This is a genomic window from Jannaschia pohangensis (assembly GCF_900113875.1).
In the GTDB taxonomy this organism is placed as follows: Bacteria; Pseudomonadota; Alphaproteobacteria; order Rhodobacterales; family Rhodobacteraceae; genus Jannaschia; species Jannaschia pohangensis.
Genome location: NZ_FORA01000002.1, coordinates 109,704 through 220,518 on the forward strand (window position 1 = coordinate 109,704; position 110,815 = coordinate 220,518).

Below are 110,815 nucleotides of genomic sequence, written 5' to 3' on the forward strand. Positions count from 1 at the left end.
TCCGCTCCGGCTCACCCATGGATCCGCCCTCGGGGATCGTCTCGCCGAACTTGGCGCGGCAGAATTTGGTGACGCGGCTGACGAAGTTGCCCAACACGTCGGCCAGGTCCTTGTTCACCGAGGTCTGGAAGTTCTCCCAGGTGAATTCCGTGTCCGAATTCTCTGGCACATGCGACAGCAGCCACCAGCGCCAATAGTCGGCGGGCAGGATCGACAGAGCCTGATCCATGAAGACGCCCCTGCCCTGCGACGTGCTGAACTGGCCGCCGTCATAGTTGAGGTAGTTGAAGGACTTGAGGTAATCGACCTTCTTCCACGGCTCGCCCGACCCGATCAGTGTCGCGGGGAAGCTGAGCGTGTGGAAGGGCACGTTGTCCTTGCCCATGAACTGCACATAGCGGACATCGTCGGCCCCCTCGTCCTCGCGCCACCAGCGGCGCCAGGCGGCCTCGGGCTGGCCGTTGGCATCGGCCCATTCGGCCGTGCCCGCGATGTATTCGATGGGCGCATCGAACCAGACATAGAAGACCTTGCCCTCCATCCCCGGCCAGGGTTCGCCATCGCGCAGGACGGGCACGCCCCAGTCAAGGTCGCGGGTGATGCCACGGTCCTGCAACCCGTCACCGTCGTGCAGCCACTTCTTGGCGATGGAGGTGGTCAGGACCGGCCAGCCGTCCTGACCGTCGATCCAGGCATCGAGATCGCCGCGCAGCTTCGACTGGCGCAGGAACAGATGCTTGGTTTCACGCACCTCCAGATCGGTGGAGCCCGAGATGGCGGAGCGCGGCTCGATCAGGTCGGTGGGGTCCAGCTGCTTGGTGCAATTCTCGCATTGGTCGCCGCGCGCCCGGTCATAGCCGCAGTTGGGGCATGTGCCTTCGACGTAGCGGTCGGGCAGAAAGCGTCCGTCGGCGTTGGAATAGACCTGTCGCGATGACCGCTCGTCGATCAGGCCCGCGTCGGCCAGGCGCGCCGCGAAATGCTGCGTCAGGGCGTGATTGCGCTGCGATGACGACCGCCCGAAATGATCGAAGGACAGGCGGAAGCCATCGGCCAGATCCTTCTGGACCTGCCACATCTCGGCACAATAGTCGGCCACCGGCTTGCCCGCCTTCTTGGCGGCCAGTTCGGCCGGGGTGCCATGTTCGTCGGTGGCACAGATGAACATCACCTCCTGACCCCGGGCGCGCAGGTAGCGGGCATAGAGGTCGGCAGGCAGCTGACTGCCCACGAGGTTTCCCAGGTGCTTGATCCCGTTGATATAGGGGATGGCGGAAGTGATGAGCGTGCGGGTCATTCCGGCGGTCCTTCGTCTTTGGTCCGACAAGCGCTCTAGCGCGCCGATGTCCAAAGGGCCACTGCCAAGATGGTCCATGAGCCCCGCGCGTGGGCCATCGGTCCGTCCAACCGTGGGCGCGGTCGGCGCCGGTTCAGGTGAACTGTTCGCGCAGCAGGCGCTCTTCCAGCCCGTGCCCCGGATCGAAGAGCAGGCGGTGGCTGACCGAAGGCTCGCTCGCCACTTCGACGGAGACCACGTCGCGCACCGACTGGCCATCGGCCTCGGCCATCATGGGCCGCTTGTCGGGGTCGATCACGTCAAAGCAGACCCGCGCCGACTTGGGCAGCAGCGCGCCGCGCCATCTCCGGGGCCGAAAGGCGGACATCGCCGTCAGCGCCAGGACGCCCGACCCGATGGGCACGATCGGGCCGTGGGCCGAATAGTTGTAGGCCGTCGATCCGGCGGGCGTCGCAACCAGCGCGCCGTCACAGACCAGCTCCGCCATCCGTTCCTTGCCGTCGATGGTGATGCGCAGCCGCGCGGCCTGTGGCCCCGCGCGCAGCAGCGACACCTCGTTGATGGCCAGAGCCTCGACCACTTCGCCGCCCTGCCGGGTCGCGACCATGCGCAACGGGTTGATCGTCGCCTCCTCGGCCTGGGCCAGGCGCCCGGTCAGACCGGTCTCGCGGTAGTCGTTCATCAGGAACCCGACGGTGCCGCGATTCATCCCGTAGACCGGCGCATCGATGTGCATCGTGCCGTGCAACGTCTGGAGCATGAAGCCGTCGCCACCCAGTGCGACGATCACCGCCGCATCCGCCGGGTCGACCTGGCCATAGCGGTCGGTCAGCCGGGTCAGGGCTGTCTGGGCCTCGGGCGTGTCGGAGGCGAGAAAGGCGATGTTCTTTGCGCGCGGCATGGGAGGCAAGGTCTGGGCGATGGCCGGGGTCGATGCAAGGGGCAAGGCAGCCGCGATCCCGGCGGCGTCCGCGTTTCGCACGGTCAAATCCTGTGCCGCCCTCGCGCCGTCGGTCGTCGCGGTGTCGCCGCCAGACCGCGCGCGGTCGCAGGCGAAACACGGGGGTCCGCCCCGCTGTGACACGAGGTGGCAGGACGCTGTTCGCGGCTTTTCACCGGGGTCGGTTCGGCGTATGACCCCGCCACGTCTTCAGGAGGATCTGCCCATGAACGCCCCGCATCGCGACACCGGTTTCTTCACCCGTGGATTGGCCGAGACCGATCCAGAAATCGCCCGCGCCACCGAACAGGAGCTGGGTCGGCAGCGCGACGAGATCGAGCTGATCGCCTCCGAGAACATCGTCAGCCGCGCCGTCATGGAAGCGCAGGGTGGCGTGATGACCAACAAATACGCCGAGGGCTATCCGGGGCGGCGCTACTACGGCGGCTGCCAATACGTCGATATCGCCGAGGAACTGGCGATTGATCGCGCCAAGCAGCTGTTCGGCTGCGGTTTCGCCAATGTGCAGCCCAATTCAGGCAGCCAGGCGAACCAGGGTGTCTTCACCGCCCTCCTCCAGCCGGGCGACACGATCCTCGGCATGTCGCTGGACGCGGGTGGTCACCTAACCCACGGCGCGCGACCGAACCAGTCGGGAAAATGGTTCAACGCCATTCAATACGGCGTCCGCCAGCAGGACCTGACGCTGGACTACGACCAGGTGCAGGACCTGGCAACAGAGCATCAGCCCAAGATGATCATCGCGGGCGGTTCGGCCATTCCCCGGATCATCGACTTTGCGAAGATGCGTGAAATCGCCGACAGCGTGGGGGCCTACCTTCTGGTCGACATGGCGCATTTTGCCGGTCTGGTGGCGTCGGGCCATTATCCATCGCCCTTCCCCCATGCCCATGTCGCGACCACCACGACGCACAAGACGTTGCGCGGGCCGCGCGGCGGCATGATCCTGACCGATGACGAGGCGCTGGCGAAGAAGATCAACTCCGCCATCTTCCCGGGCATCCAGGGCGGCCCGCTGATGCATGTGATCGCAGGCAAGGCCGTCGCCTTCGGCGAGGCCCTGCGCCCCGGCTTCAAGGACTATCAGGCGCAGGTCATCAAGAACGCGCAGGCTCTGGCCGACCAATTGATGAAGGGTGGCCTCGATATCGTCACCGGCGGCACCGACACGCATCTGATGCTGGTCGACCTGCGCCCCAAGGGCGTCAAGGGCAACGCGACCGAGGCGGCGCTTGGCCGGGCCTATATCACCTGCAACAAGAACGGCATCCCGTTCGACGACGAAAAGCCGACGATCACCAGCGGCATCCGCCTGGGCTCCCCCGCCGGCACGACGCGCGGATTTGCCGAGCCGGAATTCCGCCTGATCGGGGACCTTATCGTCGAGGTGGTCGATGGCCTGGCCGCGAATGGCCCGGACGGCAATGCCGAGGTCGAAGCCTCGGTCCGGGCCCGGGTGCAGGAGCTTTGCGACCGCTTCCCGATCTATCCGGACCTCTGAGCGGCACGAACCTTTCCTCCGAAAGGTCTGACCAGAAACCTGGTGAAATCTCTGGCGCCACTGTGCATGGTGGCGCCATGACAACCGGGTTCTTCTTTGACGAGCGGTGCTTCTGGCACGGGGGCGGCAACTACGCCCAGATGGCGCCTGTGGGCGGGCTGGTGCAGCCGATCGCGGGCGGTGGCGGCCTTCCCGAGGATCCGGAGACGAAACGGCGGCTCGTCAATCTGATGCGGGTGACCGGCCTGATGGACGCGCTCGACACCCGCTCGGCCGCCCCCATGACACGCGAGGATCTGCTTCGGGTGCACCCCTCCGCCTATCTCGACGTGTTCAAGACCGCCTCGGATTCGGGCGGAGGGGAAATCGGGATGCGCGCGCCCTTCGGGCCCGGCGGCTACGAGATTGCGGCCCTTTCGGCGGGCCTCGTCGGTGACGCGCTCGATGCCGTTCTGCGCGATCGATTGACCAATGCCTATGCCCTCAGCCGCCCGCCGGGGCACCATTGCCTGCCGGACAGGCCCAACGGTTTCTGCCTTCTGGCCAATATCGCGCTGGCGATCCGACGGTCGCAGGCGGCAGGGCTCTGCGGCAAGGTCGCGGTGCTCGACTGGGATGTCCATCACGGCAACGGGACCGAGGCGATCTTTGCCGATGACGCCGACGTTCTGACCGTCTCGATCCATCAGGAAAACAACTACCCCCTGGATACGGGCCAATTCGATACCGACGCCAAGGCCAACCTCAACATCCCCCTGCCACCTGGCAGCGGTCATGTCATCTATCTGGAAACGATGGAGCGGCTGGTCTTGCCCGCCCTGCGCGCCCATGCGCCCGATGTGATCATCATCGCCTGCGGCCTCGACGCCGCGGTGCTGGACCCGCTCGGGCGGATGCTGGCAACGGCCGAAACCTTCCGCGCGATGACCCGCATGGTGATGGATCTGGCCGATGACATCTGCGGCGGGCGTCTGGTGATGGCCCATGAGGGCGGTTATTCCGAGGTCTACGTGCCGTTCTGCGGCCATGCCGTCATCGCCGAGATGGCGGGCGGCGCGATCACAGCCCCCGACCCTTTCGCCGCGATCTTCGACAAGCGACAGCCGGGGGCAGCCTTCGACCGCTTCGCCTCGGGCCTGATCGGCGAGATGGTGGCGGCGCGGGGCGACTAGCCCCCTGCGTCACAATGGCCCGACCGATTGCTTGCAACGCCGCGACTCGGTATGCCTTGGTCCACGAACAATTTCGCCGGGGACGATGCGATGAAGAAGGTCTATGGATCGGCGGCGGAAGCGCTGGATGGGGTGCTTTTCGACGGGATGTTCATCGCGGCAGGCGGTTTCGGCCTTTGCGGCATTCCCGAACTTCTGCTCGCCGCGATCAAGGACGCCGGGACAAAGGACCTGACCTTTGCGTCCAACAATGCCGGCGTGGATGATTTCGGGATCGGCATCCTCCTCCAGACGCGGCAGGTCAAGAAGATGATCAGCAGCTACGTGGGCGAGAACGCGGAATTCATGCGGCAGTACCTTTCGGGCGAGCTGGAGCTGGAATTCAACCCCCAGGGCACCCTGGCTGAGCGGATGCGCGCCGGTGGCTGCGGAATCCCCGGCTTCTACACCAAGACCGGCGTCGGAACGGTTATTGCAGAGGGCAAGGACCACAGGGACTTCAACGGCGAGACCTATATCCTGGAGGAGGGCATCGTGGCCGACCTCTCGATCGTCAAGGCGTGGAAGGCGGATGCGACCGGAAACCTGATCTTCCGGAAGACCGCGCGAAACTTTAACCCGCCCGCCGCGATGTGTGGTAAAGTATGCATCGCGGAGGTGGAGGAGATTGTGCCGACCGGCTCATTGGACCCGGACGGCATTCATTTGCCGGGTATCTATGTGCATCGATTGATCCAGGGGGAACACGAAAAACGAATCGAACAGCGGACCACACGCGCAGCTTGACCCTGCGCAGGTTCAGGCGCGGCCAGACCCCGCGCCTTGTTCGATCCGGAAGTCTGGGACGGAAGACCGGGGTGGGGACCCCGAACGCCACTGCCGACGGGCCCCGTCTGGTGTAGGCACAGGACTAGAGGAGGAACGACCACTGTCTACTGACAACGATATGAACGGCACCGCTGCCGTTCCGAAGCGGCGCGAGCAGCCAGGCGGCTCGGACCGCCCGCAGCGCAAACTTGCCGGCGTGATCAACGATCAGGAGGTGATCGCCGGGTTCAGCCGGGTCAAGGTCGCCATGGTCCTGTCCGATCCGCGGGCCGAAGACAATCCGATCGTCTACGTCAACGCGGCCTTCGAAAAGACGACGGGCTATGACCGTTCGGCCGTGGTCGGGCGCAACTGCCGTTTCCTGCAGGGCGAAATGACCGACAAGCGGGACGTCGACAGGATCCGGACCGCGCTCGAGGCGGGGGAGGACGTGAGCGTCGACATCACGAACTACCGCGCCGACGGCAAGCCGTTCCTGAACCGCCTGACGATCGCGCCCATATTCGATGCCGATGGCGAAGTCCTGTATCATCTGGGCATCCAGAAGGAGCTTTACGCCTCCGAGCGGGAAGAGAGCGAAGCGGATGCCATGCTCGTCAACATGCGCGCGCGCGTGCAGGACGACCTGTCATTGGTGCTGGCCGGGATCGGCGAGATCGAGGGCCAGGGCGACCCCCATGCCTTCGAGGCCGTCGCGCGGCGTCTGGAATGCCTGCAACTGGCTTACGAATCGATCAAGCTGGCCGATGATACGAAGACCGGCGTCCGGGGCATCGACCTTGGCGCCCTGATCAGCCGCGTCGCCGCCGCCATCGCCCACGAAGAGGGACGTGCGGGCCTCCGCTATGTCCAGAACATCGAACCGCTGGCCGTCAATCTTGACGCGGCGGTCCGCAGCGCGCTTCTGCTCTCCGAAGTGCTGTCGAACGCGTTTCACCATGCCTTCGACCGCCTTGACGAGGGCTTTGTCGAATTGCGCCTGACGCGCCTCGCCTCGGGCGGTTTGCGGATGGTCGTCACGGATGACGGGGTCGGCCTGCCCAACAATGCTCCGTTCCCCGACCCCGACAAGATCGGCGGGCGGCTGATCAACACGCTGGTTGACGGTCTGGATGCCACGATCACGCCGGTGCGCGGTGCCGGCGGCACGGTCGTGATGATCGACATTCCTACGGGGATCACCGACGTCTGATCGTCGCGGCCCCGATGGCGGCACTGGAAACCGCCCTTGATCCGTCCTAGCAAGGTGTGACCGTGTTCCCCCGATGGGGCGCGCCGCACGATAAGGATGAGACATGCCCTGGGATCGCAATCAGATGGCCGCCCGCGCCGCGCAGGAACTTCAGGACGGCTGGTACGTCAATCTTGGCATCGGCATTCCGACCCTGGTGTCCAACTATATTCCCGACGGGATCGAAGTGACGCTTCAGTCGGAAAACGGAATGCTCGGGATGGGCCCCTTCCCGATCGAGGGGACCGAGGATGCCGACCTGATCAACGCGGGCAAGCAGACGATCACGGAACTGCCCCAGACCGCGTATTTCGATTCGGCCCAGAGCTTCGGGATGATCCGGGGCGGCAAGATCGCCATGGCGATCCTGGGCGCGATGGAAGTGTCGGAGAATGGTGACCTGGCGAACTGGATGATCCCCGGCAAGCTGGTCAAGGGGATGGGCGGCGCGATGGACCTTGTCGCGGGCGTCGGGCGGGTCGTCGTCGTGATGGATCATGCCAACAAGCATGGCGAATCCAAAGTTCTGCGCGACTGCACGCTGCCGCTGACCGGCAAGGCCGTGGTGGACCGGATCATCACGAACCTCGGCGTTCTCGACGTGGTCGAGGGCGGGTTGAAGATCGTGGAACTGGCCGACGGCGTGACCGAACAGGAGCTGCGCGACCTGACCGAAGCGACGCTGGTCGCCTGAGGTGGAAGGGGCCACGATCACGCGCGAAGACGGGCCGTCCGGTGGTCGATGGGTTCTCGTCCGCGACGGCATCGAGGCCGAGATGACCTATTCCAAGCTCGGCACCACGACGATCATCGTCGACCACACCGGCGTGCCCGACGCCTTTCGTGGCCAGGGCGCGGGGCTTGCCCTTGCTGAACGGATGATCGCGGACATGCGCGCCGAAGGCCTGCGGGTCATCGCGCTCTGCCCCTTCGTCAAGGCGCAGGCGCGCAAGCATCCCGAATGGGCCGACGTCGTCGAATAGAAGAAGTGCCGCGCCGGAGCCCTCCGACACGAAAGGATCAGCCGCCGACCAGCGACGGATCGAACACGCAGCCATCCCCCGGCAGTTGCGGCGGTGTCGCACAGATCATGCGGGCCACGTTCCAGGCCGCCAGAACCTTGGGCACATAGGCGCGCGTCTCGCTGAAGGGTGGCACGCCCGCGTGGCGGCGCACGGCCCCTTCCCCGGCATTGTACCCCGCAAGGGCAAGCACCGGGTCATTGTGGAATTCCTTCATCAACCAATCGAGATAGGCCACGCCGCCGCGGATGTTCTGGCCCGGGTCGCGGGAATCGGTGACGCCGAACCGCTCAGCTGTGGCCGGGATCAGCTGCATCAGGCCCGTCGCACCCTTGTTGGATACCGCATCGATACGCCCCGCCGATTCGACCGAAATCAGCGCCAGGATGAGCGCGGGCGACACCCGCGTCCCGACCGATCGGGCCAGGATGTCACGTCCGTGAAGCTTGGCGATATTGCGCATGTGCTCCAGCGACGGGGCACGCACCCCACTGCTCGATGGCGGACGAGACGCGACCTGCACGGCCTGCAGGAAACGCCCGCTCTGCGGTTCGATGCTGGGGGAGACGGCGGACCAGAACCACGCCTGATCCCCGGTGCGCCCGCCCTGCGGTTCGGACGGGCGTGTCTCGGTACTCGCGACTTGCGGCAAGGCCTGTGACGCGGGCCGAGGGGCGACCACGGGGGGCGGGTCAATCTGGATGTTGATCCGATTTGTCGATCCGCTCGCCGGGGGGCGCAACTTCTTGAAGGTGAAGTCCGCTGCTGCCGGGCTGGCCGATATGGACAGCGACAGGGCCGCCGCAAGGGCGCCTGCAATCATATATTTCATGTCAGCCTGCTCAGCCTGTTTGGTCGGGGTCCGTTGATCGGATCCTCCGCTATGGGGCGAAGATGCCATTTTTCGGACGCCGCGGGCAAATACTCCTGAAAATTCGTTGTCGAGTTGTGACAATTGCCGCGCGAAAGGCCCCGGAGCGACGCAAACGCCCCGCAATCGGGCTGATCGCCCGGCGTCTTGTTTCCAGTTTTGCGTCAATTCCTGCGAAAAATCGCTTTGTCCCCAATTTGAACCGAATTGGACACGTTCTCGCCTCAATTGCCCTGCATCTTGAGAACATCCGCAAATGACGGGCGATGGCAGACCGCCCCGAACATCGTGGATCAATAAGCACCGAGACACTCGGGCAGGAAATGTGACGATCGAGCAGTCCCACCTTCTGTTGGCAGGCAGAAAGGACCAAGAGGAAACCGTCACACCATTCCATCGGTTCAAGATGCCGAGGGACAGGGGGTCGTGCTGGCAGGCGCGGCCCCCACTCCGTTTCAGCGGCGACTCGGGGTGCCCGGCTCGCATGAACGGGCAAAGATATCGGCTCGCCCGGATATTTGGCGTGGAGACTTGGTCGAACGGCTCCCTTGGCCTGCGGGAATCGTGGAATCCTCCCTGCCCCCGGATCCGATCTGCGCAGGCATTGCCTGGGGCAAAAAATACAAGTTTGTTAAAATTCAAATAGTTGCGGTTTTCGCAACATGGTTTGACCCGCAACTTTCCGCTGACTTGTCCTGATCCTGTCTCATTCCCGCCCAGATTGACCGCCAGAACAGGGTCATCGAAAGGGCAACAACAACCCGACGATGTGAAACCAACGCTGACCATCTTTTAAGGAACAAACAGATGCTGAACATGATCAAGACTTTCGCCGCCGACGAAGCTGGTGCCGTGACCGTTGACTGGGTTGTGCTGACCGCCGCCCTCGTTGGCCTGGGCCTCGCCGTCATGGGCGTCGTTTCGAACGGTATCGAGAACCTGTCGACCGACATCACGACCGCTCTGTCGGACGACGATCCCCAGAACGAGACCGAGACCAACAACATCTTCACGCGCAACTCGGAAGGTGGCACCACCACCACGCCGTAATAAGACGCATCGCTTCGGCGATATGAACGGAACGCGCTTCGGGCCATTGCCCGGGGCGCGTTTCCATTTGTGCCCTTCCCCTACGACAAGGGCCCCGGGTTCACGTCTTCACCCCGCGCGTTCCATGGTATTGCCGCATTCCCCGGCCATTTCGGAAACGATCGCCGCCGACTCGCGGCTTGGCATTAACGAGGAAACAGACCGATGCGCCTCATCTTTGGACTTCTCATGATCGTGGGGCTGGGACTTGCCGGCTTCGCCATCCACACCGCCAAGGGGCGGTTCGACCAATATCAATCCGCACTGACCGAAACGCAGAATGCCGTCATTCCGGTCACGGACGTTTTCGTCGTCAAGCGTCAGCTCAAGTATGGTGACGTCCTGCAACCCGATGACGTTCAGGCCGTCGCCTGGCCCGCCGACCATGTGCCCGCCGGAGCCCTTCGCACGATGGATGAGATCTTTCCGCCGGGCAATCAGGGACAGCGGACCGTTCTGCGCGTGATCGAACGCGATGAGCCGCTTCTGGCAACCAAGGTGACCCTGCCCGGCGCCGACGCCGGCCTGGCCGCCGCCCTGACCCCGGGGATGCGCGCCTTTACCTTGACGGTCGACGTGCGCTCCGGCGTGTCCGGCTTCCTGCGTCCGGGCGACCGCGTCGATGTCTACTGGACCGGAACGGGCCAGAACGGTGGCGTCACCCGCCTGATCCACGCAAGCCTTCCGCTGATCGCGATCGACCAGATCACCGACGAAGAACGCAACAATCCGACCATTGCCCGCACGGTGACGGTGGAGTCCCCGCCCGAGATCATCGCCAAGCTGGCCCAGGCCCAAGCCACCGGTCGCCTGACCCTGGCCCTGGTCGGTGTGAACGACGACACGACAGCGGCCCCGACGGAGGCCGGTATCGAGGCGATCATCGGCGAGCGGGCGCAGCCCGAGCGCGTCGAGGCCCCCAAGGTCTGCGTCATCCGGACCCGCAAGGGCACCGAGTTCATCGAAGAGCCGGTGGACTGCCCGACCGAAGAGGGCTGATCGCGACCCGAAAACCGCTTGCACGCGCATCGCAGGCACGGCACGTCTCCCGACGATCGGGGGGCGTGTTTTCGTTTGCGAAGGCCGTTGCAGACCGTTTTGAATGTGGCCGAAAAGCGGCAGGGTGTGACCCTGTAGCCCGACAATCCCATAGAAATATCAGTAAAAGTTGCAATGAGAGTCGTATCTGGCATGCTGTCCGGGATGTGGGCGTAAAGACCCGCACCGTTTTAGAGCAGCGTGATCAGAGAGGCAGGTCACATGAAATTCCGCATGATTCTTCGGGCGGCAATGCTCGGGGTCTTGGTTTCGGCCAGCCCTGTTGCAGACGCATACGCCCAAACCCTTCGCATCAGTGAAGGTCGTACCCAATCCCCGCTCCAGGTTCCGCTTAACCGCGCCCTGGTGTTGGAAAGCGACGTTCCGTTCGCAGAGCTTTCGGTGGCAAACCCGCTGATCGCCGATATTGCGACACTCTCGGAGCGGTCGGTCTATGTTCTCGGCAAGTTGCCCGGACGGACCACGCTGACCCTTCTGGCGCCCGATGGTCGCCTGATCACGAACGTCGAGGTCCAGGTCATCCCGGACATCGCCGAATTCAAGGAACGGCTGAGCCAACTGCTTCCGGGTGAGCACATCGAAGTGCGCACGGCCAACGACGGCATCGTGCTGTCCGGTATCGTGTCTTCGGTTCAGAAACTCGACCAGGCGCTTGAAATCGCCGAGCGTTATGCCCCCGAGCGGGTCATGAACCTCATGGTCGTCGGCGGCACCCAGCAGGTGCAGCTCAAGGTCCGGTTCGCGGAAATGTCGCGCAACCTGAGCAAGGAACTGGGCGCATCGCTCGGCATCGGTGGTACCGATCTGAACGGTGGCGGCTTCACGGGCACCACGGGTGTTGCAGCCAACGCAGGCTCCTTGCAACTGAACTTCGGCACCACATCGCTGAACTTCAACGTGCTGCTCCAGGCGCTCGAGGAAAAGGGCGTCGTTCGCACCCTGTCGGAACCCAACCTGACCGCCCTTTCGGGCCAGACGGCACAGTTCCTGGCCGGTGGCGAGATCCCCGTCCCCGTCCTGAGTGACGAAGGGAATGTCGGCATCGAGTTCAAGCCGTTCGGCGTCGGACTCGAGTTCACGCCCACGGTCGTGGATGAGGACATCATCAACCTGGTGATGAAGAGCGAAGTTTCGTCGATCGTCGATTCGGGGACCGATACGGTCACCGGCGCGTCGATCCCGACCCTGCGGACCCGTCGGGCCCAGACCACGGTCGAACTTCGTGACGGTCAGAGCTTTGCCATCGCGGGCATCCTGCAGGATGACTTCGAGGACAGCGCTTCGCAGGTGCCGTTCCTGGGTGACCTCCCGGTTCTGGGTGCGCTTTTCCGGTCCGCCGGTTACCAGCGTCGTCAGACCGAACTGGTCATCATCGTTACCGCCAACCTCGTGAACCCCACCTCGGGTGACGCGCTGCTGGTCCCCACGGACCGCATCCGCCCGCCCACCGAGAACGAGCTGTTCCTCTATGGTCGCGTCTCGGCCGGTCAGTCCTCCACCAGCGCCTCGTCGCGCGGAGATGCTGCCGACCAGGACTTCTCGGGCAACTATGGCTACGTTCTGGAGTAAGATCATGAAAAAACAGAACTTCACACGCCGCGCCATCGTCGGAGCCCTGGGCCTCTCAGCCCTCGGCGCCTGCACCGGGACCAAGCTCAACAATGTCGCCGGGGCCGAAATCGACGAAGGCACCTTCGGCAATCCGACCATGCAGAACATGCTGGTCATGAGCGGCGAAGTCTCCGCCATCAGCCACCTGGGATCACGCTTCGCGGCCGAAGTCCCGACGACCATCAACTTCGCCTTCAACAGTGCAAGTCTCGATGGAACGGCGCGTGGCATCCTCGACCAGCAGGCGAATTTCATTCGTCAGTTCCCCGAGGTCCGGTTCAGCGTCTACGGTCACACCGACAAGGTGGGATCGGCGGCCTACAACCAGAACCTCGGTCGTCGCCGGGCCCAGGCCGCCGTGTCCTACCTCGTGCAGCGCGGTATCTCCCGCTCGCGTCTGGATGCCCTGGTCAGCTTCGGTGAGGAGCGCCCGGTTGTTCCCACGAACGGGCAGGAACGCGCGAACCGCCGGACCGTCACCGAAGTCGCAGGCTTCGTGGCCGGCAACCCGCTGGTTCTCGACGGCAAGTATGGCCAGATTGTGTACCGCCGGTATACCGGCCGCTTCACCGCTCCTGCGGGATCGGTCACGAGTGGCGGAAGCGCGGGCGCGACCAGCGGCGGCTGAGGCCTCCCGACCAGAGACCACACGATCAAACCCCCGCCCGGGACTCTCGGGCGGGGGTTTTTCTTTGTGGACAGTTTTCGGTGTCCCGAACCCACTCCGTCGCCGGCCCCGAAACAGTCCCGTCCGTTTCCAATAATTTCATCTTTTGCGTCCAATTGTTGCCCGAATTCCCCGTCACAACTCGGGAAAGCGGGGTTGATCCCTGCGCCCGGGAATCAAAGGGAAGAAGCCCTGTCCCGGTCCTTTATCCGCCCTTTGCGGCACAAAGAATTGGTGAGTCCCGATGGCAAGCAATCTAGCCGTACTCCCCGAACCCGCCCCGCTGCGTGCGGTTACGGTTTCGCGCGACGTGCAGGAATTCGATCTGCTGATCGAGGATATGGAAGCAGAACTTGGGGAAGGATGGGGCGACCTCAGCTTTGCCGAGTCGCTTGAATTCCTGCGCCAGGACGAAGCAGAGGATCTCGAGTTCATCGTCCTCGCCGTCGATCACGAGGATGAGCCGCGCCTGTCGCAGATCGCCGATGTCATCCGCCAGGCCAAGCGCGCCGGTCTCAAGGTGATTCTCGTCGCCGACGGCCTGGGCCCCGTCACGCTTCACGAATTGCTGCGGTCGGGCGCCGATGATTTCGCCCCCTACCCGCTTCCCGAAAATGCCTTGTCCGAGGCGATCGCCCGCATCCGCGTCCCCGGCCCAGCCGCCGCATCCGACGTGATGCAGCGTGCCGGCGCCGATGACATCGACGCGAACGGCGCCGTACCGCAGGCGGGTGGAATGATCCGCACGGGCGGTGGCAACGCCGGCGAAGGCGCTTTGTTCGCCGTTCAGTCCGCCGCCGGCGGCGACGGCGCGACGACCCTTGTCGTCAACCTCGCCTGGGAATTGGCGACGGGATCCAAGAAAGACATGCCGTCGGTCTGCGTCATCGACCTGGGGCTGCAATTCGGCTCCGTCGCGACCTATTTCGACTTGCCGCGCAAGCCGATGATCTACGAAGTCCTGTCGGACGTGTCGTCCATGGACGAACAGGCGTTCCGCCAGGCCCTCGGGCACTACAAGGACAAGGTGTCGGTCTTCACGGCCCCCGCCGAGATCCTGCCGCTCGACTTCATCGGGCCCGACGACGTGACCGAGCTGTTGTCGCTGGCCCGCAAGTGCTTCGACATCGTCATCGTCGACATGCCCGCCACCGTCACCGGCTGGACGGATACGGTTCTCGACCTGTGCGATCTGTATTTCCTGGTCTGCGGGCTCGAGGTGCGGTCGGCTCAGAACGCGCTCCGCTTCAAGAAGCTCCTGAAAACCGAAGGCCTTGCGGTCGAACGGCTGGCCATGGTCATGAACCGCGCGCCGGGCAAGATGGACATGGGCGGACGTGGACGCGTCGACAAGATGGCCGACAGTCTGGATGTGAAATTCCACGCGGTGCTGTCCGATGGCGGCAAGCAGGTGACCGAGGTCAACGATCAGGCCGTCCCGCTCAGCACGATGGCGCCCCGCAATGCGCTCACCAAGGACATTCAGAAAATGGCCCATGGCCTGCTGGAGGCCCGCGAGGCCATCACCAGCGGTCAGGCTGGTGCGAAGAAGCCTGCCAAAAAGGGCATCTTCGGGCTGAGCTTCGGCTGATCGAGAGGATAGATAAATGTTTTCCCGTTACAAGAAGCCCCAGATGGACGGTGCCAAGCCGGTCGACGCCTCTCAGAAGCCGTCGGCCGAAGTGGCTGCCAAGGCCGCCCCGGTCACCAAGACCCCCGCCCCCAAGGCGGCGGCCAAGCCCGCCCCTGCGGTCCCGGTCAGCGACGACAAGGAAACCAAGCGCCGCGAGCGTATCGAGGGTCTCAAGACCGAGATGCATCACCGGCTGCTGGACAACCTGAACCTCGCCGCCCTCGACAAGGTCGACCCGGCGGCGCTGCGGTCCGAAATCGTGTCCATCACGACCGAGGAACTCGCCGATATGGGCGTTGTCCTTGGCCGTGAAGACCGCGACACGCTCAACACCGAACTCTTCGACGAAGTCATGGGCCTCGGCCCGCTGGAGCCGCTGCTGCAGGACGACACCGTCAACGATATTCTGGTGAACGGTCCGCACAACATCTACATCGAACGCGCCGGCAAGCTGACCAAGTCGCCGATCCGCTTCAAGGACGAAAAGCACCTGATGCGGATCATCGACAAGATCGTGTCGGCCGTGGGCCGTCGCGTCGATGAATCGAACCCCTATGTCGACGCCCGTCTCAAGGACGGCTCGCGCTTCAACGCGATGGTCCCGCCGGTGGCCGTCGACGGATCGCTCGTCTCCATTCGTAAGTTCAAGAAGGAAAAGCTGGCGATTGACGATCTCGTCAAGTTCGGCGCCTTCAACGAGGAAATGGCCGCCTATCTTCAGGCCGCTGTCGCCTGTCGCCTGAACGTCATCGTCTCGGGCGGTACCGGTTCGGGTAAGACGACCACGCTGAACGCCCTGTCGTCCTTCATCGGTCAGACCGAGCGCGTGCTGACGATCGAGGATACGGCGGAACTTCAGCTCCAGCAGGATCACGTGGGCCGGATGGAAAGCCGCCCGCCCAACGTTGAAGGCAAGGGCGCCGTCACGCAGCGCGACTGTCTGCGCAACGCCCTGCGGATGCGTCCGGACCGGATCATCGTGGGTGAAACGCGTGGCGAGGAAGTGATCGACATGCTTCAGGCCATGAACACCGGCCACGACGGCTCGATGACGACGATCCACGCCAACAACGCCCGCGACGGTATCAGCCGATTGGAAAACATGGTCGCAATGGCCGGTATCGAAATGCCGCTCAAGGCCGTCCGCGCCCAGATCGCCTCGGCCGTGAACCTGATCGTGCAGGCCTCGCGCCTCCAGGACGGCTCGCGCCGGATGGTCTCGATCACCGAAGTGACGGGGATGGAGGGTGAAGTCATCACCCTGCAGGAAGTTTTCCGCTACGAGCGCCTTGGCCTCGAACAGGATGGCCGCATCGTCGGCCGCTTCACCGCAACGGGCATCCGCAGCCACTATTCCGATCGCTTCAAGGCATGGGGCTACGACCTGCCCGCCTCGATCTACGAACCCGCAGGGAACCGCTGACATGCAACTGTCCATCGAACCACTCATCTATATCGCCATCTTCGCGGCGGTCTATCTGATCATCGGCGGCATCTATGTCCTGGTGTTCGGCAAATCGATCAAACTGAACAACCGCGTGAACCGCCGCCTGGCGCTCATGGAAAAGGGTCAGTCGCGCGATGACGTGATGGCGCAGCTCCGCAAGGAGATGTCGCAGCATGACAAGGCGAAATCGATCCCGCTCTATTCGCTGCTGGCCGAAAAGGCGCAGAAGGCGAACCTCGCCTTCACCCCCGGCATGCTGATCGGCGTGATGGTTTTCGTCGTCTTTCTGTCCTTTGTCCTGCTGACCGTCTTCACCGCCGCGGGCGGCCCGATCCGGATCCTCATGTCGCTCGCCATCGGCATCGGCGGCGTCTACTTCTGGGTCAACAAGAAGGCCAAGGAACGGCTCTCCCTCATGGAGGAGCAGTTGCCCGACGCTATCGAACTGATGGTCCGCAGCCTGCGCGTCGGCCACCCGCTGAACTCCGCCATCGCCATCGTCTCCAAGGAGGTGGCTGACCCCCTCGGCTCCGAAATGGGCTTCATCGCGGACGAAGCCGCCTATGGCCGTGACGTCCCCGAAGCCCTGCGCGCCCTGGCCGAACGGGTCGGCCTCCAGGATCTTCGTTTCCTCGCCGTGGCCGTGGCCATCCAGCAGAAGTCGGGCGGCAACCTGGCCGAGATCCTCGAGGGTCTGTCCAAGGTGGTGCGCGCACGCTTCAAGCTTTTCCGGAAGGTCAAGGCGATTACCGCCGAAGCCCGCTGGTCCGGCGTTTTCCTGTCGGCCTTTCCCGTCCTCGCCGCCGTCGGCATCAACGTGATGAAGCCGGACTACTACAGCGAAGTCAAAGAGACCGCCTATTTCATCCCCGCCGCTGCCGTTGTTGTCGTGTTCCTGATCGTGAACGTGATTTTCATGCGCATGATGGTCAACATCAAGGTCTGAGGCAGATACCATGCAAGACGTTCTCAATTCCATCATGGAGACCTTCCTCGGCCCCGACGGCATGATCTATATTGCCGGGGTCGCGGGGGTTCTTCTGGTCGCGATCGGCATCCCGATCATCCTGGTCAAGAAGTCCGAGCCGCTCGACCGTATCACCCGTGAACGCAAGGGCATCACCCTGGCCGACGCCGAAGGCGAGCAGCTGTCCAAGCACGGCGACCGCAACCAGAAGCTGGCCAAATATGCGCAATATCTCGACCCTCAGGACGAGGAAGAGATGTCGAAAAAGCGCAAGATGCTTGTGCGCGCGGGCTATCCCCATAAAGACGCGGTCCGCACGCTGCAGGCGACGCAGATCCTGCTCGGCGTGGGTCTTCTGGCCCTTGGTGCGGTCTACACCTTGTTCCTGACGACGGATGAGACGCCGTTCTACCACAAGGTGCTCTTCACCATGATCCCTGGTCTGGCCGGCTACTATCTTCCGAACTACTGGGTGAACAAGCGCGTGGCCAAGCGTCAGGAAGATATCCAGGATGGCTTCCCGGATGCGCTCGATTTGCTACTGGTTTGCGTGGAAGCGGGTCAGTCCCTTGACCAGTCGATCATCCGCGTGGCTACTGAGATCGAACCTTCCTATCCCGCCCTCGCCGGAGAATTCCTGATGGTCGCCCAAGAGATCAAAGCAGGCAAGGACAAGCCCGATGTGCTTCGTTCCATGGCCGATCGCTGCGATATCAAGGATATCACCAGCTTCGTGACGGTTCTGATCCAATCGGCGACGTTCGGCACCTCGATCGCCGACGCGCTTCGGGTCTATGCCGCCGAGATGCGGGACAAGCGCGTCATGCGCGCCGAAGAAAAGGCAAACGTGTTGCCGACGAAACTCACCGTGGGCACGATGATGTTCTGTGTGCCCCCCCTGCTGATCATCCTGATCGGCCCCTCGCTTCACGGCATCGCCGAAGCGCTCAGCGGAAACGGAGGCTTCTGATGAAGCAGATCCTTGTTGCCACAACGCTCATGGGTCTTCTGTCCGCCTGCTCCGAAGGCGTGGCCGGACGTGGGTCCGTGGCCGAGGATCAACTCTTCGCTCCGGGCGTCGCCCGCGGCGCCGATCTGGTGGATCCGCTGATCGTGGGTGACCGCCTCCTCGAGGCAGGCGAGGCCGATCTGGCACTTTCCAGCTATGTCCGTGCGGCAAGCAAGCTCGGCATGACGACCGAGGTTCGCATTGCGATGTCACAGGCAAATCTGGCTCTTGGACGCCTCGGTCAGGCCGAGCGCCTGCTGCGCGACGTAATCGAGGAAGAACCTCGCAACGCCCCCGCCCTGAACAACCTGGGGGTCGTCCTGCTCGAGCAGGGCGAGATCGGTGAGGCGCATATTTTCTTCAAAACTGCGTTCGCGCTGCAACCCACTCCTGAAATTCGGGAGAATTTGCGACTTTCTACTGCCAAACTGGAAAATGCTGCCTATAGTGCAGAACAGGATAACGCCTTCACACTGTCGCGGCGTGCAAACGGGGCCTACAACCTCGAAGCGCCAGAGCAGTACCCATAAAAATACGAAGGCATCGAGCAGAAAAGGACGCAGCATGCGCCACCCTGTCTTTATTGCCCTCCTCCTCGGAGGAGCCTTTGTTTTGTCGGCCTGTAATTCTCAGACCGACGTATCCCGCGCCGTCAGTTCCGCCGCGAACGCCGAAGCGGACAGCATTCGTGAAATCATGCTGAACGTGGCCGAGCCGCGCGAAGCCGTCGCCTACTTCCAGCGCCAGGTCGAGATCGAGCCGGATGAAGTGCGCCATCAGCGCGATCTGGCGGCTAGCCTGATCCGGGGCGGGCGCAATGCCGAAGGCGTCCTTGCCTGGCAGAAGATCGTCGACCGCGATGACAGCACCAACGAAGATCGCGTGCAACTCGCCGGTGCGATGATCCGCAGTTCGGACTGGGCCGCGGCAAAGATCGTTCTGGATTCCATTCCGCCGACCCACGAAACCTACGAGCGGTACCGCCTCGAAGCCGTCGTGGCCGACAGCAACCGCCAATGGGACCGCGCCGACAGCTTCTATCAGACCGCCGTCGACCTGACGACCCGCCCCGCCGGTGTCCTCAACAACTGGGGCTATTCCAAGCTAACGCGCGGGGATACCCCGGGGGCGGAAAAGCTCTTCATCGAGGCCATCACCTACGACCAGAACCTGTTCACCGCAAAGAACAATTTGGTTCTGGCCCGGGCCGCGCGCCGCACCTACACCCTCCCCTCGGTACCCATGACCCAGGTGGAGCGGGCGCAATTGCTGCACACCGCCGGCCTTGCCGCGATCAAGCAGGGCGACACCGATATCGGGCGCAACCTGCTCGAAGACGCGATTGCCACGCATCCGCGCCACTTCGAAGCGGCCGTTCGCTCGCTTCAGGCCCTCGGCTGATCCATGGAGCCGCTGGCGCAGGCTGCCCTTCTGGCGGCAACCCCCATGCAGGGGGTTGTCTTCGGCCTTCTGTCTTTGCCGATCTGTCTTTGGGCCGCCTACACTGACCTGAGCACGATGAAGATCAAGAACGAGGCCGTGCTGGCCCTCGCAGCCGTCTTCGTCGTCGCCGGGCTCTTCGTGTTGCCCACGTTCACCGAGTATTTGTGGCGCTATGCACATCTCGGCGTGATCCTGGTGATCGGCTTTCTGATGTCGGCGATGCGGATGTTGGGCGCCGGCGATGCGAAGTTCGCCGCCGCCATGGCCCCCTTCGTCGCGCTCGCCGATGTGATCGAGGTGCTGCTCATTTTCTCGGCCCTGCTGATCCTGACCTATGTGCTGCACCGGATCATCCGCATGATCCCCGCGATCCGAAATCTCGCCCCCGATTGGAAAAGCTGGCACGAGAAAAAGGATTTTCCCATGGGTGTGACGCTCGCGGCCACTCAAATGACATATTTAGGCCTCGCCGCTCTGCAACAATAACCCTCAGATTTGTTTGCAGGGTGCCGGAATCAGGACGGCACCGACAGCTCGAGGACCGAATTATGAACATGCGCCCCGATCCCGCGATGATGGGTGTCCCCGCCCCCGAACAGCCGCGCACGCTGGCCGATACCGGGCTGACCGGCACCATGCTGCGGGACATCCTTCTCAAGACGATTTTCCGCAAATCGGTCGAGACGACCCGCGAGATCTCCGAAGCGATCTGCCTCGCGACCGGTCTGACCCAGGAACTGATCGACAAGGCGCGCGAGGCCGGCCTGATGCAGGCGACCGGCACCATGCATGCCGGTTCGTCCGGCGAAATGGGTTTCCAGCTGACCGATCAGGGCAAGGCCCGCGCCATGGATGCGCTCAGCCAGTCCGAGTATTACGGCGCGATGCCGGTCCCGCTGGAAAAGTACAAGGCGCAGGTCAAGGCGCAGTCGGTCAAGAACATCAAGATCACGCGCCAACGCCTGATGGAATCCATGGGGCACCTGATCCTGCCCAGCGGCCTGCTCGATCAACTCGGGCCCGCCGTCGGCTCCGGTCGCTCGGTCCTGATGTATGGCCCTCCGGGGAACGGCAAATCGTCTATTGCCGAAGGTATCCGCGCCGCGCTCGGCGACAACATCTGGATTCCCCATGCCATCGAATATGCGGGCACCGTGATCGCCATGTTCGACCCCATCGTGCACACCAAGGTCGAACAGAACGGCGAGGTCGGCGTTCTGCGCAAGGTCAACAACCGCGTCGACCAGCGCTACATCCTGTGCCAGCGCCCGACCGTGATGACCGGCGGTGAATTGACACTCGACATGCTCGATCTGAAATACAACCCCGTCGCCCGGACCTATCAGGCCTCGTTGCAGCTCAAGTCCTCCGGCGGCGTCTTCATCGTCGACGACCTTGGTCGCCAGGAAGAAGCCCCGCAGAAACTGATCAACCGCTGGATCGTTCCGATGGAAGTCGGCTACGATATTCTGGCGCTGCAATCGGGTGAAAAGTTCGAAGTGCCCTTCGACACGCTCGTGGTCTTCTCGACCAACTTCCACCCCAACAAGATCTTCGACATGGCCGCCCTGCGCCGGATTTTCTTCAAGGTCCTGATCGACGGGCCGACTCAGGCCGAGTTTCTCAAGATCTTCGCCATGGTCGCCAAGAAGAAGAAGTTCGAGATGGACGAGGCCGCCCTCCTCCACCTGCTGAAGAAAAAATACCCGGAAATCAACAATGTCTATGCGAACTTCCACGGTGTCTTCCTGATCGACCAGATGATCGCCGCCTGCGATTTTGAGGGGCTGCCCTACCGCATGACGCCCGAATTGATCGACCGCGCCTGGGCGAACCTCTTCGTGGAAGAGGCCGACATCGTTCACTGATCCGCAACGATCTTGTCGCCGTTGCCCGAATTTTGCCCAATTCTGCCCCTAATCTGGGGTGCAGAACACTGTGGCGAACCACAGGGGCAGTATTTGAGGACAGGTCATGAGCGATAGTCGCGATTTTTCGGACGGATTCCGTCCGGGTTCGATCATTTTTCCCACGGCCATGCTGGGCGGTCTCCTGGCGGTCGGCCTCATGCTTGCCGGGACATTTCACCAAGACGGGATCAGCTATGAGCCGATACCGGGCAGCAGCATCGACAACATCGAATTCCTGTCGGCCACGGGCGACAACGTCCGCGACGCGCTGACCCGGGTTTGCTCCGCGACGGGCTGCGATGCCGGCACGCTCCACCCGATGATCACCTCTTCCGCTGCGGCGATGACCCCTGATGAGCTCGACCTGGCGCTCGATGCCCAGGCTCGCATTCTGGTCGAAAGCCAGGCCGCCCTCTCGGCCACCACCGACGAAGACGCCCGTCGCATCCTGTCGCTCGAGGTCGAAGTGGCCAGCCGGATCGCCGATCTCTACCGGGCGGAACGCGCCAACCGCTGACGGCCCTTCCCCTCGGCCCGCCATGGACTAGGGTGCAGGGCATGATCCTGCCCCCGTCCCTTGCCCAGTTCTTCGACCGCCGCGGCTGGTCCCTGCACCCGCATCAGATCGACATGCTCGCCCGCAAGGACGAGCCGTCGCTCCTGCTGATCGCGCCCACGGGCGGGGGCAAGACGCTGGCCGGCTTCCTGCCGTCCCTTGTCGAAATGGCGGATGGTCACGACGGGTTGCACACCCTGTACATCTCGCCGCTCAAGGCGCTCGCCAACGACATCCGCCGCAACCTCGCCTCCCCGATCGAGGAGGCGGGCCTGCCAATCCGGGTTGAGGATCGGACCGGCGACACAAGCCAGACGCAGCGCAAACGCCAGCGCGCCGACCCGCCGCAGATCCTGCTGACGACGCCCGAAAGCCTGGCCCTGATGATCAGCTATCCCGACGCCGCCCGCACCTTTGCGGGCCTGCAACGGATCATTGTCGATGAAATCCACGCCCTCGCCGACAGCAAGCGGGGCGATCAACTGATGCTGGCGCTCAGCCGCCTTGAAACCCTCGCCCCCGGCCTGCGCCGCGTGGGCCTTTCGGCGACGGTCGATGACCCCGCCGTCATCGCGCATTACCTTGCACGGCATCCCGACCCCTGTCCGATCCTGCTGGCCGACCCCGGCCCACCCCCCGACATCGACATGCTCCAGACCGAGGAGGCGCCACCTTGGGCGGGCGCCGGCGGGCGCTATGCCATTCCGGCGGTTCTGGACCAGGTACGGCAACACAACACGACGCTCATCTTCCACAACACCCGCGCGCAGGCGGAAATCTTCTTTCACAACCTCTGGCTCGCCAACGAGGACGCCCTGCCCATCGGCATCCACCACGGCGCCCTGTCCAAAGAGGCGCGGCTTCGCGTCGAACAGGCGATGGTCCGGGGCGAGCTGCGCGCCATCGTCGCCACCGGCTCGCTCGACCTCGGGATCGACTGGGGCGACGTCGACCTGGTGATCCAGATCGGCGCCCCGAAGAAAGTCAAGAACCTGGTGCAGCGGATCGGGCGCGCCAACCACCGCTACAACGCGCCCTCCAAGGCCCGCCTCGTCCCCGCCAACCGGTTCGAGGTGGTCGAGTGCATCGCAGCACTACAGGCCGTGCGCGACGGTACGCTAGACGGCGACCTGCGCCTTGACGGGCCGCGCGATGTCTTGTGCCAGCATATCGCCATCGTCGCCTGCGCGGGCGAATTCTCGGCCGACGCGCTTTATGCCGAAGTCACCACCGTCGGCCCCTATTCCACCCTTGCCCGCGCCGATTTCGACGCCTGTCTCGACTTCGTGGCGACCGGCGGCTACGCCCTGCGCGCCTACGACCGCTATCAGCGCCTGATGGAGCGCAGCCCGGGCCGATGGAGCCTGCGCGACCCCCGCACCACCCGCCAGATCCGCATGAACCTCGGGACGATCATCGACACCGACACGCTGTCGGTGCGCTTCAAGGGACGCGGCGGCCAGCCCCTGGGCAAGATCGAGGAGAGCTTTGCCAATACCCTGACCCCCGGCGACACTTTCCTGATGGGCGGTCAGATCGTGCGCTTCGAAACCCTGCGCGAGATGGTCGTGGAGGTCAGCCCGCGCCCCGACAAGCCGCCCAAGATCGCGACCTTCATGGGCTACAAGTGGTCCACTTCGGTGCATCTGGCCGACCGCATCCAGCGCATCCTGCACGAGGGTGATTTCAGCGCCTTCCCGACCCACACCCGCGAATGGCTGAACCTGCAACGCGAATACTCTCAGATGCCGGAACCGGGCCGCCTTCTGGTGGAAACCTTCCCGCGTGACGGGCGGCATCATACGGTTCTCTATGGCTTTTGCGGGCGCAACGCGAACCAGACCCTCGCCCTTCTGGTCACCAAGGGGATGGAGGAGGCGGGCCTTGACCCCCTGGGCTTCGTCGCCACCGATTACGCCGTGCTGATCTGGGGCCTCAAGCAGGTTCCCGACGTGGCCCCCTTCCTGCGCCATGCCGGGGTGCGCTCGGCGCTGGACAGCTGGCTCAGCGGCAACGCGGTGATGAAACGCACCTTCCGCAACGCCGCCATCATCGCCGGGCTGATCGAACGGAACTTCCCCGGCAAGCGCACCTCGGGGCGGCAGGCGACCTTCTCGTCCGACATCCTCTATGACACGCTCCACCGCTACGATCCCGATCACCTCATGCTCCAGATCACCGAGGAAGAGGCGATGCGCGGCCATATCGACTTCGCCCGGGTCGAACTGCTGCTGGAAACCGTCGGCGACCGGATCGATCAGGTGAACCTATCCCGCGTCACCCCGCTCGCCGCGCCGCTGTTTCTGGAACTGGGCAAGGTGCCGATCAACGGCGCGGGCGAAGGCCGCCTGATGATCGACGCCGCCGCCGAACTGATGGCCGAAGCGGGCCTTGTGCTCGAGTAACCCCTTGCGCGGACCGGGCCGCCGTGGTCCATGGCACAAATGGGGAACAGGCTCAGCTTCACTTTCGCGGACATCCGGCTGACGGCCCTGCCGTCGGGCGCGCTGCATTGGCCGGACGAGGCTTTGCTGGTGGTCAGCGACCTGCACCTGGGCAAATCCGAGCGGATCGCCCGGCGCGGCGGCACCCTTCTGCCCCCCTACGAAGGGCCTGCGACGCTCTCCCGGCTCGAGGCCGATATCTCCGAAACCATGCCCCGCGCCGTCATCTGCCTTGGCGACACCTTCGACGACATGGAGGCCGCGCGCCAGCTTTCCGCCGACCTGCGCGCCCGCCTGCTGGCGCTCGTGGCGGCCCACGACTGGACCTGGATCACCGGCAACCACGACCCCGCGCCCCCGGGCCTGGGCGGTCACGCCGCCGGGGGCGCGACCCTCGGCCCGCTCACCTTCCGCCACGTTGCCGGCGACGACACCCCGGGCGAAGTGTCGGGCCACTACCACCCCAAGGCCGGGCTGACCGTGCGCGGCCACGCCATCAGCCGCCCCTGCTTTCTGCACGACGGGCGCCGCCTGATCCTGCCGGCGTATGGCGCCTATACCGGCGGTCTGCGCTGCACCGACCCCGCGCTGGCCGCCATCATGGGGCCCAGGGCGCGCGCCATCCTGACCGGATCGCCCATGGTCGAAATTCCGATGCCTCGCTAAGGTCCGAACATGCGCGCCTCGCCCCTCCTCCTGATCGCCCTCCTCGTCGCCTGCCAGCCGCAGCCGACCCTGACGACGACGCCGACCTACCGCGACCCCCGCGCCCTCATCGCGTCCAAGGCCGATTTCGCCCCCGACCGGATGGCGGGCACCTGGCACGAGGTCGCGCGCTACCCCGGCGGCCCCGGCCCCGACTGCAACCGCCGCACCCTGCGCTTCGGCTCGCTCGGCGGCGGCAGCCTCGCGGTTGCCGAAGGCTGTGACACCACGACCGAGGTGACGGGCCGCACCGACCCCACCGGCCCCGGACGCCTCGACCTGATCCTGCACGGCGAGACGCAATCCGTCTGGGTGCTCTGGATCGACACCGGCTATCGCACCGCGATCCTGGTTCAACCCGACGGGACCGGGGGACGCATCCTCAACCGCGACCCCGCGATCCCCGCCGACCGCTTGCGCGCCGCACTCGACGTCTTGGACTTCAACGGCTTCGATACAGGGCAGCTGACCTATCCGACGCCGAATTGATTGGCACCAAATCAACCACTTCCCGGAAAAATCGAATCAACTGCGAATCAGTGCTTGCTCCATGATTCGCAGATGGGCTACAACCACTGCACACGGTCGAGCAGTAGCCGTTATAATGATAAAAATCAAAGCGGTAACGAGGGGTGGGCATGTTGGGGACATGTGCGGGGGCACAAGTCATTTCCACGATCCAGGCGCGGGTGGATGGGGCTTTCCCGTCTGCCCGCACGCCCTTTCCCGAAGGCTCTCTCTTTCGTTGGTTCGGCGCGCCCCTGCGACTTGATGGCGCACGTCGCGCCCTGCTTCTCAGCGGGGCCGAAGGCGAGGCAGATCTGCGCAGCCACCTTCCCGGCGCCATCGCCAAGCTTGGTCGCGGACGCGGCAGCAACGCGATCCCCCTTTCGCTTCTCGACCCCTATGACGACCCCGAGGCGCTGATCCTCAGCGACGGCATCACCCGCTGGCAGGCCACCATGGTGCAGGCCGCCGGGGGCGAGACGCTTCTGGTCTTCGCCGACGGCCTTCCACCCGCCAACAGCGTCACCGCCATCGTGCAATCGCCGGTGTCCCACGCGGCCCCCTCCGACCGAAAGCCGATCTGCTTTACCGCAGGCACCCTGCTGGACACCCCCGAAGGGCCGACGCCGGTCGAGGCGCTCTATCCCGGGGACAAGGTTCTGACCCGCGACAACGGCCCGCAGGAGGTCATCTGGATGGGTCTGCGCCGGGTGTCTGGCGCGCGCATGTTCGCCCTTCCCGCCCTGCGCCCGGTCCGCATCCGCGCCGGAGCCATCGGCAACGAAGCCGATCTGGTCGTGTCACCCGGCCATCAGATCATGCTCGCGGGCCCGCGCGCCCGGGCGCTCTGGTCCACGCCCGAGGTTCTGGTACGGGCCGGTGACCTGATTGACGACACCCGTGTCACCGTCGACCATGCCGCCAACGACGTCGCCTATTTCCACGTCCTGACCGCCCGTCACGAGGTGCTGCGCGCCAACGGCGCCTGGTGCGAAAGCTTCCACCCCGGCGACGCCGACCTGAGCCAGGTCAGCCCGGCGGAACTGGAAGAACTGCTGGAGCTGGTGCCCGGAACCGACAGCGATGCCTCGGTCTACGGCCCGCACGCGCGCCGCTGCCTGTCGGCCGCCGAACTGGCGATCCTGCAACACAACGGCGCGCCCCGCTACCTGCGCACCGATTGACGCGGGCCTAGCGCGCGAACCGCAGCAATGCCGCGCCCATCAACGTCAGCGCCGTCGCCGTGACCTTGGCCAGATCCAGACGCTCTTTCAGGACGACGACCCCGATCAGCAGGGCAAAGATGATGCTCGTCTCGCGCAGCGCCGTGACCAGCGCGATCGGCGCCTGCGTGAAGGCCCAGGTGACCAGCGCATAGGCGATGAACGATGCCCCGCCCCCGATCACCGCCACCCGCTTGCCCGATCGCGGAATGACCCGCAGCGTCGCGGGCGAGGTGACGGCAAGATAGCCCGCCATGACCAACCCGTTGCCGATGGCCGACCAGCCGTAAAACCCCAGGGACGTGCCCGCCAGCCGCGCGCCCAACCCGTCGATCAGCGAATAGGAGGCGATGAACAGCCCCGTGACGAAGGCCAGCGTCGCCGCCTTGCCATTGCGTTGCCCGTCCGCGCGCCGCACCAGCCCAAGGCTGACCAGCCCCAACCCGATCAGCGCAACCGCCAGCAACTCCATCGGCTCCAGATGCACCCCGAGGATCACCACCGAGACCAGCGCCACGATCAGCGGCGCGGTCCCCCGGGCAATCGGATAGACCTGCGTCAGGTCGCCCATGCGGTAGGACTGCATCAGGAACAGCTGATAGCCCAGGTGCAACGCGATGCTGCACGCCAGATAAGGCCATGACGCCGCATCGGGCAGAGGCACGAATGGCACCACCGCGGCGGCAATGGGGATATGGCCCAGAACAACCGCGCCCATGGCCGTGCGCTTGTCCAGCCCGCCCTTGACCAGAGCGTTCCAACCGGCATGCAGAACGGCGGCGAAGATCACCGCACAAAAGACCGTCAGACTCATGAAAAAGGCCCCTTTCGCGCTCCGCCCGACGCTAGGCGGCAAATCGCGGCCCCGCAACTGCCACGGGGTTGTTGACACCCGTCCGCACCGGCCTTATCGGGGCGCTTCAATTGGTGTTGGCGGCCCCCGCAAGGGGATGCCTGTCGGGGCTTCGGCCCAAAGGACAACGCCCTTCACAGTCCGCGCCCCCGCGTGGACGCCCAAAGAAGGAGATCAGCCGTGACCAAACGCACGTCTGCCAAGTACAAGATCGACCGCCGCATGGGCGAGAACATCTGGGGCCGCGCCAAGTCGCCGGTCAACCGCCGCGAATACGGCCCCGGCCAGCACGGCCAGCGCCGCAAGGGCAAACTGTCGGACTTCGGTCTGCAGCTGCGCGCCAAGCAGAAGCTCAAGGGCTACTACGGCGACCTGACCGAGAAGCAGTTCAAGCGCATCTTCGCCGAAGCCGACCGCCTCAAGGGCGACACCGGCGAGAACCTGATCGGCCTGCTGGAGCGTCGTCTCGACGCCGTCGTCTACCGCGCCAAGTTCGTCGCCACGATCTTCGCCGCCCGCCAGTTCGTGAACCACGGCCACGTCACCGTGAACGGTCAGCGCGTCAACATTGCATCCTACCGCGTCAAGGAAGGCGACGTCATCGCCGTCCGCGACAAGTCGCGCCAGCTGGCCGTAGTGCTCGAAGCCACCCAACTGGCCGAGCGTGACGTCCCCGACTACGTCGAGGCCGACCACTCCAAGATGACCGCCACCTTCGTGCGCACCCCGGGCCTCTCCGATGTGCCCTACGCCGTGGTGATGGAACCGAACCTGGTCATCGAATACTACGCACAGAACTGAGCTCTCACCGGCTTAGGCATCGATGGGGCGGCCTTCGGGCCGCCCTTTCTACATCCGACACGGAGCACTCCCCACATGCGACCCTTCGCACTCCTCCTGGGCGCGGCCTTCGGCGCCATCGCCCTGACATCCATCCGCTACCTCAATGCCAACTACGAGTTCGCCTTGTCCCAACTCGAATCCGACGGTCCCCATGGCGGAACGATCGCCGCAATGCTCGGCTCCGTCCTCCTCGCTCTCCCCGTCATCGTGATCGGCCTCGTTCTGCTGCTCCCACGAAAAACCCGCCCCTCTGCCGCCAACTTCCTCGTTGCCCTCTTCCTCGCCGCAGGCGTTGCCGCCCTCGCCGACAACATGGACCCGACCATCTTCCCGGGCCTCTTGGGCCTGCCCGCCTCTGGCTGACCCCCCAGCTTCACTTGGCTTTGACCCCCCGCGCGCCATGTGGCAGGTGACCCAAGCCGCAACCGAACCCGGAGCTCGCCCATGACCGATCACCCCATCCACGCCCGCATCGAGGGCGCCGTCGTGATGATCGGGTTCGGCTCCATCGGGCGCGGCACGCTGCCCCTCATCGACCGGCACTTCGACTATGACCGCGACCGCCTGATGGTGATCGACCCCGCCGACAAGGCCTGTGCCGATCTGGCCGCGCGGGGCATCTCCCACGATCAGGTCGCCCTGACCCCCGACAATTACCGCGAGGTTCTGGGCCGCCACCTGACCCCGGGCAAGGGCTTCTGCGTCAACCTCAGCGTCGACACCTCCTCGCTGGACCTGATGAAATACTGCCGCGAGATCGGCGTGCCCTACATCGACACCGTGGTCGAACCCTGGGCCGGTTTCTACTTCGACACCGAGAACAACGCGGAACGCACCAACTACGCCCTGCGCCAGAAGGTCCGCGACGAAAAGGCCGCCAATCCGGGCGGCACCACCGCCGTCTCCTGCTGCGGGGCGAACCCGGGCATGGTCAGCTGGTTTGTCAAGGCGGCCCTCCTGCACCTGGCCCGCGACACGGGCAACCGCACGGCGGCCCCCGCCGACCGCGAAGGCTGGGCGCGGCTCATGCAATCGCTCGGGGTCAAGGGCGTGCACATCGCCGAACGCGACACCCAGGCGCGCAAGACCCCGCGCCCCCGCGACGTCTTCGTCAACACCTGGTCGGTCGAGGGCTTCATCGCAGAAGGGTTCCAGCCCGCCGAACTGGGCTGGGGCACGCATGAAACCTGGCTCCCCGAAAACGCGCGCCGCCACGGCACCGGCTGTCAGGCGGCGATCTGGATGAACCGCCCCGGCGCGATCACCCGCGTCCATTCCTGGTGCCCGACCCCCGGCCCCCAATTCGGCTTCCTCGTCACCCATAACGAGGCGATCAGCATTTCCGACTACTACACCGTCGGCTCCGGTCCCGGTCCCGAATACCGGCCCACCTGCCACTACGCCTACCACCCCTGCGACGACGCGGTCCTGTCCCTGCACGAAATGTTCGGCGCCGGTCGCCAGCAACAGGTCCATCATATCCTGACCGAGGATGAAATCGTCGAGGGCATCGACGAACTCGGCGTCCTGCTCTTCGGCCATGAAAAGAACGCGCTCTGGTACGGCTCGCGCCTGTCAAACGCCGAGACCCGCAAACTCGCCCCGGACCAGAACGCGACCGGCCTGCAGGTGACCTCCGCTGTGCTCGCAGGGATGGTCTGGGCGCTGGAGAACCCGAATGCGGGCATCGTGGAGACCGACGAGATGGACCACGCCCGCTGCCTCGAGATCCAGACGCCCTACCTTGGCCCGGTCGAGGCGCACTACACCGACTGGACCCCCCTCCAGGACCGCTGGCAGCACTTCCCCGAAGACATCGACGAAAGCGACCCCTGGCAATTCCGCAACGTCCTGGCGAGTTGAGCGCGACGGACCGGACCACCTTGGGGTCGTGGAACGGGGGGCTAGGTCAGCTCTGCGGGACAAAGGGTGATTTCGCTGCTATCGCATCGGTGGCTGCTTTCCAGGGTTCACTTACAATTGGGATAAAGTTCTGCAACGTTGCGGTGCGCGCTGCATTAGCACGCCCAGTCAAATGCAAAAGTTTTCAAATCAAGTTGTGCATTCCCGCCGCCAAAGTTGAAGTTACCGAAATACTCCTCAAATTCGATGTAGTGCGCGCCCATATGCGGAACTGCTTGCTGCGGAAACATCGTGCCACCAAGGTGGCATGGCCTTAGATTTTTGACCCAGTCAGGTCTTTGATAATTCTCATCATATGGCATGATGTAGTCGTCGTGTCCAACCGCCTTACCGCCATTGGGGTCATCCTGACGCGGCCTCAGCACAATGGGAACACGGTGATCCACCCTTTTTTCAGGCATGCCGCCAATGCTGCGATATTTAAATCCTTTGGTCAATTTCTCTAGATCCAAGTATTCCCTTTCCAGCCCTAAGAGGGACGCAGCGCCACCGATCCGCATCCATTGGGGTTCTATCGTATTTGCCAGCAATGGATTTGTCGCTATGTTTGGTACTGCGCAAGCAGACCCTGCCAGTTCGGCGGCTGTCAGCGGAATGACCGCAAATTGGCATCCCAAAACATCTTTCATCCGATGCAACAGTGGATGCGCATTTTGAGCATGGTCCCAGAAAGTCCGAAGATGGGGGTCCTCTGGTTGCGGCGTAGCAGGTGAAAGAATGATTTCCCGCAATCCATCTGTGCACAGTGGCACACCATCGTTGTGATCAGCGGCGGTTCCGAAGAAACTGATAGCAACAATGTCGGGCCCGCGTACCTTGAACGCATCAGGCAAACGCAATGTGAACCCGTGCTGTAGCGGATAGCCAGACTCTGGATCAAGCGGCCATTGGATTGGGGTAATCCCTGGGGGCAGTCCAAAACACCACCCAGCAACTGCGGGGTGCGCTGGATCGGCACCCGGATCAAGCGTCAAGTCGTAGGCAGTCAGAGCTGGATCCAGATCATCTGGCAATGGCGGACGCGAAGGCGTCACAATATTTACAAGAGGCGGCTTGGATAACTTCGATATGAGACGTTTGAACATCTTCGTCGATTTAACCCTTATCAAGATGCATGATTGTATCAGATTTCTGAGCAGCCTGAAAGTCGACATTCGTTCAAAGCGGAGCATCGATCTTTCTGGTCTCGAAGCTGACCTTTGCGGCAGCCCAGCCAAACCGCCTTTCGCTCAAACCGCCAAGCCGTCACACCTTCGCATCCCCCGTCCAGGCCAAACGCCCCACGATGGACATCCCCCCGGCCCCGCGCGTAGCTCTGTCAGGTGCACGGGCCGCACCGTCCCGACCCCACCCACTTGCCCGTCTGCGGAAACCGGAGACAGGCCCAAAACACAAGACCCCCGGATCAATGATGACCTCCGTCAATTCCCGCGCTTTCTGCGCCCTCATCGCTCTGGCGATTGCGATGACACCGACGCTTGGCCGGGCCGACTCCACCCTTGCCTTCGATCCGCCCGAAGAAGTCGCCGTCAATGTGCGCACCGTCGCCGCCGGGGATGACCCCGAAAACCGCGCCATCGGGATGATCGTCCCGATCCGGGGTGGTGGAGGCTGAGACCGGCCCCGACAGGTCTCGTGAAAAAAGGCAGGCAGCATTCGCCACCCGCCTTAACACTTGTTAACCTCTCACGTGAGGATGGATATAGCGCGTCACACAGGACGAAAGTGTGGCGCGTGCCCATCAAATGGAGGACGCGGCGACGCGCCCCCGGGGCCAGACCCGTCATGCGCCGGCCTTCGTTTCCACTTTGCATCGCCCGACCGGGGCACGCGCGGGCACCCGCACGCACTCTGGACGGGACGAACCGACAGGCGTAGGCCGATTTCATGCAAAGCCTGTCCCTCTCCGAAGCCGCCCATCTGCCCGTCTGGCGACGGCCGCAGGCGCTCTTGATCCTGATGGCGATCATGATGCCGGTGGCCTTCGCCACCTGGTCGGCGCTGCTGAACAACTTCACCAAGGAGGTGGCGGGCTTCGACGGCGCCGACATCGGCCTGCTCCATTCGATCCGCGAGATCCCCGGCTTCCTCGCCGTCGGCGTCATCCTCGTCATCATGGTCATGCGCGAACAGGTGCTGGCGCTGACCTCGCTCATCCTTCTGGGCGTGGCCACCGCGCTCACCGCGCAATTCCCCTCCCTCGCGGGACTGCTGACGATCACCTTCCTCAGCTCCGTCGGCTTCCACTACTACGAGACCGTCAACCAGAGCCTACAGCTCCAATGGCTCCCCCGCGACCGCGCGCCCCAGATGCTCGGCATCCTGCTGGCCGTAGGCTCCGGCGCGACCTTCGTCGCCTATCTCGCCATCGTCACCACCTGGCGCACCTTCGATCTCAGCTATGACATCGTCTACTGGATCGCGGGCGGCACCACGGCGGTCATGGCCGCCCTCGCGCTCCTCGTCTTCCCCCAATTCGACAGCCCGCACCCCCAGACCAAGGAATTCGTCCTGCGCCGACGCTACTGGCTCTATTACGCGCTGCAATTCATGTCCGGGGCCCGCCGCCAGATCTTCATCGTCTTCGCCGCCTTCATGATGGTCGAACGCTATGGCCTCGAGGTGCACGAGGTCACCGCGCTCTTCATGGGCACCCTCGCGATCAACATGATCACCGCCCCGCTGGTGGGACGCGCCGTGGGCCACTTCGGCGAACGCTCCGCTCTCATCATCGAATACACCGCGCTCGGCACGATCTTCCTGCTCTACGCGGGGCTCTATGCCTTCGACTGGGGCGTCTGGGTCGCGGGCGGGCTCTACATGCTCAACAACCTGTTCTTCAGCCTGGCCCTCGCCATCAAGACCTACTTCCAGAAAATCGCCGACCCCGGTGACATCGCCCCCACCGCCGCCGTGGCCTTCACCATCAACCATATCGCCGCCGTGGGCCTGCCCTTCGGCCTTGGGCTGATCTGGCTGGCTTCGCCCATGACGGTCTTCCTGCTGGCCGCGGGCATGGCCGCCATCTCCCTCGGCCTGTCGCTTCTGGTGCCCCGCCATCCCGCCCCGGGGCACGAGACGACGCGCGCCCGTCCTCTGGCAGTGGCCGAATAACGCCCCATATAGACGACAAAGGAGACGCCCATGTTCAATCTGATCCGCAAGAAATCCGAGATGGTCACCCCCGACGCCGCCCTGCCGGGCCGCGCGACTCCGATCCCGACCGCCACGACACACCACGTCTTCGGCACCCCGCTGTCCAACACCGTGCCCGACGGCATGGAAGAGGCGATGTTCGGCATGGGCTGCTTCTGGGGGGTCGAGCGGATGTTCTGGAAACTTCCGGGCGTCCACATGACCCTCGTGGGCTATGCCGGCGGCTACACCCCGAACGCCACCTACGAAGAGGTCTGCTCGGGCCGCACCGGCCACAACGAAGTCGTCCGCGTGATTTACGACCCCGCCGTCATCACCTACCAGGATTTGCTCCGCACCTTCTGGGAAGGCCATAATCCGACGCAAGGCATGCGGCAGGGCAACGACACCGGCACGCAATACCGCTCGGGCATCTACACCTATTCCGACGCCCAGATGCAGGCCGCCACCGCCAGCCGCGACGCCTTCGCCCCCCGCCTGACCTCCGCCGGTCACGGGGCCATCACGACCGAAATTCTCCCCGCCCCCGACTTCTACGCGGCCGAGGCTTATCACCAGCAGTATCTGTCCAAGAACCCGGGCGGCTATTGCGGCATCGGCGGCACCGGCGTGACCTGCCCCATCGGCGTCGGGGCCTGACATCGGGGCGCGTCCCGGAAACGATCGCGCCACGAATGCTCCCAAATGCTGCCGCAGGGCCATGGCCTATTCCGGTAAACACGGAGTACACCATGACCCTGCTGACCGCAATCGCCCCGCTTCTCGACGGCCAGACCCTGCTGATCCTGGGCCTGGCCCTCGCCGTCATCCTGACCAGCTTCGCGGTGGTGCAGTCGAACGCCCGCGTCCGCCGCCACATCGAACAGGACGAAACCCGGCGCAAGCACCGCCTCCAGCACGACCGCGCCGCCCAGATCGTCCGCCCCGCCCCCGACCAGACCGCCGCCTGATACGGCCCGTAGGGCGGGGTTCACCCCGCACCGCCCCAGACGACGCGGCCCCCGTTAACACCTTGGGCACGCGCCACGACGATTTGCCCGGAATTCTTCCTACTCCTGCCCCGGATGCATGGCCTTCTGCCGGAAACCCGGAGCCCGCCATGATCTCTTCCTCTCTCATTCTGTTCATCTTCGGAGCCTTCGCCGGCCTCGTCTTCATGACGTTTGCGGTCATTGACATCATGGCCAAGGTCAAGGCCCGGCGATCCAAGGCCGAAATCCGCCGCCAGCGCCGCCATCACCAGGCTGAACTGACCCGCGAACGACAGGCCCATGCCGCCGAAATCGCCGCCCTGCGCGAACAGCTGCGCGACCAGCACGACGCCGTGAAACCCTTCGACGCCATCGCCGCCTCCCGGATCGAGCGCATGCGACTGATGAACCGGGGCGAATACCGGCTCTACCGCGTGCTTATGAAAGCCGTTGCAGACCTTCCCACCCAGACCCTCGTCTGGCCCCAGATCCCCATGGGCGAAGTGCTGCGCATCGTCCCCTCCTGCGGCACCGAGGCCCAACGCCGTCGCGCCTCGCAGGAACTGCAATGCAAGCGTTTCGATTTCGCGCTGACCGATCCGATGGGCCACCTCGTCGCCGCCGTCGAATTGCAGGGACAGGGCCACTACCAGGGCACCGCGGCGTGGCGCGACCAGATCAAGCAGGCGCTTCTGAAACAGGCCGGTATTCCGCTGATCGAGGTCTTCCCCGAAGACACCGACGCACAGATCGCGCGCAAACTGGACGCCGTCCTCGGACGCAGCCGCCCCGCCATCACGGCCCGGCCTGTCCGGTCGGCCCCGGTCAAGCCGCTCGCCGCGACCTGATCCTCACCCCACATAACGCGCCGACAGGAAATCCAGCCGCTCCGCCTCCTTGGCCGTGAACGGCTTGCCCGTCTTGTCGGCTTCGACGATCCGCCAGGTCAGGGCGATCATCTCCTCCATGTCCGTCATCATCCGCTGCACCTCGATGCGACGGGTCGCGGGGCTCGGGCGCGGCTTCTCCATCCAGGTCTCGCGGTATTTCCCCGCCAGATCGCCATGCCGGATCAGCCCGGCCAGGCGCGCCAGCATGAACGACCGCAGCACGGAATTCATCCGCGGCCCGTATCCCGCCCCCATCGACTTGAAGAACCGCACCACATCAGCATCCAGCCGCAGGGTCATCCGCGTCTTCGGCGCGCCCTTCGCCTCCCAGATCTCGCGCCATTCCGGCGGCAACCGCCCGGCCCGGCCGACCGCGTCGTGCATGTCCCATTCGAACCGCTCCATCGCGGCGATCATCTCGTTCTGGTGTTCGGTCTGCCTGCTGCCCAATCCGGCCATCTCCGCCTCCTCAGCGCTGAAACGACCGAACTTTCTGCCAGAGCAGTTAACGAAACCCTAAGACGCGCCGCCCGTCTGTACGGGGGGTGTACAGGGGGTGTACCGGGGGTGCCTGTGACAAAAACACTACGCTTCATGGGCTTGTCGGCAACACCAACAGCGGGGCCCGGAAAATCGCGCCCCCTTCTCTGCTTTGCAAATACTCCGGGGGGTCCGGGGGCCGGCCCCCGGCCTCGCCCTACTCCCAGCCCGCCCGGATCAGCGCCGCCGCCTCGGGCGCGAAATAGGTCAGCACCCCGTCGCAGCCCGCCCGCCGGAACGCCATCAGGCTCTCCATCATGGCTTTCTCGCCGTCGATCCAGCCATTGCCCGCCGCCGCCCGGATCATCGCGTATTCGCCGCTCACCTGATAGGCGTAGGTCGGCACGCCGAAGGTTTCCTTCACCCGGTGGCACAGGTCCAGATAGGGCATCCCCGGCTTGACCATCACCATGTCCGCCCCCTCGTCGAGGTCCCGTGCCACGCAGCGTAGTCCCTCCTCGGCGTTGAACGGGTCCAGCTGATAGGTCTTCTTGTCGCCCTTGAGCGCCCCGGACGCGCCCACGGCATCGCGGAACGGGCCATAGAAGGCGCTGGCGTACTTGGCCGCGTAGGACATGATCGTCGTGTCGATATATCCCGCCCCTTCAAAGGCTTCGCGCATGGCGGCGATGCGCCCGTCCATCATGTCGGACGGCCCCAGTATGTCGGCCCCCGCCTCGGCTTGGGCCAGTGCCATCTTCACCAGCGCGGCCACGCTCTCGTCGTTGACGATGACCCCGTCGCGCACGATGCCGTCGTGTCCCTGGGCGTTGTAGGGGTCGAGCGCCACATCGGTCATGACGGCGATATCGGGCACCTCTGCCTTGATCGCGCGGATCGCCCGGTTCGACAGGTTCTCGGGGTTCCAGGCCTCCTCGCAGAGGTCGGTCTTGAGCGACGGGTCGGTATAGGGGAACAGGCAGATCACCCGGATGCCCGCCGCATGGGCCTCGGCAGCAGCCTCCACCGTCAGGTCTACCGAGCGCCGGATCACGCCGGGCATGGAGGCGACCTCCTGCGTGATGCCCTCGCCGTCGCAAACGAAAACCGGCCAGATGAGGTCGTCCGTGGACAGCCGATCCTCGCGCACGAGGGCGCGCAGGGCGGGGGTCCGGCGAAGGCGGCGAAGGCGGGAAGCGGGCGTGAACGTCATGATGCACCTTTGTGACACCTTGCATCGGTGGCATGACCTGCCGTCACAATCAACCACCCCCACCTTGCCATTCCCCACCCCCCCGGGCGACATGGGCGGACGAGCAATTTGGACGGCGACCCTTGGATTTCTTCTTCCTGAAAATGGCGAGCGAGACGATCGATCTGCGGTCGTTCTCGAACCTGTGGTTCTGGATCGCACTGGCGGTACTGTGGTCGACGGCGTCGCATTGGGTCATCGGCGTGCCCTTCGACATGGTGCGCCGCGCGGCCAAGGGGCACGAACAATCGCTGATCGACATGCAGGCGCTGGCGACGATCCATGCGCGACGCCTGCTGTTCATCGCGAACGAGACGGGCCTGATCACCACCGCCTTCACGTTCTTTGCCGTCACATCCCTGGCTTTGATGGGCTTTCTCTATCACATCGAATTTGCCCAGGCGATCCTGCTGCTGTTCCTGCCGATGTCGATGGTCGGCTATGTGACGCTGCTTTCGGCGCGCAAGGTCGAGGGGCTGGAGCCCGAGGATCTGGGCAACCTTCTGTTCCGGACCCGCCGCACGATTCAGTTCATCGGCGTCATCTCGATCTTCATGACCTCGATGTGGGGCATGTGGGTCAATACCAACGCGAATGTCCTGGGCGGCTGACGCGCGTCACGGCATCGGTTGACACCGGCCCCCGGTCGCTTACCTGAGGGCCTCATGTCCGACACCTCCCGTCCCCTCCCCGAAGGTCACATCCGCGTCGGCGGCGCCCCCGAGGGGTTCGACGCCCGCGTCCTGCTGCGCGAGCTGGAGAAGGGCAAACCGGTCGTCCATGTCGCCCGCGACGACAAGCGGGCCGAGGCGATGGCCGCCGCCCTGCGCGCCCATCAGGGGGGCGTGACGGTCCTGCGGTTCCCGGCCTGGGATTGCCTGCCCTACGACCGGATGTCGCCCGCGGCCGAAGTCAGCGCCACGCGCATGGCGACCCTGACCGCGCTGGCCCACGGGTTCACCGGCAAGTTCATCCTGTTGACCACCCTTGCGGCGCTGACCCAGAAGCTGCCCGCCAGGTCCGTCCTGAAAGGCGCCGGATTTGCCGCCCGCCTGAACCAGCGCATCGACGAGGGGGCGCTGCGCGATTTCCTGGTCCGAATGGGGTTCAGCCAGACGCCGACCGTGATGGAGCCGGGCGACTGGTCCCCCCGGGGCGGCATCATCGACATCTGGCCCCCCGGCCAATCGCAGCCCGTCCGCCTCGACCTGTTCGGCGACACGCTCGACGGATTGCGCCGGTTCGACCCGGCGACTCAGCGCACGACCGATCAGCTCGAGATGATCGAACTGGCCCCGGTGTCCGAAGTCATCCTGGACGGCCCCGCGATCACCCGCTTCCGCCAGAACTACCGCATCGAATTCGGCGCGGCGGGCACCGACGATCCGCTCTATGAGGCGGTCAGCGCGGGGCGCAAGGCGCAAGGCATGGAGCACTGGCTGCCGTTCTTTCACGAGACGCTGGAGACGATGCCCGACTACCTGTCGGATGCGGCTTTCGTCCTCGATGACGGCAGCTTCGGGCACCATGCGGACCGGTGGGTGCAGATCACCGACATGTACGACAACCGGCGCGAGGCGATGATGGCCAAGGGCCGGGTCGACAGCGTCTATAAGCCCGCAGCACCCCAGGGGCTCTATCTGTCGCCCGATGCGCTGGAGACGGCATTGGGCAAGGTGCGGTGCCTGCATCTGTCGCCCCTGCCTGCCGCCCCCGGACCCGGTGTGATCGACGCGGGCGGACGGATCGGGCGCAGTTTCGCGCCCGAGCGGCAGATGGAAAACGTCAGCCTGTTCGCCACTCTGGCCGACCACATCGCCGAAAAGCGCACCGAGGGCGGCGTCGTCATCGCCAGCTATTCGGGCGGGGCGCGCGAACGTCTGCAAGGCCTGCTGCAGGATCAGGGCGTGACCGGGGCCAAGGCGGTCCGGCGCCTGGAGGAGGTCGCCAAGGGCGAGGTCGGGCTGGCCGTCTGGGCGCTGGACCGCGGATGGGAAGGGCCGGTCGGCAAGCACCGACTGACCGTCATCAGCGAACAGGACGTGCTTGGCGAACGTCTGATCCGGGGCAAGAAGAAGAAGCGCCGGGCCGAGAATTTCCTGACCGAGACGCAGACGCTTTCGGCGGGCGATCTGGTCGTGCACGTGGATCACGGCGTCGGCCGGTTCATCGGTCTGGAGACGGTGACGGCGGCCGGTGCCCCGCACGAATGCCTGGCACTGGAATACGCCGGGGGCGACCGGCTTTTCCTGCCGGTCGAGAACATCGAACTTCTGTCGCGCTATGGGGCCGAAGAGGGCCTTCTGGACAAGTTGGGCGGCGGCGCCTGGCAGGCCCGCAAGGCCCGCCTCAAGGAACGGATCCGCCAGATCGCGGAACGCCTGATGCGCATCGCGGCGGAACGCGCGCTGCGCAAGGCCCCCATTCTGGAACCACCGCACGACATGTGGGAAAGCTTTGCCGCCCGCTTCCCCTATGAGGAGACGGACGACCAGTTGCAGGCCATCGAGGATGTGGCGACCGACCTTGCCTCGGGCCGTCCCATGGACCGGCTGGTGGTGGGCGACGTGGGCTTCGGCAAGACCGAAGTCGCGATGCGCGCCGCCTTCATCGCCGCCACCTCGGGCAAGCAGGTCGCCGTCATCGCGCCCACGACCCTTTTGGCCCGCCAGCACGCCAAATCGTTCCAGGACCGGTTCCGGGGCCTGCCGATCACGGTGCGGCAATTGTCGCGCTTCGTGACGACGAAACAGGCGAACGAGACCCGCGCAGGCATCAGCGACGGCACCGTGGACATCGCCATCGGCACCCATGCCCTGCTGGCCAAACAGGTGAAGTTCGCCAACCTCGGCCTTCTGGTCATCGACGAGGAGCAGCACTTTGGCGTGACCCACAAGGAACGGCTCAAGGAAATGCGCTCTGACGTGCACGTCCTGACCCTGTCGGCGACGCCCATTCCGCGCACGTTGCAGATGTCGCTGACCGGAGTGCGCGATCTGAGCATCATCGGCACCCCGCCCGTCGACCGGCTGGCGATCCGCACCTATGTCTCCGAATTCGACACGGTTCAGGTGCGCGAGGCGCTGCTGCGCGAACACTACAGGGGCGGGCAGAGCTTCATGGTCGTGCCCCGCATCACCGACCTGCCCGACATGGAGGCCTTCCTGCGGGAGCAATTGCCGGAACTGACCTATGTCATCGCCCACGGCCAGCTTGCCGCCGGTGACCTCGACGAGCGGATGAACGCCTTCTACGACGGCAAGTACGACGTGCTGCTGTCCACGACGATCATCGAGTCGGGCATCGACATCCCGACCGCGAACACCATGGTCATCTGGCGCGCCGACATGTTCGGGCTGAGCCAGCTTTACCAGATCCGGGGCCGGGTCGGGCGGTCGAAGGCGCGGGCCTATGCCTTCCTGACGACGAAACCGCGCGCCAAGCTGACCACGGCGGCGGAACGGCGGCTGAAGGTTCTGGGGTCCATCGACGCACTCGGCGCGGGCTTCAACATCGCCAGCCAGGACCTCGACCTGCGGGGCGGCGGCAACATCATCGGCGAGGAACAGTCGGGCCATGTCCGCGAAGTCGGATTCGAGCTGTATCAATCCATGCTCGAAGAGACGATCGACAAGCTGAAGCGCGGGGAGGCCGACCTGCCCGACGCGCTGTCCGACGATTGGTCGCCACAGATCAACCTGGGCGTGCCCGTTCTCATCCCCGAGGATTACGTGCCCGACCTCGACACGCGGCTTGGCCTTTACCGGCGGCTGTCCGGTCTGGACCGCAAGGTCGAGCTGGAGGGGTTCGCCGCCGAACTGATCGACCGCTTCGGCAAGCTGCCGCCCGAGGTCAATGTCCTGCTGCGCGTGGTGCGGATCAAGGCGCTCTGCAAGGCGGCGGGCATCGAAAAGCTGAACGTCGGGGACAAGGGCGCGACGGTGGCTTTCCATCAGAACCGCTTTGCGCGGCCCGAAGGTCTGGTCGATTTTATCAAGGGCGCAAAGGGTGCCGCCAAGATCAAGGGCGACAAACTGGTCGTCCTGGGCGATTTCGCCGCCGAGGCGGAGCGGATCAAGGGCGCCTTCGCCATCGCCCGAGATCTGGCCGTGCATGCCGGGGCCGCCAAGCAGAAAGCGGGCTGAGGACCAGAAATCGGCTCAGATCGCATCCTCGGACAATTTGCGCGACAGGAAGAGCGCCGCGATGGCACAGAGCGCGACCCCAAGGGTCAGCGGAAGGGGCGTGCCGTTGAACGCAAGGCCGATCGGTGCCGCAACCGACGCCCCGACGATGGTCGCTACCGCCGAGATGACCGAAGACGCCATGCCCGCGATGTGGCCCATGGGCTGCATCGCCAATGCGTTCAGGTTGCCGATGGTCAGCCCGGCCAAGGCGAAGCTGCCGACCTGCCAGACCACGAAGACGGGAAACCGCAGGCCATCGGGCAAGAGGCCGGACATCCAAAGAGCGGCGAGCATCAGCGACAGCACCAGATGCGCCGCCAGCGCCCGCCGCAGGATCCAGATCATCCCCATCCGGACGACGAGCCGTGCGTTCAGGAAGGACGCGGAGGCCGAGAGGACAGCCACGATCCCAAACCAGATCGGAAAGCTGTCGGCGCGGTCGAAGGTCACGGCATAGATCTGCTGCACGCTCGCAATCGTCGCAAACAAGATGCCGAAGACCAGCGACTGGACGATAATGGCCCGCCGCACGTTCGAATGCCGGGCGACCTCGGTCAGGGCGAGGCGCAGGCGGGTCGCGTTGAGCGGTCGGCGGCGCTCGGGCGCCAGGGTCTCGGGCTGGCGCAGCATCAGCCATGTGGCCGATACCCCGGAAAACACGACGAAAGCCCAGAAGATCGCGCGCCAGCCGAAGCCCGCGATGATCCCCGCCCCGATCAGCGGCGCGATGGCGGGCACCAGCGTGAAGACGATCATGACGAAGGACGACACCCGCGCCATGTCGCGTCCGGCATAGAGATCGCGGATCATGGCCATCGCGGCGACGCGCGGCCCGCTTCCCCCGATGCCCTGAAGGAACCGGGCGATCAGCAGGAACTCGAGGCTTGGGGCGAGAGTGCAGAGGATGGCCGCAACGCTATAGAGGATCGCCCCACCCACCATGACAGTTTTGCGCCCGAGGGCATCCGACAGGGGACCGACGAAAAACGTGCCCGTTCCCATCCCGAACAGGAACATGACGATCACGAGTTGCGCCCGGTTCGGATCTGCGGGCGACAGCGCGGCCCCGATTTCGGGCAGGGCGGGCAGCATCGCATCGATGGAGAAGGCGATGGTGGCCGTGATCATCGCGATCATCGCGACGAACTCGGGCAGTGACAGCGCCGGTCGGCTTGTCGCGGTCGGGCGCGGTGGCACCTCGGGCGGTGCCTCGGGGCGGCTCGTCACGCCTGCCTGGCCTTCAGTTGCGCGGTGATTTCCTCGATCACCTGACCCCAGAGATGGGGCGGCTGCGCCCCCCGCAGCACATGCTGGTTGTCGATGACGAAGGTCGGCACGCCGCTGACGCCCCGATCCCGGGCATGGGCATCGCGCGCCTGGATGTCGGCGGTGTCGGCATCTGACGCGAAAAGCCGAGTCAGCATGTCGCGGTCCAGCCCGCAGCCGACACCGAGGTCGATAAGGGTCGGAATATCCCCGATATCGAGGCCCTTCTCGAAATAGGCCTCGAACAGGGCCTGGACGACGGGTGTCTGCCGCTGCTCCAGACCCGCCCAATGGATCAGGCGATGCGCGTCAAGGGTGTTCGGGGTCTTGGCGATCCCTTCGAAATTGATGGACAGGCCGGCATCGGCGGCTGCCTCGACAACGGGCGCATAGGCGCGGACCGCCCCGTCCTTGCCGCCGAATTTCCCTTCGAGATAGGCGCGGCGATCCATCCCCCCGCGCGGCATGTCGGGGTTGAGCTGAAACGGGTGCCATTCCAACGCAAAGGGATGGTCGGGGTGCTTTTCGAGCGCCCGAAACAGGTGCGCCTTTCCAATGTGGCACCAAGGGCAAATCGGGTCGGACAGGATGTCGAGCTTGATCAAGGGAGGCCTCGCAATCGTCTTTCGGCGACCGTAGTCCCGTGCCCTGCCCGGCGAAACCCCCAAGGTTGACGGGGCGACGTCCCGTCACGGCGAAGCCCCGCCCCGGGCAAATGCCGGGGCGGGGAACGGTCAGAAGTGAGACGGGGGTAATTATTCGTTTTCGGCGGATTCTGCTCGGATGGCCGCGAAGATATCGGCACCGACCGAGGCCTTGCTGCCGTAGGAGGTGGCCCGAACCTGACCGCGCAGGTCGCTGGCCCGGTCGGCGTCGGCGTTGAAGTGCATGTAGACCTCCGATGCGGCGCCCGAGCGGGTCGACACGACCGTGGCTTGGTCCAGCTTGACGTTCTCGAGGATGATACGGTCGCCACCTTCGAGGTCCTGGTTGAAATGGGCGATCGCGGCGGCGCTGTCGGCCATTGCGGGCACGGCGGCCAGAGTTGCGACGGCGACGAGAGCGGAAGTGATGATGGTCTTCATGGTCTTGATCCTTGGCGTTGCGGTGGACCCTGATGTGTTTGCGGGTCCGGTTGCGGTGATGTCGGGGCGCGCTGCCCTTCCGATGACCTCAACATGACGAATCAATTAATCACTTGATATGCACGGATGCGTGAGAATTACTGGATATTCGCGCGCTGACGCACAGGCGGGCGATACAGGCGCACCGCCCTCACGTTCCGTGATCCAAGCCTCGCGGGGCCGTGACCCGAGGGTGGAAAACCGCAACATAACGTGCCGAATCCCAGATTGCCGCGGAAAGACCGAATCTCAGGAAAAGAGGTCGTCCTCGGCCTGCGGCGCGTCGAGACCCAGATGAGTCCAGCCCTTTTGCGCCAGCATCCGCCCGCGCGGGGTCCGCGCGATCAGGCCCTGTTGCAGCAGATAGGGCTCGATTACCTCTTCCAGCGCGTCGCGGCTTTCCGACAGGGCCGCCGACAGCGTCTCGATCCCGACGGGTCCGCCGCCATAGTTCTCGGCGATCAGGGTCAGATACCGACGGTCCGCACTGTCGAGGCCCAGGTGGTCGACACCCAGACGCGTCAGGGCGCGGTCGGCGATGGCCTGTGTGACGCGGCCGTCGCCCTCGACCACGGCGAAATCCACCACGCGGCGCAGCAGACGCCCGGCGATCCGCGGGGTGCCCCGGGCACGGCGCGCGATTTCCTCCGCGCCATTGTCGGTGGCGGGCGCGCCCAGAAGCCGGGCGGCGCGGGTGACGATCTGGTGCAATTCGGCGGTAGTGTAGAATTCCAGCCGGGTCGGAATGCCGAACCGGTCACGCAGGGGCGTCGTCAGCAGGCCAAGGCGGGTGGTGGCCCCGACCAGGGTGAAAGGCTGAAGCTCGATCCGGACGGTCCGCGCGGCCGGCCCCTCACCGATCACGAGGTCGAGGGCATAATCCTCGAGCGCGGGATAGAGGATTTCCTCGACCGCCGGGCTGAGCCGGTGGATCTCGTCGATAAAGAGCACATCCTTGGCTTCGAGGTTGGTCAGGATCGCCGCCAGATCTCCCGCCTTGGCCAGCACCGGGCCGGACGTCATCCGAAAACCGACCCCCAGTTCACGCGCCATGATCTGCGCCAGTGTCGTCTTGCCCAATCCGGGCGGGCCGTGGAACAGGACGTGGTCCATGGCTTCGCCGCGCCGCCGGGCGCTTTCGATGAAGATGCCGAGGTTGGCGCGGGCTTCGGACTGGCCAATGAATTCCGACAGGGTCTGGGGGCGCAACGCCTTGTCATCCGGCGCATCGTCCGGGGCTTCGGGGTCCAGCAGAGGGTCGCGGTCGATCATGTGGTCAGCCCCTGTGTTCGGCTTGGCAGGCGGGTCGCGGCGCTATCAGCATGGCCCATGCCCCGTTCAGTCCTTGGGTGCCAGCAGTTTCAATGCCGCGCGGATCAGGGACGCGGTGTCCTTGGCGTCATCGGCCGCTTCGGCCACCGCGCGCGAGGCATCGACGGGGGCATAGCCCAGATTGGTCAGCGCCGACAACGCCTCGGCCGAAGCCGAGGATTTCCGACTGGCCACCAGGCGCGGCGAGCCGCGCGGGGCGTCGGGTTCGGGTGCCGTCGACAGGTGGGCGTCGATCTCCAGGATCGGATCATCCGCCTCGATCAGCATCATCGCAGGCGCCTTGCCCTGCAATTCATTGACCACGCGCTGCGCGATCTTGGGGCCGACACCGGGGGCCGCCTTGACCGCGTTCGCGTCGCCAAGCGCGATGGCCCGCGCCACCCCTTCGGACCCGAGGGTGCCCAGAATGGCCAGCGACCCTTTGGCCCCGATCCCCTGGACCGAGGTCAGAAGGCGGTGCCATTCCCGCTCCTGTACGGTGAGGAAGCCGAACAACTGCATCAGGTCTTCGCGCACCAGAAGTTCGGTCCAGAGCGACACCGGCGATTTCACCGGCGGGAGCGCGGCCAGCGTCCGCTCGGAGCATTGCACGACATATCCCACGCCATTCACATCGAGCAGCACATGATCCTGTGCCTTGTGGTCCAGCCGACCCGTCAGCCGCCCGATCATGATTGCATCGCCGCCACAAGGCGTCCCGAGCTTTGCAGATGGATCGCGTGACAGATGGCGATGGCCAGCGCATCCGCCGCATCCGGGCTGTCGGGGTTGCAGCCGGGCAATTGCATGCGGACCATATGGTCGATCTGTTTCTTGTCGGCGTGGCCAACCCCGACGACGGTCTTCTTGACGGCATTGGGCGCGTATTCGCCGACAGTCAGCCCCGCCTGCGCCGGAACCAGCACCGCGATCCCGCGCGCTTGCCCCAGTTTCAGCGATCCGGCCCCGTCGCGGTTGACGAAGGTCTGTTCCACCGCGGCGGCATCGGGCGCATGATCGACCAGCACGGCGGTGAGCAATTGATGAAGCGACAGCAGGCGATCGCCCATGTCCGTGCCCGTTGGCCGACAGGTTCCGTTGGCCACATGACGCTGGCGCGGGCCGTCCACGTCGATAATTCCCCAACCGCAGGCCCGAAGTCCCGGATCAATCCCAATGACGCGCATGCACCTGCCCTGGATGTTCTGTGTTTGATCCATCGCTAACATAGCGGCAGGCACAGGGCCAGCCGACGCGGACGTCACGCGGGGCACTGTTGCAGCGGCACCGCGACCGTCCGCGCGCGGGTGACAAACCAAGGTGGGATGCCGCACTGCGGCGATTTCAGATGCGGCTATGCAGAAAGCACATATCGGGCATGTGTGCTTGATATTTGTGCGGTCTGAAAACTCTCCCTATGTGCACTCCATCCGAGGCGGCCTGAAGGGCTGCGTCCATACCCCCGCAAGCTTTTCGAATTGGAACAAGCCATGACGACTTTCGACACCTACCGCGCCGCGCCGGCCACCAACTTCTTCTCGACCGTTCTGGGTCAACTCATCAGCTGGAACGACCGCCGCGTCACCAAGAAGATGCTGAGCAACCTGACCGACCGCGAGCTCAACGACATCGGCCTCGAGCGTGCCGACATCGCCACCTGGTCCCGCGGACGCTGATCTGGCGCTTCGGACCGGTCGCAAGACCATGACAGGCCGTCCTTCGGGGCGGCCTTTGTCGTTCCCGCCCCCTCAGCGGCGGCGGAGGGTCAGGGTCGTCCAGTCGCCGATGATCCGCCGCTCCGCCAGGTCGAAGCCCGCCGCATCGTAGGCCGCGACGACATCGTCGCCTTGCGGGTTCAGGATCCCCGACAGGATCGCGTGACCGCCTTGCGCCGCATGGGCGGCCAGGTCGGGGGCCAGTTCCACCAGCGGCCCCTTCAGGATATTCGCGAAGATCAGGTCGAACGGCGCCAGCGCGCTCAGGCGCGGATGATCGAAACCCGCGGCCTCCACGCATTCCAGCCGCCCGGCCAGATCGTTGACCGCCACATTGGCGAGGGCCACCTCGACTGCCACTTCGTCGATATCGGAGGCGATGATCGGCGCATCGGGCCAGACCTTGGCCGCCGCCATCGCCAGAACGGCCGTGCCCGCGCCGATATCGGCCACCTTGCCGGGGGTCAGCCCCTGCACCAGCAGATCGTCGAAGGCCTGAAGGCAGCCCAGGGTCGTCCCGTGATGCCCCGTCCCGAAGGCCATCGCCGCCTCGATCAGCAGAGCCACGCGCCCCTCGGGAACACGGTGCGAATCGTGCGAGCCATAGACGAAGAAGCGCCCCGCCTCGACGGGCTGCAATTCGCGGCGGACATGAGCCACCCAGTCGGTCGGCGGCACCTCCGAGACGACGAAGGGTCTGGCATCGAAGGCCGCCGCCAGCAGGGCCAGCCCCGTGTCATCGGGCGCATCGGTGAAATAGGCGCCGACCTCCCACAGGCCCGAGCCATCTTCCATCTCGAAGACGCCGACGCCGTCCGGCTCCATCGCCTGTTCCAGCGCCTCGCCCAGGCCCTCGGCCTGTTCGCGGGTCCGCAGGGTGGTCAGCGCGGTCCAGCTGGCGGGGGTGATGATTGCATCGTCTGACATCGGAGCCTCGGGCATTCTGGCGGTCTGTCCCGCCCTAGACCGGGGGGCCGACCGCGTCCAGCACCCGGCGTCTGGACGTGGCCCCGATGTCGTGGCAGGTCAACGCCATGACACCGCTTTCTCCCGATGCCATCGAGGCGCTTTTCACGCGCAGCGACGACCAGTACCTTTTTGCCAGATGGGGGCGCCCCATCGTGCCCGTGGTCTTCGGCGTGACGGAGGAGACCGTGACCGTCCTGAAAGGCGCGATCGAGGCGCTCTGCGTGCTGACTGGCCACAAGATGGCCGAGACGGACCCCGAACTGGGCGCGAACTTGATGGTGTTCTTCGTACAGGACTGGGCCGAGCTGACCGAGACGCCCAACCTCGACCGGCTGATCCCCGATCTCGGCCCCCTCGTGACACGGTTGCAGCAGGCCGGCGCGAACCAGTACCGGATTTTCCGCTTCGACGAGGAAGGGGCGATCAAGGCCTGCTTCAGCTTCGTGCGGGTCGACGATCATCTGGCGAGTGTGCCCGCGGACACCCTGGCCCTGAACCAGATGACCCAAGCCATCCTGCTCTGGTCGGACCGCGCGTTCGGCGACACCTCGCCGCTGGCGGTCGCGGATGGTGTGGCCATCCTGCGCCCCGATATCGCCGATGTGATGCGCGCGGCCTACGATCCCGTCCTGCCCGCCATGGCCCGCGACGCCAGCCATGCCCTGCGACTGGCCGCTCGGGTCGGGCGCGTCCAATGAGCCATCGCTGGCCGATCAGGGTCTATTATGAAGACGTCGATCTGGCGGGCATCGTTTATTATGCCAACTATCTGAAGTTCATCGAGCGGGCGCGCTCCGAGATGGTCCGTGCCGCGGGCATCGATCAGGACGCAATGCGCCAGGGCGGTATCGTTTTTGCCGTGTCGCGGGTCGAGGCCGACTATCTGCGCCCGGCCCGCTATGACGATGTGTTGGAGGTCCAGACGGTGCTGTCCGACGTGTCGCGCGTGCGCTTCGTGATGGACCAGACCGTCTGGCGGGCCGACACCGCCCTGTTTCGCGCCCGTGTCACCATCGTCTGCATGGATGTGTCGGGCCGCCCCCGGCGCCTGCCCGATGGGATCGTCGCCATGCCGACGGCGGCGCGCTAACCGATCCTTAAACCTCCTGTGCCAGACAGTCCCGGTAAAGCCCGAGGTCTGTGCCATGCCGTCGATTCCGCGCCCTCTGATCTATCTGACTGCGGCCCTGTCGGGCATCGCCGTCGGCTATTCCCTGCCGTCGGATGCGCCCGAAACCGACGTGCCGCCCCGTGTGGTCCGGGACGTCGCCCCACCCGCGCCACCGATGCCCGTCGCGTTGACCGTCGGGGATGCGGATGTGGTCGAAGATGAGCCGGCTGGCCCTGCCTGGGTCTTGCGCACGGAACCCGCGGCCTTCGACGACCTGACCAATGTCTATCTCTCCGTGCCCAGTGATCAGCCGCTGCGCTGCGGGCCGCGTCGACGGGCCAGCCTGATGCTGCGCTGCCTGGAGGACCGGACCGCCATCTATATCGCCCATGACTGCGCCACGCCGCCCATGGACCCCGAAGGATGGGACGTCGACCTTCGCTTCGACCAGAATGCGGTCCAGAACGTCGATCTGCCCGTCGATTCCCATGGCGAGGCGTTCGGTCACTGGACCTACCGCGAGGCGCGCACCCTGATGGAGGAATTGCTGTCGGCGCAGACGCTCAGCGTGCGGTTCACCGATCTGACCGGCACCGAAAGCCAGATGTCCTTTCCGGTCGCCAGTCTGGCAGAGCCCCTCGAAACCCTGAAACAGGCGTGCCACTGGTCGGCTGTTCCCCCGTGGGAGCAGATCGACACGCCCCGGGGCGATTTTCACGACGATGGCCCGGTGGCAGACCTCCCGGCCGCGATCGACGAGCCCGGGCAACTTGCCTCGGCCGAACCGCGCCCCGTGGCGACCCTGCCGGAATTGGGCGACGTCAGCCTGACATCCGGCTCGACCCGCAGCTTCATGTTGCGCGCCGAGGTGCGGCCTGGGCGTGCGCTCGATCCGGCGCCATCCGCCCCGCTCGAGACCGGAACGCCGGTGTTCCCGGAGACGCCCACCTACCAGACCGGGCTGACCACGGGGGAACGTCGCCTGCTGGAACATGACGGCAATGGGGGGAACAGGTGAGCCGCAAATCATGGTGCTTGTCCGATTTCGTGATCCCGAAAGGGCCGACACGCTGATTTCCGCCCAGACCGCCTTCCCCCTCGCCAAACGTCTTTGCATCTGTTAATCTCTCTTTCAGATAAAAGCGGTCGACAACGACCCAATGAGACAAGGACGGGCGGTCCACATGGAAACCGAAGTACTGGCAGCCGCCAGCGAGATCGATTTCTCGCTATGGGCGCTGTTCGCGCGCGCGACCTTCACTGTGCAGGTCGTGATGCTGATGCTATTTGCGGCATCGATCTGGGTCTGGGCGATCCTCATCCAGAAAGTGATTCAGTTCCGCCGGTCGCGCGCGCGGGCTGCCGCGTTTGACCGGGCGTTCTGGTCAGGAGAACCGCTGGACGCGCTCTATGAGCAGATCGGCGACCGGCCGCGCAGTGCATCCGAGCGGATCTTTGCCGCCGCGATGCAGGAATGGACGCGCAGTCACCGCGACGACGGCGGCCTGATCGCGGGCACCCAATCGCGTATCGACCGCACGATGGATGTCGCCATCGCCAAGGAGCGGGACCGCCTGACCAGCGGGCTGACCTTCCTTGCCACCATCGGCTCGACTGCACCCTTCATCGGGCTTTTCGGCACGGTCTGGGGGATCAAGCACGCCTTCGAACAGATCGCCATCAGCCAGAACACCAGCCTCGCCGTCGTGGCCCCCGGTATCGCCGAGGCCCTGCTGGCGACCGGTATCGGCCTTGTCGCCGCAATCCCGGCGGTCGTGTTCTACAATAAGCTGAGCCGCGATTGCGACCGCATCATGGGCAACTACGAAGCCTTCGCCGACGAATTCGCCACCATTCTGTCGCGCCAGCTGGACGCAGCCTGACATGGGCGGCGGCGTCATCCAGGGGTCGGGCGGCGGATCCCGTCGCCGCAGGCGCGGTGGCGGCGGCAGCGCACCCATGTCCGAAATCAACGTCACGCCCTTCGTCGACGTGATGCTGGTGCTGCTTATCATCTTCATGGTGGCCGCCCCCCTGCTGACCGCCGGCGTCCCGATCGAACTGCCCGAAACCGCCGCGACCGCCCTTCCGCAGGAACAGGAAGAGCCGTTGGCGGTGACCGTCTCGGCCGACGGCCGCGTCCTCCTTGGCTCCACGGAGGTCCCGCGCGAGGAGTTGCTGACCCGGCTGCGCGCCATAGCAGGCGAACGTGAAAGCGACCGGGTCTTCCTGCGCGCCGACGGCGCCGTCCCCTATTCCGACGTCATGGTCGTGATGGGCGCGCTCAATGCGGGCGGCTTTCGCAACATTGGCCTCGTGACCGACGGTGGCGGCCCCACCCTCGACGGGTCCGACGAAGCAGGCCAATAGGATGGAGAAGCGGACCGCTGTCGCGATTTCCGGCGCAGCGCACGCGGGCGTGCTGGTCTGGGCGCTGCTTGCGGGATATTTCAGTCCGGTCGAGGAAGAGCCGCCGATCCAGATCGCGTCGGTCGGCATCGTCAGCGAGGCCGAATTCCAGGCGGCTCTGTCGCGTGACCCCGGTCCCGCTGCGCCCACCCCCGAAGCCCCGGCAGCCCCCGAAGTGCAGGACGCGCCCGAGACGCCCGCCCCCCGCGAGGAGCCGGCGCCGCAGCCAAGTCCGCGTCCCGAAACGCCCCAGACCCCGCCGCCCGACGCCGCCCCGGATGTCGCGCAACTGGTCGCGCCGCCGACAACCGAAGTCGTGACCGAAGCCCCCGATGCCCCGCCGCCGCCGCCCGGCGCGCAGGATGCGCCAGTGTCGCCACGGCCCAGACCCCGCCCCGCCGAGCGGATCACCCAGACGCCGACACCCGCGCCCCCGCCGCTGGTCGAGACGGCCCCGGATGTGGAGGTCGCGACCGAGCCGTCGCCCGAACCGCCGGTCGAGGAGCAGGTCGAACCGCAGGAACAGGCCGCGCCCGAAGAGACGACGACAGCCGAGACGACCGAGGCCGACACGCCCGCCGCAGCCGAGGTCGAAGCGCTGGTGACATCGCTGGCGCCCGAGGATTCGCCGCGCCCCGGGCGTCGTCCGAACCGTCCTGCCCCGGCGCAGACACAGACGCAGACGGCTTCGGCAGCGTCGACCGCAGCCACCAGCACCGAGACGGCAACCGCTTCGGCTCCGGCGACGACGCCGAGCGAACCCCGCACCGTGAACACAGAGGATGCCCTGCGCGAGGCCGTGGCCGGGGGCGGGTCCGCCGCGCAGGAAGGGCCGCAGCTGACCGAAGGCCAGAAGGACGGGTTCCGACTGGCCGTTCAGGCCTGTTGGGATCTTGGGGCGGTGTCGACCGATACCTTGCGCACCGTCATCGAAGTCCGATTCGAGATGCGCCGCGATGGCTTCCCGGTCTCGAGCTCGATCCGTCTGGCCGACTCTCGGGGGGGCACACCGGCATCGACGCAGATCGCATTGGAACGGGCCCGGTCCGCAATCATCGGCTGCGCGCGCCAGAACGGGGGCTATGACTTGCCGGACGAAAGCTATGAAGAGTGGAAAGAGATCGTTGTCGTCTTCGACCCCACGCAGAGGTTCTGAGGCGATGCCGCTTATTTCCGCAACAGATCGCCACGAATACGGCCCGGCGTCCACGGCGCTTGAGAAACTGCACGTCCGCAGCGATAACGGCATGACAATCGGGCGCAATAACAGAAACGAGAAGTTTGGGTGAAACGCATGTTCAACGTAGCATTCTTCAGACGATTGGCGGTCTCGGTCTTGATGGGGGCCGCGGTGCTGGCGGGGTCGATGACCACTCCGGCAAGTGCCGAGCTCAGAATCGTCATCAGGGATCCGAACCTATCCCCCATGCCGTTTGCCGTTCCGACCTTCGTGGCGCGCAATCCCGCTGCCACCGACCTCGCGAACGATATCACCCGGGTCATCGCCGCCGACCTTTCGAATACCGGTCTCTTCCGCGAAATTCCGCGCGACGCCCATGTTGGCCGCATCGACAGCTTTGACGCCCCGATCCAGTTCTCGGACTGGACCGCGATCAACTCCCGGGCCCTGATCACCGGATCGGTCCTGGTCGAGGGGGATGGCCGCATCGTGGTCCAGTTCCGCTTGTATGACGTGGATGCTGGGGCGCCTCTTGGTGAAGGCCTGCAATTCGTCGGCACCGCCGATGGCTGGCGGCGCATGGCGCACAAGGTGGCCGATGCCGCTTATAGCCGGATCACCGGCGAGGGCCCCTATTTCGACAGCCGGGTCGTCTTCGTTTCGGAAGTCGGGCCCAAGGATGCGCGTCAGAAGCGGATCGGCGTGATGGATTACGACGGCGCAAACGTCCAGTATCTGACCTCGTCCGACTCAATCGTGCTGGCCCCGCGCTTCTCGCCGGATGGCAGCCGGATCATCTATACGGGCTACGAATCCGGGTTCCCCAAGGTGACCGTGATCGACGTCGCATCGCTGGCGAAACGCACCGTCGGCGGCGTCGACCAGAACATGAGCTTTGCGCCGCGCTTCTCGCCCGATGGCAGCCGCGTGGTCTATTCCGCCGAAGTCGCGGGCAATACCGACCTCTATCTTCTGGACATCGGCAGCGGGTCCCAGACCCGGCTGACCTCGGCCCCGTCGATTGAAACCGCCCCCGACTTTTCGCCGGACGGAAGCCAGATCGTCTTTGAGAGCGACCGCTCGGGTGCGCCGCAGCTCTATGTGATGAACGCCGCGGGCGGCGAAGGAACCCGGATCAGCTTTGGCGAGGGCCGCTATGGCACGCCGGTCTGGTCGCCGCGCAACGACTTCATCGCCTTCACCAAGCAGAACGCCGGGCGTTTCCACATCGGTGTCATGCGCACCGATGGCTCGGAGGAACGTCTGCTGACCGGTGCATTCCTCGACGAGGGTCCGACCTGGGCCCCCAATGGCCGCGTCGTGATGTTCACCCGCGAGACGGCGGGGGCCAATGGCGCCCCGGCGCTCTATACGGTGGACATCTCGGGCCGCAATCTTCAACGAGCCGCCACGCCAGCGGCCGCCTCCGACCCCGCCTGGGGTCCGCTTCTTCGCTAGGGATACGACCATGAAAACAACAGCTCTTCTTCTGATCGCGGCACTGGCCCTGACCGGCTGCGGTAATCGACTTGGCCAAGGTGGCGACGGGAGCGGCGACGGCTTCGGCAATGGCGCGGGCGCCGGTGCCGGCGGGATCGTCGCGGGCAGCGCCAACGACCCGACCTCGGTCGCCTACTTCCAGCAGACCATCGGCGACCGCGTCCTCTTTGCGGTGGACCAGTCGAGCCTGTCGTCGGAAGCACAGGCCACCCTGGCCGGTCAGGCCCAGTGGATGAACTCGAACCCAAGCTACACCGCGCTGATCGAAGGTCACGCGGATGAGCAGGGCACGCGCTCCTACAACCTGGCCCTGGGCGGTCGCCGCGCCAATGCCGTGCGCGACTACCTCATCAGCCAGGGCGTGTCGGCAGATCGCCTGCGCACCATCAGCTACGGCAAGGAGCGTCCGCTCCAGGTCTGCTCGACCGAAGCCTGCTACAGCCAGAACCGCCGGTCCGTGACCGTTCTCGCCGCCGGGGCGGGCGTCTGATGCTGCGCGCCGCCACCCTGGCCCTTGCGCTGACGATCGCGCTGCCCGTGGCGGCGCAGCAGTCCGAGACGCTGGCCGACATCCGCCAGCAACTCAGCGTCCTGCAAAGCGAAATGCAACTGTTGGGCCGTGAGCTGAACACCACCGGCGCCACCGGTGGTGCCGTCAGCGGCTCCACGGTGCTGGACCGCGTCAACGCCATCGAAACGGAGCTGCAGCGGCTGACGCAGGCGACCGAACGGTTGCAATTCCGCGTCGAATCCGTGGCCCGGGACGGCGGCAACAGGATCGAAGACCTGCGGTTCCAGCTTTGCGAGCTGACACCGGACTGCGATCTGGCTTCCCTGCCCGCGCCCGCGCCTTTGGGCCAGAACACCGGCACGCCCGCCCCCGCAGGCGGGACGACCGGCGGCGGCACCTCGTCCTCGGGGCCCTTGTCCGGCCCCGTGCCGGTCCAGCGTCCGGACCGGACCGGCGGCACGGTCGCGCAACCGCCCGTGGTCGCCGGAACCGGCACCGGGACCGACATCGGCATCGGCGCGACCGGCGGTCAGACCGCCCCCGTGCCGGAACTGGCCGTGGGCGAACAGGGTGATTTCGACCGCGCCCGCGCCGCACTCGACAGCGGGGACAACGCTGCCGCGGCACAGGCGTTCGAACAATTCGTGACGTCCTATCCCACGGGTCCGCTGACCGCCGAAGCACAGTTTCTTCGCGGTCAGGCCCTGTCGCGCGATGGTCAGCACGCGGGCGCCGCGCGCGCCTATCTCGAAAGCTTCTCGGGCACCCCCGAGGGGCCGCAGGCACCCCAGGCTCTCGTCGGTCTCGGCACCTCGCTCGGGGCCCTGGGGCAACGGGACGAAGCCTGCCTGACGCTCTCCGAAGTGGCGATCCGCTTCCCGCAATCGCCTGCCGTCGAACAGGCGAATTCCGCTCGGGCAGGGCTTGGCTGCGCAGGATGATGTGACCCCCGCCGCCGCCATCGCCCGTCTTTTCGACGGGCCGCTCGGCGGCGGGCATCGCAGGTTCGGCATCGCGGTCTCGGGTGGCGGCGACAGCCTTGCCCTGCTCCTGTCCGCCCAGACCCACGCGCAATCGACCGACCGCAGCTTCCGCGTGGCGACCGTCGACCACGGGCTGCGCCCCGAAGCGGTCGAGGAAGCACGGCAGGTGGCGGCGCTCTGCGCCGAACGGGGCATCGCACATGACATCCTGACCCTGGCGCTGCGCGACGGACCCGACCTTCAGGCCCGCGCGCGGCAGGCCCGCTATGCCGCCTTGGGCGAATGGGCCGCGCAGCACCACCTGTCGCCCGTCCTGCTCGGGCATACGCAGGACGACGTCGCCGAAAGCCTGGTCATGCGACTTCGACGTGGCGTGGGGTTGGAGGGGTTGGCCGAGATGCCCGAATGCTGGACCGACGCGCGCGGCCAGACCTGGGCGCGGCCGTTCCTGTCGATCGCTCGGCTGGCCCTGCGCGACATCTTGGCCCGCGCAGGCATCACGCCAATCGAAGATCCCTCGAACGAGGACAGCCGCTTCGAGAGGGTGGAGATCCGCAAGGCGCTGGCGATGCTCGGGTGGTCCGACGCCCATCTGGCCCGCAGTGCGCGTCATCTGGCCGAGGCCGCGCAGGCCTACAACACCCGCCTCGCGGACCTTGCCGAAGATGTCTTCGTCACGACGGTCAGCGATGTGGTGCTTCAAACCGAACATGCGCGCGAGCTCGCGGCATCCGAACCCGACAGCCTGCGCCGCCTGCTCCTTGCCGCCCTAGCCTGGATCGGCGGGCGTGCCACGCCACGCGCCGACGAACAGAAGCGCCTTCTGGATTATGTTGCTGACCCCGCGACCGGCGGCATCACGCTGGCCGGGTGCCGCATCATGTGCGACGCGGCGGGCGTGCGGCTGTTTCGCGAAGAGGCCGACTGCCCGCCCGAGGTCAAGTTCGGCAAGGTCTGGGACCGCCGCTGGCTGGTCGAGGGGCCGGTCGCACCCGGCCTGACCATCGGCGCGCTTGGCCGGGATATCGACCAGACCCCCTGGCGAGGCGGCGTGTTGCCCCGCGCCTCGGCGATGACAACCCCGGCCATCCGACAGGACGGAAGTCTGCTGGCGGCCCCCGCCGCGGGCCTTCCCGGCGCCTATCGCATAAAAGTCGAAGGATCGGTCGCTGCGGCCTTGCGCCGCCGCGAACCGATCTTCAATTGAACCCGGGGGGTCGCAGCCCTATATTTGGTCCAAACGTCCTCGGCATCCTGATGAGTTGCCGCAAGCTTTCGGAGATTTTCTTTGGGAAACGCGCGCACGATCGCCTTCTGGGTGGTTCTCTTCGTTCTGGTCATGGCCATGTTCCAGATCTTTTCGGGCGGCAACACGGCGAGGTCGGCTCAGGAAGCCTCCTATTCCGAATTCATCGCCGAGGTTGAGAACGGGTCCGTCACGTCGGTCGAACTGGATGGCGAACGGGTCATCTACAACAGCGCGACGGGCGGCCAGAAGATCGCCATCAAGCCCGCCGATGTCGACGTGGCCGAAACGCTGCTGGCCAATGACATCAACTTCTCGGCCAAGAGCCAGGAACAATCCGGCTTCCTCAGCGCGCTGACGCTCTGGCTGCCGTTCCTGCTGCTGATCGGTATCTGGATCTTCTTCATGAACCGGATGCAGGGCGGCGGCAAAGGCGGGGCCATGGGCTTCGGCAAGTCCAAGGCCAAGTTGCTGACCGAAAAGCACGGGCGCGTCACATTCGACGACGTGGCGGGCATCGACGAGGCCAAGGAAGACCTTGAGGAAATCGTCGAATTCCTCCGCAATCCCCAGAAATTCAGCCGCCTTGGTGGCAAGATCCCCAAGGGCGCGCTGCTGGTCGGCCCTCCGGGTACCGGTAAGACCCTGCTGGCCCGTGCCGTGGCCGGCGAGGCGGGCGTGCCATTCTTCACCATCTCCGGCTCCGACTTCGTCGAGATGTTCGTCGGCGTCGGCGCAAGCCGCGTCCGCGACATGTTCGAGCAGGCCAAGAAGAACGCGCCCTGCATCATCTTCATCGACGAAATCGACGCCGTCGGACGGTCGCGTGGCGTGGGCTATGGCGGCGGCAATGACGAGCGCGAGCAGACCCTGAACCAGCTTCTGGTCGAGATGGACGGCTTTGATGCCAACGAAGGCATCATCATCGTGGCCGCCACGAACCGTCCCGACGTTCTGGACCCCGCGCTGCTGCGTCCGGGTCGTTTCGACCGCCAGGTGCAGGTGCCGAACCCGGATATCAAGGGCCGCGAGAAGATCCTCGGCGTCCATTCGCGCAAGGTGCCGCTCGGGGCCGACGTCGACCTGCGGATCATCGCACGCGGCACGCCCGGGTTCTCGGGTGCCGACCTTGCCAACCTCGTGAACGAGGCGGCCCTGATGGCCGCACGCATCGGGCGTCGGGTCGTCACGATGGAGGATTTCGAGCAGTCGAAGGACAAGGTCATGATGGGGGCCGAGCGCCGCTCAATGGTCATGTCCGAAGACGAGAAGAAACTGACCGCCTACCACGAGGCGGGTCACGCCATCGTCGGCCTGAACGTTCCGCAGCATGATCCGATCCACAAGGCGACGATCATCCCGCGCGGTCGTGCCCTCGGTCTGGTCCTGTCGCTGCCCGAGCGCGACCGCATTTCGGCCAGCTATCTGTGGTTCACGTCGCGCATCGCGATGGCCATGGGCGGGCGCGTCGCCGAGGAGCTGATCTTCGGCAAGGAAAACGTGACCTCGGGGGCCAGCCAGGACATTAAGCAGGCCACCCAGATGGCGCGCGCAATGGTCACGCAATATGGCTATGCCGACGAGTTGGGTCTGGTGGATTATGCCAATGAGCAGCAATCCTACCTGGGTGCCTACGGCGGCGGCACCTCGCATTCGAGCGAGACCCAGAAGATGATCGACGACAAGGTCAAGGAGATCATCAACGAAGGTTACGAGACCGCCAAGCGCATTCTGACCGAGAAGGCCGACCAGCTGGAGAACCTGGCTCAGGGCCTTCTGGAGTACGAGACGCTGACCGGGGCCGAGATCACCAAGGTCATCAACGGCGAGGCGCTGAACCGCGACGACGATGACGATCACATCGACACCAGCGGCGGCTCAAGTCTGACGGCGATCCCGAAGACCAAGCCCAAGCCGAAAGGCCCCGACCTTTCGCCAGAGCCTACGACCTGAACATGACGATGGGCCCCGCTGCGGGGCCCATTTTCTTTGGGAATGACGTCCGCCAGTTTTGGTGATTTGCCCAATCCGAACGGGGTCGCTATGCGGAGGCAGCCCAATCAGGAAACCGCCATGCCCGCGCTCAAACCTACCGACATCTATGGCCGGATTGACTGGCTTGGCGTTGTCCCCGCCCGTGATCTGGCTTTGGCGTCACGGCCTCGGGAAAGCCTGATGCTGAATTTCGACGGACCTGAAGGCGAGGATCATGGCGGTCTGACCCGCCCTTCCTGCAGCCGCGTCGCTTCGCAGTACCGCCGCGGCACTCAGATCCGGAACACACGTCAACTTTCGGTCGTCGGCGCCGAAGAACTGGTCGAGGTGGCAAAATCCATCGGATTGGAAGCGTTCGATCCAAGTTGGATTGGTGCCACGATGGTCATCTCGGGCATCCCCGATTTCACGCATCTGCCGCCGTCGTCCCGCCTGCAGATTGCGGAAGGTGCGACGATCGTTGTCGATATGGAGAACCGTCCCTGCGTCCTGCCCGCCCCGGTCATCGAGGCGGATGCGCCGGGCCACGGAAAGGCTTTTAAGGCGGCAGCCAAAGGCAGGCGCGGCGTCACGGCTTGGGTGGAAAGGGAAGGAGCAGTCCGGATCGGCGACGTCGTTCGCCTGCACATTCCGGATCAGCGTGGGTGGCAGGGGGGCTGACCGGCCCCCCGCCATTCGGTCAGGCCAGCACGAGACCCGTCAGCATGGCAAGCGCCAAGCCGGTCACGAAACCTGCGTGAATGAAGATGCTGGTGGCTGTCATACTATCGTCTCCTGTCTGGATCGGCGAAGTCTTGCCCATCCTTATAATCCATTCTTGCCACACCAACGATTAACAACTGCTTACGGTTCCGCGATTCGTGGTGACCCTTCGTGATATCCGTTTTCGCGCCCTGATCTGTCGCGCGTGTTTCCGATTGAACGCGGCCAGACCGTCCGGCGACGCCGAGGCACTTCGGAATGTCGGTTTTCGCGCGATGTCCCCCCTCGTCCTGGGATTACCCGTTGTGTCATGCCTGCGCGTGACCAGAGGGAGGCCGCCATGACCTACAAGACAGACATCGAAATCGCCCGTGCCGCCACCAAGCGGCCGATTCAGGAAATTGGCGCGAAGATCGGCATCGGGACCGACGATCTGCTGCCATATGGCCACGACAAGGCCAAGGTGAGCCAGGACTTCATCAACTCCGTCCGGGACCGCCCGAACGGCAAGCTGATCCTGGTGACCGCGATCAACCCCACACCGGCGGGCGAGGGCAAGACGACGACGACGGTCGGTCTGGGCGACGGCCTGAACGCCATCGGCAAGAAGGCCATGGTCTGCATCCGCGAGGCCAGCCTTGGCCCCAATTTCGGTATGAAGGGTGGGGCTGCGGGGGGCGGCTATGCCCAAGTCATCCCGATGGAAGAGATGAACCTTCACTTCACCGGCGACTTCCACGCCATCACCAGTGCGCATTCGCTCCTGTCGGCTATGATCGACAATCACATCTATTGGGGCAACGAACTCGACATCGACATCCGCCGTGTCGTCTGGCGCCGGGTCGTCGACATGAACGACCGTGCGTTGCGCCAGATCACGGCTTCGCTCGGCGGGGTCAGCAACGGCTTCCCGCGTGAGGCAGGCTTCGACATCACCGTCGCATCCGAGGTGATGGCCTGCCTGTGCCTCGCCAACGACCTGAAGGATCTGCAAAAACGTCTGGGCGACATGATCGTCGCCTATCGCCGCGACAAGAGCCCGGTCTACGCCCGCGACATCAAGGCCGACGGGGCGATGACCGTCCTGCTCAAGGACGCGATGCAGCCCAATCTGGTGCAGACGCTGGAGAATAACCCGGCCTTCGTCCACGGCGGTCCGTTCGCCAACATTGCCCATGGCTGCAACTCGGTCATCGCCACGACGACGGCGCTCAAGCTGGCCGACTATGTCGTGACCGAGGCGGGCTTCGGCGCCGACCTCGGGGCCGAGAAGTTCATGAACATCAAGTGCCGCAAGGCCGGCATCGCGCCCGACTGCGTGGTTCTGGTCGCCACGGTGCGCGCGATGAAGATGAATGGCGGCGTGGCCAAGGCCGACCTCGGGGCCGAGAACGTGGAGGCAGTGAAATCCGGCTGCGCCAACCTCGGGCGGCACATCGCCAACCTCAAGGGTTTCGGCGTCCCGGTCGTCGTCGCGATCAACCACTTCACCGGCGACACGGAAGCCGAGGTTCAGGCCGTGAAGGATTTCGTTGCGGGCCAGGGTTCCGAGGCGATCGTGTCGCGCCACTGGGCCGACGGCTCCAAGGGCTCGGCCGAGCTGGCGACCCGCGTGGCGGAAATCGCCGACTCCGGCGTTTCGAAATTCGCGCCCCTCTATCCCGACGAGATGCCGCTCTTCGAGAAGATGGAGACCATCGCCAAGCGCATCTACCACGCCGACGAAGTGGTCGCCGACAGCAAGATCCGCGACCAGCTCAAGGCCTGGGAGGATCAGGGCTATGGCAATCTGCCCGTCTGCATGGCGAAGACCCAGTATTCGTTTTCCACCGACCCGACCCTGCGCGGTGCACCGACGGGCCATTCGATCCCCGTTCGCGAAGTGCGGCTGTCGGCGGGCGCGGGTTTCGTCGTGGCGGTCTGCGGCGATATCATGACCATGCCGGGCCTGCCCCGTGTGCCCTCGGCCGAGACGATCCGGCTCAACGAAGCGGGCGAGGTCGAGGGCCTTTTCTGAGGCCCCGGCGACAAGACCTGCGTGAACCCGGCACCCCTGTCGGGTTCACGCCGAAAGTAAGTGAGGAATAACGGATGACGGCTGAGATCATCGACGGCAAGGCATTCGCGGCAAAGGTCCGCGCGCGGGTGACCGAAGAAGTGGCGCGGGTCCGGGCATCCGGCATCACCCCCGGTCTGGCCGTCATTCTGGTCGGCGAGGACCCCGCCAGCGCCGTCTATGTCCGCAACAAGGGCAAGCAGACGGTCGAAGTCGGCATGGAAAGCTTCGAGCACAAGCTGCCCGCCGACACCCCCGAAGCCGAAGTCTTGGCCGTGATCGCGCGCCTGAACGCGGACCCTGCGGTCCATGGCATCCTCTGCCAGCTGCCCCTGCCCGGTCACATCGACGCCGACAAGGTTCTGGCCGCCATCGACCCCGCCAAGGACGTCGACGGTTTCCACATCTCGAACGTAGGCCTGCTGGCGACGGGACAAAAGGCGATGGTGCCCTGCACGCCGCTCGGATGCCTGATGATGCTGCGCGATCACCACGGGTCGCTCTCGGGGATGAACGCGGTGGTGATCGGTCGGTCGAACATCGTGGGCAAACCCATGGCGCAACTTCTGCTCGGCGACAGCTGCACGGTCACGATCGCCCATAGCCGCACCAGGGACCTGCCCGAGGTGGTCCGCCGGGCCGATATTGTCGTCGCCGCAGTGGGCCGCGCCGAAATGGTGACCGGCGACTGGATCAAGCCCGGGGCCACGGTCATCGACGTCGGCATCAACCGGATCGACGCGGGCCTGAAGGAAGATGGCACGCCCCGAACCCGCCTCGTGGGCGACTGCGATTTCGACAGCTGCGCCGCCGTCGCGGGGGCCATCACGCCGGTGCCGGGGGGCGTCGGCCCCATGACCATCGCCTGCCTGCTGGCCAATACGCTGACGGCCTGCTGCCGCGCCAACGGCCTACCGGAACCTGCGGGCCTGACCGCCTGATCTTCTCTGCTTTGCAAATACTCCGGGGGTCCGGGGGCTGGCCCCCGGCCCGGCCGTGACGCCGCTCAGGCGTCGAGGATCGCGCGCACCGAAGCCTCGAATTCGCGGGGCTTCTGCGCGTGAAGCCAATGGCCTGCTTCGGGGATCTTCGCGAACCTCGCCTTCGGGAACAGCGCCTTGATCGCCGGCCGGTGCTCGGACCGGACATAATCGCTCTCCCCTCCCGACAGAAAGACCGCGGACCCCTCGAACACGCCCTCCATCTCGGGGAAGCCGATGATCGCGGGCATCTCCGCCTCCAGCACATCGAGGTTCAGCGTCCAGCGTTTCCCGGCGACATCCAGCGATTGCAGCAGGAAACTGCGCGTCCCATCATCGGGAACCTGCGCCAGTTGCTCCGCCGCCTCGGAGCGGCGGGTGACGCGCTCCAGATCGACCGCGCGCATCGCCGCGATCAGATGGGCCTGCGTGTGGCCATAGGTGACGGGTGCGATGTCGGCGACGATCAGGCGGCGGACCAACTCGGGTCGCGTCAGCGCCAGAACCATGGCCGCCTTGCCGCCCATGGAATGACCCAGAACGTCCATCGGCCCGCCCTCCGCCTCGATCACCCGGGCCAGATCGGCAGCGAGGTCGGGATAGGAATGGCTGTCGTACCAGGGGCTGTCGCCGTGGTTGCGCATGTCGACGGCGATCACCGCGCGGCTGTCCGACAGGCGCTTGGCGATGACGCCCCAGTTGCGCGCCGACCCGAACAGACCGTGCGCAATCAGCAGTGGGGGGCGGTCGGTCGGGGTGCCATGGCGGATCGTGTTCAACATGGAAACGGGATATCCGCGCAATCGAAGGATTGCCAGACAGGCCGCGCTGCCCGTAACTCGGGGAATGCACAACGACCTTCTGACCCGCATCACCGCTCTCGAGGATGCGATGGCCGACCGGCTTTACCTTCCACGGCAGGATCTGCGCGGATTGCTGCGCGCCGCCCGCGGCCGCCTGCCCCGGCCCGTTCTGCGGCAGGCGCGGGAGCTGGTCGACGTGCGCGCCCGGCTGGCAAGCCCCGCAACCGCCAAGACGCTCAATGTCTCCCGCGCGCGCGCGACCTGCGACCTGCTGGAGCGCGCGCTGGCCCAGGTGCCCGAGGGAAAATACCGCCGCCGCTTCTGGTCGGCCCGGGTCGGCGGCGTGGCGCTGAACCTGCTCCTCGTGATCGGCCTCGTCACCGCCTTCCTGTGGTGGCAGGGCGGCAAGTAACCCCGGACCGGATACAACCGGCCCATGGCAGGGCCGGTTGCAGTTTACGCTTCAGACCGCCGGGTCAGTGGGCGGGCTTGATGAACGTCCCGTTGCGCAGGTCCCGCATCGCCTGCATCAGCTCTTCCTGCGTGTTCATCACGATGGGACCATGCCAGGCCACCGGCTCCTTCAGGGGCGCGCCCGACACAAGCAGGAAGCGGACGCCCTCGGGGCCGGCCTGAACCGTGATCTCGTCTCCGGTCCCGAAGCGGACCAGCGTGCGGTTGCCGGACAGGTCGCGGATGTTGACCTCCTGCCCCATGTATTCCTTCTCCAGCAAGACGCCCTCGGGCGCCGAGGCATCCGAGAACAGGCCCGCGCCCGCGAAGACATAGGCGAAGGTCTGGCGATAGGTGTCGACCTTGATCGTCTTGCGCGCACCCGGCGGGACCGAGATGTCGAGGTATTGCGGATCGGCGGCGATGCCGTCGACCGGGCCCTTCTTGCCCCAGAACTCGCCCATGATGACCCGCGCCGCCGTGCCGTCATCGTCGATGACGACCGGAATGTCGTCGCCGCCGATGTCCTGATAGCGCGGCGTCGTCATCTTGAGCGACGACGGAAGGTTCGCCCAAAGCTGGAACCCGTGCATCTGCCCCTGGGCGTTTCCGCGCGGCATCTCCTGGTGCAGGATGCCCGACCCGGCGGTCATCCACTGAACCGATCCCGCCCCCAGAACACCCCGGTTGCCCAGGCTGTCACCATGCTCCACCTCGCCGGCAAGGACATAGGTGATGGTCTCGATGCCGCGATGCGGGTGCCAGGGGAAGCCTTCCTTGTAGAGCTCCTCGTGGTCGCCCCGGAAATCGTCGAACAGCAGGAACGGGTCCTGCTCGCTCGGGTCGCCGAAACCGAAGGCGCGGTGAAGGTGGACGCCGGCGCCTTCGATATGCGGTTGCGCGCGGCGGGTTTCGAGAACGGGTCTGAGGGACATGATGGTCTCCTGTCTGCTGGCCGGATCATCCGGTGTTGACCAATAGCTAGGGACAGGACGGGCCGCGAGCAATGCGGCCCCGCGAACCGTAGTTGTGCGGCGACGCGCAGGGCGCTAGGGCAGGCGCATGAACGACATCATCCATGTCCTGCGCCCGTCGCAGCCCCGCCGCGTGGTCGGCCTCGTCATCCAGGTCTCTCTTGGCCTGCTGCTCCTTTGGCTGGCCTTTCTCTATCCGCCCGAGACCTTCGGCTGGCAGATCTTCCTCATCGGCATGGGCGTTGCGGCACTGGTTCTGGCGACGCGCGGGTGGCAGGGATCGTCGGTGGCCATCGTCCTCGACGACGGCGGCCTGCGGCAGGAAGACGGCGTGCAGATCGCGCCCATCGACAACATCGCCTCGGTCGACCGCGCCCTGTTCAGCTTCAAGCCGTCCAACGGCTTCCTGATCCGCCTGCACGAAGCCCCGGGCCGGGCCTGGGTTCCGGGCATGTGGTGGCGGATCGGTCGGCGCGTCGGCATCGGCGGCGTCACCGGCGGGGCCGAGACCAAGATGATGGCAGATGCGCTGTCTTTCATGGTGGCGCAGCGGGATCGGCCCGAGGATTACCAGTAGGGCGCGTGCCGCCCGTTCGGGGTCGGCGGGGTCAGCCCGCCGCCACGCCCGCCTCGGCAAAGGTCGCCATGCCGGAATGGCAGGCCACCGCACCCTTGAGCACCTGAATGGCCAGCGCCGCCCCCGACCCTTCCCCAAGACGCAACCCGAGCGACAGGAGCGGGTCGAGGCCCAGGGCGTTCAGCATCCGTTGGTGCGCGCCCTCGGCGGACAGGTGCCCCGCGACGCAGTGATCCAGCGCGGTCTTGTCTTCGGCAAAAAGGCACAGGGCGGCGGCGGTGCAGATGAAGCCGTCAAGAATGACCGGGATGCGATGCGCCCGGGCGCCGGCAATCGCACCGGCCATGGCCGCGACCTCGCGACCGCCCAATGCGGCCAGCACGCCCAGACCGCTGCGGTCGGGGTTGGCGGCCAACCCTTCGGCGACGACGGCTTCCTTGCGGGCCAGACCCGCGTCATCCACGCCGGTCCCGCGCCCGGCCCATCCCGTTCCGCCCAGAAGGGCGGCGGCGATGGCGGCGGCAGAGGTCGTGTTGCCGATCCCCATCTCTCCCGTCACCAGAAGGTCGGCCTCGGCATCTACGGCGGTCCAGCCGGTGGCGAAAGCGGCGCAGACTTCGGCCTCTGACATGGCGGGACCTTGGGTGAAATCCGCCGTCGGCCGGTCGAGATCGAGAGCATGGACCGCCATCTTCGCCCCGGCAAAGTCCGAAAGCTGGTTGATCGCCGCCCCGCCCGCCTTGAAGTTGGCGACCATCTGCACGGTCACCTCGGCGGGAAAGGCGCTGACCCCCCGCGCCGTGACCCCGTGGTTGCCCGCGAAGACCAGAACCTGTGGCGCCGTGATGCGGGGGCGGGCCTCGCCGCGCCAGCCTGCGTACCAGATCGCCAGATCCTCCAGCCGACCCAGGGCGCCCGGCGGCTTGGTCAATTGGCCGTTGCGGTCGGACGCGCCGTCGCGCGCGGTGGCATCTGGTGCCGGGGCGCCCGCGAGGGCGGATCGGATGGCGGCAAGAGTACTCAGATCGGTCATGTCGGCCCTGTCTTCGGTCACGTTTCCTGTCAGGGCCGTCTTTACCGACCCGCGCCCGACCGATATGCGACGGGGCGACCTTCCGCCAGAGAGAGGCGACATGTCCCTGAAATCCGACCTCGTTTCGGCAATCATGCTCCTGACGCGGCTGCCGGTCCGCGGCACACCGACGGCGCGCGCCGCCGATGCGGCCTGGGCCTGGCCTCTGGTCGGCGGGGGTCTGGGCGTGATCGCGGGGCTTCTGGGGTGGGGCGTCGGCCTTCTGGGGGTGACGCCCGCGGTGGCGGCGGCGGTGACGCTTGTCGCCCTGATCGGGATGACCGGAGCGCTGCACGAGGACGGGCTGGCCGATGTCTGCGACGGCTTCTGGGGCGGCTACACCCCCGAGCGGCGGCTGGAGATCATGCGCGACAGCCGGGTCGGGAGCTATGGCGTCATCGCCCTGGTCCTGTCGCTTCTTCTCCGCTGGTCCCTAATCGCGACGGCCCTGGTTCAGGGGCACATGCTGTCGACCGTGGTGATCGCCGCCGTCGTCAGCCGCGCGCCCATGGCAATCCTGATGCGCTGGCTTCCTGCCGCGCGGGCCGACGGTCTGTCGCGGGGCAGCGGGGTGCCATCGGCTGCGGCCGCCCAGATCGGCATCCTTCTGGCCGCCCTGGTCCTGATCGGGCCCGGCGGACATGGGTTGCTGGCCGGTGTGATGGTGACGGCGGTGCTGCTGACCCTCGGCTGGCTTGCGCGGACCAAGATCGGCGGGCAGACCGGCGACGTCCTGGGCGCCTGTCAGCAATTGTGCGAAATCGCCGTTCTCGTCGCGCTGACGTCGGGGTAGACTGCGGCCATGACCCTCTGGCAACGCATCCTCGCCGCCCTGGCCAGCCTAGCCCCCGGCGAGGCGTTGTCGGGCCTGTTCGACCGGCTGCGCGGCCCGCCGGAGCGGTCGGTCGCCTTCACCATCGCCGTCATCGCGCTCGGGGCGAAGATGGCCAAGGCGGATGGCCGGGTCACCCGGTCGGAAGTCGCGGCCTTCCGCGAGGTGTTCACCATCCCCACCTCCGAGATGGACAACGCCGCCCGCGTCTTCGATCTGGCCCGCACCGACGTCGCGGGGTTTGAGGAATACGCCCGCCGCATCAAGGCGATGTTCGCCGACGACAGCGAGACCCTGCGCGACCTGATGGAAGGCCTGTTCCACATCGCCATGGCCGACGGGCGCTATCATCCCGCCGAAGACGACTTCCTGACCCGCGTGGCCCAGATCTTCCGCCTGTCCGAACGCGAGTTCCGCGCCCTCAAGACGCGGTTCGTGCCGGGGGTGGAGCCCGATTGCTATGACGTTCTGGGGGTCAGTCCCGACACGCCGATGGAGGAGATCCGGGCCGCCTGGCGCACAGCCGTCCGCGACAGCCACCCGGACCGGCTGATGGCGCGCGGCCTGCCCGAAGAGGCGGTGAAACTGGCCGAAAAGCGGCTCATCGCAGTGAACCGGGCGTGGGAGAAGATTCAGGGCGGCGCAGGCTGATGGCCTTCCGGTTCGCCACCTGGAACGTGGAATGGTTCGACCGGCTGTTCCACGACGATGGCACCCTGGATGCCGGCGAGGACTGGTCGGCCCGATACCGGATCACCAAGGCGCGCCAGCTGGAGGCGATTGCCGAGGTTCTGCGCGCGGTGGACGCCGACGCCATCCTGGTGATCGAGGCCCCCGACGACAGCCAGCGCCGGTCGAGCCGTGTCGCGCTGGAAACCTTCGCCGAAGAGGCGGGCCTGCGGACGAACAGGGCCATCCTCGGGTTTGCGAACGACACCCAACAGGAAATCGCCCTGCTTTTCGATCCGGCCCGAGTGACGCCGCGCCACGCCCCCGGAAGCACCGAGCAGGCCCCGCGATTCGACGGGACACTCGGCTTCGACCTCGACACCGACCTGCGGGCCGAGACGCTGGTCTGGTCGAAACCGCCGCTGGAGCTCGATCTGGAAACGCCGGTCGGGCCCCTTCACCTGATCGGGGTTCACGCCAAGTCGAAGGCTGCCCATGGAGCGACGGACGCGCAGGACGAACTTCGCCTCAACATCCTGAACCGGCGCAAGCAGCTGGCGCAATGCATCTGGCTGCGTCGCCGCGTGGACCAACGGCTGTCCGAAGGGAGACGCCTGATCGTCGCGGGCGATTTCAACGATGGTCCGGGCCTCGATCGGTTCGAAACCCTCTTCGGCCGCTCCGGGGTCGAAATCGTGCAGGGCGAAGGGACCACCGCGCTCTACGATCCCAGTGCCAAGACGCCCCGCATGGGCGCGGCCCTGCCCGCGACGGCGCGATTCTGGGACAACACGGCGAAACGCTATCTGAACGCCCTGCTCGACTTCGCTATGGTCAGCTATGACTTACGCGATATCTCAACCTGGCGCATTCTGCACCCTTTCGACGACCCGAAGGCCGCCGCAGACCGGACCTTGGGTCAGGCGCTGCTGGATGCGTCGGACCATTTTCCGGTGATCCTTGACCTTGCCGGTCCCGACGACCACCTTTGAAGCATGAAACACCTCATGATCGCCCTCGCCCTGACCGCCACGCCCGCCGCGGCACAGGACACCGACAGCCTGATGGAACAGGGTCTGCGCCTCTTCATGGACGGCCTGATGCAGGAGATGGAGCCCGCGCTGCGCGATCTTCAGGATCTGGCACAGGACGCCAAGCCGCTGCTGGACGAGTTGCAGAAGAACCTGGGCGAGGTGGTCGAGGATCTGGACGCCTATCACGCGCCCGAAATCCTGCCCAATGGTGATATCCTGATCCGCCGCAAGCAGCCACTCGAACCCGACCTGCCCGGCGGGGTGGAACCGAACCCGGACGGCAGCATCGATCTCTGAGCGTCAGTCGCGGTAGAGCATCTGCTGCACCAGACCCGCCCCCAGAAGATAGGCGGAGCAGAGCCCGAACGCCCACCCAAGGGTCTGGCCAAGGCCGAACTCCCCCCACGCCGCCACGACGGCCAACCCGACCCAGGCGATCGTCACCGTCAGCGTCAGGGGCCGCCAGATGGCCGTCCGGACCGGATGGACGAAGCGCAGCGGCAAAAACATCGCCACCGACAGCGCGACGGCCGCGCTCAGTGTGATCCAGGGGTTCGGCTCCAGCACGAAAACGACAAGGGCCACCATGTTCCAGCATCCGGGGAAGCCCTCGAAGCTGGCATCCTCGGTCTTCATTCGGGTGTCGGCGAAATAGAGCGCGCTGGCGAAAGGCACCACGATCAGCACGCCCCATCCTGCCCATCCCGGGACAAGACCGCTCGAATAGAGGGCATAGATCGGGATGAAGACATAGGTCAGGTAATCGATGATCAGGTCCAGAAGGACACCGTCAAAGCGCGACGCATGCAACGTGACGTCCCATCTGCGCGCCAGCGGCCCGTCGATACCGTCCACGATCAGCGCGGCCAGCAACCACAGGAACATCCAGGACCACGCCATTTCCACAGCCGCCAGCAAGGCGAACATCGCAAAGACAGCGCCGGTGGCGGTCAGCAGGTGGACGGACAAGGCACGGGTTTTGGGCCACATCGGTCACATGTGCCCGTCAACGCCCGGCTTGTCGAGGGAAAGGGCGGCCCGCACATGACGCGGGCACCCCTCCGGGGGCGCCCGCCTCGGGTCGGTCAACCGTCAGTTGACCGAGACCCGGACCTCTTCGAGCGGATAGCCCATGCTGTCCTGCCCCTCGTATCCGCCGTGGCAGTCGTGGCAGAACTTCTGGCTTATCTTGAGCGGCTTGCCGTTCGGCTGAATGCCGGAATAGAACCAGTTGCCGTATTCCGCGGCCTCGGCGGTATCGACCTTCTCCATGATGAAGAGCGGGCCGACACGGGCCGTCCCGTCGCGCACACCGATGGATTCCTTGACCAGGATGGACCCGACCGGCATCTCGAAATCGCCATCCTCGAACTTCAGATATTGTTCGGTGGCGACGTCATTCACGAAGGTCAGCAGGAACCGCTCCTGATGCGGGCCGGCAACGGCGGCGCGGGTGGCCGTGATCGTCCAGTCGCGGTAGGCCCCGGCAATCGCGTCGCCTTCCTTCGTGTAGGCGTCGAGCATCTGCCCTTCCATGCAGTCATAGAGGGCCGCGACACCGGCGTCGTCCAGATCCCAACGGTCGCCCTCCACGGCGCAGGCGTCCTGCGCGGCGGCAGGCAGGGCAAGGGTCATGGCGGAGGCGAATGTGGCAGCGGCGGCGGCCAGGGTCAGGCGGATCATAGAGCTTTCCTATCGGTTTTGTTCGATTGCCCTATGGTTCAACCATTTCAGCCGATCACGTTCACCCAACTTTCCCGTGACCAAGGTGAATTGACAGGTGAGGCGATTTCCGCCACGCCGGACGTTCAACCCCTTCAGCAAAGGACGATGTCCATGATTTCCGCCATCCTGCCCACCTACAACCGCGCCCCGCTGAGCTTTGTCTCAGGCGAAGGCTCGTGGCTGGTCGAGGCGGATGGACGACGTTTCCTGGATCTGGGTTCCGGTATCGCGGTGAACGTGCTCGGCCATGCGCATCCGGCGTTGACGGCGGCGCTGACGGCCCAGGCCGGGGCGCTCTGGCATACCTCCAATCTCTACCAGATCCCGCAGCAGGAGGCGTTGGCCCGCAAGCTGGTCGATGCGACCTTTGCCGACACCTGCTTTTTCACCAACTCGGGCACCGAGGCCTGCGAGCTGGCCGTCAAGATGGCGCGCAAGTACTGGAGCGAGAAGGGTCATCCCGAACGCAATGTGATCATCGCCTTCACCGGGTCGTTCCATGGCCGGTCCAGCGCCGGGATCGCCGCCGCCGGGTCCGAGAAGATGACCAAGGGATTCGGCCCCCTTCTGCCGGGGTTCAAGCACCTGACCTTTGCCGATCACGAGGCCCTGACCGAGGCCATGAAGGCCCCGGACGTGGCCGCCGTGATCCTGGAGCCTGTGCAAGGGGAAGGCGGGATCATTCCCGTGCCCGACCAGTGCCTCAAGGGCCTGCGCGATCTGTGCGACGAGACCGGCGCGCTGATGATCCTGGACGAGGTGCAATGCGGCATGGGCCGGACGGGCCGCCTCTTTGCGCACGAATGGGCCGGGATCAGCCCCGACATCATGATGGTGGCCAAGGGCATCGGCGGCGGCTTCCCCCTGGGCGCGCTTCTGGCGACCGAACGGGCCGCTTCGGGCATGACGGCGGGCACCCATGGGTCGACCTATGGGGGCAACCCGCTGGCCTGCGCCGTGGGCAACGCGGTCATTGACATCGTGTCCGACGAAACCTTCCTGGCCGAAGTGCGGCGCAAGGCATCGCTCTTCCGGCAAGGTCTCGAAGGGCTGGTGGCCTCGCATCCGGATGTCTTCGAACTGGTGCGCGGCTCGGGCCTGATGATGGGGCTGAAATGCCGCGTCCCGAACAGCGACGTGCTTCAGGCCGCCTACGGACAGAACCTCTGCGTCGTTCCCGCCGCCGACAATGTGCTGCGCCTGCTGCCCGCGCTCAACGTCGAGGATGCCGACATCCGCGAGGCCATTGCCCGCCTCGACCGCGCTGCGGCAAGCCTTTCGCCCGCCTGAGTTTCTTCTCGGCACAAATATCCCGGGGGTCCGGGGGCTGGCCCCCGGTTCCTTCCGACAGGACGACACGATGACCCATTTTCTCGACATTCACACGACCGACAGGGCCGAGTTGCGCGCCATCCTCGACCAGGCCAGTGCCATGAAGGCCGCGCGCGGCGACCGGCCCAAGGGCACGCCCGACGACGAATTGCCGCTGGCGGGGCGCGTCGTGGCGCTGATCTTCGAAAAACCCTCGACCCGCACCCGGATAAGTTTCGACGTTGGCGTCCGACAGTTGGGTGGCACGTCCATGGTGCTGTCGGGCGCCGACATGCAGCTTGGGCACGGCGAGACCATCGCCGATACGGCCCGGGTCCTGTCGCGCTATGTCGATCTGATCATGATCCGCACCTTCGGCGAGGATATCCTGCAGGAGATGGCCGAACATGCCACCGTCCCGGTCATCAACGGTCTGACCGACACCAGCCACCCCTGCCAGATCATGGCCGATGTCATGACGTTCGAGGAACATCGCGGCCCGATCCGGGGCAAGCGCGTGGCCTGGATGGGCGACGGCAACAACGTGGCGCAAAGCTTCCTGCACGCCGCGGCCAGTTTCGGCTTCAACTTCACCTTCGCCGGGCCCGAGCAGCTTGACCCGCCCGACGCCCTTGTCGGCGCGGCGCGCAAGGCCGGCTCCGAAGTCCGCATCGAACGCGACCCGCTGGCCGCCGTGGCCGATGCCGATCTGGTGGTGACCGACACCTGGGTCAGCATGGGCGACGCCGAAAGTTCGCGCCAGCGGCGGCACAACCTCCTGCGTCCCTACCAGGTGAACGAACGTCTGATGGCGGCGGCCCCCGGCGACGCGCTGGTCATGCACTGCCTGCCCGCGCACCGGGGCGAAGAGATCACCGATGCCGTCCTCGACGGCCCCCGGTCGGTCGTCTTCGACGAGGCGGAGAACCGGCTGCATGCGCAAAAGGCGATCATGCGCTGGTGTCTGGGTGTCTGACGGACGGCCATCCGTTCCGACCCAGGCCACCCCCACCCTTGCCGCGATCTTCATGCTGGTCGCGACGATGTTCATCGCGGCGACCACCCTGCTGGCCAAGGCGCTCGGCACCGATACGCTCGGGCCGGGCCTACCGCCATTCATGGTCACCTTCGGGCGCTTCGCCTTTGCCTGGGCGACCATTGTGACCATCGTGGCTGTGGCCCGTCCCCGGCTGACCCGGCCCGCCGTGGGCCTGCACATCGGGCGGACGGCCTGTGGCTTTGCCGGGGTCACGCTGATGTTCGCCGCCGCCGCCCTGATCCCGCTGACCGATGCGACGGCGATCGTCTTCCTGAACCCGATCTTCGGCATGATCCTGGCAATCCCCCTTCTGGGCGAACGGGTGGGGCCGTGGCGCTGGCTGGCCGCGATCATCGCTTTGGCGGGCGCGGCGGTGCTGATCCGCCCAGGCGGCAGTGCGGTCGAGGCGGGCGCGCTCCTGGCACTCGGCGCGGCGCTGGCCCTGGGGATGGAGCTGATCTTCATCAAACGGCTGTCGGGCCGCGAGGCCCCGCTTCAGGTACTGCTCGTGAACAACTCGCTCGGCCTGTGCCTTGCCACTGCCTTCGCGGTCGTCTTCTGGCAGACCCCCACGGGGCCGCAATGGGCGGCCATGGCGGCGCTCGGCGTGCTGATGGCCTGCGCCCAGTTCTGCTTCGTCAATGCAATGGCGCGGGCGGATGCGAGCTATGTCACGCCCTTCTCCTACCTCACGCTGGTTTTCGCGGGGCTCTACGACGGCGTCATCTTCGGCGTGGTCCCGGATGTCGTGGGCCTGACGGGGGCCTGCCTCATTCTGACGGGCGCGGCGCTTCTGGCCTGGCGGGAGGGGCGTCGGGCCAAAGTCCCTCAATCACCTGTTCCGTCCGGGCCTGCGCCGCGGCCGACCCCTCGTTGACGGCGACGAAAGCCGCCCATCCGTCGCGCACCTCGACCCGGGCGAACCACATGGTGTTCGATCCGGCATGGCGCAGCGCCCGGTCCTCGACCCGCCAGCCCATGGCATAATCGCCGACTGGGCGATGCAGCCGCGCCCAAACCTCGGGTGGCAGAAACTCGGGGTCCTGCGTCGCATGGGCGGCGAGGAAGCGCAGCATGGCCCGGGGGCTGGCGTGAACGGTTCCGGCGGGGCCCATGGCGGGAATGTTGTCGGCCCCCGGCCCCGGACGGACAGGACGCCCGCCCCGGTGCCCCCAGATGCGCGGCGGCGCCCCGAAACCGACCTCCTCCATCCCCAAGGGGGCGAAGACCTCGCGCTGGATCAGGTCTTCCCAGGGCTCAGCCTGCGCCGCTTCCAGCATCGCGCCCGCAACGACGTAGCCCGCGTTGGAATAGAGGAACTCGCCCCGCGCGCCGACGGGGGACGAACCGAGCATATGACCGACATAGGCCGCACGATCCGGCCGGAGGATCGCGCGCCATCGGGGCAGGTTCGCGGCCATGCCGGACCGATGTGTCAAAAGCTCGGCCAGGGTCACGTCCCGCCAGACCGGGTCAGCGTCCAGCAGCGCGCCCACGGTCGTGTCCCAGTCGATCGCCCCCGCCGCCACCGCCCGCCCCGCAAGCGTCGCCGTCATCGCCTTGGTGAGCGATCCGATGTGCCACATGTCCGCGTCGGTCAGGGTGCCGCCCTCGGGGTTGGGGCTGCCCGCGACGTCGACCGTCACCCCATTGGCGCTCCAGGTCGCAATCGTCACGGCGGCGTCGGCCTGAAACGCGGGCGCGTCCCCTTGGGCAAAGGCTGCACCGGCCAGCCCCAGAAATATCAGCGCGGCGCGGATCACGACTTCAGACGATAGCCGGTCCGCAGCATCCACCAGGCCAATGTGCTGACCGCGAGGGTGGCGACGAAGACGACCCCGAAGCCGAGCCAGGGAGAGCTGTCCGAGACGCCAAGGACCGCCGACCGCAGCCCGTCGATCAGGTAGAAGACCGGGTTGGCATGGCTGATCCCCTGCAACACGGGCGGCATGGACTCGAGGGAATAGAACGTCCCCGACAGAAAGCTGAGCGGGGTGACGATGAAATTGGTGATCGCGGCCATCTGGTCGAACTTGTTGGCATAAACCCCCGCAACGATACCGAGCGCGCCAAGGAACGCGCCGCCCAGAACCACCCAGACCAGCGCCATCACCGGGTTGTGGATGCCAAGGCCGATGAACGGGAACAGGATGGCAGAGATCGCGACAGCCACGACAACGCCTCGAAGGATGCCGCCCGCAAGATAGCCGATCAGCAATTCGAGCCCCGAGAGCGGCGGCATCAGGGTGTCGACGATGTTGCCCTGCACCTTGGAGATGACGATGGAGGAGGACACGTTGGCAAAGGCGTTCTGAATCACCGTCATCATCAGGATGCCGGGGGCCAGGAAATGCAGGAAGCTGACGCCCATCACCTCGCCGCGCCGGGTGCCGACCGCGACGGTGAAGATCAACAGAAACAGCCCGGCCGTGACGAGCGGTGCCAGCAAGGTCTGGGTCCAGACGGCCAGAAACCGCTTCGTTTCGCGCAGGATGAGCGTCTGCAATCCAAGCCAGTTGACCGCGCCGAACCGGCGAACCCCCAGTTTCGGCAGATCGCGGGCCGGGACATTCTGTTGCAGGTTGGCCGTGTCCGTCATATCAGCGCTCCTTGGCAGGGGGCGTGCCTTGTGACGGGCCGCCCGCGTGCTTACAATACCACTTCCTCCGGGATCGCCACCCCCTGCCCCACTTGATGGGCGGACCGCGGCCGGAGCAACGAGCAGTTGAGGAGAGACCAATGGCCTGGACCGACGATCGCGTCGAGACGCTCAAGCGGATGTGGGGCGAAGGCGCGTCCGCATCGCAGATCGCCAAGGAGCTTGGCGGCGTCACCCGCAATGCCGTGATCGGCAAGGTCCATCGCCTGGGCCTGTCCAATCGCAATCTGGACGATACCGCCAAGGCCGAAGCCGCCCCTGCGGCCGCGCCCAAGGCCGCTGCGCCGAAACCGGCGAAGCCCGAGCCGAAGGTCGAGCGCAAGGTCGAGACCAAATCCTCCGAGCCGGCGGCCCCCGCCGTTGAGGAGGAAGAGGAAGACGATGACGACGAGCCGCGCACAATGGCCGCCGTCCCGCAGGGCACCAATGTCACCTCGCTGCGCAAGCCGCTGATGGCGGGCCAGCCCCTGCCGCCGCAGCCTTCGGCCAATGAGATCAGCCCCGAGGCACTGGCCAAGGTCAATGCGGTCGAGAAGACAGCCAAGAAGATCAGCCTGATGGAATTGACCGAGCGGACCTGCAAATGGCCCATCGGGGACCCCGCGACCGAGAAGTTCTGGTTCTGCGGCCTGCCCTCGCAGACCGGCAAGCCCTATTGCGAGGCGCATGTCTCCGTCGCGTTCCAGCCGATGTCGTCGCGCCGCGACCGGCGCCGCTAACCCGCAGTCGGAGCCCCGAGAATGGCCAACCTGATCGTGAACGGCGGGCGACCGCTGAACGGCACCCTTCGCCCCAATGGCAACAAGAACGCCGTCCTGCCGATGCTCTGCGCCACCCTGCTGACCGAGGCGCAGGTGACGCTGAGCAATGTGCCCGACATCACGGACCTGGCCAAGTTCATCGACTATTTCCGGTCCATCGGGTCCGAGGTCGATTATGACCGCGCCGCCGAAACGCTGTCGATCAAGCACCCGGCCAAGCTGACCGATGATGCGATCGAGAGGCTGCCCCTGCGCATCCGGTCGGCGATCATGTTGCTGGCGCCGATCCTGCTGCGCCACGGTCACCTGCGGTTCGATGTGGACGCCAAGGGCTGTGCCCTGGGCATTCGCGAGATCGACCCGCATATCGCCATTTTGCGGACCTTCGGGGCGGCCATGGCCCCGGGCGATCACATCGACCTGACCCTGGACGGGCGCCCCGATGCGCAATCGATATGGGCGGAATACGCCTCGGTCACGGCGACCGAGACCTTCCTTCTGATCGCGGCAATGGCACGGGGAACGTCTGTCCTGACCAATGCCGCATCCGAGCCGCATGTGCAGGCGCTCTGCCACATGCTGGTCGAGATGGGCGCCCGGATCGAGGGCATCGGCACCTCGCGCCTCTCCGTCACCGGGGTCGAAACCCTGAGCGGCGCGACCTGCCGCGTGCCCGACGACCACCACGAGGTGGCGACCTTCCTGGCCCTGGGTGGCGTCAGCGGAGGGCGCGTCACGGTCGAGACCGACATCCTGGACGAGATGCCGCTTATCCTGGACCAGTTCGCCAAACTCGGCCTCCAGTTCGAGACGGCCCCCGGCGCCGTCACGGTGACCGGCTGGACGCGGGAAGTGACGCCGCCGCTGACCGCCCAGATGACGCCCAAGATCGAAGCCGCGCCCTGGCCCTATTTCCCCGCCGACCTGCTGCCGCAGGCCATTGGCGTGTCGGTCGGGTGCAAGGGCGACGTGATGTTCTGGAACAAGGTCTACGAGGGGGCCATGGGCTGGTCGGCGGAGCTGGCCAAGTTCGGTGTGCGCTGCCACCTGTCGGACCCGCACCGCCTGATCGTGTTCGGCAACAACAAGCTGAAACCCGCAGAGGTCGAAGCGCCCTATATCATCCGCGTGGTCGTCGGCCTGCTGATCGCGGCGATCCAGATCGACGGGCAGTCGCGCATCCTGAACGCCGGCCCCGTCCGCCGGGCCCATCCGCGCTTCATCGAGAACCTGACCGCCCTCGGGGCCGACATCAGGTGGGAGGAGTAGCGTCCCGACGCTGCTTCAGGACGCCCCAGATCAGAAGCGAGACGTAGAGGAACGTGGCGCCCACGTGGAACGCCCAGATGCGGGTCAGCATCAGGCCGATCACCACAGCCGCCGCCAGAAGGACATAGACGGCGTTGTCGCGGCTCACCCGCATTGCCTTGAGCGAAATCGTCTTGAACCGCCCGATCATCAACGCGCCGACGATCAACGCCCAGAGGGCGATCAGGGCAGGAACCTCGCGCAGGTCAACCAGACCCGACAGGTGCAGCGTGACGGGAAACAGCGCCAGCATCGCCCCCGCCGGGGCCGGAACGCCGGTGAAACTGCCCTTGTCGTCGCTTTCATCCTTGGCCGCCACGTTGAACCGCGCCAGCCGCAGGCAGCAGCAGATCGCCAGAAACAGCGCCGCGAGCCAGCCGAGGCCCGCGAAGTCCCGCAATCCGAAGTTGTAGATCAGCAGCGCGGGGGCCACGCCGAAACAGACGAAATCCGACAGGGAGTCGAGTTCCGCCCCGAACGGCGACGACGCATTCAGCCGGCGGGCCAGCAGACCGTCGAGCCCATCGAACAGCGCCGCGAGGATCAGAAGGCCTGCCGCGAACTGGAACTGGTTCTCGAAGGTGAAGCGGATCGAGGTCAGGCCGAAGCACAGGCCCAACATCGTGACCACATTGGGCACCAGCAGGATCAGGGGCAGCGGGCCGTCGCGGCGAAGGCGCTTGTTGCGGGCCATCACTCCACCCGCGCGCTGGCGGCAATGTCGTCACCCAGGACCGCCAGGACCGTCTCGCCCGAAATCATGGACTGGCCGACGTTGACGCGGGGGGCAGTGCCCTCGGGCAGATAGACATCGAGGCGGGAGCCGAAGCGGATCAAACCGAAGCGGTCCCCCCGGTCAAGGCGCGCGCCCTGATCGACCTCGCACAGAATCCGCCGCGCCACGAGGCCCGCGATCTGGACGACGCCGAGGCGGGTGCCGTCAACCATGGTCAGGACGATGCCGTTGCGCTCGTTCTCCTCGGAGGCCTTGTCGAGTTCGGCGGACAGGAACTTGCCCGGGCGATAGGCGACTTCGGTCACCTCACCCGCCACCGGCGCGCGGTTCACGTGGCAATCGAAGACCGACATAAAGACCGACACCCGCGTCAGCGGCGCGGACCCGAGGCCCAGTTCGGCAGGTGGCACCGCGGGCCCGATCAGCGACACGACCCCGTCGGCGGGCGACACGATCAGGTCCGGGTCCATGGGCACTGTCCGCTCGGGATCGCGGAAAAAATAATAGCACCAGATCGTCAGCGCGATGCCCAGAACCCCGAGCGGCGTCCACAGGATGCCGAGGATCAGCGTCACCCCGGCGAAGATGGCAATGAACTTGTGACCCTCGCGGTGGACGGGCTTGACGAAGGTTCCGACCAGACTGACGCTCATGAGGCGGCTCCTTGTTGTATCCGGCGCAGATAGCGCGGGCACCGGCCAGCGTCCAGCGCGGGCAGACGGATCGCGGCTACTGACCCGTCAGAATGCCCAGAAGTTGCTGTTCCACCCGCTCGCGGATCGCATCCTCGACCGCCTCGCGCGAGGACAGGTCTTCGGGTGCGATGTCCAGCTCTTCGGCCAGGCGCTGCCGGGCGGCTTCCTCGGCGCGGGCGCGGGCGGCATCCGCCTCGACCCGGGCGCGAGCCTCCAACTCGGCGCGCTCCGCCTCGACCCTCTGCCGTGCGAGGAATTCCAGATCGGGGCGAATGCGCGGGTCGGACCAGCTGCCCTGGATCAGGATCGGGACGGTGACGCCCCGCCCATCCGCCTCGCGCCGGACTGTGGGCATGAGGCGATAGTCGATGGTCTGCGCCCCGAGCGCGATCTCCCCTGCCCCGGTCGCCGCAAGATAGGGCGCACCAAGCCGTAGGTCGTCGCTGCGCGCCACCCCGCCCGTGATCGCAAAACTGGCCGTGATCCCGTCGAAGACAGTCTTCTGTCCCTCGCCCCGGTACCCGAGGTCCAAGGTGCGCACCATTCCGGGGATGTCGAGACCCAGGACCTCGCCCTGCCCGACCTTCAGATTGACCGATCCGTCGAGCGAGTCGACCAGGGCCTGCGCCGTCCCCCCCACGCCAAGCAGGCGCAGCGACAGATCGGCCTGGCCAACGAGTCGGTCGAAATCCGCAAACTCGGTCAGGAACGGCAGCATTTGCAGCCCCGAAAGGTCCAGATTGGTGCGCGCCGAAAGCCCGCCCCGGCCGTTCACCACGATTTCGCCGGTCACGGTGCCGCCGTAGGCCAGAAGCGGCTGCAAGGTCACCACGGCGCGACCATTTTCAAGGGTGGCACGGGCCCGGACTTCGTCCAGCGTGGCATCGCCCAGGGTGATTGGGCCCGAGCTGAACGTCAGTTCGCCATCGACCGCGAACAGCCCCGCGACGTCGATGACCTCGCGCCCCCATCCGGTCTCGGCCACCAAAGTGCTTTCGCCGCCCTGGCCCTTGCGGCTGAACGCCGTCAGATCGAGGCTGTCGCTGGCAAGGTTGCCCACAAGACGCGGACGTCCGCCAGGGCCGGCCGGGTCGATGTCGAGCGCGCCGGTCAGGCTGTTGCGGTCCAGTTCCAGCAGCATGTCGCGCAGGTGGATCGTCCCCGCCGGGGCCAGCGTGACGGCGGCGTTCATGGCGATGCGATCCGCGCCCAAACCGTCGGGCAATTCGGGCACGGCGACGCCGAAGGCCTGCGCGATGGCGAAGCGGTCGCCGCTGGAGGCTTCGATACGCCCCTCGAACGACAACGGTTCCAGATCGGCGCGGCCTTCCAGACGCAGCGCCGTTTCCCCGGCATTGAGCGCAAGCGCCGCGGGTGTCAGCGTGCCGTCGATCAGCGGGCGCATTGCGTCGGCGGACAGGTCCAGCGCCACCGCCTGCCCGTTGAGCAAGGCGGACCCCGCCAGACGCAGGGGGCTGTCGAGGTCGGCGATCCGCGTCTCGAGGTCGACGGCCCGCAGACGGACCTGGGTGCCCGAAACCTGATCCCGCCAGGTGATGTTCGCGCCGCTGAGGACGGCGCGGTCGATGCTGATGTCGCGCGCGGCCCTGCTGCCGCCGCTCACCGTCGCCGCCGAAGACGTGTTGGGCCGCACGACCTCCCAGTTGCCCTGCCCCGCCGCGTTCCGTTCCAAGATCAGTTCCGCCCCGGACACCTCCAGCGTCTCGACCTGAATATCGCCGCCGAGGATGGAGCCGAGCGCGATGCCGACTTCCAGTGTCTGGGCCGTCAGCATCGGACCCTGATCGGACCATGCGGCATTGGCGATCTCGATCCCTTCGGCCCGGACGCCCAGACGGGGCCAGAGCGTCGCCTTGACCGCCCCGTCGATGGTGAGGGTGCGCCCGGTCGCTGCCTTGAACTGGTCGGCGGCAAGGGCCGCGACACGCTCGGTCGGGATCAGCAACAGGACGGCGACAGCCACGACCACCAGGGTCACCAGCGCCAGAACACTCCGAACCAGCCATTTCATGGGCACACCCCCCTTTTGGACAGGATGAATCGGCTGGTCTCACATCGCAAGGGGTTCCGCACGACGGCGAGCCGTCATAGACCGTCGCCATGTCCCAGAACCCGCCCGACCTGCGCCCCGACCTTGCCCCCCGTGCCGTGCTGCCGACCGACGCCCGGCCCGGCCAGCCGCGTATCGGCATGGTCAGCCTGGGCTGTCCAAAGGCTCTGGTCGACAGCGAGCGTATCCTGACCCGTCTGCGCGCCGAGGGCTATGCGATCAGTCCCGATTACGCGGGCGCCGAAGCCGTGATCGTCAACACCTGCGGCTTTCTGGACAGCGCCAAGGCCGAGAGCCTGGATGCCATCGGCGAGGCCCTGCGCGAGAATGGCCGTGTGATCGTGACCGGCTGTCTCGGGGCGGAACCCGACTACATCACCGGCGCGCATCCCAAGGTGCTGGCCGTGACCGGGCCGCATCAATACGAACAGGTGCTGGATGCCGTCCATGCCGCGGTGCCGCCCGCGCCGGACCCCTTCGTCGACCTGCTGCCCGCGCGCGGCGTATCGCTGACCCCGAGGCACTTCAGCTATCTGAAGATTTCCGAGGGCTGCAATCACAAGTGCAAGTTCTGCATCATCCCCGACATGCGCGGTCGCCTTCAGTCGCGCCCCGCCAAGGCCGTGCTGCGCGAGGCGGAAAAGCTGGTCGAGGCGGGCGTACGGGAGTTGCTGGTCATCAGCCAGGATACCTCTGCCTATGGCACCGACTGGAAAGATCGCGCCGGGGCCGGGTCGCATATCGTCGACCTTGCGCGGGGGTTGGGGTCGCTCGGGGCCTGGGTGCGCCTGCACTACGTCTATCCCTATCCCTTCGTGCGCGACCTCGTGCCGCTCATGGCGGACGGCTTGATCCTGTCCTATCTGGACGTGCCGTTTCAGCACGCGCATCCCGACACGCTCAAGCGGATGGCGCGCCCGGCCCATGCGGAAAAGACGCTGGACCGGATCGCGGAATGGCGCGGTATCTGTCCCGACATCACGCTGCGCTCCACCTTCATCGTCGGCTATCCCGGCGAGACGGAGGCCGAGTTCCAGACCCTTCTTGACTGGCTGGACGAGGCGCAATTGGACCGCGTCGGGGCATTTCGGTATGAAAACGTCGCCGGGGCCCGGTCGAACGCCCTGCCCGATCACGTCCCCGAAGACGTCAAGGAAGACCGCTTCGCGCGCTTCATGGAAAAGGCGCAGGCGATTTCAGCGGCCAAGCTGGCGGCCAAGGTCGGCACACGGCTTGAGGTGATCGTCGACTCCATCGACGGCGACGGCGCAACCTGCCGGACCAAAGCGGACGCGCCCGAAATTGACGGCAACCTGTTTATCGACGAAGGCTTCCAGGGCCTGACGCCCGGTGACATCGTCTCGGTCGATGTGGACGAAGCCTCCGAATACGATCTCTGGGGTCGGCTGGTTCCCTAGCGGGTCAGTTGCGCAGCCTGAATGTCGGTGAAGAACGCGTGGTTTTCGCAGGCTTCGGGAATGACGCGGGGGAGGGCCTCGTATTCATCGAGCCAGTGGCGGCAGGCCTCGGCAGACCGGCAATTACGGCACCGGGTCAGCGCATCGGCCCATTCGGCATGATGCAGACGGCCTTCGGAAAAGGCGGTTTCGGTATCGGTGCCCGTCGCCTTCGCCATGTCGCGCATGAGGTTCAGGTGCAGGCGCACATCGCCAAGGGGGTGGGGTCGGTTGGTCATGGCAGTCTCCGGGTGTTGCCACGCGATCCTGCCCTGGCCAGCGCCGTCGCGCCTTGATCCAGCGCAAACCCTCAGTTCGGCGGGGCTAGCACCTCTGACAGAATCCGGGCGACCCATCCGCGCGGGATCAGGTGGCTGGCCGAATGGACGTCCATGGTGACCAGACCGGCCTCGCAGTCCCATTCCGACCGAGTCTGGGTGAGCCATTCGACGGCCTTCCAGTCATAGGTCCGGGCGACCGGCCCGCAGCCCATCACGTCTTTCCACAGGGCGACGGCATAGGTGTCGTCGCCGTCCGGGCCATAGGGGAAGTCGAGAACCGTGTCGGTGGTCCCGTGCACATGGCTGACCCGCCGCACCCGGGGGGCACAATCCGTGCCCGGTCGGAACGCGCCCGCGATCAGCAGGAGCGCGTCGATCTCCACCTCGCTTTCGCAGGCAAAGCGCGCCGCCATGAGCCCGCCCCAACTGTAGCCCGAGACGATCAGCGGCTGCCCCTCGACCGGGAACCGCCGCGCCACATCGGCCAGCACGGCCTTGGCGAAGACCGTATCCGCCGAGCCGGGTCGCCGGAAATCCCAACTGCGGTTCAGCCCGTCCGGGGCCACGAACAGAACGCCCGCCGCCGCGGCCGCGCCACCGGTGCGCGGGCTGGAAATCGGGACCTCGCCCTGCCGTGCCCACCCGTGAAAATGGAGCTGCACAGGGAGCGGCGTGACCCCGTCCCATCCCGCCGGTTCCATGACGTGATAGCTGCGGTCGCCCAGGGCGCATTCGGCCCCTCCGGTGCAGGCAGCGGCAGGGCCGACCCACAAGGCAAGGGCGGTCAGGACGGAGGCAAGAAATCTCATGCCTCTGTCCTTGCCGCAGTCGGGACCATCGCTCCAGTCACAAGACCGTCAGAGGCCGGCCGCCGTCCGGCGCACGATGTCGATGCGCGCCGCATTGGGCGGATGGGTCCCCAGGAAGCGGTCGCCCGGATCGGGGATCCGGGTAAAGAACGCCGCCCCCCGAACCGGGTTGAAGCCCGCTCGCGCGGTGATAACCGTGCCCAGGGCATCGGCCTCCAGCTCGTGATCCTTGGAGAAACGCCGCGCGCCGACGCCCGCGCTGATCCGGCTGACCTCGTTCACGGTGGCAGAATTGGCCCCGGCGACCGATGCGATCAATCCACCCACCAAGGCACCCGTCGCCGCCGATTGGCGCTGCCGGGCGATGTGCTGTTCGATGTGGTGCGCGCTTTCGTGGCCGATGACGAAGGCGATCTCGTCCTGGTTGCGTGCCTCGGCGATCAGGGACTGGGTGAAAGTCAGGATCGGACGACCGGACCGGTCGAGCGACTGGAACGCATTGGGCGGCGCGTTCCGGTTGGGATCGACGCGGATCAGGAAATCGCAATTCAGATTGGGGGCCTGCTGACGACAGATCGCCTCGGCTACGGGTTCGACGCGTCGGACGGCCGTCTGGAAATTCGCCGACGCCGTCGCCCCCGAAACGCGTGCGGGCCCACCCGAAGAGGTCGGCGCAGCCTCGGGGGATGAGTCCGGCGCGGGCTGGACGGCAACGCAGGCCGACAACAGCAGGGAGCCGAGCACGGCAGCAAAAGGTAAACGCATGGATTTCCCCTGATAACTCGCTAGTCTGAAGGCAGAGTATAGACCAAGGATTGCCGTTGTCAGCGCCAAGTCGCGGACCCGCAATCACAAATACGCAAAGGTCCGCCGGATGTTTTCCATCGAGCATGAATTCGACGCGACGGTCATCACCCTGGTGGACGAAGGCGGAGCCGACGGCCCGCCGACCGAGGACGTCATCGTGACCGCCTTCGAGGAATGCGTGACCCTGACCCAGGTCGATACGCGCACCGACCAGCCGCTCCAGATCACGCTGAGCATGACGCAGCTGCGCGATCTGGCCGCCGCGCTGAACCTGCCGGAAGGTGTGTACCGCCGCTAGCCATCTTGGGGGTCGGCGGCACCTCCGTCAGGCGGCAAGGCCCTTTGAGCCGATGGAGAGGAACTTCTGACGGCGGGCGCGGCGGATGGCATCGGCATCCTTGCCGTCGAAGGCCGCGATCATCGACGTCAGGGCCGCCCCGACCGATGCGATGGCGGCCTTGCTGTCGCGGTGCGCCCCGCCAAGCGGTTCCCGAACGATCCGGTCGATCACACCGAGTTTCAGCAGGTCCTGCGCGGTCAGACGCAGCGCTTCGGCCGCTTCGCGCATCTTTTCGGCGTCCTTCCAGAGGATCGAGGCGCAGCCCTCGGGCGAGATGACGGAATAGATCGAGTGCTCCAGCATGGCGACGCTGTTGGCCGTGGCGAAGGCGACCGCACCGCCCGATCCGCCCTCACCGATGACAACGCTGACCAGCGGCACGCCCAGGCGCAGGCAGGCCTGGGTCGAGCGGGCGATGGCCTCGGACTGGCCCCGCTCCTCGGCGCCCTTGCCGGGATAGGCCCCGGGTGTGTCGATCAGGGTGACCACCGGCAGGCCGAATTTGTCCGCCATTTCCATCAGGCGGATCGCCTTGCGGTAGCCTTCGGGGCGCGCCATGCCGAAATTCCGCTCGATCCGGGTGCGTGTATCATGGCCCTTTTCGTGCCCGATCACCATGACGGCGCGCCCGTCCAGCCGCGCCAATCCGCCCATCACGGCATGATCGTCGGCAAAATTGCGATCCCCGGCCAGTGGCGTCCAATCGGTGAACAGGGCGTCGATGTAGTCCTTGCAATGGGGACGTTCGGCATGGCGTGCGACCTGAGCCTTTTGCCAGGGCGTCAGAGAGCCATAGAGCGTGGTCAACATGCCCCGCGCCTTTTCGTCGAGGGCCGAAGCCTCTTTGGCGACATCGACGCTGGCATCCTTGCGGCCCATGGCGCGCAATTCCTCGGCCTTGCCCTCGATCTCCGAGAGCGGCTTTTCGAAATCGAGATATTGCGTCATGGCCCGGGTCCCTTTCGTGTCCGGTCCGATATGGCCGCGCTTCTCGCCCGATGCAACATCGCTGCGGACTCCGCGATGTGTCACGCTTGCGACATTCTTTGGCCCCGATGACTTCCGATGTTCGACGCGCAGGGCGCAGTCCACTTGTCGCAAGACATGGTGGCCCGTATCGTCCCAACATTGTCGGAAGTCATTTCGGAGGTCGCGAATGCCGATCCTTATTGCAATTCTTGTCGCCGTCGGCGGTGCAATTCTTTGGTGGGCCCGGTCCAATCCGCGCGATGCGCTGAGCGTGGCCGATGATGCGATCACGATAGCCCGCAACGCTCCACGCAAGATCGCGTTTCGGCGCCAGACAAAGGGCCATCCCGTTGACGGAATTGACGATCCGACGTTGGCCATCATTGCCTTGGGCGAGGCGTTCATCGAACTCGAAGACCTGCCCACGCGGGAGGACCGGCAGCGTTTGCATGTCCTGGTTCGCCAGATGTGGCGCATGACCGAGGAAGACGCCGAGGAAGCCGAAGCGCTGGCTCGCTGGCTCGTCGGTCAATGCGGCTCACCCTCGTCGGCCATCGACCGGATCGGACGCAGGCTGGCCAAGATCGACGACGGCACAGCCTGGTCTGAGTTGCAGCCGCTGCTGGCCAGCCTCGGCGAAGACGGGCTGTCAGAGGGTCAGTCCAGCGCCTTCGACGAGTTGCATCAAAGACTGACCCGGTCGGACAAGCGCTAGGGCGCGGCACCAGTCAGGTAGATGTCGCCTGAAGCGCGTCATAGGTTTCGAACAGGTCGCGATGTCGGCCCGAACGCGGTTCCACGCGATGTATCGGCCGTGACGTGACCATGGACTTCGAAAGCCGCTTCGATTGCCGTCTCCTGGCAGCGACGGAGATCGGCGCGTTGAAAGCCTCGCGCACCCGATCGAGTTTCGGCATCCTGTCGAAGATCCGCGTGGTGACATCAGCCCGGACCCGGAGCGCGGGAAGTCCCCGAAGGGGGATCGGCTCGGCCATGACCTTCTGTCGGACCTCCTCAGCGATATCCGTCGCCTTTTCGAGATCGCTTTCAGCAAAGACCAAAAGAGCGGTCGTTTCGTTCAGACGCCCGGCGATACCGCCGACAGGCAGAGCCCCCACCAGCCGCTCGCGCAGCGTGTCCCAGACAACCGGCTCCACGTCGCTGCCCCAGAAGCGCGCGATCAAGTCGTGATGGCGGACGTCCAGGGTGACCATGACGACTCCGTCCTGCATGTTGCCGACCGAACTCGACTGCTCCATGGCCCACCCAAGCGCATCGGGCGGCATGAAACCATCTCCGGCTCCGGCGGTCGCCGTCTCCCGCAGATTGGCTTCGTCACGCAGCTGCTGACAGGAATGATCGAACAGATGGGCAAGCAAGGGGATCGTCAGAAGGTTCAGCCCGAAAAGCACTGGTGCCGCCTCTGACAGGAACCAGATCGCCGTCGGCATCGGCATGACGAAGGCCGCCGCAAGATGCGAGGACATCATGACGCCGAGAGCTACCAAATCCCTGGTCCGTCGAGGGCGACCAAACGTGAGGCCACGCCAGATGACGCCTGCACTGCCCGCCAGAAGCATCCCCAAGACGCCGGATATCGCCCCGATCCCGCCGATTTGAAGGCGCGAGGCCGCAGCGACGACAAGGCAGAGCAGCATCCCGCGCAGGCCCAGAAAGGCCCCGGCAAGGGCGAGCGGCACATTGCGCATGTCGACGATAAGGCCTTCGGCAAGGACGACCGGATCATGCATCTGAAAAACAGATACCGTCCCGAAGGCCAGCCCGAGACCCACCACGATCAGAGGCCGCATTCCATACGTGCGGATAGCCCATTGGTATCCGGGTGCCAGAATCGCGATCAATGCGAGTGACCCGAGAAAATGGACCAGAACGGAGAAGTCAGCCATGAAAGCCATCCTGCACTTGTGTTCACAACACATCGCAACAGGATATGAATGAAGCCTTACCCTTATCTTTCGAGTTACGGAGAATTCGCTGCAATCATCTCGGATTGGCGCACCACGACCTCGGCCTGCTTGATGGAGGCGATATCGACCAACCGGCCCTTGTAGACCGTGGCCCCCGCGCCGCTGGCCTTGGCGTCTTCCATGGCTGCAAGGATTTCGCGGGCTTCGGCCACCTTGTCCTCCGAGGGGGTGAAAACCTCGTTCGCGAGCGCGATCTGCTTGGGGTGAATGGCCCATTTACCAACCATCCCCAAAACGGCGGACCGGCGGGCCTGGGCGCGGAACCCCTCGTCGTCGCTGAAATCACCGAAGGGTCCGTCAACCGGCAGGACACCATGCGTCCGGCAGGCCGCCACGATGGCCGCCTGGGCCCAATGCCAAGGGTCCGACCAGTGCCGCGCGCCGTCTTGCAGCATGTAATAATCCTCCTGCGTCCCGCCGATCCCCGTGGTCTGCATCCCCATGGAGGCCGCGAAATCCGCCGCCCCGAGGGACATGGCAACCAATCGCGGCGATGCGGCGGCGATTTCCTCGACGTGGGCGATGCCGGCCGCACTTTCGATGATGACCTCGAAATCGATGCGGCGGGTCCGGCCCTGGGCCGCCTCGACCGCGGACACCAGGGCATCAACGGCATAGATGTCGGCGGCGCAACCGACCTTGGGGATCATGATCTGGTCCAGCCGGTCGCCCGCCTGCTCCAGCAGGTCGACCACGTCGCGATACCAATAGGGCGTATCGAGGCCGTTGATCCGCACGGAAAGCACCTTGTTACCCCAGTCGACGGAGCCGATCGCCTCGATCACGTTGGCGCGGGCGGACTCCTTGTCGGAGGGGGCGACGGAGTCCTCGAGGTCGAGGTTGACGACATCCGCCGCCGACGCCGCCATCTTGGCGAAAAGCTTCGTGTTGGACCCCGGGCCGAACAGCTGACACCGATTCGGACGGGCGGCAGGTGCAGGTTGCAGGCGGAAGGACATGGCAAAGCTCCGGGTAACTTAATTTCTATTTGCGCTTCCCCGGAGCTATATTCTGTCGCAGCATAACGCAAGCGCTGCGACGCAGCATGTCAGAAGACGGCCCAGAGGTAGAGGCCATAGAGGACCAGCAGAGCAGCCCCCGCCCATCGTCCGATGCGCCCGCCGAAGGCCACCACGAGCATGGCGACAACGGCCGCCGCCATGACCGGAAGGTCGACCTGCGCGAAACGCGGCGCAGCGGCGAGCGGCGCATAGACGGCCGTCGTCCCGAGGATGAACAGCAGGTTGAAAACATTCGATCCGAGGACGTTGCCGAGCGCGAGATCACTGCGTCCGCGTCGGGCCGCCATGACACTGGTCGCGAGTTCCGGCAGCGACGTGCCGACGGCGACGACGGTTAGTCCGATGACGGCCTCGCTGATACCGAAAGCGCGCGCGAGGCCGGTTCCGCCCCGGACCAGCAGATCCGCCCCGAGCATCAGGGCCGCCAGCCCGACACCCGCCAGTGCAAGCGCCCGACCGAGCGGCAGAGCCTGATCCACGGCTTCATCGTCGCCGCCTTCCCGGATTTGCCAGACCATCCACGCGGCGAACACGGCCAGGAAGACCGCACCACCGAAGCGGCCAAGGCCCGCAGCCACGCCAAGCCAGAGCGCCCCGGCCAGGGTCACCGCAAGAAGGACAAGACCGTCACGCCGCCAGACGGCCCGCGGAACGGCAATGGGCGCGATCACGGCCGCAACACCCAGGATAAGAAGGATATTGGCAATGTTGGACCCGACGACGTTCCCGAGTGCCAGGTCGGGCGCGCCGACATGGGCAGCCCGCAGCGAGGTCAGCAACTCGGGCGCAGAGGTGCCCATGCCGACCAGCGTCACGCCGATCACCAACGGCGACAAGCCCAGACGGGCGGCCACCGCAACGGCTCCGGAGACCAGCCAGCCGCCCCCCATCAGCAGCAGGAGCAACCCCGCCGCTACGAATGCGAAATCCATGAAAAAACTGCCCTCGGCACCCGGATACGATCTGGCATCGGACAGGTGCCGACCGATGCCAATGTCACATCAGAAGGGACCGGAGAGGTTGCAAGGGGAGCCGGTCACGGGCGCGAAATATTTCCGTCACTCGGCAAGAAGGGACCGAAAGACGGCCATGGCCTCGGGGGCGGCCCAGTCGGCTTCGCCCCGGAATTGCGCCAGCACCCGACCGTCGCGCCCCAGAACGAAGGTATGCGGCAGGCCCTGCACTCCAAGGGCGCGCGCCATCTCGGAACGCGGGTCCAGATGCAGCGGCAACGTGGTCACCCCCGTCTCGTCCCAGAACCGCCGCATCGCCGTGGGGTTGTGGCGCCCGAAAGCCATCGTGACCACCTCGAGCCCCTCGGGTTGCAACTCGTCCTGCAACGCCTGCAACGACGGCATCTCGGCGCGGCAAGGGGCGCACCAGGTGGCCCAGAAATTCAGGACAACGACCTTGCCCGCGTAATCCGACAGATCCCCGACCGACCCGTCGTCACGCAGATAGGCCGTGATCGCAGGGGGATAGGGGGCGGACACCTCGAGCCGGGCCATGTCCCCGACCAGGAGCGACTCGTCGACCGCGAAGGCAGGGGTGGCGAGTGCGAGGAGCAGGCCGTATAGCCCGAGGGCAATTTTCCGCAGCATGAGGCGTTCCATGTCAAAGTCGTCCGAGTCGAGCTCAAACAAGATGTGGGGCGGCCGTTTCGCGACGGGCCCCGATGCGATCATGGAAGCCATCAACGCCTCCATCGGCTTCGACCGACGCATGGCGCGCCAAGACATCGAAGGCAGCCGGGCCCATGCCGCGATGCTGGCCGCGCAGGGTATCGTGACCGATACCGATGCCGAGGCGATCCGGGAAGGCCTCCTCACGGTCTTGTCAGAAATCGAGGCGGGAGACTTCGCGTGGTCCGCCGCCCTTGAAGACATCCACATGAACGTCGAGGCCCGCCTGACCGAGATCGTGGGCCCTGCCGCAGGTCGTCTGCACACCGCGCGGTCGCGCAACGATCAGGTCGCGCTCGATTTCCGGATGTGGGTGCGCGACCAATGCGACGCCGCCATCGACGCCCTGCCGCGTCTGATGTCGGCCTTAGTCGCGCAGGCGGACGCCGGGGCCGATTGGGTGATGCCCGGCTTCACCCATTTGCAGACCGCGCAGCCGGTCACATGGGGTCATCACATGCTGGCCTATACCGAGATGTTCGCCCGTGACCTGGGCCGCTTCCGCGATGCGCGCAGCCGGATGAACGAATCCCCCCTTGGGGCCGCCGCTCTGGCGGGCACGTCCTTTCCCATCGACCGAGAGATGACGGCCAAGGCGCTCGGCTTCGACCGTCCTGCCGCCAATTCGCTGGATGCGGTATCGGACCGGGATTTCGCGCTGGAGTTCCTGTCGGCCGCGTCGATCTGCGCAATGCACCTGAGCCGCCTTGCCGAAGAGCTGGTGATCTGGTCCTCGGCCCAGTTCCGCTTCGTACGCCTCTCTGACCGCTGGTCGACCGGGTCCAGCATCATGCCGCAAAAGCGCAACCCCGATGCCGCCGAACTGCTGCGCGCCAAGATCGGGCGCATTTTCGGGGCGCAGACGGCCCTGTTGATGGTGATGAAAGGCCTGCCGCTGACCTATTCGAAGGACATGCAGGAGGACAAGGAACAGACGTTCGACGCCGCCGACTCGCTCATGCTTGCCCTGGCCGCGATGACGGGGATGGTGGGCGACATGACCGCCCAGACCGACGATCTGGAGGCGGCGGCCTCCAGCGGTTTTTCGACGGCGACGGATCTGGCTGACTGGCTGGTGCGCGAACTGGGCCTGCCCTTCCGCGAGGCGCATCACGTCACTGGATCGCTGGTGAAACTGGCCGAGGATGCGGGGATCGACCTGCCCGATCTGACGCTGGAGCAGATGCGGATTGTGCACCCCGGGATCACGGGGGCTGTCTTTGACGTGCTTGGTGTGCATAATTCGGTGGCGTCCCGCACATCCTTTGGCGGGACGGCCCCGGCCAACGTGCGCGCGCAAGTCGCCCTGTGGAAAGAGAGACTGGCATGACCCGAACGATCCTTCTGCCCCTTACGCTTGTCGCGCTGCTGAGCGCCTGCGGCGTGGATGGTGAGCCCGTGCCCCCGTCCGAGGCGCGACAGCAGACCGGACTGAGCGTGTCGGGTACCGTCGAAGTCGGGGTATCGCGTCGCATCCAGCGCTGATCGGTCGGCGGGCGTTGCGCCCGCAGGGGACGCCCCATAAAGTCACGAAATCGCGAGCAGCGGGGCCGATGCGTCCCGGCAGGAGAGAACCATGGAAAAGTTTCCCATGACACCCCGGGGCATCGATGCCCTGCAAAAAGAGCTGAAACAGCTCAAGTCGAAGGAGCGCCCCGAGATCATCGCCGCCATCGCCGAGGCGCGCGAGCATGGCGACCTGTCGGAGAATGCCGAATACCATTCCGCCCGCGAAAAGCATTCCTTCATCGAAGGCCGCATCAAGGAGCTGGAGGGGCTGATCTCGCTGGCCGAAGTCATCGACCCGTCCAAATTGTCGGGCTCGATCAAGTTCGGCGCCACGGTCACTCTGATCGACGAGGATACGGACGAGGAAAAGACCTATCAGATCGTGGGAGAGCAGGAGGCCGATATCGAGAACGGCCTGCTCAACATCAAGTCGCCTCTGGCCCGCGCCCTGATCGGCAAGGACGAGGGCGACAGCGTCGAGGTCCGGACCCCCGGCGGGACGCGCGCCTACGAAATCGCTGCGGTCGTGTTCAAGTGAGGACCTGCGTGCAATGACCGCCAAGTCGCCCCCGACCGCCGCCGAACGGCCGGTTCAGGCGCTGCCGGGCCGGGCGCAGTCCGGTGGCGGGTCGACGTCATTGGTCGAAATCGTGGCCCTGGTGCTGAGCCTGGCTTGGCTTGGCCTTGTCGGGTGGTTCTTTCTGACGATGGACGGCGAACAGGCGCGGCTCAGCCGGAACGATCCGCTTGGCTTCATGATGACGATCCTCGGGGTGTTCCTTCCCGTGGCGCTGATCTGGGTGGCGGCGTCCGCGGCCCGCACCGCGCGCACGATGCGCGAGGAAAGCGCCCGCCTTCAGGCCGCCATCGACGCCATGCGGCTCAGCTATATCGAGCAGCAGCAGGCGGGCACCGCCTCGCTCCGGCAGGTCGTCGAGGAGCGGATCGAACAGGTGCACCGCGCCCAGGCCGTTCTCGGGGCCGAGGTCGCCGCACTGAACAAGCCCACGATCGAGCCTGTGCTGCGCACACCGCCCCGCGCCAACCCGACGCCCGAGCGTCAGCCGACCCTGCAACTGGGCCCCGAACCCGAGATCGCGCCGCTGGCCGCCGAAGACTTCATCCGCGCCCTCAACTTCCCCGAAAACGAGCGCGACAACGAAGGTTTCCGCGTCCTGCGCGCCGCCCTCAAACACCGGCCCACATCGCAACTGGTCAGCGCATCCCAGGACCTGCTGACCCTGATGGCGCAGGACGGCATTTATATGGATGACCTGACCGTGCACCGCGCTGACCCGGTGCTCTGGCGCGCCTTTGCCGCGGGCACCCACGGGGCCGAAGTCGCCGCCCTCGGGGGTATCCGCGACCGGTCCAGCCTGGCCCTGACGGCGGGCCGCATGAAGGACGATTCGGTGTTCCGCGATGCCGTCCACCACTTCCTGCGCACCTTCGACCGGGTTTTTGCCGACTTCGCCGAAACGGCCACCGATACCGAGATCATGCAATTCGCCAACACCCGCACGGCACGGGCCTTCATGCTGAGCGCACGGGTCGCCGGAACCTTCGACTGAGCGACGCGCGGTTCGTCAGAGCGCAGAGACTGCGCGCGCATTGGGATTTTATGCGCCCGTCCGCACAGATATGCATCCTCCCCGACGGCATAGGAGGCCCCCATGGGACAGCTCATCGACGGCACGTGGCACGATACCTGGTACGATACCAACTCGACCGGCGGGAAATTCGTGCGCTCCACGGCGGGTTTCCGCAACTGGGTCACCTCGGACGGACGCGCCGGGCCATCGGGCGAAGACGGCTTCAAGGCCGAGGCGGGTCGCTATCACCTCTATGTCAGCCTGGCCTGCCCCTGGGCGCATCGGGCCCTGATCTTCCGCAAGCTGAAGGGGCTCGAAGACCTGATCGACATCTCGGTGGTGCATCCCGACATGCTCTCGGACGGCTGGACGTTCGAGACTGACGACCACGGCGCCACCGGCGACCGCCTGTTCGGCGCGCCGTTCATGCGCGATATCTATACAAGGGCCAAGCCCGATGTATCGGGCCGAGTGACGGTGCCGGTCCTCTGGGACAAGGAACGCGGGACCATCGTGTCCAACGAAAGCTCCGAAATCATCCGGATGTTCAATTCCGCCTTCGACGGGCTGACCGGCAACACGCTCGACTTCTACCCCCGGGCGTTGCGGTCCGAAATCGACGAGGTCAACGCCCGCGTCTATTCGGACATCAACAACGGCGTCTACAAATCGGGCTTTGCAACGACCCAAGACGCCTATGACGACGCGGTCACGACCCTGTTCCACGCGCTCGACTGGGTCGAGGAGCGCCTTGCTAGCCGTCGCTACCTGACCGGCAACCGCCTGACCGAAGCCGACTGGCGGCTGTTCACCACCCTGGTGCGGTTCGATCCGGTCTATCACCTGCACTTCAAGTGCAACCGCAAGCGGCTGATCGATTACCCCAACCTCTGGGCCTATACCCGCGAGCTGTTCCAATACCCGGGCGTCGCCGAGACGGTGGGAATGGCGCATATCGTGCGCCACTACCATTTCAGTCACGACAGCATAAACCCACACCGCATCCTGCCGATCAATCCGGTGATCGACTGGCTTGAACCCCACGGTCGCGAGGCGGTCGGTCAGGCCACGGATGCCGCCGCGTGATGCACCACGAGGGACGTCAGATCAGCGGCAGACACACGGCCGCTGATCAAGGCATGGGCGTTTCCGACGTGCCGGAACAAGGTGCCGTCCGTCATCAATTGCCCGCCGCCAAGCAGGATAAGCCGCGCCCCGGGCCTTCGGTAGTTGCAGAAATCGGCAACGGCCAACGGGCTGCCATCTGTCATGTCGAGGTGGATCACCACGACCAGCGGGTTAATGTCGCAGAGCAGAAGCGCCGCATCATCCTGACTATCAGCATGGTGAAGGGCCAGCCCCTCACCCGCCAGCAAAGCCAGGAAAACCATTTTTTCAGCCTCATTGGAAAAGCAGGGGCCGACAGTCATTACAATTGGAAATCGATCGTACAATAGAGGATCCTCCGGGTCGCAAGGCTTGAAAGTTCCGTAACGTCAACCTGCCCTCGACTGGATTAACCAAAAGTTAACGGCACCTGCGCCACGGCAATGATCGGCGGATTTCGACCGATTGCGTCCAAAATCCGCGCAGTCTATCCCGTTTCTTCATCTTTGCCCGCGACCGGAGCCCCCATGACGACGACGATCACCATCTGCGATACCTGCAAACGCGACGATTGGGACTCCAATGCCTCGCATATGACGGACGGTGAGGCGTTGGCCCTTCTGATCGAGAACGCTGCGGCAGGCATCGACGCTGTGACGACGCGCAGGCATTCGTGCCTCATGGGCTGTTCCGGGGGGTGCAACATCACGCTGCAGGCGAAGGGCAAGATGGCCTATACGCTTGGCCGGTTCGAACCCACGGCAGAAGCCGCCCAGGGCATCGTCGAATACGCCGCCAAACATGCGGGCGCCCAGAACGGCGTCGTGCCGTTCCGGGATTGGCCCGTCGCCATCAAGGGCCATTTCGTCACCCGTCACCCGCCCCTGCCCGAATGACCAAGGCGCGGGATCATGGCGGCAACCTGGATCTTGCCCGCGCACGATACGGCGGCGCGCCGGACGATTGGATCGACCTGTCGACCGGCATCAATCCGGTGCCCTATCCCCTGCCCGACCTGCCGGATCGCGTCTGGACCGCCCTGCCCGACACCCGCGCCCGTGCGGACCTGATCGCCGTGGCCCGGCGATTCTGGCGCATCCCGTCCGAGGCCGGCGTGCTGCCGGCACCCGGGGCTTCGGCACTGATCGCAAGGCTGCCGACCCTCGCCGCAGGCGACCGGGTGCATATTCCGGGGCCTACCTACAACGAACACGCCGCTGCGTTTCGCGCGCATGGGTTCACCGTGACCGACGATACGACCGCGCCGTCCCGTGTCTTCGTCAACCCGAACAACCCCGACGGACGCGAATGGTGCGATGCCGTCCTGCGGCCCTTTGCGGTCATCGACGAAAGCTTCTGTGACGTCACCTTTGACCGAAGCCAGGTCGCCTTGACCACCGAACGGGGCATCATCGTCCTCAAGAGTTTCGGCAAGTTCTGGGGTCTGGCCGGCCTGCGCCTCGGGTTCGCCATCGCCCATCCCGACACCCTTGCCCCCCTGGCCGAAGCGCTTGGCCCCTGGGCCGTGTCCGGCCCGGCGCTGACCATCGGGACGGCCGCCTTGGGCGACGAGGATTGGGCAGAGGAGACACGGACGCGCCTGTCGCGTGATGCGATGCGCCTCGATGACCTGATGGCACGCCATGGCACCGCCGTGGGCGGCACCGACCTGTTCCGCCTCTATGATGTCGGCGACGCGGTGTCCTTCCGCGACCGGCTGGCCCGGCATCGGATCTGGTCGCGCATCTTCCCCTATTCGAAGGGATGGCTCAGATTGGGCCTGCCCCACCCCGACCATTGGCCCCGCCTGGAGGAAGCCCTGGGATGACGCTGACGCTGGCCCTGATCCTCGACGCTCTTCTGGGCGAGCCGGAGCGTCTGTGGTCCCGCTATCCGCATCCCGCCGTCTTGATGGGCCGCGCCGTCGCCTGGTTCGAGGCTCGGTTGAACAAGGGCGCGGGTCGGCGTGAAAAGGGCGTCCTGACCGTCGCCGCCCTGGTCGTTGCGACTGGCCTGATTGGGTGGGTGATTGCCCTGGTGCCCGACTTCGGCCTGCTCGAAATCATCGTTGCCGCGATCCTGCTGGCCCAGAAAAGCCTCGTCCAACATGTCCATGCCGTGGGCGAGGCCTTGCGCCAATCGGTGCGCGAGGGTCGGCAGGCCGTCAGCATGATCGTCGGTCGCGATACCAGCGACATGGACCGGTCCGCGATCACCCGCGCCACCATCGAAAGCGCCGCCGAAAACCTGTCAGACGGCGTCGTGGCGCCTGCCTTCTGGTTCCTGATCGCCGGTCTGCCCGGCCTGATGGTCTACAAGATCGTCAACACCGCCGACAGCATGATCGGATATCGGACCCCCCGGTACGAGGCGTTCGGATGGGCGGCGGCGCGTCTGGACGACGTGCTGAACTGGGTGCCCGCCCGCGCCACCGCCCTGCTCATTCTGGCTAGCCATTTCGCAATGGAATACTGGCACCGCGTTCCGAACGACGCCCGGCAGCACCGCTCACCCAATGCCGGATGGCCCGAGGCCGCGATGGCCCCCCTGATCGGCGTCGCGCTGTCCGGGCCGCGCAGCTATGACGGCGTGGTAGAGGACTTTGCCTGGGTCAATCCGACCGGCCGACGCGACATCGGCCCGGGCGAGATCGACCGGACGGTCAGCGCGCTCTGGCGGACGTGGGCCGGGTTGCTGGCGGTCGTCTTCCTGTGGGAAGGGCTGCTTCTGTCCCTGTCGCTCCTCGTGGCGGCCTACTCGCCCTGAAAGGTCCCGATGCGCGCATTCGCTCTCTTCCTCCTGACCCTCCTTCCGGCAACCGCGCAGGCCCAATGCGGCGGCAGCTTTGCCAGCTTCGTCGACGGGATCCGCGCCGAGGCCGTCACGCGAGGCCATGCACCCGACGCCATCGACCGCTTCGTCGCCGGGGTGCAGCAGGACGAGCGCACCCTGCGCGCCGACCGCAGTCAGGGCGTCTTCCGGCTGGAGTTCGTGGATTTCGCACGTCGCATCATTTCCGGCGACCGCATCCGCAAGGGGGCCGAGAATGCGGCGCGCTACCAATCGGTCTTCGATCGGGTCGAGGCCAGCTATGGCGTGCCGCGCGGCGTCCTTCTGGCGTTCTGGGCGCTCGAGACGGACTACGGCGCGGTCCTGGGCGATTTCAACACGCGCAACTCCCTGATGACGCTGGCCCACGATTGCCGCCGACCCGAGTTGTTCCGCCCGCAGGTCTTTGCCGCCCTGACCCTGTTCGAGCGGGGCGGATTCGACGTGGACACGACGGGGGCCTGGGCCGGCGAAATCGGTCAGGTTCAGATGCTGCCCGGTGATATCCTGGAGCGCGGCGTCGACGGGGACGGTGATGGCCGGGTGACCCTGAAGACCTCGGTGCCGGACGCGTTGCACACCGGCGCACGATTCCTGCGCGACATCGGCTGGCGCAAGGGCGAGCCCTGGCTGGTGGAAGTGACGGTTCCGGCGACGCTCGACTGGGGTCTGTCGGGGCTCGACACCAAACGCGCGGTTGGCGACTGGCTGGCTGACGGCGTCACCCTGCGGGGCGGGACGGCGTCGGCGGCGTTGCCCGCATCGCTTCTGTTGCCGCAGGGCCGGGGCGGGCCTGCCTTCCTTGCCTTCCACAACTACGAGATCCTGTTCGAGTGGAACCAGAGTTTCGTCTACGTCACCACCGCCGCCTATTTCGCCACGCGCCTGTCAGGGGCCCCCATCTTCGATGCGGGCAATCCCGAGGCGGGGCTGGACGGCGACATGATGAAGCGGTTGCAGACCAAGCTGACCGCGCGGGGCCACGATGTGGGCGACATCGATGGCATCCTGGGCCGTCGCACCCGTCAGGCGGTTCAGGCCGAACAGGGCAGATTGGGACTGCCCGCCGATGCCTGGCCGACCCGCGCGCTTCTGGAGGCGCTCTAGCGGGTCACGTTCACCGATTGAAACAGCATCGTGGTGGCCCCCATCGTCGTGAGGAAGGACACTTCGGCTGCGTCTCGACCAACCCCGATAATCGCCATCTGATCGGGCGAGGCCATGCCCGTCGCATCGACCAGATGCCAGCCATCCTCCAGGCGCACCTGCGCCACCGCGTGGAAATCCGGGGGGTCGACGTCGGGAGCATAGCAGCTGGCCATACGCGCCGGGATGCCCGCCGCCCGCGCCAGCGCGATCAACACATGGGCATAGTCGCGGCAAACCCCCTGACGTTCGTCGTAGCTGTCGCGGGCCGTCGTGGCGGCGGTGCTGGCTCCGGCGACATAGGTGAAGGTCTCGGCGATCCAGTCGCGGGCGGCTGCGATCAATGCGCCACCCGACAGACCGGGGAATTCATCGGTCACGACGGCGTCGAATACCTCCGACTGGACATAGCGCGACGGCAAAAGGAACGAAGTGTCGACGGCATCAAGGTCGCGCGGCGGCACAGCGGACAAGGTCTCCAAGGCGACAGCCGGGCGCGTCACCTCGACCACGGCGCGGTAGGTCAAATCGACTTGCCCCTGCGCCGCCAGCCAGGCGCGCGTTCCGACACCCGCCTCGGCGGCGATCCGGCGAAATTCCTTCAGGGGGGTCGTGGACAGGCCATCCGACAGCACGGTCTGCCCATCGGTTCGCGCCACTTCGATCTGCAACAGCAGATCCGTCATGTCCTGAAAATCGTAGGAAAGGGCCGCTTCGATCTCTAACCGCATGCGGCCCCGCTTTTGTTGCGACCGGCTTACCAGTCTATGAAATCCTCGAAATCCTCGACCAGGATGCGCCAGAAATCGAGGTCGAACTCCAGGCTCTCCACCGAAACACCCGGCGGCGCCATCACGATATCCATCCGGATGAAGGGGTCACCCGTATCATCCACGAAGGCACGCGCAAACCGGTTTTCGCGGTTCCAGTCGTTGATCCGCTTGGCGTTCATCGGGACTTCGAGATCGTATCCCGATGAAAACTGGATCGAGGTGCATTCGGTTCCATTGTTGCAGCCATAGAAGTAGACCGAGAAATTCGACTCCGAGACCTTGGAGCTGATCTTCGGGTCCCCAAGGTCGTCGACCCCCATCGTGGCCAGATAGCCGACCTGCTGCATCGCGCGCATCACGCCTTCGGGGTCGCTGGCGGAGATCATGTTCTGCGCGAAGACCGGGGTGGCGATCGGTGCAACTGTGGCGAGCACGGTCAAAAGTTTCTTCATGGACTCAATACCTCCTGTCGTCCTGCCAAGCTGACCCGACGATAACATTGAGGTCAAGGAGGATGGCCCGGGAACAGGCCAGGCGTCAGGCTACCAGTGCTTCGGCCTTTTTCAGGTCGACGGACACCAGTTGGCTGACCCCTTGCTCCACCATCGTCACCCCGAACAGGCGGTCCATCCGGGCCATGGTGACGGCGTGGTGCGTGATGATGAGGAAGCGCGTCTCGGTGCGGCGCGTCATCTCGTCGAGCATGTCGCAGAAGCGCGTCACGTTGGCATCGTCCAGCGGCGCATCGACCTCGTCCAGAACGCAGATCGGCGCGGGGTTCGCCAGGAAGACGGCAAAGATCAGGGCCAGCGCCGTGAGCGTCTGTTCCCCGCCCGACAGCAGCGACAGCGTGGCAAGTTTCTTGCCCGGCGGCTGGCACATGATCTCCAGACCGGCCTCCAGCGGATCATCGCTCTCGACCAGTTCCAGCCGAGCCTCGCCACCCTGGAACAGGTGTTTGAACAGGGTGCCGAAGTTGGTGTTCACCGTGTCGAAGGCGTCGAGCAGGCGCTGACGCCCCTCCTTGTTCAGGGTCGCGATTCCGGCGCGCAATTCGGCGATGGCCTGCTCCAGATCGGTCTTTTCGGCGGCCAGAAGGTCGTGTTCCTCCTGCACCTCCCTGGCGTCCTCCTCGGCCCGCAGGTTCACGGCGCCCAAGGCATCGCGCTGGCGTTTCAAGGCATTCACCTTGGTCTCGATCGTCTCGACCGGCGGCAGGGTCTCGGGGTCCGTGTCGAGCGCGTCCAGCAGGTCCGCGGGCGTGCAGTCGAGCGCTTCGGCGATCCGCTCCTCGGCGTAAGCAACGGTTTCACGGGCCGCATCCAGCCGCGCCTCGGCCCGAGCGCGGGCCTCGCGCGCCTCGCCGGCCGCGCGTTCGGCATCGCGGGCAGCTTGCAGGGCGTCGCGCAGCGCCGTCTCGGCGGTCGCCAGCGCATCGGCAGCAGCGGCCCGGCGCGTCTCGGCCCTGCCGATGTCGGCGTTGAGGTCCGCGCGCTGACGGGCCAGGTCGTCGGGCACGGTCCGCGCGGCCTTCAGCTCTGCCTCGCTGGCGGTGCGCCGTTCCGTCAGTTCGGCCAGCCGCTTGTCCGCCTGCCCCAGACGAAGGCGCCAGCCCGACAGCTCCTTGGTCACCTCCTGCGTCCGGCGCACCCGGGCCTGCGCCTCGCGTTTGAGTTCGTCCGCCTGCGCCCGCCTGGCCATCATCGCCATCCGGCTGGCCTCCACGGTCGTGCGGATCGTCTCCAGTGCCCCCCGCGCCCCGTCGAGCGGAGCCAGATCGCGGCGCGCCGCCTCGGCCTCGCGCTGCGCTTCGCGGGCTTCCAGCATCTCGGCCTCGAACCGGGCGACGGCCATCTGGGCGGTTTCCAACCGGGAGGCGGCCATCCCGCGCGCACCCTCGGCCTGCGCCAGTTTGCGGCCCGCATCGGTCAGGGCCCGGTCGGCGTCGCGGCGCGCCTCACGGGCCTTGGCCTCGGCCTCGCGCCTGCGGGTCAGGGTCGCGACAAGCGCCTCATGGGCCGCGCGGGTACCCTCGGCGCGCTGCTGTGCCTCCTCCAGGTCCTGACGCAGGCTGGCCAGCCGGTTCACCTGCTGCAATCGCAGGGCCGCCGCCGAGGGCGCGGCTTCGGCCGAAGCACGGTAGCCGTCCCACCTCCACAGATCGCCTGCCTGCGACACGAGGACCTGCCCGGGCAAGAGGCGCGGCTGCATCTGCGCCGCCTCTTCAGGGGTGACGAGGCCGATCTGGTGCAACCGCCGTCCCATCACTTCGGGCGCATCCACATGGGGGGCGAGCGGGTCGATCCCGTCGGGCAGGGCCTGGGGGCGGTCATAGGGCGGCAGGGTCGTCCAGCCGGTCTCGTCCGCGTCGCCGACCGGCACCTCGGAGGCGCGCAGGTCGTCGCCGTAAGCCGCACCAAGCGCCGCTTCGAACCCCGGTGCGACCTTCAGACGGTCGAGCAGCGGCTCCCCCTCGCCCGTGTCGCGGTTCAGGAGGTTGGCAAGCGCGCTGGCCTCGGCCCCGAGGGTTCCGGCCACACCTTCGGCCTCGGCCCGTTCGGTGCGTGCCAACCCCTCGGCCTCCTGCGCGGCCTCGCGCGCCGCCTCGGCCTCGGTGAGGGCGACTTCGGCGGCGGCGGCGGCATCCTGCGCGCGCGCCTGATCGGCGGCGGCCCGGGTGGCATCGGCGGCGGCCTGGCCTTCGGTGCGGCGGGCGGCATCGGCCTGGGCCCGGGCCTCCTCGCCCTGGGCCTCGACCCGCGACAGGCGCTTGGCGGCATCCTCGGCCATGCGCGTGACCGACTGGTGACGCGCGGACAGACGGGCCAGATCCTCGGTCAGGGTCGACAGCTCTTCCTCGCGCGTGGCCAGCAGGCTGGCGGCCTCCTGCGCGTCCTTCTGGGCGGCGGCCAGAGCGTCGTCCTGACCCTCGGTCGCCTTGGCCAGCTGCGTCTGCTCCCAGACGAGCCGGTCGATGGTTTCCCCGGCATCGGTGTTCAGGGTGGTTTCGCGGTCCGCATCGGAGATCAGCTGTGCAATGCGCGATTCCAGCGTCTCGATGGTGGTGCGGGCCTGCGCCTCCCGCTCGGTCAGGGTGTCGCGTTGGACGGACAGGCGTTGCAGGACGGCACCGGCCACCGCCTCTTCCTCGCGCAGGGGGGGCATGGCCTCCTCGGCCCTCTTGCGGGCCTCGTCCGCCTGCACGGCCAGCCGTTCGGCCCCCGCCGCGTCGGTCAGACGGGTCCGCAGGGTGGCGTCGGCGGCGGCGCGCGCCTCCTCAGCCTCGCGCCAGCGCCGATAGAGCAGCAGCCCCTCGGCGGCGCGCAACTGCTCGCCGATCTCGCGGTAGCGCTGTGCCTGACGTGCCTGCCGGGCGAGCGAGGCGAGCTGCGTCGCAAGCTGCTCGATCACGTCATCGACCCGCGCCAGGTTCACCTCGGCCCCGTTCAGCTTCAGTTCCGCCTCGTGGCGCCGCTGATAGAGGCCGGAAATCCCCGCCGCTTCCTCGAGGATGCGGCGGCGGTTCTGGGGCTTGGCGTTGATCAGCTCGGAAATCTGGCCCTGCCGCACCAACGCCGGGCTGTGCGCCCCGGTCGAGGCGTCGGCGAACAGCATCTGCACATCGCGCGCCCGCACCTCCTTGCCGTTCAGCCGGTAGGCGGAGCCCGCGTCCCGCGTGATCCGCCGCACCACATCCAGCCCGTCGCTGTCGTTAAAGGCCGCGGGCGCTGTCCGGTCGGCATTGTCGAGCGCCAGCGTGACCTCGGCGAAGTTGCGGGCCGGACGGCTGGCGGCACCCGCAAAGATCACATCTTCCATCCCGCCGCCGCGCATGGCCGTCGGTCGGTTCTCGCCCATGACCCACCGGAGCGCCTCCAGCAGATTGGACTTGCCGCAGCCATTGGGTCCGACGACCCCGGTCAGGCCATCGGTGATGATCAGATCCGTCGGGTCGACGAAACTCTTGAACCCATTGAGTCGGAGGCGGGTGAAACGCATGGCCCCGATCATCCCGTCCCCGGCGGTCGGGTCAAGCGCGGCCCGCTGGATTTATCCAAACCGGCGGGGTTATCCACAACATATAGATCATCCCCGCCAGAACATGGGTCGCGCCCGGCGTCAAACACGACGCAAACGCGCTTGACCGTTCCCGGCCCGGGGCGCATCAAGGCGGAGCAAGGTTTCCCGATGCGCCCAAGCGCCAAGGGAATGAAATGGGAATTTGGTGAGGGCGACCCAAGCAGGGGTCCGATGCCAGAGCCGCCCCCGCGACTGTAAGCGGTGAGCGCGGTGCCAAGGGCCACTGGGACGACCCCCGGGAAGGCGGCACCAAGCTTCGACCCGCAAGCCAGGAGACCAGCCCTGCACCGTGATCCCTCGATTGGGTCGCGCAATACGTTAACGGACGGGGTGTTCCGTGAACGGGGTGCATGATGTGCAATGGCCCCGACACGACCCCCCTTCAGCAAAGACCCGAAGGGGACCGCAACGATGAAAAGACTTCTCACTCTTGGCCTCGCGCTGAGCGCCGCGACACCGGCCCTGGCGCACCACCCCCTGGGCGGGCTGCCGATGGAAACCTTCGCCCATGGCCTGCTGTCGGGCGTCGGCCACCCGGTTCTGGGCTTCGACCATCTGTTCTTCGTGGCCGCCATGGGCGTCGCCGCCGCCTTCACGTCGCAGCGCTTCACCGCCCCGCTGGCCTATGTCGCCGCGATGCTGGTCGGCTGCGCCCTGATGACGGCGGGCGTGGCGTTGCCTGCGGCCGAAATCGTCATCGTCGCCTCCCTTCTTGTGGTCGGCGGCCTCGTCGCCTCGGGGCGCAGCCTGTCGCTGATGCCGATGCTGGCGCTCTTCGCGGTCTTCGGGCTGTTCCACGGCTCGGCCTTCGGGGCCAGCGTGGCCGGTCAGGAAGGCGGCGTCGGCGGCGCGGTCTTCGCGGGCTACCTCATCGGCCTGGCGGCCGTGCAATACGCGCTGGCGCTGGCCGCCGGGTTCGCCACGCGCGGCCTGCTGCGCGCGACCGAGGCCTCTTCGGTGAACGCCCGCCTGGTCGGGGCCATGGTGATGGGCGTCGGCCTGTTCCTCGGCCTCGAGTTGGTCGAGGGGCCGCTGGTCGCCGTTCTGGTCGGCTGACCCCGTTCCGATATCCGACCGCCGCGCCCCGGTGCGGCGGTCTTTTCTTTGCCCGTCTGCCCCGAGGTCCCCATGCACGCCAAGATCCCCGCCACCATCGTCACCGGCTTCCTCGGGGCCGGCAAGACCACCCTGATCCGGCACATGCTGGAAAACGCGGGCGGTCGGCACATCGCGCTCATCATCAACGAATTCGGGGATCTCGGCGTCGACGGCGGCATCCTCAAGGGCTGCGGGATCGAGGCCTGTTCGGACGATGACGTGGTCGAGCTGTCGAATGGCTGCATCTGCTGCACCGTGGCCGACGATTTCATCCCGACGATGGAGGCGCTTCTGGCCCGCGACACACCCCCCGACCACATCGTGATCGAGACGAGCGGCCTGGCCCTGCCGCAACCCCTCGTGCGGGCGTTCAACTGGCCGGGCCTCAAGACGCGGGTCACCGTGGACGGGGTGATCACGGTTCTGGACGGCCCCGCGGTGGCGGCGGGCACCTTCGCCGCCGATGTCGCAGCCGTGGACGCACAGCGCGCCGCCGACGACGGGCTGGACCACGAGACACCCCTGTCGGAGCTTTACGCCGATCAGGTGGCCTGCGCCGACATGATCGTGGTCAACAAATCCGACCTTCTGGGCGATGGCACGGCACCGCTGGTCGATCGTCTGAGGGGCGAGGCCCGTGCGGGTGTGCAGGTCGTCCCCGCCGCCATGGGTGCCCTGCCGGTCGATGTCCTTCTGGGGCGCGGCCAAGGGGCCGAAGACGACATCGCCGCCCGCCACGAAGTGCACCACCACCATCACCACCACGATGACGACGACGACCATGACGACGATCATCACCACCACGACCACGGCCACGACGCCTTCGAAAGCTTCGTCGTCGAGGCACCCGAGGTGACCGATCCCGCCGCATTTGCCGCCCGCATTTCCGAGGTGATCCGCCGTCACGGCATCCTGCGGCTGAAGGGGTTCGCCAGTGTCGTAGGCAAGCCGATGCGGCTGACGGTGCAGGCCGTGGGCCCCCGGGTGGACCATTACTTCGACCGCGCTCTTGGCGGCGATGCGCGGGGCACCCGGTTGGTGGTCATCGGTCAGGCGGGTCTCGACCGCGCGGCGATCACGGCGGACCTCGTGGCGCAGCCCGCAGCAGCATGATCCTGGTCGCGCCCGCCGACCCCGCAGATCCGGAGTGCGCCGCCCTGCTGGCGCAGTCCCACGCCCTGATGCAGTCGATGTTCACGCCTGACGAATGCCACTTCCTCGACATCGACCGGCTTTGCGCGCCGCATATCCGGTTCTTCGCCGCGACCGAAGGCGACCGCACCCTGGGCATCGGGGCCATCGCCCTGCACGATGATTATGCCGAGGTGAAATCCATGTTCACCGACCCCGCCGCCCGCGGACGGGGCGTGGCGGATGCCATCGTGCAAACCCTCATCCGGGCCGCCGCAGCCGAAGGCCGGGTGGCGATGAAGCTTGAAACCGGCACGGGGCTGGACGCGGCACACCGCCTCTATGCCCGCCACGGGTTCACGCCCTGCGGCCCCTTCGGTGCCTATGTCGAAAGCCCGGCCAGCCTGTTCTTCGAACGGTCGGCCGAAGCCTGACGTTCAGACCCAGACGGCTTTCTGCGCCCCCGCCACGGCGATCCGGGCCGCAAGGCGGGCGTTGTTCAGGACCAGCGCGATATTCGCGGCCAGCGCCTCGCCCTCGGTCACCGCATTCAGTCGACCCAGAAGGAAGGGCGTCACGTCCTTGCCCCGCACCCCCTCGGCGTCGGCCTGCGCCAGCGCTGCATCGATGGTCGCGCCGATCCGCGCCGCGTCCAGCGCATCCGCCGCCGGAATGGGGTTCGCGACCAGCATCCCGGTCCCCATGCCAAGCGCCCGGTTGGCCGCCAGCATCGCCGCGACATGGGCCGGGTCGTCCAGCCGCTCGCCCGCGATCACGCCCGAATGCGGGGTATAGAACGCGGGAAACTCATCCGCGCCGAAGGTCACGACCGGCACCCGCAACGTCTCCAGCATCTCGAGCGTGCGGGGAATATCGAGGATCGACTTGACGCCCGCGCAGACCACCAGAACCTCGGTCGCGGCCAGTTCCGTCAGGTCGGCGCTGACGTCCATCCCGTCGCCCCGGTGGACGCCGCCGATGCCGCCGGTGGCGAAGACGTCGATCCCGGCCAGCGCGGCGATCCGCATGGTGGCCGACACCGTCGTCCCCGCCGTCAGCCCCTTGATCACGCAGGCCGCGAGGTCCCGCGACGCCGCCTTGATCACCCCCTTGTCCTGCCCAAGCCGCTCCACCTGGGCGGGCCCCAGACCCGCGCAAAGCCGCCCGTCGATCACGGCAACCGTCGCGGGCACCGCACCTTCGTCCCGCACCGCCGCCTCGACCTGCAAGGCCACTTCGGCGTTCTGCGGCCAGGGCATCCCGTGGCTGATGATCGTGCTCTCCAGTGCCACGACCGCCCGCCCGCCGGACAGGGCCGCCGCCACTTCGTCGCTTTTGTGAACCTGCATCGCGGGCCTCCTTTGCTGCCGCCCCTCTTGCACCCATCTGCGCCGTCCCGCAAACCCCCGTCCGACAGGGAGATCACCGATGCACCTTCTCGCCGCGCAACCCGGGGCCATCGACGACGGCGAACCGGTCGACCTGGGCCAGACCCCGGGCGACCTGATCGTCATCAGCGCCGCCGACACCGAACTCGCCGCCCTGTCCGAGGCGCGGGCCACGATGTCGGCTGCGCCGGACCTGCGGCTGGCGAACCTGATGCATCTGCGCCACCCGATGTCGGTCGATCTGCACCTCGACGCCTGTGCCACGAAATCCCGGCTGGTGGTGGCGCGCATTCTGGGCGGGCGCGGCTATTGGACCTATGGGCTCGAGCAATATGCCGCCCGTTTGCACGAGGCCGGCGTGCCCTTCGCGGCCCTTCCCGGCGACGACAAGCCCGACGCAGAGCTGCGCGAGCTGTCGACCGTCGCCGCCGACGACTACGACGCGCTCTGGTCCTGTCTGGTCGAGGGCGGCCCGGCAAATGCCACGACCTTCCTGGCCCATGCAAAGGCGATGATCGACGCAGGCCCCCGCCCCGCCCCGGCGCGGCCGCTGCTGCGCGCGGGGCTCTATTGGCCTGGCATGACCGAGGCGACGCACGACAGGCTGGCCGCGAACTGGACGGAGGGGGCGTCGGTCGTCCCCATCATCTTCTACCGCGCCCTCTTGCAAGGGGCAGGGCTGAACCCGGTCAACCGGCTGGTCAAGTCGCTGCTGCGGGCGGGATTGAACCCGATGCCGATCTTTGTCGCCTCGCTCAAGGACCCGGTGTCGCGCGCCACGCTCGAAACCCTCTTCACCGCGACGCCGCCGGACGCCATCATGAACCTGACCAGCTTCGCCGTCGGCGATGCCGGGACCAACCCCCTCGCCGCCCCCTTCGCCAACCGCGCCCCGGTCTTCCAGGCGGTCCTATCGGGCGGCACCGAGCAGGCGTGGGAAGGCGGGCTGACCGGGCTTTCGGCGCGCGACATCGCCATGAACGTGGCCCTGCCGGAACTCGATGGCCGCGTACTGACCCGGGCCATCGGCTTCAAGGGCGAGGCGTTCTTCGACGCGGCCACCCAATGCCCGATCGCCACGTGGAAAGCGGCGGGCGACCGGATCACCTTCGTCGCGGAGCTGATGGCGCGGTGGTGCCACCTGCGCCGAACGCCTCCCCCGGACCGGCGCGTCGCACTTGTGCTGGCAAATTACCCGAACCGGGACGGGCGGCTGGCCAATGGCGTGGGCCTCGACACACCTGCCGCGACCGTCCACGTCCTGCGCCTGCTGGCCGATGCGGGCTACGATGCGACACCGCCCTCGGACAGCGCGGCCCTGATGGCGCAACTCCTTGCCGGACCCACGAACTGGCTCACCGACAGGGCCGAGCGGACGGGCGGGGAGGCGCTCCCCCTCGCCGACTACAAGACCTTCTACGCCAAACTGCCCCTCAAGGCCCGCCAACAGATCGAGGACCGATGGGGCCCTGCGGAAGACGACCCCTTCTTCTCTGCTTCCCAAATACTCGACCAGGACGGTACCACCGGCGCAGGCTTCGCCCTGTCGATCCACCGCTTCGGCAAGGTCTGCGTGGCGCTGCAACCGGCGCGAGGCTACAACGTCGATCCGACCGACAGCTATCACTCCCCCGACCTTGTGCCGCCGCACAACTACCTCGCCTTCTACGCGTGGCTGCGGGCGCAATCGGATGCGATCGTGCACATGGGCAAGCACGGCAATCTCGAATGGCTGCCGGGACGCGCGATTGCGCTCGGGACCGACGACTGGCCGGAAATCGCCCTCGGGCCCCTGCCCCACGTCTATCCCTTCATCGTCAACGATCCGGGCGAGGGCACGCAGGCCAAGCGCCGCGCGCAGGCCGTCATCATCGACCATCTGACGCCGCCGCTCACCCGCGCGGAAACCTACGGCCCGCTGCGCGACCTCGAAGCGCTGGTGGATGAATACTACGAAGCCGCCAATGTCGATCCGCGCCGGATCGATCTGCTGCGCTCGGAGATTCTCAGCCTCGCCCGCGTCACCGGTCTCGACATCGATGCAGGCATGGACGGGTCGGACGATCTGGCCAGGCTCGACGCCTATCTCTGCGACCTGAAGGAGGCGCAGATCCGCGACGGGCTGCACATCTTCGGTCAGTCGCCCGAGGGACGGCTTCAGGACGACCTGCTCCAGGCCCTGATGCGCCTGCCGCGCGGCGAAGGGGCCAGCCTGCCGCGCGCCATCGCCGCCGATCTCGGGCTCGACCTCGACCCGCTCGATTGCGACATGGCCAAGCCCTGGGACGGCCCGCGCCCCGACCTCCTCGCGGGCGAGACCCCCTGGCGGACCAATGGCGACACGGTGGAGCGGATCGAACACTTCTCGTCCCGCCTTCTGCGGGGGGATGCCGACGCGCCCGGGCCGATGACAGCGGCCACGCTGGAAGAGGCGACGACCCTGCGCCAGACCCTCGTCTCCTGCGGCCCGGCAGAAGAAAAGGGCCTCCTCACCGCCCTCGCAGGGCAATTCGTCGCCCCTGCGCCCTCCGGCGCGCCCACGCGGGGTCGACCGGATGTGCTGCCGACCGGGCGGAACTTCTTCTCCGTCGACAGCCGTGCGGTGCCGACGCCGACCGCCTGGAAGCTCGGCTGGAAGAGCGCCAACCTGCTGATCGAGCGCCATCTTCAGGACCACGGCGATTGGCCCCGCGCCATGCTCGTCACCGCCTGGGGCACGGCGAACATGCGCACCGGCGGCGACGACATCGCACAGGCCCTCGCCCTGATGGGTGTGAAACCCCGATGGGACACCGCAAATCGCCGCGTCACCGGGTTCGAGATCATCCCCGCCACCGCCCTGGGCCGCCCCCGCGTGGACGTCACCCTGCGCGTGTCAGGGTTCTTCCGGGATGCCTTCCCGCAGCAGATGGCCCTCGTCGATGCCGCCGCCCGCGCCGTGCAGGCCCTTGACGAAACCGAAGAAGACAACCCCGCCGCCGCAAGGTTCCGCGCGGGCGAAGGGGCCGCGCGGGTCTTCGGATCGAAACCGGGCGCTTACGGTGCGGGCCTTCAGGCGATGATCGACGAACGTCTCTGGGCCGATGCCGCCGACCTGGGCCGCGCCTATGTCGAATGGGGCGGCTATGCCTATGGCGCGGGCGAAGGCACCGCAGACCATGACGGGTTGCGCCAACGCCTGGGCCAGGTCGAGGCCATCGTCCAGAATCAGGACAACCGCGAGCACGACCTCCTCGATTCCGACGACTACTACCAGTTCGAGGGCGGGGCCGCTGCGGCGGTCCAGATGCTCCAGGGCCGCAAGCGCCCGGTCTATCACAAC

At 66.1% G+C, this 110,815-nt stretch carries 113 protein-coding genes and 1 riboswitch (2 of these 114 only partly in view); of the genes, 75 read left to right on the forward strand and 38 right to left on the reverse strand.

Going from position 1 to position 110,815, the window contains the following annotated elements; translation table 11 throughout:
* Window positions 1–1,297 carry the 5' portion of a methionine--tRNA ligase gene (metG, locus tag BM002_RS07490; RefSeq protein WP_092779131.1) on the reverse strand. It extends 422 nt beyond the left edge of the window, so only the first 1,297 of its 1,719 coding nucleotides appear in the window; it begins with the start codon at window positions 1,295–1,297; its stop codon lies beyond the left edge, outside the window.
* Between the two features lie 133 nt (window positions 1,298–1,430).
* Complete coding sequence (locus BM002_RS07495) at window positions 1,431–2,198, reverse strand: NAD kinase (RefSeq protein ID WP_092780438.1); 768 nt, start codon at window positions 2,196–2,198, stop codon at window positions 1,431–1,433.
* Between the two features lie 265 nt (window positions 2,199–2,463).
* Between BM002_RS07495 and glyA the strand changes: the two genes are divergently transcribed.
* The 6 genes from glyA (at window position 2,464) to BM002_RS07525 (ending at window position 7,973) form a co-directional block, all read left to right on the forward strand.
* Window positions 2,464–3,759, forward strand: coding sequence for a serine hydroxymethyltransferase (gene glyA, locus BM002_RS07500; RefSeq protein WP_092780441.1), 1,296 nt, complete (start codon window positions 2,464–2,466; stop codon window positions 3,757–3,759).
* Between the two features lie 77 nt (window positions 3,760–3,836).
* The gene (locus tag BM002_RS07505; RefSeq protein WP_092779133.1) at window positions 3,837–4,931 is read left to right on the forward strand and encodes a class II histone deacetylase; all 1,095 of its coding nucleotides are present in this window, start codon (window positions 3,837–3,839) and stop codon (window positions 4,929–4,931) included.
* A gap of 90 nt (window positions 4,932–5,021) precedes the next feature.
* On the forward strand, window positions 5,022–5,717 hold the full coding sequence (locus BM002_RS07510) for a CoA transferase subunit A (protein ID WP_092780444.1): 696 nt from the start codon (window positions 5,022–5,024) through the stop codon (window positions 5,715–5,717).
* Window positions 5,718–5,877: 160 nt separating this feature from the next.
* Complete coding sequence (locus BM002_RS07515) at window positions 5,878–6,951, forward strand: PAS domain-containing protein (protein ID WP_092779135.1); 1,074 nt, start codon at window positions 5,878–5,880, stop codon at window positions 6,949–6,951.
* 103 nt (window positions 6,952–7,054) lie between these two features.
* The gene (locus tag BM002_RS07520) at window positions 7,055–7,684 is read left to right on the forward strand and encodes a 3-oxoacid CoA-transferase subunit B (protein ID WP_092779137.1); all 630 of its coding nucleotides are present in this window, start codon (window positions 7,055–7,057) and stop codon (window positions 7,682–7,684) included.
* Window position 7,685: 1 nt separating this feature from the next.
* A complete protein-coding gene (locus BM002_RS07525; RefSeq protein WP_175484830.1) occupies window positions 7,686–7,973 on the forward strand; it encodes a GNAT family N-acetyltransferase in 288 nt (95 codons plus the stop codon).
* A 37-nt stretch (window positions 7,974–8,010) separates the two neighbouring features.
* Here the strand turns inward: BM002_RS07525 and BM002_RS07530 are convergent, their stop codons facing one another.
* On the reverse strand, window positions 8,011–8,835 hold the full coding sequence (locus BM002_RS07530) for a lytic transglycosylase domain-containing protein (protein WP_425431852.1): 825 nt from the start codon (window positions 8,833–8,835) through the stop codon (window positions 8,011–8,013).
* A gap of 855 nt (window positions 8,836–9,690) precedes the next feature.
* Between BM002_RS07530 and BM002_RS07535 the strand changes: the two genes are divergently transcribed.
* From BM002_RS07535 to BM002_RS07615, 17 genes are all read left to right on the forward strand, one after another.
* Entirely contained in the window at window positions 9,691–9,933 is a 243-nt protein-coding gene (locus BM002_RS07535; RefSeq protein WP_092779141.1) for a hypothetical protein, read from the forward strand.
* 204 nt (window positions 9,934–10,137) lie between these two features.
* The gene (gene cpaB / locus BM002_RS07540) at window positions 10,138–10,971 is read left to right on the forward strand and encodes a Flp pilus assembly protein CpaB (RefSeq protein ID WP_092779143.1); all 834 of its coding nucleotides are present in this window, start codon (window positions 10,138–10,140) and stop codon (window positions 10,969–10,971) included.
* A gap of 261 nt (window positions 10,972–11,232) precedes the next feature.
* Window positions 11,233–12,600 (forward strand): type II and III secretion system protein family protein, encoded by a 1,368-nt coding sequence (locus BM002_RS07545; RefSeq protein WP_092779145.1) that lies wholly within the window; start codon window positions 11,233–11,235, stop codon window positions 12,598–12,600.
* 4 nt (window positions 12,601–12,604) lie between these two features.
* Window positions 12,605–13,270 (forward strand): OmpA family protein, encoded by a 666-nt coding sequence (locus BM002_RS07550; protein WP_092779147.1) that lies wholly within the window; start codon window positions 12,605–12,607, stop codon window positions 13,268–13,270.
* Window positions 13,271–13,553: 283 nt separating this feature from the next.
* On the forward strand, window positions 13,554–14,900 hold the full coding sequence (locus BM002_RS07555; protein ID WP_175484831.1) for a CpaE/TadZ family protein: 1,347 nt from the start codon (window positions 13,554–13,556) through the stop codon (window positions 14,898–14,900).
* Window positions 14,901–14,916: 16 nt separating this feature from the next.
* On the forward strand, window positions 14,917–16,365 hold the full coding sequence (locus BM002_RS07560) for a TadA family conjugal transfer-associated ATPase (protein ID WP_092779149.1): 1,449 nt from the start codon (window positions 14,917–14,919) through the stop codon (window positions 16,363–16,365).
* Between the two features lies 1 nt (window position 16,366).
* Window positions 16,367–17,335, forward strand: coding sequence for a type II secretion system F family protein (locus tag BM002_RS07565; RefSeq protein WP_092779151.1), 969 nt, complete (start codon window positions 16,367–16,369; stop codon window positions 17,333–17,335).
* Between the two features lie 10 nt (window positions 17,336–17,345).
* Complete coding sequence (locus tag BM002_RS07570) at window positions 17,346–18,326, forward strand: type II secretion system F family protein (protein WP_092779153.1); 981 nt, start codon at window positions 17,346–17,348, stop codon at window positions 18,324–18,326.
* Window positions 18,326–18,895 carry a tetratricopeptide repeat protein gene (locus BM002_RS07575; protein ID WP_245749169.1) on the forward strand — a complete coding sequence of 190 codons (570 nt, stop codon included), beginning with the start codon at window positions 18,326–18,328 and terminating at the stop codon, window positions 18,893–18,895. Before BM002_RS07570 ends, BM002_RS07575 begins: the two co-directional genes overlap by 1 nt.
* A 34-nt stretch (window positions 18,896–18,929) precedes the next feature.
* Window positions 18,930–19,766 (forward strand): tetratricopeptide repeat protein, encoded by an 837-nt coding sequence (locus tag BM002_RS07580; RefSeq protein ID WP_092779155.1) that lies wholly within the window; start codon window positions 18,930–18,932, stop codon window positions 19,764–19,766.
* A 3-nt stretch (window positions 19,767–19,769) separates the two neighbouring features.
* A complete protein-coding gene (locus BM002_RS07585) occupies window positions 19,770–20,294 on the forward strand; it encodes an A24 family peptidase (protein ID WP_245749170.1) in 525 nt (174 codons plus the stop codon).
* Window positions 20,295–20,356: 62 nt separating this feature from the next.
* A complete protein-coding gene (locus BM002_RS07590) occupies window positions 20,357–21,676 on the forward strand; it encodes an ATP-binding protein (RefSeq protein WP_092779157.1) in 1,320 nt (439 codons plus the stop codon).
* Between the two features lie 169 nt (window positions 21,677–21,845).
* A complete protein-coding gene (locus BM002_RS07595; RefSeq protein ID WP_139212308.1) occupies window positions 21,846–22,235 on the forward strand; it encodes a hypothetical protein in 390 nt (129 codons plus the stop codon).
* Between the two features lie 41 nt (window positions 22,236–22,276).
* Window positions 22,277–24,679 (forward strand): ligase-associated DNA damage response DEXH box helicase, encoded by a 2,403-nt coding sequence (locus tag BM002_RS07600; RefSeq protein WP_092779161.1) that lies wholly within the window; start codon window positions 22,277–22,279, stop codon window positions 24,677–24,679.
* A gap of 39 nt (window positions 24,680–24,718) precedes the next feature.
* Window positions 24,719–25,384, forward strand: a complete 666-nt coding sequence (gene pdeM, locus BM002_RS07605; protein ID WP_092779163.1) for a ligase-associated DNA damage response endonuclease PdeM — start codon at window positions 24,719–24,721, stop codon at window positions 25,382–25,384.
* Between the two features lie 9 nt (window positions 25,385–25,393).
* The gene (locus tag BM002_RS07610) at window positions 25,394–25,912 is read left to right on the forward strand and encodes a lipocalin family protein (RefSeq protein WP_092779165.1); all 519 of its coding nucleotides are present in this window, start codon (window positions 25,394–25,396) and stop codon (window positions 25,910–25,912) included.
* 149 nt (window positions 25,913–26,061) lie between these two features.
* Window positions 26,062–27,114, forward strand: coding sequence for a Hint domain-containing protein (locus tag BM002_RS07615; RefSeq protein WP_092779167.1), 1,053 nt, complete (start codon window positions 26,062–26,064; stop codon window positions 27,112–27,114).
* A 7-nt stretch (window positions 27,115–27,121) separates the two neighbouring features.
* Here the strand turns inward: BM002_RS07615 and BM002_RS07620 are convergent, their stop codons facing one another.
* Window positions 27,122–27,967 carry an EamA family transporter gene (locus tag BM002_RS07620; RefSeq protein ID WP_092779169.1) on the reverse strand — a complete coding sequence of 282 codons (846 nt, stop codon included), beginning with the start codon at window positions 27,965–27,967 and terminating at the stop codon, window positions 27,122–27,124.
* A gap of 219 nt (window positions 27,968–28,186) precedes the next feature.
* On the opposite strand from BM002_RS07620, the gene rpsD reads away from it, so the two are divergent.
* From rpsD to BM002_RS07635, 3 genes are all read left to right on the forward strand, one after another.
* Window positions 28,187–28,807: a 30S ribosomal protein S4 gene (rpsD, locus tag BM002_RS07625; protein WP_092779171.1), complete on the forward strand. Its 621-nt coding sequence runs from the start codon at window positions 28,187–28,189 to the stop codon at window positions 28,805–28,807.
* A gap of 75 nt (window positions 28,808–28,882) precedes the next feature.
* Window positions 28,883–29,212, forward strand: a complete 330-nt coding sequence (locus BM002_RS07630; RefSeq protein WP_092779173.1) for a hypothetical protein — start codon at window positions 28,883–28,885, stop codon at window positions 29,210–29,212.
* A gap of 81 nt (window positions 29,213–29,293) precedes the next feature.
* Window positions 29,294–30,712 (forward strand): homospermidine synthase, encoded by a 1,419-nt coding sequence (locus BM002_RS07635; protein ID WP_092779175.1) that lies wholly within the window; start codon window positions 29,294–29,296, stop codon window positions 30,710–30,712.
* Window positions 30,713–30,867: 155 nt separating this feature from the next.
* On the opposite strand, the gene BM002_RS07640 is transcribed toward BM002_RS07635, so the two are convergent.
* A complete protein-coding gene (locus BM002_RS07640; protein WP_217641161.1) occupies window positions 30,868–31,857 on the reverse strand; it encodes a hypothetical protein in 990 nt (329 codons plus the stop codon).
* Window positions 31,858–32,183: 326 nt separating this feature from the next.
* On the opposite strand from BM002_RS07640, the gene BM002_RS07645 reads away from it, so the two are divergent.
* The 5 genes from BM002_RS07645 (at window position 32,184) to BM002_RS07665 (ending at window position 35,747) form a co-directional block, all read left to right on the forward strand.
* On the forward strand, window positions 32,184–32,387 hold the full coding sequence (locus BM002_RS07645; RefSeq protein ID WP_139212309.1) for a hypothetical protein: 204 nt from the start codon (window positions 32,184–32,186) through the stop codon (window positions 32,385–32,387).
* Between the two features lie 272 nt (window positions 32,388–32,659).
* Entirely contained in the window at window positions 32,660–33,886 is a 1,227-nt protein-coding gene (locus tag BM002_RS07650; RefSeq protein WP_092779178.1) for an MFS transporter, read from the forward strand.
* A gap of 30 nt (window positions 33,887–33,916) precedes the next feature.
* Window positions 33,917–34,567: a peptide-methionine (S)-S-oxide reductase MsrA gene (gene msrA, locus BM002_RS07655; RefSeq protein ID WP_092779179.1), complete on the forward strand. Its 651-nt coding sequence runs from the start codon at window positions 33,917–33,919 to the stop codon at window positions 34,565–34,567.
* Between the two features lie 92 nt (window positions 34,568–34,659).
* Window positions 34,660–34,878: a hypothetical protein gene (locus BM002_RS07660; protein ID WP_092779180.1), complete on the forward strand. Its 219-nt coding sequence runs from the start codon at window positions 34,660–34,662 to the stop codon at window positions 34,876–34,878.
* Window positions 34,879–35,027: 149 nt separating this feature from the next.
* The gene (locus tag BM002_RS07665) at window positions 35,028–35,747 is read left to right on the forward strand and encodes a DUF2726 domain-containing protein (protein ID WP_092779182.1); all 720 of its coding nucleotides are present in this window, start codon (window positions 35,028–35,030) and stop codon (window positions 35,745–35,747) included.
* Window positions 35,748–35,750: 3 nt separating this feature from the next.
* Here the strand turns inward: BM002_RS07665 and BM002_RS07670 are convergent, their stop codons facing one another.
* Entirely contained in the window at window positions 35,751–36,248 is a 498-nt protein-coding gene (locus BM002_RS07670) for a BrnA antitoxin family protein (protein WP_092779183.1), read from the reverse strand.
* Window positions 36,249–36,486: 238 nt separating this feature from the next.
* Window positions 36,487–37,482 carry a porphobilinogen synthase gene (hemB, locus tag BM002_RS07675; protein WP_092779185.1) on the reverse strand — a complete coding sequence of 332 codons (996 nt, stop codon included), beginning with the start codon at window positions 37,480–37,482 and terminating at the stop codon, window positions 36,487–36,489.
* A 122-nt stretch (window positions 37,483–37,604) separates the two neighbouring features.
* Between hemB and BM002_RS07680 the strand changes: the two genes are divergently transcribed.
* Together BM002_RS07680 and mfd are read left to right on the forward strand one after the other, a co-directional pair.
* Complete coding sequence (locus BM002_RS07680; protein ID WP_245749171.1) at window positions 37,605–38,132, forward strand: component of SufBCD complex; 528 nt, start codon at window positions 37,605–37,607, stop codon at window positions 38,130–38,132.
* Window positions 38,133–38,186: 54 nt separating this feature from the next.
* The gene (mfd, locus tag BM002_RS07685) at window positions 38,187–41,666 is read left to right on the forward strand and encodes a transcription-repair coupling factor (protein ID WP_092779187.1); all 3,480 of its coding nucleotides are present in this window, start codon (window positions 38,187–38,189) and stop codon (window positions 41,664–41,666) included.
* Window positions 41,667–41,681: 15 nt separating this feature from the next.
* On the opposite strand, the gene BM002_RS07690 is transcribed toward mfd, so the two are convergent.
* The 6 genes from BM002_RS07690 to ruvC form a co-directional block, all read right to left on the reverse strand.
* The gene (locus BM002_RS07690) at window positions 41,682–42,845 is read right to left on the reverse strand and encodes a multidrug effflux MFS transporter (protein ID WP_092780462.1); all 1,164 of its coding nucleotides are present in this window, start codon (window positions 42,843–42,845) and stop codon (window positions 41,682–41,684) included.
* Between the two features lie 86 nt (window positions 42,846–42,931).
* Window positions 42,932–43,579: a DsbA family oxidoreductase gene (locus BM002_RS07695; protein ID WP_092779189.1), complete on the reverse strand. Its 648-nt coding sequence runs from the start codon at window positions 43,577–43,579 to the stop codon at window positions 42,932–42,934.
* Between the two features lie 150 nt (window positions 43,580–43,729).
* Complete coding sequence (locus tag BM002_RS07700; protein ID WP_092779191.1) at window positions 43,730–44,059, reverse strand: hypothetical protein; 330 nt, start codon at window positions 44,057–44,059, stop codon at window positions 43,730–43,732.
* Between the two features lie 288 nt (window positions 44,060–44,347).
* A complete protein-coding gene (ruvB, locus tag BM002_RS07705) occupies window positions 44,348–45,370 on the reverse strand; it encodes a Holliday junction branch migration DNA helicase RuvB (protein ID WP_092779193.1) in 1,023 nt (340 codons plus the stop codon).
* A 66-nt stretch (window positions 45,371–45,436) separates the two neighbouring features.
* Window positions 45,437–46,102 carry a Holliday junction branch migration protein RuvA gene (gene ruvA / locus BM002_RS07710; RefSeq protein ID WP_092779195.1) on the reverse strand — a complete coding sequence of 222 codons (666 nt, stop codon included), beginning with the start codon at window positions 46,100–46,102 and terminating at the stop codon, window positions 45,437–45,439.
* Window positions 46,099–46,596 (reverse strand): crossover junction endodeoxyribonuclease RuvC, encoded by a 498-nt coding sequence (gene ruvC / locus BM002_RS07715; RefSeq protein ID WP_092780465.1) that lies wholly within the window; start codon window positions 46,594–46,596, stop codon window positions 46,099–46,101. Before ruvC ends, ruvA begins: the two co-directional genes overlap by 4 nt.
* Window positions 46,597–46,899: 303 nt before the next feature.
* Here ruvC and BM002_RS07720 point away from each other — a divergent pair, with 303 nt between their 5' ends.
* On the forward strand, window positions 46,900–47,085 hold the full coding sequence (locus tag BM002_RS07720; RefSeq protein WP_092779197.1) for a DUF1127 domain-containing protein: 186 nt from the start codon (window positions 46,900–46,902) through the stop codon (window positions 47,083–47,085).
* Window positions 47,086–47,157: 72 nt separating this feature from the next.
* Here the strand turns inward: BM002_RS07720 and BM002_RS07725 are convergent, their stop codons facing one another.
* Window positions 47,158–48,051: a 50S ribosomal protein L11 methyltransferase gene (locus BM002_RS07725; RefSeq protein WP_092779199.1), complete on the reverse strand. Its 894-nt coding sequence runs from the start codon at window positions 48,049–48,051 to the stop codon at window positions 47,158–47,160.
* Window positions 48,052–48,158: 107 nt separating this feature from the next.
* Between BM002_RS07725 and BM002_RS07730 the strand changes: the two genes are divergently transcribed.
* From BM002_RS07730 to BM002_RS07785, 12 genes are all read left to right on the forward strand, one after another.
* A complete protein-coding gene (locus BM002_RS07730) occupies window positions 48,159–48,791 on the forward strand; it encodes a hypothetical protein (protein WP_092779201.1) in 633 nt (210 codons plus the stop codon).
* A complete protein-coding gene (gene ybgC / locus BM002_RS07735; RefSeq protein WP_092779203.1) occupies window positions 48,788–49,183 on the forward strand; it encodes a tol-pal system-associated acyl-CoA thioesterase in 396 nt (131 codons plus the stop codon). Before BM002_RS07730 ends, ybgC begins: the two co-directional genes overlap by 4 nt.
* 55 nt (window positions 49,184–49,238) lie before the next feature.
* Entirely contained in the window at window positions 49,239–50,222 is a 984-nt protein-coding gene (locus tag BM002_RS07740; protein WP_175484833.1) for a type VI secretion system-associated protein TagO, read from the forward strand.
* A 166-nt stretch (window positions 50,223–50,388) separates the two neighbouring features.
* On the forward strand, window positions 50,389–51,087 hold the full coding sequence (gene tolQ / locus BM002_RS07745) for a protein TolQ (RefSeq protein ID WP_092779207.1): 699 nt from the start codon (window positions 50,389–50,391) through the stop codon (window positions 51,085–51,087).
* 1 nt (window position 51,088) lies between these two features.
* Complete coding sequence (gene tolR / locus BM002_RS07750) at window positions 51,089–51,574, forward strand: protein TolR (protein ID WP_092779209.1); 486 nt, start codon at window positions 51,089–51,091, stop codon at window positions 51,572–51,574.
* A 1-nt stretch (window position 51,575) separates the two neighbouring features.
* A complete protein-coding gene (locus BM002_RS07755) occupies window positions 51,576–52,769 on the forward strand; it encodes a hypothetical protein (RefSeq protein ID WP_092779211.1) in 1,194 nt (397 codons plus the stop codon).
* A 138-nt stretch (window positions 52,770–52,907) separates the two neighbouring features.
* A complete protein-coding gene (tolB, locus tag BM002_RS07760) occupies window positions 52,908–54,251 on the forward strand; it encodes a Tol-Pal system beta propeller repeat protein TolB (RefSeq protein ID WP_092779213.1) in 1,344 nt (447 codons plus the stop codon).
* Between the two features lie 10 nt (window positions 54,252–54,261).
* Window positions 54,262–54,783 (forward strand): peptidoglycan-associated lipoprotein Pal, encoded by a 522-nt coding sequence (gene pal / locus BM002_RS07765; protein ID WP_092779215.1) that lies wholly within the window; start codon window positions 54,262–54,264, stop codon window positions 54,781–54,783.
* The gene (gene ybgF, locus BM002_RS07770) at window positions 54,783–55,745 is read left to right on the forward strand and encodes a tol-pal system protein YbgF (RefSeq protein WP_092779218.1); all 963 of its coding nucleotides are present in this window, start codon (window positions 54,783–54,785) and stop codon (window positions 55,743–55,745) included. The genes pal and ybgF overlap by 1 nt, the downstream gene beginning before the upstream one ends.
* The gene (gene tilS, locus BM002_RS07775) at window positions 55,729–56,994 is read left to right on the forward strand and encodes a tRNA lysidine(34) synthetase TilS (protein ID WP_175484834.1); all 1,266 of its coding nucleotides are present in this window, start codon (window positions 55,729–55,731) and stop codon (window positions 56,992–56,994) included. The genes ybgF and tilS overlap by 17 nt, the downstream gene beginning before the upstream one ends.
* Window positions 56,995–57,075: 81 nt before the next feature.
* The gene (gene ftsH, locus BM002_RS07780) at window positions 57,076–58,986 is read left to right on the forward strand and encodes an ATP-dependent zinc metalloprotease FtsH (RefSeq protein WP_092779222.1); all 1,911 of its coding nucleotides are present in this window, start codon (window positions 57,076–57,078) and stop codon (window positions 58,984–58,986) included.
* A gap of 120 nt (window positions 58,987–59,106) precedes the next feature.
* Complete coding sequence (locus BM002_RS07785; protein WP_092780468.1) at window positions 59,107–59,688, forward strand: MOSC domain-containing protein; 582 nt, start codon at window positions 59,107–59,109, stop codon at window positions 59,686–59,688.
* A 19-nt stretch (window positions 59,689–59,707) separates the two neighbouring features.
* Here the strand turns inward: BM002_RS07785 and BM002_RS19630 are convergent, their stop codons facing one another.
* On the reverse strand, window positions 59,708–59,830 hold the full coding sequence (locus tag BM002_RS19630) for a hypothetical protein (protein ID WP_281243810.1): 123 nt from the start codon (window positions 59,828–59,830) through the stop codon (window positions 59,708–59,710).
* Between the two features lie 240 nt (window positions 59,831–60,070).
* Here BM002_RS19630 and BM002_RS07790 point away from each other — a divergent pair, with 240 nt between their 5' ends.
* Window positions 60,071–61,747, forward strand: a complete 1,677-nt coding sequence (locus tag BM002_RS07790) for a formate--tetrahydrofolate ligase (protein WP_092779224.1) — start codon at window positions 60,071–60,073, stop codon at window positions 61,745–61,747.
* A gap of 74 nt (window positions 61,748–61,821) precedes the next feature.
* A complete protein-coding gene (gene folD, locus BM002_RS07795) occupies window positions 61,822–62,727 on the forward strand; it encodes a bifunctional methylenetetrahydrofolate dehydrogenase/methenyltetrahydrofolate cyclohydrolase FolD (protein WP_092779226.1) in 906 nt (301 codons plus the stop codon).
* Between the two features lie 65 nt (window positions 62,728–62,792).
* Here folD and BM002_RS07800 read toward each other — a convergent pair whose 3' ends face one another.
* Window positions 62,793–63,548: an alpha/beta fold hydrolase gene (locus BM002_RS07800; RefSeq protein ID WP_092779228.1), complete on the reverse strand. Its 756-nt coding sequence runs from the start codon at window positions 63,546–63,548 to the stop codon at window positions 62,793–62,795.
* Window positions 63,549–63,612: 64 nt separating this feature from the next.
* On the opposite strand from BM002_RS07800, the gene BM002_RS07805 reads away from it, so the two are divergent.
* Entirely contained in the window at window positions 63,613–63,981 is a 369-nt protein-coding gene (locus tag BM002_RS07805) for a hypothetical protein (RefSeq protein ID WP_092779230.1), read from the forward strand.
* A 64-nt stretch (window positions 63,982–64,045) separates the two neighbouring features.
* Here BM002_RS07805 and BM002_RS07810 read toward each other — a convergent pair whose 3' ends face one another.
* Entirely contained in the window at window positions 64,046–64,957 is a 912-nt protein-coding gene (locus BM002_RS07810) for a pirin family protein (protein ID WP_092779232.1), read from the reverse strand.
* A gap of 127 nt (window positions 64,958–65,084) precedes the next feature.
* On the opposite strand from BM002_RS07810, the gene BM002_RS07815 reads away from it, so the two are divergent.
* Window positions 65,085–65,573 carry a hypothetical protein gene (locus tag BM002_RS07815; RefSeq protein ID WP_092779234.1) on the forward strand — a complete coding sequence of 163 codons (489 nt, stop codon included), beginning with the start codon at window positions 65,085–65,087 and terminating at the stop codon, window positions 65,571–65,573.
* 31 nt (window positions 65,574–65,604) lie between these two features.
* Here the strand turns inward: BM002_RS07815 and cobT are convergent, their stop codons facing one another.
* Window positions 65,605–66,606, reverse strand: coding sequence for a nicotinate-nucleotide--dimethylbenzimidazole phosphoribosyltransferase (cobT, locus tag BM002_RS07820; RefSeq protein ID WP_092779236.1), 1,002 nt, complete (start codon window positions 66,604–66,606; stop codon window positions 65,605–65,607).
* Between the two features lie 100 nt (window positions 66,607–66,706).
* Here cobT and cobS point away from each other — a divergent pair, with 100 nt between their 5' ends.
* From cobS to BM002_RS07840, 4 genes are read left to right on the forward strand one after another with little or no spacing between them, the layout of a single operon-like run.
* On the forward strand, window positions 66,707–67,438 hold the full coding sequence (gene cobS / locus BM002_RS07825) for an adenosylcobinamide-GDP ribazoletransferase (RefSeq protein WP_245749172.1): 732 nt from the start codon (window positions 66,707–66,709) through the stop codon (window positions 67,436–67,438).
* Between the two features lie 9 nt (window positions 67,439–67,447).
* A complete protein-coding gene (locus BM002_RS07830; RefSeq protein WP_092779238.1) occupies window positions 67,448–68,128 on the forward strand; it encodes a molecular chaperone DjiA in 681 nt (226 codons plus the stop codon).
* The gene (locus BM002_RS07835; RefSeq protein ID WP_342707305.1) at window positions 68,098–69,138 is read left to right on the forward strand and encodes an endonuclease/exonuclease/phosphatase family protein; all 1,041 of its coding nucleotides are present in this window, start codon (window positions 68,098–68,100) and stop codon (window positions 69,136–69,138) included. The genes BM002_RS07830 and BM002_RS07835 overlap by 31 nt, the downstream gene beginning before the upstream one ends.
* Window positions 69,139–69,141: 3 nt before the next feature.
* Complete coding sequence (locus tag BM002_RS07840; protein WP_092779242.1) at window positions 69,142–69,477, forward strand: hypothetical protein; 336 nt, start codon at window positions 69,142–69,144, stop codon at window positions 69,475–69,477.
* 3 nt (window positions 69,478–69,480) lie between these two features.
* On the opposite strand, the gene BM002_RS07845 is transcribed toward BM002_RS07840, so the two are convergent.
* The gene (locus BM002_RS07845; protein ID WP_092779244.1) at window positions 69,481–70,170 is read right to left on the reverse strand and encodes a CDP-alcohol phosphatidyltransferase family protein; all 690 of its coding nucleotides are present in this window, start codon (window positions 70,168–70,170) and stop codon (window positions 69,481–69,483) included.
* A gap of 102 nt (window positions 70,171–70,272) precedes the next feature.
* The gene (locus BM002_RS07850; protein ID WP_092779246.1) at window positions 70,273–70,863 is read right to left on the reverse strand and encodes a cytochrome P460 family protein; all 591 of its coding nucleotides are present in this window, start codon (window positions 70,861–70,863) and stop codon (window positions 70,273–70,275) included.
* A 153-nt stretch (window positions 70,864–71,016) separates the two neighbouring features.
* Here BM002_RS07850 and BM002_RS07855 point away from each other — a divergent pair, with 153 nt between their 5' ends.
* The 3 genes from BM002_RS07855 (at window position 71,017) to BM002_RS07865 (ending at window position 74,132) form a co-directional block, all read left to right on the forward strand.
* Window positions 71,017–72,195 carry an aspartate aminotransferase family protein gene (locus tag BM002_RS07855; RefSeq protein ID WP_092779248.1) on the forward strand — a complete coding sequence of 393 codons (1,179 nt, stop codon included), beginning with the start codon at window positions 71,017–71,019 and terminating at the stop codon, window positions 72,193–72,195.
* 70 nt (window positions 72,196–72,265) lie between these two features.
* Entirely contained in the window at window positions 72,266–73,192 is a 927-nt protein-coding gene (argF, locus tag BM002_RS07860; RefSeq protein WP_092780474.1) for an ornithine carbamoyltransferase, read from the forward strand.
* Entirely contained in the window at window positions 73,185–74,132 is a 948-nt protein-coding gene (locus tag BM002_RS07865) for a DMT family transporter (RefSeq protein ID WP_483867453.1), read from the forward strand. Before argF ends, BM002_RS07865 begins: the two co-directional genes overlap by 8 nt.
* On the opposite strand, the gene BM002_RS07870 is transcribed toward BM002_RS07865, so the two are convergent.
* Both BM002_RS07870 and BM002_RS07875 read right to left on the reverse strand, forming a co-directional pair.
* Window positions 74,026–75,018 carry a serine hydrolase domain-containing protein gene (locus BM002_RS07870; RefSeq protein ID WP_175484835.1) on the reverse strand — a complete coding sequence of 331 codons (993 nt, stop codon included), beginning with the start codon at window positions 75,016–75,018 and terminating at the stop codon, window positions 74,026–74,028. The genes BM002_RS07865 and BM002_RS07870 overlap by 107 nt on opposite strands.
* A complete protein-coding gene (locus BM002_RS07875; protein ID WP_092779254.1) occupies window positions 75,015–75,854 on the reverse strand; it encodes an ABC transporter permease in 840 nt (279 codons plus the stop codon). The genes BM002_RS07870 and BM002_RS07875 overlap by 4 nt, the downstream gene beginning before the upstream one ends.
* A 140-nt stretch (window positions 75,855–75,994) precedes the next feature.
* Between BM002_RS07875 and BM002_RS07880 the strand changes: the two genes are divergently transcribed.
* Both BM002_RS07880 and BM002_RS07885 read left to right on the forward strand, forming a co-directional pair.
* Window positions 75,995–76,633, forward strand: a complete 639-nt coding sequence (locus BM002_RS07880) for a GcrA family cell cycle regulator (RefSeq protein WP_092779256.1) — start codon at window positions 75,995–75,997, stop codon at window positions 76,631–76,633.
* 21 nt (window positions 76,634–76,654) lie between these two features.
* Window positions 76,655–77,944: a UDP-N-acetylglucosamine 1-carboxyvinyltransferase gene (locus BM002_RS07885; RefSeq protein WP_092779258.1), complete on the forward strand. Its 1,290-nt coding sequence runs from the start codon at window positions 76,655–76,657 to the stop codon at window positions 77,942–77,944.
* On the opposite strand, the gene pssA is transcribed toward BM002_RS07885, so the two are convergent.
* The 3 genes from pssA to BM002_RS07900 all read right to left on the reverse strand — a co-directional run bounded on the left by pssA (window position 77,928) and on the right by BM002_RS07900 (window position 81,446).
* Window positions 77,928–78,677 (reverse strand): CDP-diacylglycerol--serine O-phosphatidyltransferase, encoded by a 750-nt coding sequence (gene pssA, locus BM002_RS07890; RefSeq protein WP_092779261.1) that lies wholly within the window; start codon window positions 78,675–78,677, stop codon window positions 77,928–77,930. The genes BM002_RS07885 and pssA overlap by 17 nt on opposite strands.
* Window positions 78,677–79,372 carry a phosphatidylserine decarboxylase gene (locus BM002_RS07895; RefSeq protein WP_092779263.1) on the reverse strand — a complete coding sequence of 232 codons (696 nt, stop codon included), beginning with the start codon at window positions 79,370–79,372 and terminating at the stop codon, window positions 78,677–78,679. The genes pssA and BM002_RS07895 overlap by 1 nt, the downstream gene beginning before the upstream one ends.
* Window positions 79,373–79,448: 76 nt before the next feature.
* Window positions 79,449–81,446, reverse strand: coding sequence for an AsmA family protein (locus BM002_RS07900; RefSeq protein ID WP_092779265.1), 1,998 nt, complete (start codon window positions 81,444–81,446; stop codon window positions 79,449–79,451).
* A gap of 89 nt (window positions 81,447–81,535) precedes the next feature.
* Here BM002_RS07900 and rimO point away from each other — a divergent pair, with 89 nt between their 5' ends.
* On the forward strand, window positions 81,536–82,903 hold the full coding sequence (gene rimO, locus BM002_RS07905) for a 30S ribosomal protein S12 methylthiotransferase RimO (RefSeq protein WP_092779267.1): 1,368 nt from the start codon (window positions 81,536–81,538) through the stop codon (window positions 82,901–82,903).
* On the opposite strand, the gene BM002_RS07910 is transcribed toward rimO, so the two are convergent.
* The 3 genes from BM002_RS07910 to BM002_RS07920 form a co-directional block, all read right to left on the reverse strand.
* Entirely contained in the window at window positions 82,900–83,181 is a 282-nt protein-coding gene (locus tag BM002_RS07910) for a DUF6455 family protein (RefSeq protein ID WP_092779269.1), read from the reverse strand. The genes rimO and BM002_RS07910 overlap by 4 nt on opposite strands.
* Window positions 83,182–83,252: 71 nt before the next feature.
* Complete coding sequence (locus BM002_RS07915) at window positions 83,253–84,032, reverse strand: CE1 family esterase (protein ID WP_092779271.1); 780 nt, start codon at window positions 84,030–84,032, stop codon at window positions 83,253–83,255.
* Between the two features lie 48 nt (window positions 84,033–84,080).
* Window positions 84,081–84,797 carry a M48 family metallopeptidase gene (locus tag BM002_RS07920; protein ID WP_092779273.1) on the reverse strand — a complete coding sequence of 239 codons (717 nt, stop codon included), beginning with the start codon at window positions 84,795–84,797 and terminating at the stop codon, window positions 84,081–84,083.
* A gap of 109 nt (window positions 84,798–84,906) precedes the next feature.
* Here BM002_RS07920 and BM002_RS07925 point away from each other — a divergent pair, with 109 nt between their 5' ends.
* Complete coding sequence (locus BM002_RS07925; RefSeq protein WP_092779275.1) at window positions 84,907–85,137, forward strand: hypothetical protein; 231 nt, start codon at window positions 84,907–84,909, stop codon at window positions 85,135–85,137.
* 27 nt (window positions 85,138–85,164) lie between these two features.
* Here the strand turns inward: BM002_RS07925 and BM002_RS07930 are convergent, their stop codons facing one another.
* Window positions 85,165–86,127 (reverse strand): acetyl-CoA carboxylase carboxyltransferase subunit alpha, encoded by a 963-nt coding sequence (locus BM002_RS07930; protein ID WP_092780477.1) that lies wholly within the window; start codon window positions 86,125–86,127, stop codon window positions 85,165–85,167.
* Between the two features lie 208 nt (window positions 86,128–86,335).
* On the opposite strand from BM002_RS07930, the gene BM002_RS07935 reads away from it, so the two are divergent.
* Window positions 86,336–86,863, forward strand: coding sequence for a hypothetical protein (locus BM002_RS07935; protein ID WP_092779277.1), 528 nt, complete (start codon window positions 86,336–86,338; stop codon window positions 86,861–86,863).
* A 13-nt stretch (window positions 86,864–86,876) separates the two neighbouring features.
* Here BM002_RS07935 and BM002_RS07940 read toward each other — a convergent pair whose 3' ends face one another.
* From BM002_RS07940 to BM002_RS07955, 4 genes are all read right to left on the reverse strand, one after another.
* Window positions 86,877–88,055 carry a LytS/YhcK type 5TM receptor domain-containing protein gene (locus BM002_RS07940; protein ID WP_175484836.1) on the reverse strand — a complete coding sequence of 393 codons (1,179 nt, stop codon included), beginning with the start codon at window positions 88,053–88,055 and terminating at the stop codon, window positions 86,877–86,879.
* A 74-nt stretch (window positions 88,056–88,129) separates the two neighbouring features.
* On the reverse strand, window positions 88,130–89,095 hold the full coding sequence (locus BM002_RS07945) for an L-malyl-CoA/beta-methylmalyl-CoA lyase (protein ID WP_092779281.1): 966 nt from the start codon (window positions 89,093–89,095) through the stop codon (window positions 88,130–88,132).
* Between the two features lie 89 nt (window positions 89,096–89,184).
* Window positions 89,185–90,090, reverse strand: coding sequence for a calcium/sodium antiporter (locus tag BM002_RS07950; RefSeq protein WP_092779283.1), 906 nt, complete (start codon window positions 90,088–90,090; stop codon window positions 89,185–89,187).
* Window positions 90,091–90,216: 126 nt separating this feature from the next.
* Window positions 90,217–90,771: a TlpA disulfide reductase family protein gene (locus BM002_RS07955; protein ID WP_245749173.1), complete on the reverse strand. Its 555-nt coding sequence runs from the start codon at window positions 90,769–90,771 to the stop codon at window positions 90,217–90,219.
* On the opposite strand from BM002_RS07955, the gene argH reads away from it, so the two are divergent.
* The 5 genes from argH to BM002_RS07975 all read left to right on the forward strand — a co-directional run bounded on the left by argH (window position 90,770) and on the right by BM002_RS07975 (window position 95,027).
* Window positions 90,770–92,170, forward strand: a complete 1,401-nt coding sequence (gene argH, locus BM002_RS07960) for an argininosuccinate lyase (protein ID WP_092779285.1) — start codon at window positions 90,770–90,772, stop codon at window positions 92,168–92,170. The two genes, BM002_RS07955 and argH, sit on opposite strands and share 2 nt — an antisense overlap.
* Complete coding sequence (locus BM002_RS19030) at window positions 92,167–92,325, forward strand: argininosuccinate lyase (RefSeq protein ID WP_139212310.1); 159 nt, start codon at window positions 92,167–92,169, stop codon at window positions 92,323–92,325. Before argH ends, BM002_RS19030 begins: the two co-directional genes overlap by 4 nt.
* Before the next feature lie 91 nt (window positions 92,326–92,416).
* Window positions 92,417–92,887, forward strand: coding sequence for a transcription elongation factor GreA (greA, locus tag BM002_RS07965; protein WP_092779287.1), 471 nt, complete (start codon window positions 92,417–92,419; stop codon window positions 92,885–92,887).
* Between the two features lie 13 nt (window positions 92,888–92,900).
* Window positions 92,901–93,920 carry a hypothetical protein gene (locus BM002_RS07970; RefSeq protein WP_092779289.1) on the forward strand — a complete coding sequence of 340 codons (1,020 nt, stop codon included), beginning with the start codon at window positions 92,901–92,903 and terminating at the stop codon, window positions 93,918–93,920.
* Between the two features lie 102 nt (window positions 93,921–94,022).
* On the forward strand, window positions 94,023–95,027 hold the full coding sequence (locus BM002_RS07975) for a glutathione S-transferase family protein (RefSeq protein WP_092779291.1): 1,005 nt from the start codon (window positions 94,023–94,025) through the stop codon (window positions 95,025–95,027).
* Here BM002_RS07975 and BM002_RS07980 read toward each other — a convergent pair.
* Window positions 95,003–95,332 carry a hypothetical protein gene (locus tag BM002_RS07980; RefSeq protein WP_092779293.1) on the reverse strand — a complete coding sequence of 110 codons (330 nt, stop codon included), beginning with the start codon at window positions 95,330–95,332 and terminating at the stop codon, window positions 95,003–95,005. The genes BM002_RS07975 and BM002_RS07980 overlap by 25 nt on opposite strands.
* Window positions 95,333–95,575: 243 nt before the next feature.
* Between BM002_RS07980 and BM002_RS07985 the strand changes: the two genes are divergently transcribed.
* The 4 genes from BM002_RS07985 to BM002_RS08000 are packed head-to-tail and all read left to right on the forward strand — an operon-like array spanning window position 95,576 to window position 98,984.
* Window positions 95,576–95,944, forward strand: coding sequence for a DUF1636 family protein (locus BM002_RS07985; protein WP_092779295.1), 369 nt, complete (start codon window positions 95,576–95,578; stop codon window positions 95,942–95,944).
* Window positions 95,941–96,876, forward strand: a complete 936-nt coding sequence (locus BM002_RS07990; protein WP_092779297.1) for a threonine-phosphate decarboxylase — start codon at window positions 95,941–95,943, stop codon at window positions 96,874–96,876. The genes BM002_RS07985 and BM002_RS07990 overlap by 4 nt, the downstream gene beginning before the upstream one ends.
* Window positions 96,873–97,814 (forward strand): adenosylcobinamide-phosphate synthase CbiB, encoded by a 942-nt coding sequence (gene cbiB, locus BM002_RS07995; RefSeq protein WP_092779299.1) that lies wholly within the window; start codon window positions 96,873–96,875, stop codon window positions 97,812–97,814. The genes BM002_RS07990 and cbiB overlap by 4 nt, the downstream gene beginning before the upstream one ends.
* A gap of 9 nt (window positions 97,815–97,823) precedes the next feature.
* On the forward strand, window positions 97,824–98,984 hold the full coding sequence (locus tag BM002_RS08000) for a lytic murein transglycosylase (RefSeq protein WP_092779301.1): 1,161 nt from the start codon (window positions 97,824–97,826) through the stop codon (window positions 98,982–98,984).
* Here the strand turns inward: BM002_RS08000 and BM002_RS08005 are convergent.
* The 3 genes from BM002_RS08005 to smc all read right to left on the reverse strand — a co-directional run bounded on the left by BM002_RS08005 (window position 98,981) and on the right by smc (window position 103,795).
* Entirely contained in the window at window positions 98,981–99,709 is a 729-nt protein-coding gene (locus BM002_RS08005; protein WP_245749174.1) for a transglutaminase-like domain-containing protein, read from the reverse strand. The two genes, BM002_RS08000 and BM002_RS08005, sit on opposite strands and share 4 nt — an antisense overlap.
* 71 nt (window positions 99,710–99,780) lie before the next feature.
* Window positions 99,781–100,248 carry a YbjN domain-containing protein gene (locus BM002_RS08010; protein WP_175484838.1) on the reverse strand — a complete coding sequence of 156 codons (468 nt, stop codon included), beginning with the start codon at window positions 100,246–100,248 and terminating at the stop codon, window positions 99,781–99,783.
* A gap of 85 nt (window positions 100,249–100,333) precedes the next feature.
* Window positions 100,334–103,795 carry a chromosome segregation protein SMC gene (smc, locus tag BM002_RS08015; RefSeq protein ID WP_092780482.1) on the reverse strand — a complete coding sequence of 1,154 codons (3,462 nt, stop codon included), beginning with the start codon at window positions 103,793–103,795 and terminating at the stop codon, window positions 100,334–100,336.
* Window positions 103,796–103,957: 162 nt separating this feature from the next.
* Window positions 103,958–104,175, forward strand: a riboswitch (cobalamin riboswitch).
* 112 nt (window positions 104,176–104,287) lie between these two features.
* Between smc and BM002_RS08020 the strand changes: the two genes are divergently transcribed.
* The 3 genes from BM002_RS08020 to BM002_RS08030 all read left to right on the forward strand — a co-directional run bounded on the left by BM002_RS08020 (window position 104,288) and on the right by BM002_RS08030 (window position 106,539).
* The gene (locus BM002_RS08020) at window positions 104,288–104,932 is read left to right on the forward strand and encodes a HupE/UreJ family protein (protein ID WP_092780485.1); all 645 of its coding nucleotides are present in this window, start codon (window positions 104,288–104,290) and stop codon (window positions 104,930–104,932) included.
* Window positions 104,933–105,004: 72 nt separating this feature from the next.
* Entirely contained in the window at window positions 105,005–106,087 is a 1,083-nt protein-coding gene (cobW, locus tag BM002_RS08025; protein WP_092779307.1) for a cobalamin biosynthesis protein CobW, read from the forward strand.
* Window positions 106,084–106,539: a GNAT family N-acetyltransferase gene (locus BM002_RS08030; RefSeq protein WP_092779309.1), complete on the forward strand. Its 456-nt coding sequence runs from the start codon at window positions 106,084–106,086 to the stop codon at window positions 106,537–106,539. Before cobW ends, BM002_RS08030 begins: the two co-directional genes overlap by 4 nt.
* Before the next feature lie 3 nt (window positions 106,540–106,542).
* On the opposite strand, the gene BM002_RS08035 is transcribed toward BM002_RS08030, so the two are convergent.
* Window positions 106,543–107,454, reverse strand: a complete 912-nt coding sequence (locus BM002_RS08035) for a pseudouridine-5'-phosphate glycosidase (RefSeq protein ID WP_092779311.1) — start codon at window positions 107,452–107,454, stop codon at window positions 106,543–106,545.
* A 79-nt stretch (window positions 107,455–107,533) separates the two neighbouring features.
* On the opposite strand from BM002_RS08035, the gene cobN reads away from it, so the two are divergent.
* Window positions 107,534–110,815: the 5' portion of a cobaltochelatase subunit CobN gene (gene cobN / locus BM002_RS08040; protein ID WP_092779313.1), read on the forward strand. 378 nt of this gene lie beyond the right edge of the window; only the first 3,282 of its 3,660 coding nucleotides appear in the window; it begins with the start codon at window positions 107,534–107,536; the stop codon falls past the right edge of the window.

Bases quoted from the DNA above. Each gene is read 5' to 3' on its own strand.
- BM002_RS07495 (WP_092780438.1), bottom strand. From the start codon at position 2,198: ATGCCGCGCGCAAAGAACATCGCCTTTCTCGCCTCCGACACGCCCGAG.
- glyA (WP_092780441.1), top strand. From the start codon at position 2,464: ATGAACGCCCCGCATCGCGACACCGGTTTCTTCACCCGTGGATTGGCC.
- BM002_RS07505 (WP_092779133.1), top strand. From the start codon at position 3,837: ATGACAACCGGGTTCTTCTTTGACGAGCGGTGCTTCTGGCACGGGGGC.
- BM002_RS07510 (WP_092780444.1), top strand. From the start codon at position 5,022: ATGAAGAAGGTCTATGGATCGGCGGCGGAAGCGCTGGATGGGGTGCTT.
- BM002_RS07515 (WP_092779135.1), top strand. From the start codon at position 5,878: ATGAACGGCACCGCTGCCGTTCCGAAGCGGCGCGAGCAGCCAGGCGGC.
- BM002_RS07520 (WP_092779137.1), top strand. From the start codon at position 7,055: ATGCCCTGGGATCGCAATCAGATGGCCGCCCGCGCCGCGCAGGAACTT.
- BM002_RS07530 (WP_425431852.1), bottom strand. From the start codon at position 8,835: ATGATTGCAGGCGCCCTTGCGGCGGCCCTGTCGCTGTCCATATCGGCC.
- BM002_RS07535 (WP_092779141.1), top strand. From the start codon at position 9,691: ATGCTGAACATGATCAAGACTTTCGCCGCCGACGAAGCTGGTGCCGTG.
- cpaB (WP_092779143.1), top strand. From the start codon at position 10,138: ATGCGCCTCATCTTTGGACTTCTCATGATCGTGGGGCTGGGACTTGCC.
- BM002_RS07545 (WP_092779145.1), top strand. From the start codon at position 11,233: ATGAAATTCCGCATGATTCTTCGGGCGGCAATGCTCGGGGTCTTGGTT.
- BM002_RS07550 (WP_092779147.1), top strand. From the start codon at position 12,605: ATGAAAAAACAGAACTTCACACGCCGCGCCATCGTCGGAGCCCTGGGC.
- BM002_RS07555 (WP_175484831.1), top strand. From the start codon at position 13,554: ATGGCAAGCAATCTAGCCGTACTCCCCGAACCCGCCCCGCTGCGTGCG.
- BM002_RS07560 (WP_092779149.1), top strand. From the start codon at position 14,917: ATGTTTTCCCGTTACAAGAAGCCCCAGATGGACGGTGCCAAGCCGGTC.
- BM002_RS07565 (WP_092779151.1), top strand. From the start codon at position 16,367: ATGCAACTGTCCATCGAACCACTCATCTATATCGCCATCTTCGCGGCG.
- BM002_RS07570 (WP_092779153.1), top strand. From the start codon at position 17,346: ATGCAAGACGTTCTCAATTCCATCATGGAGACCTTCCTCGGCCCCGAC.
- BM002_RS07575 (WP_245749169.1), top strand. From the start codon at position 18,326: ATGAAGCAGATCCTTGTTGCCACAACGCTCATGGGTCTTCTGTCCGCC.
- BM002_RS07580 (WP_092779155.1), top strand. From the start codon at position 18,930: ATGCGCCACCCTGTCTTTATTGCCCTCCTCCTCGGAGGAGCCTTTGTT.
- BM002_RS07585 (WP_245749170.1), top strand. From the start codon at position 19,770: ATGGAGCCGCTGGCGCAGGCTGCCCTTCTGGCGGCAACCCCCATGCAG.
- BM002_RS07590 (WP_092779157.1), top strand. From the start codon at position 20,357: ATGAACATGCGCCCCGATCCCGCGATGATGGGTGTCCCCGCCCCCGAA.
- BM002_RS07595 (WP_139212308.1), top strand. From the start codon at position 21,846: ATGCTGGGCGGTCTCCTGGCGGTCGGCCTCATGCTTGCCGGGACATTT.
- BM002_RS07600 (WP_092779161.1), top strand. From the start codon at position 22,277: ATGATCCTGCCCCCGTCCCTTGCCCAGTTCTTCGACCGCCGCGGCTGG.
- pdeM (WP_092779163.1), top strand. From the start codon at position 24,719: ATGGGGAACAGGCTCAGCTTCACTTTCGCGGACATCCGGCTGACGGCC.
- BM002_RS07610 (WP_092779165.1), top strand. From the start codon at position 25,394: ATGCGCGCCTCGCCCCTCCTCCTGATCGCCCTCCTCGTCGCCTGCCAG.
- BM002_RS07615 (WP_092779167.1), top strand. From the start codon at position 26,062: ATGTTGGGGACATGTGCGGGGGCACAAGTCATTTCCACGATCCAGGCG.
- BM002_RS07620 (WP_092779169.1), bottom strand. From the start codon at position 27,967: ATGAGTCTGACGGTCTTTTGTGCGGTGATCTTCGCCGCCGTTCTGCAT.
- BM002_RS07630 (WP_092779173.1), top strand. From the start codon at position 28,883: ATGCGACCCTTCGCACTCCTCCTGGGCGCGGCCTTCGGCGCCATCGCC.
- BM002_RS07635 (WP_092779175.1), top strand. From the start codon at position 29,294: ATGACCGATCACCCCATCCACGCCCGCATCGAGGGCGCCGTCGTGATG.
- BM002_RS07640 (WP_217641161.1), bottom strand. From the start codon at position 31,857: ATGTTCAAACGTCTCATATCGAAGTTATCCAAGCCGCCTCTTGTAAAT.
- BM002_RS07645 (WP_139212309.1), top strand. From the start codon at position 32,184: ATGACCTCCGTCAATTCCCGCGCTTTCTGCGCCCTCATCGCTCTGGCG.
- BM002_RS07650 (WP_092779178.1), top strand. From the start codon at position 32,660: ATGCAAAGCCTGTCCCTCTCCGAAGCCGCCCATCTGCCCGTCTGGCGA.
- msrA (WP_092779179.1), top strand. From the start codon at position 33,917: ATGTTCAATCTGATCCGCAAGAAATCCGAGATGGTCACCCCCGACGCC.
- BM002_RS07660 (WP_092779180.1), top strand. From the start codon at position 34,660: ATGACCCTGCTGACCGCAATCGCCCCGCTTCTCGACGGCCAGACCCTG.
- BM002_RS07665 (WP_092779182.1), top strand. From the start codon at position 35,028: ATGATCTCTTCCTCTCTCATTCTGTTCATCTTCGGAGCCTTCGCCGGC.
- BM002_RS07670 (WP_092779183.1), bottom strand. From the start codon at position 36,248: ATGGCCGGATTGGGCAGCAGGCAGACCGAACACCAGAACGAGATGATC.
- hemB (WP_092779185.1), bottom strand. From the start codon at position 37,482: ATGACGTTCACGCCCGCTTCCCGCCTTCGCCGCCTTCGCCGGACCCCC.
- mfd (WP_092779187.1), top strand. From the start codon at position 38,187: ATGTCCGACACCTCCCGTCCCCTCCCCGAAGGTCACATCCGCGTCGGC.
- BM002_RS07690 (WP_092780462.1), bottom strand. From the start codon at position 42,845: ATGATCGCGATGATCACGGCCACCATCGCCTTCTCCATCGATGCGATG.
- BM002_RS07700 (WP_092779191.1), bottom strand. From the start codon at position 44,059: ATGAAGACCATCATCACTTCCGCTCTCGTCGCCGTCGCAACTCTGGCC.
- ruvB (WP_092779193.1), bottom strand. From the start codon at position 45,370: ATGATCGACCGCGACCCTCTGCTGGACCCCGAAGCCCCGGACGATGCG.
- ruvA (WP_092779195.1), bottom strand. From the start codon at position 46,102: ATGATCGGGCGGCTGACGGGTCGGCTGGACCACAAGGCACAGGATCAT.
- ruvC (WP_092780465.1), bottom strand. From the start codon at position 46,596: ATGCGCGTCATTGGGATTGATCCGGGACTTCGGGCCTGCGGTTGGGGA.
- BM002_RS07720 (WP_092779197.1), top strand. From the start codon at position 46,900: ATGACGACTTTCGACACCTACCGCGCCGCGCCGGCCACCAACTTCTTC.
- BM002_RS07725 (WP_092779199.1), bottom strand. From the start codon at position 48,051: ATGTCAGACGATGCAATCATCACCCCCGCCAGCTGGACCGCGCTGACC.
- BM002_RS07730 (WP_092779201.1), top strand. From the start codon at position 48,159: ATGACACCGCTTTCTCCCGATGCCATCGAGGCGCTTTTCACGCGCAGC.
- ybgC (WP_092779203.1), top strand. From the start codon at position 48,788: ATGAGCCATCGCTGGCCGATCAGGGTCTATTATGAAGACGTCGATCTG.
- BM002_RS07740 (WP_175484833.1), top strand. From the start codon at position 49,239: ATGCCGTCGATTCCGCGCCCTCTGATCTATCTGACTGCGGCCCTGTCG.
- tolQ (WP_092779207.1), top strand. From the start codon at position 50,389: ATGGAAACCGAAGTACTGGCAGCCGCCAGCGAGATCGATTTCTCGCTA.
- tolR (WP_092779209.1), top strand. From the start codon at position 51,089: ATGGGCGGCGGCGTCATCCAGGGGTCGGGCGGCGGATCCCGTCGCCGC.
- BM002_RS07755 (WP_092779211.1), top strand. From the start codon at position 51,576: ATGGAGAAGCGGACCGCTGTCGCGATTTCCGGCGCAGCGCACGCGGGC.
- tolB (WP_092779213.1), top strand. From the start codon at position 52,908: ATGTTCAACGTAGCATTCTTCAGACGATTGGCGGTCTCGGTCTTGATG.
- pal (WP_092779215.1), top strand. From the start codon at position 54,262: ATGAAAACAACAGCTCTTCTTCTGATCGCGGCACTGGCCCTGACCGGC.
- ybgF (WP_092779218.1), top strand. From the start codon at position 54,783: ATGCTGCGCGCCGCCACCCTGGCCCTTGCGCTGACGATCGCGCTGCCC.
- BM002_RS07785 (WP_092780468.1), top strand. From the start codon at position 59,107: ATGCCCGCGCTCAAACCTACCGACATCTATGGCCGGATTGACTGGCTT.
- BM002_RS19630 (WP_281243810.1), bottom strand. From the start codon at position 59,830: ATGGGCAAGACTTCGCCGATCCAGACAGGAGACGATAGTATGACAGCC.
- BM002_RS07790 (WP_092779224.1), top strand. From the start codon at position 60,071: ATGACCTACAAGACAGACATCGAAATCGCCCGTGCCGCCACCAAGCGG.
- folD (WP_092779226.1), top strand. From the start codon at position 61,822: ATGACGGCTGAGATCATCGACGGCAAGGCATTCGCGGCAAAGGTCCGC.
- BM002_RS07800 (WP_092779228.1), bottom strand. From the start codon at position 63,548: ATGTTGAACACGATCCGCCATGGCACCCCGACCGACCGCCCCCCACTG.
- BM002_RS07805 (WP_092779230.1), top strand. From the start codon at position 63,613: ATGCACAACGACCTTCTGACCCGCATCACCGCTCTCGAGGATGCGATG.
- BM002_RS07810 (WP_092779232.1), bottom strand. From the start codon at position 64,957: ATGTCCCTCAGACCCGTTCTCGAAACCCGCCGCGCGCAACCGCATATC.
- BM002_RS07815 (WP_092779234.1), top strand. From the start codon at position 65,085: ATGAACGACATCATCCATGTCCTGCGCCCGTCGCAGCCCCGCCGCGTG.
- cobT (WP_092779236.1), bottom strand. From the start codon at position 66,606: ATGACCGATCTGAGTACTCTTGCCGCCATCCGATCCGCCCTCGCGGGC.
- cobS (WP_245749172.1), top strand. From the start codon at position 66,707: ATGTCCCTGAAATCCGACCTCGTTTCGGCAATCATGCTCCTGACGCGG.
- BM002_RS07830 (WP_092779238.1), top strand. From the start codon at position 67,448: ATGACCCTCTGGCAACGCATCCTCGCCGCCCTGGCCAGCCTAGCCCCC.
- BM002_RS07840 (WP_092779242.1), top strand. From the start codon at position 69,142: ATGAAACACCTCATGATCGCCCTCGCCCTGACCGCCACGCCCGCCGCG.
- BM002_RS07845 (WP_092779244.1), bottom strand. From the start codon at position 70,170: ATGTGGCCCAAAACCCGTGCCTTGTCCGTCCACCTGCTGACCGCCACC.
- BM002_RS07850 (WP_092779246.1), bottom strand. From the start codon at position 70,863: ATGATCCGCCTGACCCTGGCCGCCGCCGCTGCCACATTCGCCTCCGCC.
- BM002_RS07855 (WP_092779248.1), top strand. From the start codon at position 71,017: ATGATTTCCGCCATCCTGCCCACCTACAACCGCGCCCCGCTGAGCTTT.
- argF (WP_092780474.1), top strand. From the start codon at position 72,266: ATGACCCATTTTCTCGACATTCACACGACCGACAGGGCCGAGTTGCGC.
- BM002_RS07875 (WP_092779254.1), bottom strand. From the start codon at position 75,854: ATGACGGACACGGCCAACCTGCAACAGAATGTCCCGGCCCGCGATCTG.
- BM002_RS07880 (WP_092779256.1), top strand. From the start codon at position 75,995: ATGGCCTGGACCGACGATCGCGTCGAGACGCTCAAGCGGATGTGGGGC.
- BM002_RS07885 (WP_092779258.1), top strand. From the start codon at position 76,655: ATGGCCAACCTGATCGTGAACGGCGGGCGACCGCTGAACGGCACCCTT.
- pssA (WP_092779261.1), bottom strand. From the start codon at position 78,677: ATGGCCCGCAACAAGCGCCTTCGCCGCGACGGCCCGCTGCCCCTGATC.
- BM002_RS07895 (WP_092779263.1), bottom strand. From the start codon at position 79,372: ATGAGCGTCAGTCTGGTCGGAACCTTCGTCAAGCCCGTCCACCGCGAG.
- BM002_RS07900 (WP_092779265.1), bottom strand. From the start codon at position 81,446: ATGAAATGGCTGGTTCGGAGTGTTCTGGCGCTGGTGACCCTGGTGGTC.
- rimO (WP_092779267.1), top strand. From the start codon at position 81,536: ATGTCCCAGAACCCGCCCGACCTGCGCCCCGACCTTGCCCCCCGTGCC.
- BM002_RS07910 (WP_092779269.1), bottom strand. From the start codon at position 83,181: ATGACCAACCGACCCCACCCCCTTGGCGATGTGCGCCTGCACCTGAAC.
- BM002_RS07915 (WP_092779271.1), bottom strand. From the start codon at position 84,032: ATGAGATTTCTTGCCTCCGTCCTGACCGCCCTTGCCTTGTGGGTCGGC.
- BM002_RS07920 (WP_092779273.1), bottom strand. From the start codon at position 84,797: ATGCGTTTACCTTTTGCTGCCGTGCTCGGCTCCCTGCTGTTGTCGGCC.
- BM002_RS07925 (WP_092779275.1), top strand. From the start codon at position 84,907: ATGTTTTCCATCGAGCATGAATTCGACGCGACGGTCATCACCCTGGTG.
- BM002_RS07930 (WP_092780477.1), bottom strand. From the start codon at position 86,127: ATGACGCAATATCTCGATTTCGAAAAGCCGCTCTCGGAGATCGAGGGC.
- BM002_RS07935 (WP_092779277.1), top strand. From the start codon at position 86,336: ATGCCGATCCTTATTGCAATTCTTGTCGCCGTCGGCGGTGCAATTCTT.
- BM002_RS07940 (WP_175484836.1), bottom strand. From the start codon at position 88,055: ATGGCTGACTTCTCCGTTCTGGTCCATTTTCTCGGGTCACTCGCATTG.
- BM002_RS07945 (WP_092779281.1), bottom strand. From the start codon at position 89,095: ATGTCCTTCCGCCTGCAACCTGCACCTGCCGCCCGTCCGAATCGGTGT.
- BM002_RS07950 (WP_092779283.1), bottom strand. From the start codon at position 90,090: ATGGATTTCGCATTCGTAGCGGCGGGGTTGCTCCTGCTGCTGATGGGG.
- argH (WP_092779285.1), top strand. From the start codon at position 90,770: ATGTCAAAGTCGTCCGAGTCGAGCTCAAACAAGATGTGGGGCGGCCGT.
- BM002_RS07955 (WP_245749173.1), bottom strand. From the start codon at position 90,771: ATGGAACGCCTCATGCTGCGGAAAATTGCCCTCGGGCTATACGGCCTG.
- BM002_RS19030 (WP_139212310.1), top strand. From the start codon at position 92,167: ATGACCCGAACGATCCTTCTGCCCCTTACGCTTGTCGCGCTGCTGAGC.
- greA (WP_092779287.1), top strand. From the start codon at position 92,417: ATGGAAAAGTTTCCCATGACACCCCGGGGCATCGATGCCCTGCAAAAA.
- BM002_RS07970 (WP_092779289.1), top strand. From the start codon at position 92,901: ATGACCGCCAAGTCGCCCCCGACCGCCGCCGAACGGCCGGTTCAGGCG.
- BM002_RS07975 (WP_092779291.1), top strand. From the start codon at position 94,023: ATGGGACAGCTCATCGACGGCACGTGGCACGATACCTGGTACGATACC.
- BM002_RS07980 (WP_092779293.1), bottom strand. From the start codon at position 95,332: ATGGTTTTCCTGGCTTTGCTGGCGGGTGAGGGGCTGGCCCTTCACCAT.
- BM002_RS07985 (WP_092779295.1), top strand. From the start codon at position 95,576: ATGACGACGACGATCACCATCTGCGATACCTGCAAACGCGACGATTGG.
- BM002_RS07990 (WP_092779297.1), top strand. From the start codon at position 95,941: ATGACCAAGGCGCGGGATCATGGCGGCAACCTGGATCTTGCCCGCGCA.
- cbiB (WP_092779299.1), top strand. From the start codon at position 96,873: ATGACGCTGACGCTGGCCCTGATCCTCGACGCTCTTCTGGGCGAGCCG.
- BM002_RS08000 (WP_092779301.1), top strand. From the start codon at position 97,824: ATGCGCGCATTCGCTCTCTTCCTCCTGACCCTCCTTCCGGCAACCGCG.
- BM002_RS08005 (WP_245749174.1), bottom strand. From the start codon at position 99,709: ATGACGGATCTGCTGTTGCAGATCGAAGTGGCGCGAACCGATGGGCAG.
- BM002_RS08010 (WP_175484838.1), bottom strand. From the start codon at position 100,248: ATGAAGAAACTTTTGACCGTGCTCGCCACAGTTGCACCGATCGCCACC.
- smc (WP_092780482.1), bottom strand. From the start codon at position 103,795: ATGCGTTTCACCCGCCTCCGACTCAATGGGTTCAAGAGTTTCGTCGAC.
- BM002_RS08020 (WP_092780485.1), top strand. From the start codon at position 104,288: ATGAAAAGACTTCTCACTCTTGGCCTCGCGCTGAGCGCCGCGACACCG.
- cobW (WP_092779307.1), top strand. From the start codon at position 105,005: ATGCACGCCAAGATCCCCGCCACCATCGTCACCGGCTTCCTCGGGGCC.
- BM002_RS08030 (WP_092779309.1), top strand. From the start codon at position 106,084: ATGATCCTGGTCGCGCCCGCCGACCCCGCAGATCCGGAGTGCGCCGCC.
- BM002_RS08035 (WP_092779311.1), bottom strand. From the start codon at position 107,454: ATGCAGGTTCACAAAAGCGACGAAGTGGCGGCGGCCCTGTCCGGCGGG.